This is a genomic window from Micromonospora sp. U21 (assembly GCF_018070045.1).
GTDB lineage: Bacteria > Actinomycetota > Actinomycetes > Mycobacteriales > Micromonosporaceae > Micromonospora.
Genome location: NZ_JAGPYK010000014.1, coordinates 1 through 115,343, shown reverse-complemented (window position 1 = coordinate 115,343; position 115,343 = coordinate 1). Strand labels below are relative to the sequence as shown.

General features: G+C 70.0%; 100 protein-coding genes and 2 pseudogenes (1 of these 102 running past the window's edge). 41 read left to right on the top strand and 61 right to left on the bottom strand.

Features of this window, described 5'->3' with window-relative positions:
* Both KBX63_RS19610 and KBX63_RS19605 read right to left on the bottom strand, forming a co-directional pair.
* On the bottom strand, window positions 1-537 hold the start of the coding sequence (locus tag KBX63_RS19610; protein ID WP_210912726.1) for a hypothetical protein. 783 nt of this gene lie to the left of the window's left edge; 537 of the gene's 1,320 nt are visible here — the first part of the coding sequence; the start codon lies at window positions 535-537; the stop codon falls past the left edge of the window.
* A 290-nt stretch (window positions 538-827) separates the two neighbouring features.
* Window positions 828-1,667 (bottom strand): ABC transporter ATP-binding protein, encoded by an 840-nt coding sequence (locus KBX63_RS19605; RefSeq protein WP_210912832.1) that lies wholly within the window; start codon window positions 1,665-1,667, stop codon window positions 828-830.
* 291 nt (window positions 1,668-1,958) lie between these two features.
* Here KBX63_RS19605 and KBX63_RS19600 point away from each other — a divergent pair, with 291 nt between their 5' ends.
* Window positions 1,959-3,500: an FAD-binding oxidoreductase gene (locus KBX63_RS19600; RefSeq protein WP_247662699.1), complete on the top strand. Its 1,542-nt coding sequence runs from the start codon at window positions 1,959-1,961 to the stop codon at window positions 3,498-3,500.
* Here KBX63_RS19600 and KBX63_RS19595 read toward each other — a convergent pair.
* On the bottom strand, window positions 3,497-4,111 hold the full coding sequence (locus KBX63_RS19595) for a dihydrofolate reductase family protein (RefSeq protein WP_210912724.1): 615 nt from the start codon (window positions 4,109-4,111) through the stop codon (window positions 3,497-3,499). The genes KBX63_RS19600 and KBX63_RS19595 overlap by 4 nt on opposite strands.
* A gap of 129 nt (window positions 4,112-4,240) precedes the next feature.
* Here KBX63_RS19595 and KBX63_RS19590 point away from each other — a divergent pair, with 129 nt between their 5' ends.
* Window positions 4,241-4,603 carry a DNA alkylation repair protein gene (locus tag KBX63_RS19590; RefSeq protein WP_210912722.1) on the top strand — a complete coding sequence of 121 codons (363 nt, stop codon included), beginning with the start codon at window positions 4,241-4,243 and terminating at the stop codon, window positions 4,601-4,603.
* Here KBX63_RS19590 and KBX63_RS19585 read toward each other — a convergent pair.
* The 3 genes from KBX63_RS19585 to KBX63_RS19575 all read right to left on the bottom strand — a co-directional run bounded on the left by KBX63_RS19585 (window position 4,566) and on the right by KBX63_RS19575 (window position 6,406).
* The gene (locus tag KBX63_RS19585) at window positions 4,566-4,988 is read right to left on the bottom strand and encodes a GNAT family N-acetyltransferase (RefSeq protein WP_210912720.1); all 423 of its coding nucleotides are present in this window, start codon (window positions 4,986-4,988) and stop codon (window positions 4,566-4,568) included. The two genes, KBX63_RS19590 and KBX63_RS19585, sit on opposite strands and share 38 nt — an antisense overlap.
* Window positions 4,989-5,050: 62 nt before the next feature.
* On the bottom strand, window positions 5,051-5,548 hold the full coding sequence (locus KBX63_RS19580; protein ID WP_210912828.1) for a DinB family protein: 498 nt from the start codon (window positions 5,546-5,548) through the stop codon (window positions 5,051-5,053).
* Window positions 5,549-5,605: 57 nt separating this feature from the next.
* Window positions 5,606-6,406, bottom strand: coding sequence for an SDR family NAD(P)-dependent oxidoreductase (locus tag KBX63_RS19575; RefSeq protein ID WP_210912718.1), 801 nt, complete (start codon window positions 6,404-6,406; stop codon window positions 5,606-5,608).
* Window positions 6,407-6,590: 184 nt separating this feature from the next.
* On the opposite strand from KBX63_RS19575, the gene KBX63_RS19570 reads away from it, so the two are divergent.
* Window positions 6,591-7,139, top strand: coding sequence for a hypothetical protein (locus KBX63_RS19570; RefSeq protein ID WP_247662698.1), 549 nt, complete (start codon window positions 6,591-6,593; stop codon window positions 7,137-7,139).
* 53 nt (window positions 7,140-7,192) lie between these two features.
* Here KBX63_RS19570 and KBX63_RS19565 read toward each other — a convergent pair whose 3' ends face one another.
* On the bottom strand, window positions 7,193-7,921 hold the full coding sequence (locus KBX63_RS19565) for a tetratricopeptide repeat protein (protein WP_210912717.1): 729 nt from the start codon (window positions 7,919-7,921) through the stop codon (window positions 7,193-7,195).
* A 173-nt stretch (window positions 7,922-8,094) separates the two neighbouring features.
* Here KBX63_RS19565 and KBX63_RS19560 point away from each other — a divergent pair, with 173 nt between their 5' ends.
* Window positions 8,095-8,499: a hypothetical protein gene (locus KBX63_RS19560; protein WP_210912716.1), complete on the top strand. Its 405-nt coding sequence runs from the start codon at window positions 8,095-8,097 to the stop codon at window positions 8,497-8,499.
* 97 nt (window positions 8,500-8,596) lie between these two features.
* Here KBX63_RS19560 and katG read toward each other — a convergent pair whose 3' ends face one another.
* The 3 genes from katG to KBX63_RS19545 form a co-directional block, all read right to left on the bottom strand.
* Window positions 8,597-10,873 carry a catalase/peroxidase HPI gene (gene katG, locus KBX63_RS19555; RefSeq protein ID WP_210912715.1) on the bottom strand — a complete coding sequence of 759 codons (2,277 nt, stop codon included), beginning with the start codon at window positions 10,871-10,873 and terminating at the stop codon, window positions 8,597-8,599.
* 23 nt (window positions 10,874-10,896) lie between these two features.
* Window positions 10,897-11,325: a Fur family transcriptional regulator gene (locus KBX63_RS19550; protein WP_210912714.1), complete on the bottom strand. Its 429-nt coding sequence runs from the start codon at window positions 11,323-11,325 to the stop codon at window positions 10,897-10,899.
* Between the two features lie 210 nt (window positions 11,326-11,535).
* Complete coding sequence (locus KBX63_RS19545; RefSeq protein WP_210912712.1) at window positions 11,536-12,189, bottom strand: sigma-70 family RNA polymerase sigma factor; 654 nt, start codon at window positions 12,187-12,189, stop codon at window positions 11,536-11,538.
* Between the two features lie 183 nt (window positions 12,190-12,372).
* Here KBX63_RS19545 and KBX63_RS19540 point away from each other — a divergent pair, with 183 nt between their 5' ends.
* The 3 genes from KBX63_RS19540 (at window position 12,373) to KBX63_RS19530 (ending at window position 14,927) form a co-directional block, all read left to right on the top strand.
* Window positions 12,373-13,098, top strand: a complete 726-nt coding sequence (locus tag KBX63_RS19540; RefSeq protein ID WP_210912710.1) for an alpha/beta fold hydrolase — start codon at window positions 12,373-12,375, stop codon at window positions 13,096-13,098.
* 155 nt (window positions 13,099-13,253) lie between these two features.
* The gene (locus KBX63_RS19535; RefSeq protein WP_210912708.1) at window positions 13,254-13,994 is read left to right on the top strand and encodes an SDR family oxidoreductase; all 741 of its coding nucleotides are present in this window, start codon (window positions 13,254-13,256) and stop codon (window positions 13,992-13,994) included.
* Between the two features lie 36 nt (window positions 13,995-14,030).
* Complete coding sequence (locus KBX63_RS19530; RefSeq protein ID WP_210912706.1) at window positions 14,031-14,927, top strand: universal stress protein; 897 nt, start codon at window positions 14,031-14,033, stop codon at window positions 14,925-14,927.
* 76 nt (window positions 14,928-15,003) lie between these two features.
* Here KBX63_RS19530 and KBX63_RS19525 read toward each other — a convergent pair whose 3' ends face one another.
* Together KBX63_RS19525 and KBX63_RS19520 are read right to left on the bottom strand one after the other, a co-directional pair.
* A complete protein-coding gene (locus KBX63_RS19525; RefSeq protein ID WP_210912704.1) occupies window positions 15,004-16,620 on the bottom strand; it encodes an FAD-binding oxidoreductase in 1,617 nt (538 codons plus the stop codon).
* Window positions 16,566-17,945 carry an MFS transporter gene (locus KBX63_RS19520; RefSeq protein WP_210912703.1) on the bottom strand — a complete coding sequence of 460 codons (1,380 nt, stop codon included), beginning with the start codon at window positions 17,943-17,945 and terminating at the stop codon, window positions 16,566-16,568. The genes KBX63_RS19525 and KBX63_RS19520 overlap by 55 nt, the downstream gene beginning before the upstream one ends.
* A gap of 72 nt (window positions 17,946-18,017) precedes the next feature.
* Between KBX63_RS19520 and KBX63_RS19515 the strand changes: the two genes are divergently transcribed.
* Complete coding sequence (locus KBX63_RS19515) at window positions 18,018-18,899, top strand: LysR family transcriptional regulator (RefSeq protein WP_210912701.1); 882 nt, start codon at window positions 18,018-18,020, stop codon at window positions 18,897-18,899.
* Here KBX63_RS19515 and KBX63_RS19510 read toward each other — a convergent pair.
* The 5 genes from KBX63_RS19510 to KBX63_RS19490 form a co-directional block, all read right to left on the bottom strand.
* Window positions 18,796-20,097 (bottom strand): aromatic acid exporter family protein, encoded by a 1,302-nt coding sequence (locus tag KBX63_RS19510; protein ID WP_210912700.1) that lies wholly within the window; start codon window positions 20,095-20,097, stop codon window positions 18,796-18,798. The two genes, KBX63_RS19515 and KBX63_RS19510, sit on opposite strands and share 104 nt — an antisense overlap.
* Window positions 20,098-20,258: 161 nt before the next feature.
* Window positions 20,259-21,203 carry a hypothetical protein gene (locus tag KBX63_RS19505; protein WP_210912698.1) on the bottom strand — a complete coding sequence of 315 codons (945 nt, stop codon included), beginning with the start codon at window positions 21,201-21,203 and terminating at the stop codon, window positions 20,259-20,261.
* Entirely contained in the window at window positions 21,200-21,691 is a 492-nt protein-coding gene (locus KBX63_RS19500) for a hypothetical protein (protein WP_210912696.1), read from the bottom strand. Before KBX63_RS19500 ends, KBX63_RS19505 begins: the two co-directional genes overlap by 4 nt.
* 3 nt (window positions 21,692-21,694) lie before the next feature.
* Window positions 21,695-22,918, bottom strand: a complete 1,224-nt coding sequence (locus KBX63_RS19495; protein ID WP_210912694.1) for a macrolide family glycosyltransferase — start codon at window positions 22,916-22,918, stop codon at window positions 21,695-21,697.
* 548 nt (window positions 22,919-23,466) lie between these two features.
* A complete protein-coding gene (locus KBX63_RS19490) occupies window positions 23,467-24,306 on the bottom strand; it encodes a helix-turn-helix domain-containing protein (protein WP_210912692.1) in 840 nt (279 codons plus the stop codon).
* Between the two features lie 112 nt (window positions 24,307-24,418).
* On the opposite strand from KBX63_RS19490, the gene KBX63_RS19485 reads away from it, so the two are divergent.
* From KBX63_RS19485 to KBX63_RS19470, 4 genes are all read left to right on the top strand, one after another.
* The gene (locus tag KBX63_RS19485) at window positions 24,419-25,012 is read left to right on the top strand and encodes an NADPH-dependent FMN reductase (protein ID WP_210912690.1); all 594 of its coding nucleotides are present in this window, start codon (window positions 24,419-24,421) and stop codon (window positions 25,010-25,012) included.
* Window positions 25,013-25,223: 211 nt separating this feature from the next.
* Window positions 25,224-25,553: a substrate-binding domain-containing protein gene (locus KBX63_RS36450; RefSeq protein ID WP_210912687.1), complete on the top strand. Its 330-nt coding sequence runs from the start codon at window positions 25,224-25,226 to the stop codon at window positions 25,551-25,553.
* Between the two features lie 647 nt (window positions 25,554-26,200).
* Window positions 26,201-27,229 carry a glycoside hydrolase family 11 protein gene (locus KBX63_RS19475; protein WP_247662696.1) on the top strand — a complete coding sequence of 343 codons (1,029 nt, stop codon included), beginning with the start codon at window positions 26,201-26,203 and terminating at the stop codon, window positions 27,227-27,229.
* Window positions 27,230-27,342: 113 nt separating this feature from the next.
* Window positions 27,343-28,080, top strand: coding sequence for a VOC family protein (locus KBX63_RS19470; protein ID WP_210912685.1), 738 nt, complete (start codon window positions 27,343-27,345; stop codon window positions 28,078-28,080).
* A 20-nt stretch (window positions 28,081-28,100) separates the two neighbouring features.
* On the opposite strand, the gene KBX63_RS19465 is transcribed toward KBX63_RS19470, so the two are convergent.
* Window positions 28,101-29,561, bottom strand: a complete 1,461-nt coding sequence (locus KBX63_RS19465) for a serine/threonine-protein kinase (RefSeq protein WP_210912683.1) — start codon at window positions 29,559-29,561, stop codon at window positions 28,101-28,103.
* Window positions 29,562-29,699: 138 nt separating this feature from the next.
* Between KBX63_RS19465 and KBX63_RS19460 the strand changes: the two genes are divergently transcribed.
* The gene (locus KBX63_RS19460) at window positions 29,700-30,386 is read left to right on the top strand and encodes a TOPRIM nucleotidyl transferase/hydrolase domain-containing protein (protein ID WP_210912681.1); all 687 of its coding nucleotides are present in this window, start codon (window positions 29,700-29,702) and stop codon (window positions 30,384-30,386) included.
* 133 nt (window positions 30,387-30,519) lie between these two features.
* On the opposite strand, the gene KBX63_RS19455 is transcribed toward KBX63_RS19460, so the two are convergent.
* Entirely contained in the window at window positions 30,520-30,753 is a 234-nt protein-coding gene (locus KBX63_RS19455; protein WP_247662695.1) for a hypothetical protein, read from the bottom strand.
* A gap of 69 nt (window positions 30,754-30,822) precedes the next feature.
* A complete protein-coding gene (locus tag KBX63_RS19450; protein ID WP_210912679.1) occupies window positions 30,823-31,806 on the bottom strand; it encodes an NAD(P)-dependent alcohol dehydrogenase in 984 nt (327 codons plus the stop codon).
* Window positions 31,807-31,919: 113 nt separating this feature from the next.
* Between KBX63_RS19450 and KBX63_RS19445 the strand changes: the two genes are divergently transcribed.
* The 4 genes from KBX63_RS19445 to KBX63_RS19430 all read left to right on the top strand — a co-directional run bounded on the left by KBX63_RS19445 (window position 31,920) and on the right by KBX63_RS19430 (window position 35,283).
* Window positions 31,920-32,636 carry a TetR/AcrR family transcriptional regulator gene (locus KBX63_RS19445; RefSeq protein ID WP_210912677.1) on the top strand — a complete coding sequence of 239 codons (717 nt, stop codon included), beginning with the start codon at window positions 31,920-31,922 and terminating at the stop codon, window positions 32,634-32,636.
* 199 nt (window positions 32,637-32,835) lie between these two features.
* Entirely contained in the window at window positions 32,836-33,243 is a 408-nt protein-coding gene (locus KBX63_RS19440; protein ID WP_210912675.1) for a YciI family protein, read from the top strand.
* Between the two features lie 8 nt (window positions 33,244-33,251).
* Window positions 33,252-34,397 (top strand): RNA polymerase sigma factor, encoded by a 1,146-nt coding sequence (locus tag KBX63_RS19435; protein ID WP_210912823.1) that lies wholly within the window; start codon window positions 33,252-33,254, stop codon window positions 34,395-34,397.
* 172 nt (window positions 34,398-34,569) lie between these two features.
* Entirely contained in the window at window positions 34,570-35,283 is a 714-nt protein-coding gene (locus KBX63_RS19430; RefSeq protein WP_210912674.1) for a hypothetical protein, read from the top strand.
* A 34-nt stretch (window positions 35,284-35,317) separates the two neighbouring features.
* Here KBX63_RS19430 and KBX63_RS19425 read toward each other — a convergent pair whose 3' ends face one another.
* The 3 genes from KBX63_RS19425 to KBX63_RS19415 form a co-directional block, all read right to left on the bottom strand.
* Window positions 35,318-35,761, bottom strand: coding sequence for an OsmC family protein (locus tag KBX63_RS19425; protein ID WP_210912672.1), 444 nt, complete (start codon window positions 35,759-35,761; stop codon window positions 35,318-35,320).
* 106 nt (window positions 35,762-35,867) lie between these two features.
* Window positions 35,868-36,227, bottom strand: a complete 360-nt coding sequence (locus tag KBX63_RS19420; RefSeq protein ID WP_307871765.1) for a VOC family protein — start codon at window positions 36,225-36,227, stop codon at window positions 35,868-35,870.
* A 258-nt stretch (window positions 36,228-36,485) separates the two neighbouring features.
* Window positions 36,486-37,379 carry an SGNH/GDSL hydrolase family protein gene (locus KBX63_RS19415; protein ID WP_210912668.1) on the bottom strand — a complete coding sequence of 298 codons (894 nt, stop codon included), beginning with the start codon at window positions 37,377-37,379 and terminating at the stop codon, window positions 36,486-36,488.
* A gap of 167 nt (window positions 37,380-37,546) precedes the next feature.
* Between KBX63_RS19415 and KBX63_RS19410 the strand changes: the two genes are divergently transcribed.
* A complete protein-coding gene (locus KBX63_RS19410) occupies window positions 37,547-39,097 on the top strand; it encodes an aminotransferase class I/II-fold pyridoxal phosphate-dependent enzyme (RefSeq protein ID WP_210912666.1) in 1,551 nt (516 codons plus the stop codon).
* Here the strand turns inward: KBX63_RS19410 and KBX63_RS19405 are convergent.
* Both KBX63_RS19405 and KBX63_RS19400 read right to left on the bottom strand, forming a co-directional pair.
* A complete protein-coding gene (locus tag KBX63_RS19405; RefSeq protein ID WP_210912664.1) occupies window positions 39,094-40,263 on the bottom strand; it encodes a hypothetical protein in 1,170 nt (389 codons plus the stop codon). The genes KBX63_RS19410 and KBX63_RS19405 overlap by 4 nt on opposite strands.
* Window positions 40,260-40,775, bottom strand: a complete 516-nt coding sequence (locus KBX63_RS19400; protein WP_210912663.1) for a SigE family RNA polymerase sigma factor — start codon at window positions 40,773-40,775, stop codon at window positions 40,260-40,262. Before KBX63_RS19400 ends, KBX63_RS19405 begins: the two co-directional genes overlap by 4 nt.
* A 322-nt stretch (window positions 40,776-41,097) precedes the next feature.
* Between KBX63_RS19400 and KBX63_RS19395 the strand changes: the two genes are divergently transcribed.
* Entirely contained in the window at window positions 41,098-41,472 is a 375-nt protein-coding gene (locus tag KBX63_RS19395) for a hypothetical protein (RefSeq protein ID WP_247662694.1), read from the top strand.
* A gap of 66 nt (window positions 41,473-41,538) precedes the next feature.
* Entirely contained in the window at window positions 41,539-42,468 is a 930-nt protein-coding gene (locus KBX63_RS19390) for an NADP-dependent oxidoreductase (protein ID WP_210912661.1), read from the top strand.
* 240 nt (window positions 42,469-42,708) lie between these two features.
* Here the strand turns inward: KBX63_RS19390 and KBX63_RS19385 are convergent, their stop codons facing one another.
* From KBX63_RS19385 to KBX63_RS19355, 7 genes are all read right to left on the bottom strand, one after another.
* Entirely contained in the window at window positions 42,709-44,295 is a 1,587-nt protein-coding gene (locus KBX63_RS19385; protein ID WP_210912659.1) for an FAD-dependent monooxygenase, read from the bottom strand.
* A 260-nt stretch (window positions 44,296-44,555) separates the two neighbouring features.
* Window positions 44,556-45,095 carry an SUKH-4 family immunity protein gene (locus tag KBX63_RS19380; RefSeq protein WP_210912657.1) on the bottom strand — a complete coding sequence of 180 codons (540 nt, stop codon included), beginning with the start codon at window positions 45,093-45,095 and terminating at the stop codon, window positions 44,556-44,558.
* The gene (locus KBX63_RS19375; protein WP_210912656.1) at window positions 45,092-45,634 is read right to left on the bottom strand and encodes an SUKH-4 family immunity protein; all 543 of its coding nucleotides are present in this window, start codon (window positions 45,632-45,634) and stop codon (window positions 45,092-45,094) included. The genes KBX63_RS19380 and KBX63_RS19375 overlap by 4 nt, the downstream gene beginning before the upstream one ends.
* Window positions 45,631-46,161, bottom strand: coding sequence for an endonuclease (locus KBX63_RS19370; RefSeq protein ID WP_210912655.1), 531 nt, complete (start codon window positions 46,159-46,161; stop codon window positions 45,631-45,633). The genes KBX63_RS19375 and KBX63_RS19370 overlap by 4 nt, the downstream gene beginning before the upstream one ends.
* Window positions 46,154-46,648, bottom strand: coding sequence for a hypothetical protein (locus tag KBX63_RS19365; protein ID WP_210912654.1), 495 nt, complete (start codon window positions 46,646-46,648; stop codon window positions 46,154-46,156). The genes KBX63_RS19370 and KBX63_RS19365 overlap by 8 nt, the downstream gene beginning before the upstream one ends.
* Window positions 46,649-46,652: 4 nt before the next feature.
* Window positions 46,653-46,976 (bottom strand): hypothetical protein, encoded by a 324-nt coding sequence (locus KBX63_RS19360; RefSeq protein ID WP_210912653.1) that lies wholly within the window; start codon window positions 46,974-46,976, stop codon window positions 46,653-46,655.
* A complete protein-coding gene (locus KBX63_RS19355; protein WP_210912646.1) occupies window positions 46,973-47,395 on the bottom strand; it encodes a YbaB/EbfC family nucleoid-associated protein in 423 nt (140 codons plus the stop codon). The genes KBX63_RS19360 and KBX63_RS19355 overlap by 4 nt, the downstream gene beginning before the upstream one ends.
* 136 nt (window positions 47,396-47,531) lie before the next feature.
* Between KBX63_RS19355 and KBX63_RS19350 the strand changes: the two genes are divergently transcribed.
* Window positions 47,532-48,140: a class I SAM-dependent methyltransferase gene (locus KBX63_RS19350; RefSeq protein ID WP_210912645.1), complete on the top strand. Its 609-nt coding sequence runs from the start codon at window positions 47,532-47,534 to the stop codon at window positions 48,138-48,140.
* An 88-nt stretch (window positions 48,141-48,228) separates the two neighbouring features.
* On the opposite strand, the gene KBX63_RS19345 is transcribed toward KBX63_RS19350, so the two are convergent.
* On the bottom strand, window positions 48,229-48,948 hold the full coding sequence (locus KBX63_RS19345; protein WP_247662692.1) for a hypothetical protein: 720 nt from the start codon (window positions 48,946-48,948) through the stop codon (window positions 48,229-48,231).
* Window positions 48,949-49,092: 144 nt separating this feature from the next.
* Between KBX63_RS19345 and KBX63_RS19340 the strand changes: the two genes are divergently transcribed.
* The gene (locus KBX63_RS19340) at window positions 49,093-50,277 is read left to right on the top strand and encodes a glycoside hydrolase domain-containing protein (RefSeq protein WP_307871764.1); all 1,185 of its coding nucleotides are present in this window, start codon (window positions 49,093-49,095) and stop codon (window positions 50,275-50,277) included.
* A 160-nt stretch (window positions 50,278-50,437) separates the two neighbouring features.
* On the opposite strand, the gene KBX63_RS19335 is transcribed toward KBX63_RS19340, so the two are convergent.
* The 5 genes from KBX63_RS19335 to KBX63_RS19315 all read right to left on the bottom strand — a co-directional run bounded on the left by KBX63_RS19335 (window position 50,438) and on the right by KBX63_RS19315 (window position 59,188).
* Window positions 50,438-52,129, bottom strand: a complete 1,692-nt coding sequence (locus tag KBX63_RS19335) for a family 43 glycosylhydrolase (RefSeq protein ID WP_210912641.1) — start codon at window positions 52,127-52,129, stop codon at window positions 50,438-50,440.
* A gap of 97 nt (window positions 52,130-52,226) precedes the next feature.
* Entirely contained in the window at window positions 52,227-53,231 is a 1,005-nt protein-coding gene (locus KBX63_RS19330) for a substrate-binding domain-containing protein (RefSeq protein ID WP_210912639.1), read from the bottom strand.
* Window positions 53,232-53,254: 23 nt separating this feature from the next.
* Window positions 53,255-54,319 (bottom strand): ABC transporter permease, encoded by a 1,065-nt coding sequence (locus tag KBX63_RS19325; protein WP_210912637.1) that lies wholly within the window; start codon window positions 54,317-54,319, stop codon window positions 53,255-53,257.
* Window positions 54,316-55,854 carry a sugar ABC transporter ATP-binding protein gene (locus tag KBX63_RS19320; protein WP_210912636.1) on the bottom strand — a complete coding sequence of 513 codons (1,539 nt, stop codon included), beginning with the start codon at window positions 55,852-55,854 and terminating at the stop codon, window positions 54,316-54,318. The genes KBX63_RS19325 and KBX63_RS19320 overlap by 4 nt, the downstream gene beginning before the upstream one ends.
* Window positions 55,855-55,936: 82 nt before the next feature.
* Window positions 55,937-59,188, bottom strand: a complete 3,252-nt coding sequence (locus KBX63_RS19315; protein ID WP_210912634.1) for a DUF2961 domain-containing protein — start codon at window positions 59,186-59,188, stop codon at window positions 55,937-55,939.
* Between the two features lie 522 nt (window positions 59,189-59,710).
* On the opposite strand from KBX63_RS19315, the gene KBX63_RS19310 reads away from it, so the two are divergent.
* A complete protein-coding gene (locus KBX63_RS19310) occupies window positions 59,711-60,709 on the top strand; it encodes a LacI family DNA-binding transcriptional regulator (RefSeq protein ID WP_210912633.1) in 999 nt (332 codons plus the stop codon).
* Window positions 60,710-60,912: 203 nt separating this feature from the next.
* On the opposite strand, the gene KBX63_RS19305 is transcribed toward KBX63_RS19310, so the two are convergent.
* From KBX63_RS19305 to KBX63_RS19290, 4 genes are all read right to left on the bottom strand, one after another.
* Window positions 60,913-62,547: a fucose isomerase gene (locus KBX63_RS19305; RefSeq protein WP_210912632.1), complete on the bottom strand. Its 1,635-nt coding sequence runs from the start codon at window positions 62,545-62,547 to the stop codon at window positions 60,913-60,915.
* A complete protein-coding gene (locus KBX63_RS19300) occupies window positions 62,544-64,082 on the bottom strand; it encodes an FGGY-family carbohydrate kinase (protein WP_210912631.1) in 1,539 nt (512 codons plus the stop codon). Before KBX63_RS19300 ends, KBX63_RS19305 begins: the two co-directional genes overlap by 4 nt.
* A 205-nt stretch (window positions 64,083-64,287) precedes the next feature.
* The gene (locus KBX63_RS19295; protein WP_210912630.1) at window positions 64,288-66,414 is read right to left on the bottom strand and encodes a family 43 glycosylhydrolase; all 2,127 of its coding nucleotides are present in this window, start codon (window positions 66,412-66,414) and stop codon (window positions 64,288-64,290) included.
* Between the two features lie 2 nt (window positions 66,415-66,416).
* Window positions 66,417-69,644, bottom strand: a complete 3,228-nt coding sequence (locus tag KBX63_RS19290; RefSeq protein WP_210912629.1) for a DUF2961 domain-containing protein — start codon at window positions 69,642-69,644, stop codon at window positions 66,417-66,419.
* Window positions 69,645-69,824: 180 nt separating this feature from the next.
* Between KBX63_RS19290 and KBX63_RS19285 the strand changes: the two genes are divergently transcribed.
* From KBX63_RS19285 to KBX63_RS19270, 4 genes are all read left to right on the top strand, one after another.
* Window positions 69,825-69,989 carry a hypothetical protein gene (locus tag KBX63_RS19285; RefSeq protein ID WP_210912628.1) on the top strand — a complete coding sequence of 55 codons (165 nt, stop codon included), beginning with the start codon at window positions 69,825-69,827 and terminating at the stop codon, window positions 69,987-69,989.
* Window positions 69,990-70,069: 80 nt separating this feature from the next.
* Complete coding sequence (locus KBX63_RS19280; protein ID WP_210912626.1) at window positions 70,070-70,747, top strand: hypothetical protein; 678 nt, start codon at window positions 70,070-70,072, stop codon at window positions 70,745-70,747.
* 364 nt (window positions 70,748-71,111) lie between these two features.
* Window positions 71,112-73,145, top strand: a complete 2,034-nt coding sequence (locus KBX63_RS19275) for a hypothetical protein (RefSeq protein ID WP_210912624.1) — start codon at window positions 71,112-71,114, stop codon at window positions 73,143-73,145.
* Window positions 73,146-73,250: 105 nt separating this feature from the next.
* Complete coding sequence (locus KBX63_RS19270) at window positions 73,251-74,267, top strand: LysR family transcriptional regulator (protein WP_210912622.1); 1,017 nt, start codon at window positions 73,251-73,253, stop codon at window positions 74,265-74,267.
* A 50-nt stretch (window positions 74,268-74,317) separates the two neighbouring features.
* Here the strand turns inward: KBX63_RS19270 and KBX63_RS35300 are convergent.
* From KBX63_RS35300 to KBX63_RS19250, 5 genes and pseudogenes are all read right to left on the bottom strand, one after another.
* Window positions 74,318-74,905 (bottom strand): annotated as a pseudogene (locus tag KBX63_RS35300) (serine hydrolase); the annotation flags it as partial.
* Between the two features lie 38 nt (window positions 74,906-74,943).
* The gene (locus KBX63_RS19265) at window positions 74,944-76,563 is read right to left on the bottom strand and encodes an amidohydrolase family protein (RefSeq protein ID WP_210912621.1); all 1,620 of its coding nucleotides are present in this window, start codon (window positions 76,561-76,563) and stop codon (window positions 74,944-74,946) included.
* Window positions 76,563-77,327 carry an amino acid ABC transporter ATP-binding protein gene (locus tag KBX63_RS19260; protein ID WP_305798339.1) on the bottom strand — a complete coding sequence of 255 codons (765 nt, stop codon included), beginning with the start codon at window positions 77,325-77,327 and terminating at the stop codon, window positions 76,563-76,565. The genes KBX63_RS19265 and KBX63_RS19260 overlap by 1 nt, the downstream gene beginning before the upstream one ends.
* A complete protein-coding gene (locus KBX63_RS19255) occupies window positions 77,324-78,292 on the bottom strand; it encodes an amino acid ABC transporter permease (protein WP_307871763.1) in 969 nt (322 codons plus the stop codon). The genes KBX63_RS19260 and KBX63_RS19255 overlap by 4 nt, the downstream gene beginning before the upstream one ends.
* Complete coding sequence (locus KBX63_RS19250; RefSeq protein WP_210912620.1) at window positions 78,289-79,176, bottom strand: ABC transporter substrate-binding protein; 888 nt, start codon at window positions 79,174-79,176, stop codon at window positions 78,289-78,291. Before KBX63_RS19250 ends, KBX63_RS19255 begins: the two co-directional genes overlap by 4 nt.
* A gap of 274 nt (window positions 79,177-79,450) precedes the next feature.
* Here KBX63_RS19250 and KBX63_RS19245 point away from each other — a divergent pair, with 274 nt between their 5' ends.
* Together KBX63_RS19245 and KBX63_RS19240 are read left to right on the top strand one after the other, a co-directional pair.
* On the top strand, window positions 79,451-80,305 hold the full coding sequence (locus KBX63_RS19245; RefSeq protein ID WP_210912619.1) for a phosphotransferase family protein: 855 nt from the start codon (window positions 79,451-79,453) through the stop codon (window positions 80,303-80,305).
* A 57-nt stretch (window positions 80,306-80,362) separates the two neighbouring features.
* Window positions 80,363-80,530, top strand: a complete 168-nt coding sequence (locus KBX63_RS19240; RefSeq protein WP_210912618.1) for a hypothetical protein — start codon at window positions 80,363-80,365, stop codon at window positions 80,528-80,530.
* Window positions 80,531-80,603: 73 nt separating this feature from the next.
* Here the strand turns inward: KBX63_RS19240 and KBX63_RS19235 are convergent, their stop codons facing one another.
* From KBX63_RS19235 to KBX63_RS19220, 4 genes are all read right to left on the bottom strand, one after another.
* Window positions 80,604-82,130: a non-reducing end alpha-L-arabinofuranosidase family hydrolase gene (locus KBX63_RS19235; protein WP_210912816.1), complete on the bottom strand. Its 1,527-nt coding sequence runs from the start codon at window positions 82,128-82,130 to the stop codon at window positions 80,604-80,606.
* 624 nt (window positions 82,131-82,754) lie between these two features.
* Entirely contained in the window at window positions 82,755-83,096 is a 342-nt protein-coding gene (locus KBX63_RS19230; protein ID WP_307871769.1) for a DNA polymerase ligase N-terminal domain-containing protein, read from the bottom strand.
* 649 nt (window positions 83,097-83,745) lie between these two features.
* Window positions 83,746-85,167 (bottom strand): NAD(P)/FAD-dependent oxidoreductase, encoded by a 1,422-nt coding sequence (locus KBX63_RS19225; RefSeq protein WP_210912617.1) that lies wholly within the window; start codon window positions 85,165-85,167, stop codon window positions 83,746-83,748.
* Between the two features lies 1 nt (window position 85,168).
* Window positions 85,169-85,729 carry a hypothetical protein gene (locus KBX63_RS19220; protein ID WP_210912616.1) on the bottom strand — a complete coding sequence of 187 codons (561 nt, stop codon included), beginning with the start codon at window positions 85,727-85,729 and terminating at the stop codon, window positions 85,169-85,171.
* Window positions 85,730-85,980: 251 nt separating this feature from the next.
* Here KBX63_RS19220 and KBX63_RS19215 point away from each other — a divergent pair, with 251 nt between their 5' ends.
* A complete protein-coding gene (locus KBX63_RS19215; RefSeq protein WP_210912614.1) occupies window positions 85,981-86,589 on the top strand; it encodes a TetR/AcrR family transcriptional regulator in 609 nt (202 codons plus the stop codon).
* A 102-nt stretch (window positions 86,590-86,691) separates the two neighbouring features.
* On the opposite strand, the gene KBX63_RS19210 is transcribed toward KBX63_RS19215, so the two are convergent.
* Together KBX63_RS19210 and KBX63_RS19205 are read right to left on the bottom strand one after the other, a co-directional pair.
* Window positions 86,692-87,927, bottom strand: coding sequence for a low temperature requirement protein A (locus KBX63_RS19210; protein ID WP_210912613.1), 1,236 nt, complete (start codon window positions 87,925-87,927; stop codon window positions 86,692-86,694).
* 271 nt (window positions 87,928-88,198) lie between these two features.
* Window positions 88,199-89,377: a MalY/PatB family protein gene (locus KBX63_RS19205; RefSeq protein ID WP_210912611.1), complete on the bottom strand. Its 1,179-nt coding sequence runs from the start codon at window positions 89,375-89,377 to the stop codon at window positions 88,199-88,201.
* Between the two features lie 208 nt (window positions 89,378-89,585).
* Between KBX63_RS19205 and KBX63_RS19195 the strand changes: the two genes are divergently transcribed.
* Window positions 89,586-91,484 carry a hypothetical protein gene (locus KBX63_RS19195; RefSeq protein WP_210912609.1) on the top strand — a complete coding sequence of 633 codons (1,899 nt, stop codon included), beginning with the start codon at window positions 89,586-89,588 and terminating at the stop codon, window positions 91,482-91,484.
* Window positions 91,485-91,624: 140 nt separating this feature from the next.
* Here the strand turns inward: KBX63_RS19195 and KBX63_RS19190 are convergent, their stop codons facing one another.
* On the bottom strand, window positions 91,625-92,059 hold the full coding sequence (locus KBX63_RS19190; RefSeq protein WP_210912607.1) for a glutaredoxin domain-containing protein: 435 nt from the start codon (window positions 92,057-92,059) through the stop codon (window positions 91,625-91,627).
* Window positions 92,060-92,182: 123 nt separating this feature from the next.
* Between KBX63_RS19190 and KBX63_RS19185 the strand changes: the two genes are divergently transcribed.
* From KBX63_RS19185 to KBX63_RS19165, 5 genes are all read left to right on the top strand, one after another.
* The gene (locus KBX63_RS19185) at window positions 92,183-94,030 is read left to right on the top strand and encodes a glycoside hydrolase family 15 protein (protein WP_210912605.1); all 1,848 of its coding nucleotides are present in this window, start codon (window positions 92,183-92,185) and stop codon (window positions 94,028-94,030) included.
* Between the two features lie 1,134 nt (window positions 94,031-95,164).
* Complete coding sequence (locus KBX63_RS19180; protein ID WP_210912604.1) at window positions 95,165-98,107, top strand: beta-L-arabinofuranosidase domain-containing protein; 2,943 nt, start codon at window positions 95,165-95,167, stop codon at window positions 98,105-98,107.
* Between the two features lie 90 nt (window positions 98,108-98,197).
* Window positions 98,198-98,830, top strand: coding sequence for a TetR/AcrR family transcriptional regulator (locus tag KBX63_RS19175; protein ID WP_210912603.1), 633 nt, complete (start codon window positions 98,198-98,200; stop codon window positions 98,828-98,830).
* Entirely contained in the window at window positions 98,827-99,492 is a 666-nt protein-coding gene (locus KBX63_RS19170) for a class I SAM-dependent methyltransferase (RefSeq protein WP_210912602.1), read from the top strand. Before KBX63_RS19175 ends, KBX63_RS19170 begins: the two co-directional genes overlap by 4 nt.
* A 257-nt stretch (window positions 99,493-99,749) precedes the next feature.
* A complete protein-coding gene (locus tag KBX63_RS19165) occupies window positions 99,750-100,178 on the top strand; it encodes a carboxymuconolactone decarboxylase family protein (protein WP_210912601.1) in 429 nt (142 codons plus the stop codon).
* A 181-nt stretch (window positions 100,179-100,359) separates the two neighbouring features.
* Here KBX63_RS19165 and KBX63_RS19160 read toward each other — a convergent pair whose 3' ends face one another.
* On the bottom strand, window positions 100,360-100,911 hold the full coding sequence (locus tag KBX63_RS19160) for a hypothetical protein (RefSeq protein WP_210912600.1): 552 nt from the start codon (window positions 100,909-100,911) through the stop codon (window positions 100,360-100,362).
* Between the two features lie 164 nt (window positions 100,912-101,075).
* On the opposite strand from KBX63_RS19160, the gene KBX63_RS19155 reads away from it, so the two are divergent.
* From KBX63_RS19155 to KBX63_RS36010, 5 genes and pseudogenes are all read left to right on the top strand, one after another.
* Window positions 101,076-103,766: an ATP-binding protein gene (locus KBX63_RS19155; protein ID WP_210912599.1), complete on the top strand. Its 2,691-nt coding sequence runs from the start codon at window positions 101,076-101,078 to the stop codon at window positions 103,764-103,766.
* 93 nt (window positions 103,767-103,859) lie between these two features.
* Window positions 103,860-104,960 carry a hypothetical protein gene (locus KBX63_RS19150; protein ID WP_210912598.1) on the top strand — a complete coding sequence of 367 codons (1,101 nt, stop codon included), beginning with the start codon at window positions 103,860-103,862 and terminating at the stop codon, window positions 104,958-104,960.
* A 157-nt stretch (window positions 104,961-105,117) separates the two neighbouring features.
* On the top strand, window positions 105,118-107,310 hold the full coding sequence (locus KBX63_RS19145) for a S8 family serine peptidase (RefSeq protein ID WP_210912597.1): 2,193 nt from the start codon (window positions 105,118-105,120) through the stop codon (window positions 107,308-107,310).
* Between the two features lie 284 nt (window positions 107,311-107,594).
* On the top strand, window positions 107,595-107,966 hold the full coding sequence (locus KBX63_RS19140; RefSeq protein WP_210912596.1) for a hypothetical protein: 372 nt from the start codon (window positions 107,595-107,597) through the stop codon (window positions 107,964-107,966).
* 42 nt (window positions 107,967-108,008) lie between these two features.
* Window positions 108,009-108,179 (top strand): annotated as a pseudogene (locus KBX63_RS36010) (transposase); the annotation flags it as partial.
* Here KBX63_RS36010 and KBX63_RS19130 read toward each other — a convergent pair.
* The 6 genes from KBX63_RS19130 to KBX63_RS19105 form a co-directional block, all read right to left on the bottom strand.
* Window positions 108,160-109,032, bottom strand: coding sequence for an NADP-dependent oxidoreductase (locus tag KBX63_RS19130; protein ID WP_247662004.1), 873 nt, complete (start codon window positions 109,030-109,032; stop codon window positions 108,160-108,162). The pseudogene KBX63_RS36010 and the gene KBX63_RS19130 overlap by 20 nt on opposite strands.
* A 158-nt stretch (window positions 109,033-109,190) precedes the next feature.
* Entirely contained in the window at window positions 109,191-109,829 is a 639-nt protein-coding gene (locus KBX63_RS19125; protein WP_256443119.1) for a LysE family translocator, read from the bottom strand.
* A 450-nt stretch (window positions 109,830-110,279) separates the two neighbouring features.
* Entirely contained in the window at window positions 110,280-111,485 is a 1,206-nt protein-coding gene (locus KBX63_RS19120; protein ID WP_210912595.1) for a low temperature requirement protein A, read from the bottom strand.
* Between the two features lie 406 nt (window positions 111,486-111,891).
* On the bottom strand, window positions 111,892-112,386 hold the full coding sequence (locus tag KBX63_RS19115) for a hypothetical protein (protein WP_210912594.1): 495 nt from the start codon (window positions 112,384-112,386) through the stop codon (window positions 111,892-111,894).
* Window positions 112,387-113,071: 685 nt separating this feature from the next.
* Window positions 113,072-113,500, bottom strand: coding sequence for an OsmC family protein (locus KBX63_RS19110; RefSeq protein WP_210912593.1), 429 nt, complete (start codon window positions 113,498-113,500; stop codon window positions 113,072-113,074).
* Window positions 113,501-114,091: 591 nt separating this feature from the next.
* Window positions 114,092-114,748 (bottom strand): TetR/AcrR family transcriptional regulator, encoded by a 657-nt coding sequence (locus KBX63_RS19105; RefSeq protein ID WP_210912592.1) that lies wholly within the window; start codon window positions 114,746-114,748, stop codon window positions 114,092-114,094.
* Between the last annotated feature and the right edge of the window lie 595 nt (window positions 114,749-115,343).

Below are 115,343 nucleotides of genomic sequence, written 5' to 3'. Positions count from 1 at the left end.
CGTGGCTGGCGCCGTGAGACCACCGCCGACATCGCGACGGTCGGCCGCTGCCAGCGCGGCGCCGTATACGAGGATCGCCGCTGTGAGCAGGATCAGCAACGGCAGCGGGTGATTCCCCGCATACGGTGCGCTGAGTTCAATCAGGCCGAACGGTGACAGCCAGCGCAGCCACCCGAGGGCGGTGAGACCGTCTCCGATCATGCGCGCCAGCAGGCCGGCGCCGAGCACGGCGATCGTGACGCCGGTCGCGGCGGCCCGGGCCGGGAAGATCTGCGCGGCCAACGTGGCGACGGCGACGGCGAACAGCCCGAGGGCCGCCAGGCCCGCACCGTACACGGCCGCGCCAGCCCGGTCGGGTCCCGCGCTCGACAGCGCCGTGGCGGCTGCGAGACCGGCGGCGAGCGGCACGAGCGCGACGACAACAACGTGCCGGCCCACGACATCGCGCAACCGCACCCGGCCGGCCAGCAGCACACCCCAGCGTCCGGCATCTTCCTCACCTCGGGTGATGCGGGTGGTGGCGAGGGTCGACCACACGCCGAGGACGACGGCGACAACGGTTCCGACCCGCCACACGGTGAACCCGCCGGCTTCGCCGAGCGCGACCGGGTCGCCGAACAGAGTGCGGATAGCCGGGTTGCCGGCCAGCGCGTCGAGGCTCGCCACGGCGGCCGGGTCGGACATCATGCTGTCGTAGCCGCCCACCACGATGGCCGGCATCGCTGCGGCGAACGCCAGGACGAGCAGGCCACCCCGGCGAATCTGCCGGAGTGCCAGGCGGCTGATGGCCTGTCCCGGAGCGGCCCGGAGCGTAAACGCGAAGTTTGTCATCGCGCCGCCTCGGCACCGTAGTAGTCGAGGAAAATCTCCTCCAGGCTCGGCTCGCGCACCGTGAGCGCCGTGACGTCGGCCTCGGCGAGGACGCTCAGCGCGGGTGCGGGCGGCCCGGTCAGGAAGAATCGCAGCTGCCCGTCGCCGATGGCCTCCACCGTCTCGACGCCCGGCACCGCAGACAGTGCCGGTGGGGTGCCGGTGAATGCGACGGTCACCTCGGCGCGTTGCAGAGCACGTAACCGCGCGACGGACGCGACCTCAACGAGCCGGCCGGCGCGCAGGATCCCGACCCGGTCGCAGATCGCCTGCACCTCGGCGAGTTGGTGGGAACTGAGGAAGACCGTCTGGCCGCGGTCGCGTGCCTGTGTGACAGCGGTGCGGAACTCGCGTTCCATCAGCGGATCCAGGCCGCTGGTCGGCTCGTCCAGTACCAGCAGTGGCGCGCGGGTGGCGAACGCCGCGACCAGCGCGACCTTCTGCCGATTGCCGGTCGAGTACGTACGAGCCGGCTTGGACGGATCAAGCACGAACCGCTCGATGAGCTCGTCCTGGTAGGCCAGATCGGTGCCAGGCCCGATACGCGCCAACAGGTGCAGGATCTCCGCGCCGGTCAGATGTGGCCACAACGCGACGTCGCCGGGCACGTAGGCCAGTACCTGGTGTGCACGGGTGACGTCTGCGGCGTCGACGCCAACGACACTGGCTCGCCCAGCTGTAGGCCGGATGAGACCGAGCAGCATTCGGATCGTGGTGGATTTGCCGGCGCCGTTCGGGCCGAGGAAGCCGAACACCTCACCAGCCGCGACCTCGAGAGTCAGGTCGTCGACGGCCATCAGGCGGCCGTATCGCTTGGTGAGCCCGACGGTGCGCAGGGCGGAATCGGTCAACGGACAAGCCTTTCGATCGACGTGGATCATGAACGCCGACCAGGCTTCCCGGCACACCTGCCATCACCGTACTCCCGCAGTCACCCGGCAGACAGACCCGCTTCCGGCCCTCAGGCATGGAATTACGGGCGCGGGGCGAGGATCACCCGACCGGGTTCTGCGACAAGATGTCCGATCTGCGAAGAAGCCTCCCGTATTACCGTGGGTTTGCCCGCCAGATGGAGAGCAAGAATTCTCTTGGTCGATTACTGGCGTAACCCGATCGAGAGGACACCGACCATGCGCGATCTGTCTCGTCGCGACCTCCTCAAGGCGACGGCGGCCGTTGGCGCGGGGGCGGTCGTTCTGCCGGGCATCATGGCCAGCGACGTACCGGCCATTGCAGCCGACGGCTCGGGTTCATCCGTCAGCGCGAAATGCCCGCCGGCGAAGCTGACCGGCCGCATCGTCCGTCCCCAGGACCCCGGGTACGCGAATGCGAGCCTCGGCTGGGACGAACTCTTCGTTCGCTATCCGCTGGTCATCGTCTTCGCTCAGGAGACCCAGGACGTGGTCAACGCCCTCACGTGGGCGCGGCAGAACGACGTCGCGCTGCGGGTGCGGAGCGGCCGCCACAGCCTCGAGGGTTGGTCGAACGTGGACAACGGCATCGTGATCGACGTCAGCGAACTGAAGTCGACCCACATCGACACCGCCAGTGGCATCGCGAGAGTCGGCGCCGGGCTCAATCAGTTGGAGGCGGTGACCACGCTCGGTGAGTACGACCTTGCGGTAACGACCGGAACGGAGGGAAGCGTGGGCCTGTCCGGTGCGACCCTCGGCGGCGGCTTCGGCTTCCTCACCCGTTACCTCGGCATGGCCTGCGACAACCTGATCGGGGCGGAGATTGTCGTCGCGTCGGGTGCCGACGGCGCGAAGGCGATCGACGTGGACCTGCAGCACCACTCGGACCTGCTCTGGGCGCTCCGCGGAGCGGGAAACGGCAACTTCGGGATCGTCACCTCACTCACCTACAAGGTGGCTCCCCTGAAGAAGGTCGCCTACCTCCAGGCGACCTGGGAGGGCCTCGACGACCTGTACCGGGTCTTCGACACATGGCAGCGCACCGCACCGTTCGCCGACAACCGCCTCGGAACCCAGCTGGAGATCCACAAATCCCAGATTCTGCTGTTCGGGGTCGTCGCGGACGGAGGGGAGGGCGAGGCAAAGGAGTTGCTGGCGCCGGTCCTCTCGATTGGCAATCCCGAGGTAACGGTGCAGACCGGGGGCTGGGGCGACACATATGCCGGATTCCAGATTCCGACCGAGGACGAGCCCGCGAACTGGAAATTCTTTTCGCAGTTCACCAACGAGCCATTCCCGGAAAAGGCGATCAACCTGATCTGCACATTCATGGAAAACGCGCCCTCGGAGGACAGCAACTTCTTCACTCAGGCCTTTGGCACGGGGGCTCAAACGAGCGAGCCCCGCGGCGGCACGGCGTTCCCGCATCGCAACGCGCTTTTCTATTCCGAGCCCGGCGCCGGATGGGGCACTCGTGGAGAGCCAGACAGCGGCGACGCCGTCACCCCGATTGCCCAGACCTGGATCGCCGAATTCGGCCAGGCACTGCGGCCGTACGTGGACGGTGCCTACGTCAACGTGCCGAACATCGGAATGGCGGAGTGGGAAACCGCCTACTGGGGACGCAACTTCAACCGGCTGCGCAAAATCAAGGCGAAGTACGACCCCCACAACGTCTTCCAGTACGAGCAGAGCATTCCACCGGCAACGGTCTAGTGCCCCTCGGGTACCTGGTCCTTGACCTCGTCGTAGCCCACTTTGGCGGGTGCCGAGGTCGGCGAGTAGATCACTCGGATCACGCCCGTCGGAAACGCCTCCGTCGACGTCATCTTCAGGTGGTACGGCGCGTCGCCCTCGTCGAACAGCTTGCGGCCCTTACGCGCGGCTACCGGATGCACCAGGAGGCGCAGCTCGTCGACCAGGCCCGCGGCGAGCAGTTGCTGCACCACGGAGATCGACCCGGGGATGAGGATGCCTCTGCTGCCGGCATCGGCCTTGAGCGAGGTGACGGCATCGAGGAGATCGCCCTTCATCAGCTCGGAGTTGCGCCAGGAAAACTCCAGCGGCTGGCGCGAGACGACCACCTTGCGCACGTCCCCGAGTTGCTTGGCGAACGGTGCGTCCTCCCCACCCGCGGCCTCACGCTCGGGCCATGCTCCGGCGAAGCTGTCGTAGGTCTCGCGACCGATGAGCAGCACGTCAGCGGTGTCATAGTCCTCGCCGACCGCGCGACCCATGTTCTCGTCGAAGTACGGGAAGTGCCAGTCGGGGTCGATCTCGGCCACACCGTCGGCCGAGATGAACAGCGTGGAGATGACCTTTGCCATCAGGGTGATCCCTTCGAGTCGGGTGGTGTCGGTTGGTAGACCGGGGCATCATCCCAAACTCATCGGCCAGCCACCGATCCTCGCCGACGGAGAGTTCGGCATGTCGAGCTCGCGGTAGGTTGCACAGTCATGGCCACGACCGCCGACGTCCGTCACGAACTCGCCCGCCTCGCCGACCCACGCCGGGCGAAGGGATCGAGCCGGTTCCTGCAGATGATGCCGGGCGGGTACGGCGAGGGCGACCGGGCCATCGGTGTCTCCGTGCCGGATCAGCGCAGGGTGGCGGCCCGGTACTGGCGCGACCTCTCCCTGGCCGAGACAGCGCAGCTGCTGAGCAGCAGCGTGCACGAGGAGAGGCTGACGTCGCTGTTCGTCCTGGTGCGGAGGTTCGCCAAGGGAGACGAGGAGGAGCGGGGCCAGATCTTCCGCCTCATCCTGGCCAACACCGGCCGCATCAACAACTGGGATGGATACCGGCCGACAGGTAGGTGATGCCCCGGTCGGTTGCCCAGCGTTCGGCCGCCTCCAGCAACGCTGCTCCCACCCCGCATCCTCCGACGTCGGGCAGTACAACCGTGTGTACCTGCGCCGAAGGCTCAGGACGCAGGATCTGATGCTCGGGCGGATCGGGATGACGCAGCACCTCAACCATCCCGACCACCCGGCCCTCACGAGTCTCAGCGACGAGAACAGCATCCCGCCTCGGCTCGTCGGCCAGCATTGCCGTGAAGTGGCGCACCACCGCCTCGCGCTGCGGAACGCGGTAGCTGCCGGGGTCGAGAGCGAGGTGCGCCTCCGCGTTGGCCAGGCGCAACTCCACCACCGAGCGAACATCCGCCAAGCTCGCTGGCCGAACCGTCAGCCGAACCTCCTGCATCGTCCCAATGCTAGGGCCGAGGCAGCAAACTTCGGGGCCCGCCCTGATCGGCAGGCCACGTCCTAATCGCTCAGGAGCTGCTCGCGCAGGATGTCTGCGTGCCCGCAGTGCTGAGCGAGCTCGCGCAGCATGTGGAGGTACACCCAGCGCAGCGGGAGCGGGCCGCGCCGGTTGCCGTGCACCATGTCGTCCAGTCCGAGGGAGGACGCCGCGCGGCGTGACGCTTCGCATGCCTCGGCGTGTGCTCGCCGGACCGTGGCGATGGTGTCGCCGTCGTCGAGGATGAACGACTCGTCCGGCGTCGCGGGGATGCCGATCTCGGCGCGCGATCGGCACGTGACGGCTTCGTCGAACCAGACCTTCTCGACGAAGGTCGCGTGCTTCACCAGGCCCAGCAGCGTGGTCCGGGACGGCACCATCGATCGGCGCGCCTGCTCCTCGGTCAGCCCGTCCAAGCAGTCATTGAGCGCGCGGCGGTGCTCATCGAGAAACACCTCGAACTGGGCCTTGGCCGGCTGGTCGATCACATCTTCGGCGAACGTCGCCGGGAGGGACACCATAGGCGAAGCATCCCAGGACTCGTCACCCAAGAGCAACCAGGCGGGGTGCTCGACGTCCTAGCGCCCATCGAGCCAGGGAGTAAGCAGCGCCATGGTCCGCTGGTGGAGGCCGTCCTGGAAGTTCGCCACGCGGACCTGTTCGGCCGGCTCAGCGACCCGCCTCTCGTCCAGGTAGGCGCCGCTGGGCACGCCCGGATCACAGGCGGCGTGGATGACGTTCGCAGCCCCGTATGACGCATCCTCACCCTGAACAGCGAACATCGCGTGCAGCAGCCGGGTGTTGACGACTCCCGGGTGGACGCTGACAATTCCGGACCGGTAGTGCCGGGACTGCCGGGCGGCGTGGGCGACCAGCGCGAGCTTGGACCGGGCGTACGCGGCGGCCGGCTGGTAGCCCTGCTGAAAGTGCAGGTCGTCCAGGTCGAGGCGGGCAGAGAGATGGGTCGCGGACGACACGTGCACCACCCGGCCCGTCGCGGGTATGAGTGGCAGGAGTCGTTCGGTGAGCAGGACGGCCGCCAGGTAATTGGTCTGCAACGTCGCCTCGTAGCCGTCGGTGCTGCACCTGCGGCTCTCGGCGCCGGGGCGACCCGCGTTGTTGATGAGCACGTCGACCTGCTCGGTGGCGCTGGCCACCTTCCTCGCCAGCGCCACGACGTCGTCCAGCCGGTCGAAGTCGGCCCGCGCGTAGACCACTTCGGCTCGGCCGGCGCGGCGAAGCTCGTCCAGAAGCGGCTGCACTGCCGAGTGTGGCTCCGGCCCGTGCAGGAGCAGTCGTCGGGCTGATGTGGCGACGCGCCGCGCCGCCGCAGCACCGATCCCGCTGGTCCCTCCGGTGAGCACGACGGTTCCCGGCATCTGGTCGACCATCCTTGATCGTCCTCCGCACCGTGAGACGTCCGTCAGGACATCATCCGGCGGGCGACGCCCCGACGTGGGCCGATTGAACGACGCCGCAAGGTCCGAATCTCATGACCGTTCGCCGTTCGCCGTTCGCGGTGCGGGATCGAGACTGTCGGTCATCCCTTTTATGATCACGGCCATGTCGGCCGCTTTCACCACCTTGTGGACCCATGACGTCTGCCGCGAGCTACGCCGGGACCGCGTCGGCCAGCGTCCCCCGGTGGCGTTCAGCGGGATGCACCAGTCGCTTCCCAGTTGGACGAGCGTCGGCGCCGGCGACGATGTCTTCGCGCTGCACGTCAACCGGTGCGTGGTCTACGTGGTGAGCCGTCTACGGGTGTTGGACAAGCAGCAGCGCACGTGTTGCGGCGCTGCTCCGACAACATGGGGTGACCTGACCTATCCCGGTCACGACGCCTGGGCGATGCTCGGCGCCGGCGGATGCGGGGCAAGCCCCGTACACGTCGAAGCGACACCGATCCGCTTCGACGTGGCCATCCCCGGCGACCTGCTCACCGCGCTGACCTGGCGCAACCGACGGGGAGACGAGCGCACCCTGAAGTACGTCGTCGACGGCCGTCTCGAACGCTCCATCAGCCTCCAGGGCCTCTATCGCCTGACTGACGAATCCGCCGCTCGATTGGGCGCACTGCTCGACAACGCGCCAACCCCGACCCGAGCTGCATAGATCCTGACCGCCGGCCGGGGAACCGGCGGTCAGGCAGCCTCGCGGACGTCGGGTCAGCGTCGATCGTCGGCGAAAGCCGCACGCGGGTCGAGGAGCCGGCCTCTTGCGTACTCCTCGTCGAAGGCGGCCGGGCCGAGCCCCTCGATCGCGGCGGCGCGCGTCTTGGCGAGGTCGGCCGCGTCGTCAGGGTCCGGCACCTGGCCAAGCGACGCGAACGCGGCATCCGTGACACCGATCATCCGCGCCGCTTGCGCGTGGTCACCTTCGGCCGAGGCGAGCGCGGCACCCGCCACGCATACGTACGGCACGAAGTCAGCCCAGCCGTTGCGGAACACCCGCTCACGGCCATCGGCGAACAGCTTCCTCGCCACGTCGAGATTGCCCAGACCCAGCTCACAGAACGCGAGGTTGTGATACTCCGAGCTGACCGTCTCGGGCTGGTCGAGCGACTCGTTGAGGGCGATGCTGTCCCGGTACAGATCACGAGCCCGGAGCAGGTCGCCGGACATCCGGGCCACGCCGGCCAGCACATGCCTCGGCCGTTCCTCGAGGCGGCGGTCGCCGGAGCGCAGCGCGACGTCGAGGGCCTCCCCCGCCCGGGCCTCTCCGCCCGGCAGATCACCGCCACGGATGGCGACCCGGGCCAGGCTGTATCGGGCCTCCACCTCGCCGGCCGGGTCGCCGGCCGCCTGGGCGCGCTCGATCTCGGCCTCGCTCATGCGCACCACGGCGTCGGTCTCCCCCCGCCGGAAGGCCGAGCGCACGTTCTCACTGAAGTTCATTGGGCCTCTCCCCTGGGTGTCCGTCCTGGTCGGTCATCGGGTCAGCCCCGGCTGCGATGCGGAGTCGGCGCTGGCGGCCTGCGAGTCGCCATGGTGAAACCCGAGCTGCTCGGCGGCAGGTGCTCCGACTGGGGCTGGCGACGTTGGCGATTCACGCCCGTACGCCCCTGTCGGTGTTGTTCCATGTCATCCAGCCGTTCCCGACGTTCTCCGAGGCGATCTTCCTGGCGCTGCGCCGACCTCGATGCTCAGGTCTCCTCGTCGGGTCCGCATCTGTCGGTGCGTCCGTCGCCCAGACGGCGAGCGAGCTGGAACGAAGGAGGATTGCCATGAGGGAAGGCGCAACGGTGTCGTTGACGGTCGTCGGCAGCCGCACGGAGGCGGAGCTCATCGTCGGCCTGCTGCGCAGTTACGGCCTCAGAGCCGCCGTGGCGGCGGACGACGTCGGCGGGCAGGAGCCGCACCTACAACTGCAAGGGGTCCACGTGCTGGTCGCCCCCGCCGACGAAGCCGACGCCCGTGAGCTCCTGGCCGCGGCCCAGCAGGACGGGACCGACGGGCTGCCAAGCGGCAGCTGATCGGCCGTGCCGGGCACCGAGCCCGCCGGAGCCGCCGGGCGGACGAGCCCCGGACGATCGCTGGTGGATCGACCGGGGCTCGTCCGTTCAAGCCGGGTCAGTCGAGGTCGAACCGGTCGAGTTCCATGACCTTGGTCCAGGCTGCCACGAAGTCAGCCACGAACTTGTCGCGCGCGTCCTCGCTGGCGTAGACCTCCGCGAGGGCCCGCAGCTGGGAGTTGGAGCCGAAGATGAGGTCGACCGCGGTCGCGGTCCACTTCACCTCATCGGTGGCCAGGTCCCGGATCTCGTACACGTGCTCGTCGGACTCCGACGCCTTCCACCGGGTGCCCGGGGAGAGCAGGTTGGCGAAGAAGTCGTTGGTGAGCACGCCGGGCTGGTCGGTGAGGACGCCGTGCCGCGTGCCGCCGACGTTGGCCCCGAGGGAGCGCAGGCCGCCGACGAGGACGGTCATCTCGGGCGCGGTCAGGCTGAGCATGTAGGCACGGTCGAGGAGCAGCACCTCCGGCTGGGTCTTCTCACCGGGACGCAGGTAGTTGCGGAACCCGTCGGCGCGCGGCTCAAGGACCCGGAAGGACTCGACGTCGGTCTGCTCCTGAGTGGCGTCGGTGCGGCCCGGGTGGAACGGCACCGTCACCTCGGCGCCAGCGTCACGCGCCGCCTTCTCGACGGCGGCCGAGCCGGCCAGCACGATCAGGTCCGCGAGCGAGATCTTCGCGCCGCCGGCCTCGTTGAACTCCCGCTGGATGCCCTCAAGGGTCTCCAGGACCGTCGCGAGCTGCTCGGGCTGGTTGACCTCCCAGCTGCGCTGCGGCTCGAGACGGATCCGCGCGCCGTTGGCGCCACCGCGCTTGTCGGTGGACCGGAAGCTGGCGGCGGAAGCCCAGGCGGTGGAGATCAGCTGGGCGGTCGTGAGGCCGGATTCCAGGACCTTCGCCTTGAGAGCGGCGATGTCGGCGTCACCCACGAGCTCGTGGTCGACGGCCGGCACCGGGTCCTGCCACAACTGCGGCTCCGCCACCCACGGCCCGAGGAAACGGTCGATCGGACCCATGTCGCGGTGCAGCAGCTTGTACCAGGCCTTGGCGAACGCCAGCGCGAACTCGTCGGGGTTCTCCAGGAAGCGGCGCGAGATCTTCTCGTACGCCGGGTCGAAACGCAGCGCCAGGTCGGTCGTGAGCATCGTCGGCTTGTACTTCCTGGACGCGTCGAACGGGTCCGGAATGATCTCCGGCGCGTCCTTGGCGACCCACTGCTTCGCACCGGCAGGGCTCGTGGTGAGCTCCCACTCGAAGCCGAAAAGGATCTCGAAGAAGCGGTTGCTCCACTGCGTCGGCACGTCGGTCCATGTCACCTCGAGACCGCTGGTGATCGTGTCCCGGCCGTTGCCGGCGCCGTGGCTGCTCAGCCAGCCCAGGCCCTGCGCCTCCAGCGGGGCACCCTCGGGCTCCGGGCCCACGTTGTCGTCGGCGGGGGCCGCGCCGTGGGTCTTGCCGAAGGTGTGGCCGCCGGCGATGAGGGCGACGGTCTCCTCGTCGTTCATCGCCATCCGGGCGAAGGTCTCCCGGATGAAGTACGCCGCCGCCCGCGGGTCCGCGTTGCCGTTCGGGCCCTCCGGGTTGACGTAGATGAGGCCCATCTCGGTCGCGCCGACCTCGGGCGACATCTCGGCCTCGCCGACGTAGCGCTCGTCACCCAGCCAGGTGTCCTCGGGACCCCAGAAGATCTCCTCGGGCTCCCAGACGTCCTCGCGGCCGAAGCCGAAGCCGAAGGTCTTGAAGCCCATCGATTCCAGGGAGACGTTGCCGGCGAGCACGAGCAGGTCGGCCCAGGAGATCTTCTGGCCGTACTTCTGCTTCACCGGCCACAGCAGGCGTCGCGCCTTGTCGAGGTTGGCGTTGTCCGGCCAGCTGTTGAGCGGAGCGAAACGCTGCCCGCCGTCGCCGGCGCCGCCACGACCGTCGTGGATGCGGTAGGTGCCGGCGGAGTGCCAGCTCATCCGGATCATCAGACCGCCGTAGTGGCCGAAGTCGGCCGGCCACCAGTCCTGCGAGGTGGTGAGGACGTTGATGATGTCCTGCTTGAGCGCCTCGACGTCGAGCTTGGCGAACTCCTTGGCGTAGCTAAAGTTCTCCCCCAGCGGGTTGCCCTTGGAGGAGTGGGCATGCAGCACCGACAGGTCGAGCTGGTTGGGCCACCAGTCCCGGTTGGTCCGCGGACGACCTCCGGTCTTGGGGGTCGGCGAGTCGATCGCCGGGTTCTCGCTCTCGCTGCCGTGGGCGGTCACGGAGTCGTGCGCGACCGGGCAGCCGGCCTCCGCCTTCTTGTCCACGCCCTGGGCGCTGGAGGGAGCGTTGTCCTGGGTGTCGCTCATGTACTTCCTTCCGAACTGACGGATCACTGGGCGGTGCGTTCGGTCGCGCAGTCGGGGCAGGTGCCCCAGTAGACGACCTCCGCCTCGTCGACCACGAACCCGTGGTCGTCCGAGGCGGTGAGACAGGGAGCCTGGCCGACGGCGCAGTCGACGTCGGCGATCGCACCGCAGGAGCGGCACACGATGTGGTGGTGGTTGTCCGCCACCCGCGCTTCGTAGCGGGCGGTGGCACCGGCGGGCTGGATGCGCCGCACCAGACCGGCGTTGGTGAGCGCGCGCAGCACGTCGTACACCGCCTGGTGCGAGACCGCCGGGAGGTCGGTCCGGACCAGCCGGATCACCGTGTCGGTGTCGACGTGCGGATGGTCGCGCAACGCGGCGAGCACCGCCATCCGGGGCTGGGTCACGCGCAACGAGACCGCCCGCAGCTGAGCCTCGAAGTCGGACGCCACGTGCCGAACATAGTCCACTTTTCTGGAGTAGCTCAAGTTTGGCTCAGACTCGACCCGCTAGGGGGACCTCACCGAAAGGGCGAAACACCGCGATACCAGACACGCTACCGCCCACCACTGATCCGTACCAGCAGGCCGAAGCTTGCCGGCGCGCGAACGGGGCGGGAGCGGCAGGTGACGACCCGGAGCGGGCGGCCGCGATGAACCTGGTCAGCGGCTGCCGCTGCGGGGCCGCGCTCGCTGTCGTACGGTCATCGCGGCCGCCCGCTCCACCGCGGTCATGTCGCCGGAACGGGCAGCCGCGACGATCGTGGTCAGCAGTCGCCGGTGCGCGGCCGCGCTCGTTGGCGTACGCCGCTCACTCGCTATGTCTCGGCGCGCCCGGCTGACCAGCTGACGCACCGCGGGTTCGGTCGACTGCAGGATCTCGGCGATCTGCGCATACGGGTAGTCGAACGCCTCCCGCAGGACATACGCGGCGCGTCCGTTGGGCGTGAGCTTCTCCAACAGCAGCAGGGCCGCGGACTCCAGGGCCTCGCTCCGCTCGACCCCGAGGTACAGGTCCGCGCTCGTGTCGACGGGCTCCGGCAGCCATGGTCCGATGCACGTCTCACGCCGCACCCGCGCGGACTGCAGTGCGTTGATGGCCAGCCGGGTCGTCGTCGTCGCCAGAAACGCGGCCGGGTTGACCACCGCGTCGCGGTCACACGTCTGCCACCGGAGCCACACCTCCTGCACAAGATCCTCGGCCTCGGTGGCGCTGCTGAGCATGCGATACGCGATCCCGAACAGGCGCGGCCGCACGCTCGTGAAGACAGCAGCGGCCTCCTCGAGATCACCCGTCCCGGCCGGCTCGTGCTTCACAGCAGCTCCCCCGTCCCTCGCCCGCGTTGATCACGTCGCGGCTGCCGCCAGTCCCATCGTGGGCCGGACGCGCGGCAATTCCCAACATCGGAACCCAGCAGTGACGGCTGCCACGCGCCTGTCACAGATTCCGCGGCTGCACTGTCTCGGCTGATGGAGGCACTCGAACTCACCAGGAGAACCATGACCACCGAGAAGTTGACCGTCGTCCTCGTACACGGCGCCTTCGCCGAATCTGCGAGCTGGTCCGGGGTCGTCGAGCGATTGCAGGACCGGTTCATCCACGTGATCGCGGTCGCCAACCCGCTGCGCAGCGTGCCGGGCGACGCCGCCTACCTCCGCGATGTGATCGCCGGGATGAACGGAACCGTGGTGCTCGTCGGCCACTCGTACGGCGGCATGGTGATCACGGAAGCCGCCGCCGGAAACGACAAGGTGGCCGGCCTCGTCTACGTCTGCGCGTTCGCGCCCGCGCAGGGCGAGTCCGCGTTCGAGCTGTCGAACAGGTTCCCGGGAGGCACCCTTGGCCAGACGCTGACCGCGTACCCGGTCACGACCGGCGGCAACGAACTCGCCATCCGGCCGGACGCCTTCCACCACCAGTTCGCCGCCGACGTGCCACCCACGCAGGCCGCCCTGATGAGCGCGACCCAGCGTCCGGTCACGGAGACCGCCCTCACCGCAGGGCTGCCGACGGACGCCCCGGCGTGGAAGTCGATCCCGTCGTGGTTCGTCTTCGGCGACGAGGACCTCACCATCCCGGTCCCCCTGCACCGCTTCATGGCGAACCGGGCCGGCGCCAGGGGCGTCCGCGAGGTGCCCGGAGCGTCCCACGCGCTCAGCATCTCGCAGCCTGAAGCCGTGACGGCGTCGATCCTCGAGGCCGTGGACGCGGTCGTAGCGCAATGAGGGCAGGTCGACTGGAGGCATTCAGTGACGGGGTGCTGGCCGGGAATCAGCACGTTCGGGGACATTTTGCCGGAGGTGTCACAGGGCAGGGGAGTTCCCGGTCTTAGCTGGTGACCGGACGGCAACCGATGCCCCGGCCGACAGGAGGGTTTCTCATGAAGATCGTGGTAATCGGCGGCACCGGCCTGATCGGGTCGAAGGTCGTGGCGAAGCTCGGCGAGCACGGCCACGAGGCGGTGCCGGCGGCGCCGAACACCGGCGTCAACACCCTCACCGGCGAGGGCCTGGCCGAGGCGTTGGCCGGGGCGTCCGTGGTGGTCGACGTGTCGAACGCCCCCTCGTGGGAGGACGCCGCGGTGATGGAGTTCTTCACGACCTCCACCCGCAACCAGCTGGCGGCGGAGGCGGCGGCCGGTGTGCGCCACCACGTGGCGCTGTCGATCGTGGGGACCGAGCGGCTGCCCGAGAACGGCTACTTCCGGGCAAAGGCTGCGCAGGAGAAGCTGATCGCGGACTCGTCGATCCCGTTCTCGATCGTGCACGCGACGCAGTTCTTCGAGTTTGTCAAGGGCATCGCCGACGCTGGCGCCGACGGTGACAAGGTCCGGATGGCACCGGTGCTCTTCCAGCCCATGGCCGGCGACGAGGTGGCCCAGGCGCTCGTCCGGGTGGCGTTGGGATCGCCGTCGAACGGGCGGGTCGAGGTGGCCGGGCCCGAGCGGCTTCGGATGGACGAATTCTTCCGGACCGCCCTGGCTGCTCTGGGCGATCCGCGCGAGGTGGTCACCGACCCGCACGCGCGCTACTTCGGCTCGGAGTTGAGCGAGCGGAGTCTGGTGCCGGACGGTGGGGCGGTCCTCGGGGAGGTCACGTACGCCGACTGGCTGGCCCGCTGACCTGCGGGTAGGCCGAGCACGACGAAAGAGGATCTTATGACGATCAACAGCGCCGCCCCCGTCGTGGTTGGTGTGGACGGCTCCGCGGCCGCACTGGACGCGGTCCGGGTGGCGTCCCGGGAGGCGGCGTACCGGCAGCGTCCGCTGCGGGTCGTGCACGCCTTCATCTGGCCGTTGACCGGCGTCCCGCTCACCCCGGCGCCGGGCGCTCCGGCCGACGCCGGCCTGCGCCATCAGGCGGAGCGGTACGTTGCCGAGGCGGTCGCCGAGGCCAGCAAGTTCTGCCCCGAGGTGCCGGCCACCGGCGAGGTGGTGACCGGCGCGCCGACTCCGGTGCTGCTGGGCGAGTCCCGGGAGGCGGCGCTGGTCGTACTCGGTCACCGTGGTTTGGGCGGCCTCGCCGGCCTGCTCATCGGCTCGGTGACCGTGCAGGTCTCGGCCCGCGCCCAGAGCCCGGTGCTGGTGGTACGCGGTGAGCCACGGGCCGACGGCCCGGTTGTGGTGGGCGTGGACGGCTCGGAACTGTCCAGCGAGGCGGTCGGGTTCGCGTTCGAGGAAGCCGCCCGTCGGGACGCCCCGCTGGTCACGGTGCACGCCGGGCTCCACCTCACCTCGGTCGGCCCCGACGACATACTGACCTCGGTCCACGACCTGGACGCCCTCGCCTCCGACGAGGACCGCACCCTCGCGGAGTCGGTGACCCGCTGGTCTGAGCGCCACCCGGACGTTCCGGTGCGACACCGGCTGGTCCGCGGCTCCCCCGCCCGGGTACTGGTGGAGGAGTCGAAGGCGGCGCAGCTGGTGGTCGTCGGCGCGCACGGCCGCGGCGCGCTGGGCGGGTTGCTGCTCGGCTCAGTCAGCCACGCGGTGCTGCACCACTCGCACGCTCCGCTGGCGATCGTGCGGCACCCCGGCCAGGCCGACGTTTCCTGATCCTCGACGACACCCGACCGCAGCCGGGGGTCTGCGCAGGCACCATGGCCTGCCGAGCCACGAGGTCGGCACCGGGTCAACGCCGGCCGGCGGGATCGACGAGAACGCCGGGGTTGAGGATCCAGGACGGGTCGAGCGCGCTCTTGGTGGCGCGCAACGCGAGCGCCATCGGGTCCGGACGCTGCCGGTCGTACCACGGTCGGTGGTCGCGGCCGACGGCGTGGTGGTGGGTGATGGTGCCGCCGGCGGCGAGCAGCGCGTCGGAGACGGCGTGCTTGATCTGGTCCCACTGGGCGAGGGTGGCGCCCCAGCGGCCGGTGGCGTACACGCCGAAGTAGGGGGCGGGGCCGTCCGGGTAGACATGCGTGAAGCGGCAGGTGACCACACCCGTCGCGGCGACGGCGCGGAGCGCTTCGCCGGCCGCGTCGAGCACGGCGGCCCGCAAGGCGGGGAATCGGTCCCAGGTGCAGGCGGTCTCGAACGTCTCCACGATCATCGACCGCGCGGCGAGCGCGTCGCGTTGGTACGGCATCCGGAGGAACGACGACCGCCAGGCGTCGGCGGCGGTCCGCTGCCGTGGGCCGGACGAGTCGTCGCTGCGGGACGACTTCGGCAGGCTTGCCCCGTGGTCGCGGCACAGCTCGACGGCGCGGTCCAGCGACGGTGTGACCGGATGATCGGCGGACTCGAATCCCAGGACGAGCACGCCGCCGGTGGTGGCGGCGCCGGCGTTGAGGAGGGCCTCCGCCGGATCGAGCAGCCGGCAGTTGCTCGGGTGCAGACCGGACTGGGCGATGGCCCGGGTGGCGGCGACCGCCTCGTCGTAGTCGGTGAAGTGCACCGAGGCGGCCGCCCGCCAGCGGGGCCGGTCCTGCAGCCGCATCCACGCCTCGGTGATGACGCCGAGCACGCCCTCCGAGCCGAGGAACAGCCGATCCGGGGACGGCCCGGCGCCGGAGCCGGGCAGCCGGCGCGACTGGCTGATGCCCGCCGGGGTGACCACCCGCAGAGACTCCACCAGGTCGTCGATGTGGGTCAGGACGGTGGCGTAGTGACCGCCGGCGCGGGTGGCCAACCAGCCGCCCAGGGTGGAGAACTCGAACGACTGCGGGAAGTGTCGCAACGTGAGGTCGTGCCGCCGGAGCTGGTCCTCGAGCGCCGGGCCGAACACGCCGGCCTGGATGCGGGCCGCCCGGCTGGTCCGGTCCACCTCCAGCACGCGGTCGAGGCGCCCGAGGTCGAGACTGACCGCCGCGGGATACGCGTCGCCGAGCCGCGGCTCCACACCGCCAACCACTGAGGAGCCGCCGCCGTACGGGATCACCGCGATGTCCCGGCCGGCGCACCAGTCGAGCACGTCGACGACATCCTGCTCGGTCACCGGCCGGATCACCAGGTCCGGTGGGTCGTGGACCTTCCCGTGCAGGTTGCGGACGACGTCCCGGAACGCCTTGCCATGGGTGTGCGCGGCCCGGTCGGCCAGGTCTGTCGAGCACAGCCGGGCGAGTGACGTCGGCGGATCGACCCGCGGCGGGCGCAAGCCGAGCTCGGCCACCGGTGGCGCAACGTGCTCGGTCAGGTCGACGTCGGGCAGCAGGGTACGCACCCGGTCCGCCAACGCCGTGGCCTCCGCGCCGGTCACCGCGTCCTCGACGTGCCCCCAGCCCCACCACGAACGGCGTTGCCCGGCCATGCGGCCTCCCCGTCGTCGCCACCGCCAGATGTACTCGTCGGTAACGTACTCGACGGCCGGCGCCGCGTCGATGCCGTCGTCCGCGCCGCGCACACCTCGTCCGCCACCGTGGCCACAACCTGCGATGGACCCAGGACGCAGGACCGGCCTGGAATTCTGAGCCACGGACCGGCGAAGAGCGCGACGACGATCTGGGCGACTCCGGCGGCGACGAGGGTCGGGCCCGAGCCGACGACACCGATCACCGCTCCCCCGGCGAGCAGACCGATGGACACCGCCCCGTCGTGCACGAGGCTCTCCGCTGCGAAGGCGGCTCGCCGGTCGGCGCCATCGGTGCGCGTGCTGATGATCCGGTTGAGCGCGCCGATGCCGAGCGGCATGCAGAAGCCACCAACGGCGGCCACGCACGCCAGCAGGACAACGGACGACGCCACGGCGGGCAGGACCATGAACGTCACGCCGAGGACGGCCCATCCGATCGCCATCGTCGCGAGCATCGGCATTCGCGGAACGAGCATCGGCGCCAGCAGAGCACCGGCGAGCGAGCCCACGCCGTACCCGGTCATGCCGGCTGCTATGAGCAGCCCAGGTCGCCCGGTCTCGGCGCCGAGGATCGCGAGGCCGAGGGTGAATGCGAACCATACGAGCCCGCCGACTCCGGACATCGTCACGGCACGGCGAATGTCCCCGTGCTGCGCCAACACGTGACGCAGGGCCGGAGCATTGGCCGAGCGGGCCGGCAAGGCGACCGTCGCGGTGCCGCGAACGGTGAGCAGGAGGACCGCTCCCGCACCGACGCCGGCGGCCTCCGCCCACAGCAGGGGCAACGGGCCGCCGACGACCACGGCCCACCCTGCCACCGGTGGCGCCAGGATCATGGTGCTCCGGTGCACGAAGTCCTGCCAGGCCAGCAGCTCCGCCGCGAGCGTGGACCCGAGGCTGTCGCCGAGGTCCGAAAGCAACGCTCGTTGCCCCGGGCCGCTCAGCGCGGTGGCGCATCCGGTGACGAGCCCGGCGGTGGCGAGGTGAACCGCACCGACCGTTCCGACAGCCGCACTGACCGGAACGACGAGCAGGCCGACCACCTGGACCGCGAGCACCCAGGCCAGGGCTCTGCCGGTGGTCAGTCGCTGACGCAGGCGCCTGGCCCACCAGGGCGAGGCGAGCATGGGCAGGCCTACCGCCCCACCGACCAACCCGGTGGACCAGGCGGATCCGGTCTCGGCGAGCGCGACGAGCGGAAGCGCGACGGCCGTCGTACGTTGACCCATCCAGCTCACGAAGGTGGTTGTCAGCATGGCGGCGATCTCGCGTCTGGCATTCACGCAGCAATCGTCTGGCGGAGCAGGAAGCGCTGGTAGTTGGCGGATCGGCATCGGAGCTCATAGCCTGGGAATATGAGCTCATTCCCCTCGGTCGAGGATCTCCGGCTGGTCGAGGCGATAGCGCGGCACGGCTCCCTCGGAGCCGCCGGACGGGAACTGCTCATCAGCCAGCCGGCCGCGAGCAACCGCCTGGCGGCGCTCGAGCGGCGGGTCGGCGAACGGCTCTTCGACCGGGACACGACCGGGGCTCGGCCGACGCCGGCCGGTCGTGCGCTGTGCGCCGAGGCGGCCCACGTGCTCGATCACTTGGGACGCGTCTTCGACCGGACACGCGCCGCAGCGCGGGCACGAACGTTCAACGTCGGCACCTTCAGCAGCCTCGCACCGTTGCTCTTTCCGGCGCTCGACGTGCTGATGGACGACTCGACGGTCAACCAGGTGACGGACCATGGCGACCGGCTCGTGGAGTGGGTCAGCGAAGGGTCGCTGGACGCCGCGTTCGTCGCCGTCGCCAACCAGATGCGTCTGCCCTCCACCGTGAGCGCCGTACCGGTTGCGAGCGACCGACTGGCCGTCCTGACGCCACCGGAGGCTTCGCTGCGCAAAGGCCGGCGGCCGTTCGCCGGTCTCGAGGTCGTCATTTACAGCTACGACATGTCCACGGACACGCTGCACCAGCGACTCGCCGACCTCGGCGCCCGGCCTCGCACGGCGGCCACCGCGGAGACGGCCGTACGAATGGCGCGACAACTGGGATGTCCGGCCGTCCTGCCCCGCGGGCTCGGGCTCGCCTACGCGCATGAGAGGGACAGGGTGTCAGCCACGCCGGTACCCGGCCGCCTCACGATCTTCATGGTGACCCGCCGCCCCACTCCGCACGCTTTCGCGGCAGTGGTGAACCGGCTTCCTGGTCGCCTCGGGCTGCAGCGTCCAGCGGCGAGACGAGCCGACTGATCCGCCGGGTACGCGTCGCCTGACGCCGGGTGCGCCGGCCGGGCGGTCTTGATCGGCGCGGCTGATCGGCGCTGGTGCCGACAGTCCCGCTGTGCGCTGCCTGTTGCGACTGCTCCGGCAGCCTGCCGAAGGCGCACCGGACCCGACTGTTGGCTTCCGCCTGGGAGAGGCCGGACGCGACGAGCAGGTCACTGGCCGTGGTGCGTATCTGGGCGAGGACGACGGTCCCGGAGAAACCAATCTCACCCTTGTACGCTGCGCCGGCATGGTGAACGGCTTGCAGGGCTTTCGCCCGCGCATCGTGCGGCTCCTTTCGGGCAGCGAACTCGTCGCGGAGTATCCGCACCGCCTCAGCAAGGCCGAGAACCGCGTTGATCATCGCTGCCGAGACTGGTTCCCTGTCCTCGATGACGGTGACGGCTCGACGGATCAGCGTCCCGCTGCTGCCCATCGCCCTCTCCAACGGCTCGGCGGTTCGGGCGTAGTGACTGAGCACGCCGTGCCGGTGCCGCCATGACAACGGAGACAGCTGGGTGACCTCCCGTGCGCCCGCCACCGCCTCCCGCAACACCCGAAGTTCCTCCTGGTTGCCGCGCAGTCGGGTGCGGGCACGGATCGCCCGCTCGATATCGCGCTCGCACAACGCCTCTGCCGTTTCCGTCAGTTGTTCGACCAGCGTTCGCAGCGCCGGTCCGGCGGCGCGCCTGACCACTCGCAACGGGTTCACCGGCAGGAGGATCGCCGTGGCCAGGGCGACGCTACCGCCGAGCAGCGCGTCAACGAACCGGGAAAGCTCCACGTTCGGCGACTGCGGCCCCAATGTGGTGATCAGTACTGCCGTACTCGCCGTCTGGATCACCACCGCCGCTCGACTGCTGAGTGCGAAGGACGTGAGGATCGACAGAACGACGACCAGGCCGAGCTGCCAGGGCCCGGTGCCGATGAGAGACAGCAGCGCGCTGCCAACCAGCACCCCCAGCGCCACACCCACGACCAGCTCGACGATCCGCCGTACCCGCTGCCCGACGGACACGGCCAGGGTCCCGACCGCGGCAAGCGGAGCGAACACGGGACTGGGATTGCCGATCAGTTCGTGCGACAGCAGCCAGGCGGTCACCGCGGCGATGCCCGCCTGTAGGGCGACCATGCCACCGCCGTACACCCGGACCGTCCGCTCTCGCACCTTGAGCCGTTGCACGAGCCGATCCTTCAGGCCCCGGTGCCGTGGCACCTCTTGCCGCATGCTGCGCTTTACCCGGGAATGCGCGCCTTACACGACCATTGACGATGTGCGAGGCGGAACACCGCGACTGTACAAATAACGGCCGCCCGACCGGTTGGGGCAGAGACGCGTCCGCGTCATGGCCGCGGGCCGTCGTTCTTCGCAGTCGCGCCGAGGCGTTCCCGGATCAGCGCGATCACGGTGTCGGCGGTCCGATCGAGGTGACTGCGACCATCGGGTAGCCGGGCGTTCGGGCTGATGTAGCTGCCCGGACCGACGTGGGTGGCCGGGTCGAGGCCGTGCACCGTGATCTTCCCTGCGCGGTCGGCCCGGTTCCATCCGCTCCGGCGGAACAGCTTCCACCGCTGCGGGAACATCCAGGTGCCGACCCGCTCGATCCGGTCGCCGGCACTCGTGAGCCGGTCGAGGTGCTGGGCGTGGGTGATGTCGTTGGCGCCGTTGTGGAACCCGCCGAGAGTGATCAGCCAGAGCGGGCAGCGCAGCTGCGACCACAGTTCCTCCACCGCGCCGGTGGCGACCTGGGCGCCACCGCTGTAACTGAGCATCACCACGGGGATGCCGTTGTCACGCTGATAGCCGGCGAGCCGGAGCTGGGTGGCGATCTGCGAGCCGACGGCGCGGTTGTACAGGGGACGGTACCGGCGATCGGCGGCGACGAAGGTCTGCATCACGTTGTGCAGGAACAGCACCAGACCGATGCGGCGGCGCAGCCATACCCACACCGGCCGGTTGGCGAGCGGCAGAGCCAGCGGCGAGTAGGGCTGCACCTGGCCCAGCACCCTGAGCTCCGGCGCTCCGGCGATCACGGCCTTGACCAGTCGGCCGCCGTCGCGGGTGTCGTGGAAGCGGCGTTTCCCGATACCGTCCAGATAGACCAGGTACGCGGCCGGGGGGCGGTCCGGGTCCGCGCCTCGGGCGGGCGGCAGGCCCTCGGGGCGCGCGGCGGTGGGGCTCCGCCAGCCCGCGGCATAGACCACCACCTCGTAGCGGGCGAGGAGAGCTTCGGCGAGCAGGACCGGCCCGATCCCGCCGAGCAGCAGCAGGAGCGCAAGTTCGATCACGGAAACAGCTCCGGTGCCCTTGTCGTGTTGAGCCTCACGACCAGGCGGCGGATGCCCTCGACGGCGACGCCGAGGCCGACTCCCGCGACGGCCACACAGCCGGCGGATTCCCACCAGCCGAGCCCGGCCACCGTGGCGAGGGCAGTGGCGAGGCCGGTCCCCACTCCCACCATGAGGAGCAGGTGCAGCAGCGGCCCGAGCAGCGGGAACGCGAGGACTGCGGCAAGCAGCAGCGGGGCGGCCAGGCCCGGTGTCCAGGCCAGCGCGGCCTGGCCGGGCGATGCGGCGGGCAGCACCAGCTCGGCGAGGGTCCACGCGGACAGTGGCCAGAGCGCGAAGACCGCGCCGTCGACCACGGCGCCGGCCAGCACCATCACGAACACCCTGGTGTGCGACACGCCAGACAGGCGTGCCACCACGGGCAGGAGGCGCCCGACGGCCTCGGACAGCCCAGCGAACAGCAGCATGATGGCGACGACAACGGACATCGGTCAGCCCTGCGGTGGCAGGTCGGCAGAGACCGGCTGAGTGAACGAGCCGGTCTGCTGCACATAGCGTTCGAGTTCGTCGGCGGCGCGCGGATAGCCGCCCGCCTCTCGCTGGGCTACCCGCAGGGTGCTCGCGGCGGCCCGGAATCGGGGCTCGTCGAGCAGGCGCTGGGCGAGGGCGCGCAGGACCTCCACCGTGACGTCCTCGGTGCGGATCGCGAGGCCGGCATCGAGCTCAACGATGCGGGAAGCCACCAACGACTGGTCAGCGCCCTGCGGGACCACCAGCATCGGGACGCCCGCGTACAGGGCCTCGTTGACGCTGTTGACACCGCCGTGGGTGATGAACAGTGCTGCGCGGGACAGGACCTCCAGCTGCGGTACCGAGCGGTGGGCGATCACGTTGGCCGGCAGCGGACCGAGCGTGGCGGGATCGGTGGGTCCGGTGGAGACGATCACGGTGCCACCCAGCGGGGCGAGCGCGTTGGCAAAGGTGCGCAGCAGCTGCGGGTCGGCGCCGAACACCGTGCCCAGCGAGGCGTAGAGCACCGGGTCCCGCAGCCGGTCGACCGGGAACGACGAGTCGGCTGGGCGGGCACCGATGCTCGGTCCGACAAACCGGTAGGACTGGTCGAAGCTGTCGGCCTCGGGGTGGAACGCCCGCGAGGTGTAGACCAGGTTGAGCGGCTGGCGGATGTTCGCCAGGTCGATCAGGGGCACCGCACCCGTGTCGTACCGGCGGCGCAGCTCCCAGCGCGACCTCAAATACCCCCCGGTGGGGCGGGGCTTGACCGCCGCCGCGGCGAGCAGCTCCCAGGAGCCGTGGGTGGGGCTGGGCACGTGCCGGTTGAACGCGAACGTGGTGAACGACGACGCTGCCGGCACGTCGAGTTCCCGGGCGACCACCGGCCCCCACAGGCAGAGGGAGTCGTGCACGACCAGATCCGGCCCGGCACCACGCAGATCGGTGAGAACGGTGGGCAGCACGCGTACGGCGGTGCGCGCAAGCTGCTCCATCACCGTGACGGGTGTCGGCGGGCCGGAGAGCGGTACGTCATCACCGGAGTAGGGGAGCACTCGCGCGCCGGTGGTCGCGATTTCCTCCGCGTAGGCGGGCGGCGTGTGGTAGGTGACGGAGTGGCCCCGACGGACGAGTTCGGCCACGACCGGCAGCGTCGGGTTGATGTGCCCGTGCATGGCGATGTTGAGGAACGCGATTGCGCTCATCGGCCGACCCCGGACAGGGCAGGGGCCAGGGCCCGGCAACACGTAACGATCATGACCCGCCTTTCTCGGTAACAGCGTAGACGCTGCCAGATGGCCCAGTGACGCGGACAAAGTTCTCGCCTCGGTTGGTGCGCACTCCCCTGTGCCGCGCCGGTCCCGGCCGCGCGGCCGGGCATCCGGCGTGACGCCCACACGGCGACAGCGGCAGCGGCCAGCGCCCGCCCAGGCGGGTGCGTGTGACGGCGAGCGCAGTGGGAAGGTCGGTTGGATGACTGACCCCGGAGAGCTGGCGCGAAGTGCGCTCCAGCGAATCCACCAGGCCGCCGTCAGACATCGGGACCTTGAGCTACACCACGCGGCCGAGGACATCGCCCGAGCGGCCCAGGCGAGGGGCCTCGATCCAGGGCCTGTCGAGTCGTACCGACCCTGCCCGGTGTGCGGTGCCGAGCCGGGACAGTTGTGCATCAACGTCCCTGGTCGCCCCGTGACCCCGGGCGACATGCACCCTGAGCGCGCGGAAATGGAGGCATCGTAGAGATGGCCGTGAGCTAGGTGACCGCGCGGAGCATGCGGTCAGGTTGGCGGCGCAGCCGGTCCATCGCCCGCGCCGTCGCGTCATCGGTTGGCAGGAGAACGACCAGCTCCTGCGCGTCGGTGCGTGGCAACTCGAGCTTCTCCCGCTGCCACTGGAGCTTCTGCGCGATGGGATGGTCGAGCCGAAACGGGACGGTCGGTGGAGGCAGATGGCGGTTGAGTCGTCGGGTGAACTCCGGTCCGGCCAGGGGGGTGAGCTCAGCCCGGAACCACTCGGAGGTCTCCGCGGAAGGCCCGAGCCACAGGTCGAAGGCTCGTTCGTCGGCCACCTGCTCCCAGTCCGGGAAGAATGTCCGGGCGCGCGGATCGGTGAACACGTAACGCGTCAGGTTTGGCGTTCCGCTCTCGAGCAGCCCGATCCCCCGCATCAGCACCTCGAACCCACTCGTGTACGCGAGCACGTCGCCCAGACGGTTGGTGACGAATGCGATGCCGGGCTCAAGAAGGTGGAGGGTCTGCAACACGGTGGGCCGGACATGTCGGTTGGGTGGCACCGGCCGCCCGCGCCCCGCGCACGCTCCGCCGGTGATCTTGGCGAGGTGGCGCAGGTGATCGCGTTCGACGGCATCGAGGCTCAGGGCGTCCGCGAGTGCATTGACCACGGCAGGGGACGGGTTGCGGTCTCGACCCTGCTCGATGCGGGTGAGATATTCGACGCTCACTCCAGCGCGCGCGGCGAGGTCGGAGCGTCGTAGTCCTGGCGACCTGCGGCGGCCATGATCAGGCAACCCGAACGACTCTGGCTGGATGCTGTCGCGCTTGGCACGGATGAAGTCGCCCAGCGGCGTGCTCATGCTCCGAGTCTACGGCGATCTCCCCAGCTCATCGAGCCCGCAGGGTGGCCCCACGGGGGCCAGCCTGCGCCCGGTCTGGTTGCCATCCCGGAAACGATGGACCGTGGAGTGCATGAGTGAGAAGCACAAGTTGGCCATCATTGTCGGGAGCGTCCGCGAGGGCCGGTTCGGGCCTGTCGTCGCCTCCTGGGTCGCCGACCAGGCGCGCGAGCACGACGGTTTCGACATCGACGTCGTCGATCTCGCCGACTCCGAGATCCCGCTGTCGTTGCCGGCAGTCTCACCGAAGCTCGCCGGCGACTCATACCCGCGCCCCGACGCGATGGCGCCCTTGACGTCCCAGCTGACGAACGCGGACGCGTTCATCATCGTCACGCCGGAGTACAACCACAGCTACCCCGCGTCCCTGAAGGCAGCCATCGACTGGCATTACACCCAGTGGACGGCCAAGCCCGTGGCCTTTGTCAGCTACGGCGGGGCAGCTGGCGGTCGTCACGCTGTCCTGCACCTGGAGAACGTGCTCACCGAACTGCACGCGGTGACGATCCGCGATGGTCTGGCATTCCCGCTGTACCGCGCGACGTGGGAAGACGGCCGGCCGCTGGACCCCGCGGCGCCCGGATATGCCAAAACCCTGCTGGACCAGCTGGCCTGGTGGGCCGGCGCCCTCCGTTCGGCACGCAACTCGCTCCCGTACCCGGCCTGAAAGGTCACTCAAGGAGCAGTCGGACGCGGCCCCCGCCGCTCCGAGCACGGCGAGGCCGTCTCCCGCCGCGGGAGACGGCCTCGTCGACCACGCGCCGCCGCCGGGCCATCGCGCGACGCGACTGCGCCGCGTCGGCGGGATAGACGAGGAGTCGCTGCGGATCGATGGCGACCTTGACCTCAACCGCGCCGTCGCCGACGTGCCCTGCGTCGTGACGGACAACCCACGCGGGGTCCGGCGGGCCGCCGAGCACCTCGGCGAGCTGGGGCACGACCACATCACCTACGTCGCGGGGCCGGAGGCGTCCTGGGCGAACGGGATCCGCTGGCGGTCGCCGCTCGAAGCGGGCATGGAGCTCGAGATCAACGTGCGCCAGATCGGCCCGTTCAGCCCGACGATCGGGGGCGGGGAGCGGACCGCCGAGGAGCTGTGCGCGCGTCCGGCGACAGCCGTCCTCGCCTTCAACGACCAGATGGCGATCGGCCTCATCCGCGGCCTCAGCTGGAGGGGCGTCAACGTTCCCGGCGACGTCTCACGATGATCGAGGGGGCGCCCGGGCACACCGGCCGACCGATGGTCCTGCCGGTACGCCTCGTGGTCCGCCGCTCGACGGCCGAGCGCAACCGGAGCCCGGGTCGGGCCCGATCGCCATGGCTACGGCAGCGACCCGCACCCAACCCGACGGCCCACCTGTCGTGATGCCCCGGCAGCCGGTGCTGCTGCCCGTTCGTGGAGCCCGGATCCGGTGGCTACACCGCCGGCTGTTCGCCTGATCGCGGTCCGGAAGGTCTCCGGAAGTTCCGAGAATGGGTACTCAGGTTGTGATCCTTACGCCGAGGCTCCGATGCGATTATCCGGGTGTGCCCGTCGATCAGCTGAGACTGCTGGGCAGGTTGAACGCACTCCTGCGGACGATCCGTCGTTCAGGTCAGGTTTCCACAGTGTTTCCGGAAATTGTTGACAAGCCGACGGGCGGGTCAATACGGTCGCCATCGACGGTGTTCGATCACCGTCAATGCCATCCACCGCGACCCACTCCCCCGGTCGTCGTGCAGGACGACCGGCCAACCCCCCACCACCGCGTGGTACGACGCCGATGCCGGCAGCCGTCGACTGGCCGCCGACAGGTCGCCGGGTCGTGCCGCACTGCTGGCCTCCCGCCAGCCGTCACGAGGAGGAAGCAAGCACATGGACGACACGAACCACACACCCACCAGACCGAGGAGGCGCGGCCGCGTGCGGTTGCTGCTCGGCGCCGCGTGCGCCGCGGTGATGGCCGTCGGCAGCACGGTGCTGGCCACCAACGCGTACGCCGAGGCCGATCGGACCGTCAGCGCCAACTCCACCGGCACGCACAACGGGTTCTTCTACTCGTTCTGGAAGGACAGTGGCAACGCCAGCATGACGCTGCGCGCCGACGGCCGATACTCCAGCCAGTGGGGCAGCGGCACCAACAACTGGGTCGGCGGCAAGGGGTGGGCCACCGGCAGCCGAAGGACGATCAGCTACTCGGGCACCTACAGCCCGAACGGCAACAGCTACCTCGCCTTGTACGGATGGACGCGGAACCCGCTCATCGAGTACTACGTCGTGGAGAACTTCGGCACCTACAACCCGAGCACCGGCGCCACCCGGGTTGGCTCCGTCACCACCGACGGTGGCACCTACGACCTCTACCGCACCCAGCGGGTCAACCAGCCGTCCATCGACGGCATCGCCACGTTCTACCAGTACTGGAGCGTCCGCCAGCAGAAGCGCACCGGCGGCACCATCACCACCGCCAACCACTTCGACGCCTGGGCCCGCGCCGGGTTGAACCTCGGCAGCAACCACAGCTACCAGATCATGGCCACCGAGGGCTACCAGAGCAGCGGGAGCTCCGACATCACCGTCCGGGAAGGCGGTGGCGGCAACCCCGGCCCCGGGCCCACCACCGGCAATCCGCCCGGCAACGGAAACTGCACCGCGACGCTGTCCGCCGGCCAGCAGTGGAACGACCGGTTCAACCTCAACGTCGCGGTCAGTGGCGCCAGCAACTGGGTCGTCACCCTCGGCCTGGGCGGCGGTCAGAGCCTGCAGAACAGCTGGAACGCCTCTGTCAGCGGCACGAGTGGAACCGTCACCGCCAGACCGAACGGCAGCGGCAACAACTTCGGGGTAACGATCATGGCCAACGGCAACTGGACCTGGCCGACGGTCACCTGCCGAACTGGCTGACCCCGACCATCTCCTGACACTGGCGCCCACCTGTGCGGCATGAGACCGGGTCGGGCGGTGATCACTCCGGTCCGGGCACCACCGCCGACTCGACAGGCCCTAGCATCGCCGGCATGGCAACACGGCTCGTTCAAATCAACATGAAGGCTCGGGACGACTCCGCGCTGGGCGGTTTCTGGGCAAAGGCGCTCGGCTGGGAGGTCTCCAGCGAGGGACCCGGCGTGACCAACCTCGAACCCGAGGGCTTCGTCTACCCCGACCCCGTCGCCGTCTGCGTCGACCTCATCGTCTCCCCGGAACCCAAGACGGTGAAGAACCGCGTGCACGTCGACCTCGCCACCACCTCGGCGGCCCATCAGGCGGAGGTGGTCACGCGCCTGAAGGATCTCGGCGCAACGCCCGCCGACGTGGGCCAGGGTGACGTCCCATGGACGGTCATGGTCGACCCGGAGGGCAACGAGTTCTGCGTGCTGGATCCCCGACCGCTCCACCGAGACACCGGACCGATCGCCGCGGTCGTGGTCGACTGCGCGGATCCGCGAGCCATGGCCCGCTTCTGGGGCAGGGCCATGGACTGGTCCCTGCACGAGGTGACCGACCACAAGGCGGTACTACGCTCCGCCAAGGGCGTCGGCCCATATCTGCGGTTCCTCCGCACACCTGACGTGAAGATCGTGTGGAACCGCGTCCATCTCGACGTCCGCCCATACCCAGGTGACGATCTGGAGGCCGAGGCGGCCAGACTGCGGACTCTCGGCGCCACCGCCATCGACCTGGGCCAGAACGATGTCCCGTGGACCGTCCTCGCCGACCCGGAAGGCAACGAGTTCTGTCTCCTCACCCCAGGCTGACCCGAACCCTCGTCAGCCGCTCACCACGGCTCCGGACTCTGCGACGCGCCCTGGGCCCGCGGCACTGCGCTCCCTCCGGCTGACTCCTCCGCCGTTGGTTCCTCGGTCGGGTCCTCGGTCGGGTCCTCCGTCGGCTCCGCGGTCGGTGCCGACGTGGTTCCGCCCGTCGGCGCCGCCGTCGGTTCCTGGGAGGCGCTTTCGGAGGTGGTGGGGCTGGGTGCGCCCACACTGCTCCCGCCTGAAGGCGTGGGTCGGCCCGTCGTCCCGTCGCCTGCTGGACGGGTGGTCGTCGGGGTTGGGGATCCGGGCGCTCGAACCGGCAGACCGGCAGACGTGCGGGTGGCCGGTTCGCCACCACCGACGCCGGGGCCAGGTCCCCCCTGCGACGGCGGCACCGATGCCGGCACCGCGGGCGGTACCGCGGGGGGCACCGACGGTCGCAGGGTCGGGCCCGGCATCATCCCGGTGGGATCAGCGAGCACCAGGACGGCAGCCACGGCGGCCAACGATCCGAGAAGCACCGCGAGCGCTCTGGGCCCAGGACTGACGGCCCGGCTCACCGCACCGCCGAGGGCCGACCGCCGGGCGGGCCGGTGCTCGGTCCGCGGCCCGGTCGAGGTCGCCCAGGTAGCGGCCCTCACCTGCGTATCGGACGAGTCCGCGATGGCCTGCGCTGCGGCGGCCATGGCCGCCGCCGTCGGGAACCGGCGGGTGGGATCCTTGGCCATCGCGGTGGTTACCAGCTGCCGCACCTCCGCCGGGACGTTGTCGGGCAGCGGCGGCGGTTCCTCCTCGAGGTGCCGCAGCGCCACCGCGACGGCGTTGTCACCCTGGTACGGCGGTTCACCGGCGAGGCAGTGGTAGACGACGGCACCCAGCGCATAGATGTCGATCGCCGGTGTGGTCTCGTTCTTGGACACCTGCTCGGGCGCCATGTACAGGGCGGTGCCGACGACCTGGTTCGCCCCGGTCAGGCTCACCGCTTCCTCGGTGACGGCGACGCCGAAGTCAACGAGGACGACGTGCCCGTCCGGCTCGATGATCAGATTGTTGGGCTTGACGTCACGGTGCACGACGCCGGCGTCATGCGCGGCCTGCAGGGCGCGCGCGGTCTGCGCGGCGACCGACATCGTCTCGGCCGCGTCCAGCTGGCCGACCTCGGCGATCCGCTCCGACAAGGACTGTCCCTGCACACATTCCATGACGATGTAGGCGAGGTCCGGCGCTCCGGGTCGGGACATCTCGCCGTAGTCGTAGACCTGGGCGACACCCGGGTGACGCAGGGCCGCCATCGCGCGTGCCTCGCGGCGGAACCGCTCGCCGAAGCCGGCGTCGGTGACCAGGCGGGGGTGCAGCATCTTGACCGCCACGCAGCGGTCCAGGGTTTCGTCGACCGCCCGCCACACGTCGCCCATCCCGCCGCTGGCGATGCTCTCGACCAGGCGGTAACGGTCTCCGACGAGTTGCCCCACGCTCGGCATAGAGCTTCCGGTACCCCGGACGCCACGGTCTCAAGCACCGCAGCGCTGCCCGGTGGTTCGACCTCCTTAACCGGTTGTCGCCGCCGTACGCCCGGACGATGATGGCCATGACCCGCATCCCAGCCGACGGAACCCACCATGGATCTCGCCCAACGTCGTGAGCTCGCCCGCAGGGCGCTCGACGGCTACGAGAATGGCCCTGACGCCACGACGCGGGCGATGACCAGGGCCCGGGCGAAGATCGCCGACGCTGCGGCCCTGGTCCTGGTCGAGGGTCTCAGCGACCAGATCGCGCTGGAAACGGCCGCGACCGGCCACGGCCGGGATCTCGAAGCGGAACGCGTCGTGATCGTGCCGATCGGCGGGGCGCACGCGATCGGCCGCTTCCTGACCGAACTCGGCCCGCGGACCGCTCAGGTGCGCCTCGCTGGCCTGTATGACGTGCGTGAGCAGGAAGTCTTCCGGCGCGCACTGGTCGCCGCCCAGGTCGGCACGCCCCGCACCCGCGCCGACATGGGGCGCCTCGGGTTTCACGTCTGCGTCGACGACCTCGAGGAGGAACTGATCCGTGCCGTCGGCGCCGCAGAGGTCGAAGGCCTGTTCGACTCGCAGGGCGATCTGGGGTCGTTCCGCTCGTTGCAGAATCAGCCCGCCTGGCGCGGCCAGGAGCCCGAGCGGCAGATGTGGCGGTTCCTGCGCAGCGGCGCACGCCGCAACCTGCGCTACGCACGACTGCTCACCGAGGCGGCGATGGGCCGGGACGCCCTGCCTCGGCCACTCGCCGCGCTGCTCGAGGCGACGAGGACCGACCGGTCCGTGGCGTGACAGAGGAATTCCTTCCGCGGCGAACGTGATGACGCGGACGCTCACCCGATCGGTGCTTCGTTCGCGCGTCATCACGTTCGTCATCGGTGGCCGGGGTGTCAGTCCTGACCGGCGGTACGGGCCGATCAGCAGGTCAGGCGGCCAGGGCGGTGGCGAGCCGGCGGGCCTCGGTCACCAGGCGGCTCGCGCCGCCGCGCGCCACCGGGTCGGCGACGGCGAGCAGGCCGGCGGCCGCCGCCGCAGGTGTGGTGAGAAACCCGGAGAAGAAACGCGGGTTGGGCGTCGGGCCACCGCAGGTCTGGAGGTCGAGGCCAGCTGCGCGCAGGGCGGACGGCTGGAGATGTCGGTATGTCTGGACGGCGTTCACGGCGCACACCGTAGGGCGACCGACCGACATCGTTCCGATCAGCATGCAACGGTGCCCGATGGCGGGACCTCAGACGGTGATGACGACCTTCGCCCGCGCGTGCTCACCTTCGAGGTATCGCATGGCCTGGGGCACCTCGTGGAGCGGATAGGTTCGGTCGATGACCGGGGTGAGGCGGCCGGTTTCGGCGTGGGCGCGGAGCGTGTCGAGGTGCTGCCGGCTGGGCGCCGTCGTGAGTACGACGATGCGGTGTCGGATGAAGGGTGCCAGCAGCCGCCCGCGCGCGATGAGCCCGATCGGTCCGATGAGGCTGCCGCCGCGGTACACGCCGCCGCCGGAGAGCACCAGCGTCCCGGTCGGGGTCAGCACCCGCCGGAGTGCGGTGAGTGAGCGGTTGCCGACCAGGTCGAACACGACGTCGTAGCGGCGGGTGTCGTGGGCGAAGTCGTCGCGGGTGTAGTCGACGACGTGGTCGGCGCCGAGGGAACGGACCAGACCGACATTGCGGGTGCTGCACACGCCGGTCACGGTCGCGCCGAGCACCTTGGCGAGTTGGACCGCCAGAGTGCCGACGCCGCCGGAGGCGCCGTTGATGAGAACGCGGTGGCCGGGCTCGACCTGCCCGGCGCCGCAGAGACCCATGAGCGCGGTGGTGCCGGCCAGCGGCAGGGCGGCCGCCTGCTGCGGCGTCAGGTTCGCCGGCTTCGCCGCGACCAGAGTCTCGGGCACGCATACATACTCCGCGAACGCGCCGTTGGCGTCGCCGAGGTCGCCGAAGACGGCATCGCCCGGCCGGACCTGTCGAACGTGGGTGCCGACGGCCTCGACCCGGCCGGCGAAATCCCGGCCACGGATGCGCGCCCGGGGCCCTGACCGGCCCAATGCCAACCGCGCCATCCGTGGATCGCCACGCATGGCGTGCCAGTCGTACGCGTTGAGCGCGGCGGCCTCCACCCGCACGAGCACTTCGTCGGCGGCCGGCACCGGCGCGTCCACGTCCGCGAGCGTGAGCGTCTCCGGCGGACCGTATCGGTCCTGGATGATCGCCTTCATCTTTCACCCCTCCCCCGGTGTACGGCGTACACCTTATGAAAGAATGTAGGTGTACGGCGTACACCTGTCAAGGGGATTATGGTTCAATCGCCCGCCGAACGATGAGGAGCGAGATGGCTGAGCAGGCCGAGACGCTGCGACGTACGCCGCTGAGCAGGGACCGGATCCTGCGCGCCGCCGTAGCGCTCGCCGACGGGGCCGGGATCGAGTCCCTCAGCATGCGCAACCTCGCTCAGGATCTGGGCGTCGTGCCGATGGCCCTCTACAAGCACGTGGCCAACAAGGACGAACTGCTCGACGGCATGATCGACGTGGTCGTCGGCGAGATCGATCCGCCCGTGCCCGACACCGATTGGAAGCACGCGGTCCGCGAGCGCATCCTCTCGGCGCGGCAGGTGCTGCAACGCCACCCCTGGGCGCCGCTCGCGATCGAGTCGCGGAACATGGCGACGCCGGCCATCCTGGCGTACCTCGACGCGATGATCGGGACGTTCCGTGCCGGCGGGTTCTCCGTCGACCTCGCGCACCACGTGATGCACGCGATGGGCAGCAGAATCCTGGGCTTCAGCCAGGAACTCTTCGACGCCTCCCGACGCGCCGGCCGGTCCGGCGCCAGCAACCCGGACCCACCGGCGGCCCTACCACCGGAGATCGCAGCCAGATTCCCGCACGTCGCGGAGATCGCCATGGCGGCGTCCCACGACGACGCGTCCGTCCTGGGGCAGGGCTGTGACGACCAGTTCGAGTTCGAGTTCGCGCTGGACCTGCTTCTGGACGGCATCGAACGGCTGCGACAGCAGGGCTGGACATCGTCACGCCGGCCTCGCTGAGACGTCAGCACGAGTAACACGCCTCGTGCCGCCGCTCACCGCCGCTGACCTGGCCTGAGCCGCGGCCGCGTCGGTGAGACGTTCACCGGTGCCGCGAGAGCGCAAGAATTTCGGACGGCCATGTCGAGAACCGGCGACCGGCTCCGTCCCCGCACTGAACGCGATCAGAATGGGTCGCACCAGGACGAGGAGAAACACCATGGCCAAGTACCTGCTGCTCAAGCACTACCGCGGTGCCCCGGCTGCGGTCAACGACGTGCCCATGGCCCAGTGGACGCCGGAGGAGATCTCGGCCCACGTGCAGTACATGCGCGACTTCGCGGCCCGGCTCGAGGGGACCGGCGAGTTCGTCGACGGTCAGGCGCTCGCCCCCGAGGGGACGTTCGTCCGGTACGACGGCGAGGGTCGCCCGCCGGTCACCGACGGCCCATTCGCCGAGACCAAGGACCTCATCGCCGGCTGGATGGTGATCGACGTCGACAGCTACGAGCGCGCCGTCGAGCTGGCCGGGGAGCTGTCGGCGGCCCCCGGGGCGGGCGGGAAGCCGATCCACGAGTGGCTCGAGCTGCGCCCGTTCCTGGCCGAGCCGCCCACCATCACGGAGTGACCTCCCAGATGAACGAGGCCCTGCTCCGGAGCCTCACGCCGAGCGTGCTCGGGATCCTCGTCCGCCGCGGAGCCGACTTCGCGGCGGGCGAGGACGCCGTGCAGGACGCGCTGGTCGAGGCGGTCCGTGTCTGGCCGGCCGATCCGCCGCGGGACCCGAAGGGCTGGCTGGTCACCGTGGCCTGGCGCCGGTTCCTCGACGCGACCCGGGCGGACGCCTCCCGCCGCCGGCGGGAGGATCTCGTCGACGAGGAGCCGGCGCCCGGGCCCACGCCCGCGGTGGACGACACGCTCCAGCTCTACTTCCTGTGCGCCCACCCGTCGCTGACGCCGTCGTCCGCGGTCGCGCTCACGCTGCGCGCCGTCGGCGGGCTGACAACCCGCCAGATCGCCCAGGCCTACCTGGTGCCCGAGGCGACCATGGCGCAGCGCATCAGCCGAGCCAAGCGCACCGTCTCCGGCGTGCGGTTCGACCAGCCTGGTGACGTCGCCACCGTGCTGCGTGTCCTCTACCTGGTCTTCAACGAGGGCTACTCCGGCGACGTCGACCTCGCCGCCGAGGCCATCCGGCTCACCCGGCAGCTCGCGGCCGCGATCGATCACCCCGAGGTCGCGGGGCTGCTCGCCCTCATGCTGCTCCACCACGCCCGGCGCGCCACCCGGACCGCGCCCGACGGCAGCCTGGTGCCGCTCGCCCAACAGGACCGCGGCCGATGGGACACCAGGTCGATCGCCGAGGGCGTCGAGATCCTGCAGACGGCCCTCGCCCGTGACCGGCTGGGCGAGTTCCAGGCCCAGGCCGCCATCGCGGCCCTGCACGCTGACGCACCCACCGCCGAGAAGACTGACTGGGTGCAGATCGTCGAGTGGTACGACGAGCTCGCGCGTTTGACCGGCAGCCCGGTCGTCCGGCTCAACCGCGCAGTGGCCGTCGGCGAGGCCGACGGACCGCGTGCCGGTCTGGCGGCGCTCGCGGCGCTGAACGACGCACTCCCCCGTCACACGGCGGTGGCGGCGTACCTCCACGAACGCGACGGCGACCTGGACAGGGCGGCACGGCTGTACGTCGAGGCGGCCCAGAAGGCCCCGAACCTCGCCGAGCGCGACCACCTGACGCGCCAGGCCGCCCGCCTCAACGCCCGCCGGTGTCGCTGACGGGCGCCTGCCTCCTGGGTTCGTCGTCATGTGCCTGCCTGTCGTCGCTGACGACGAGGGCGATCTTGCCTCGACGGGAGCAGATGTGGCACGGCACCCCATCACCAGACGAGGGAGGTCCGACGCACTAGCATTGCCGCGGTCCGGGACGGCTCTGCTGAAACGAGGCACAATGCGTTGGCTGCGGCGGTTGCTGGGCGGCGGGCGGGTCCAGCTCGATCCTGAGCGGCAGCAGGCGCTGCTGCGGGACGTCCAGTGCCGGTACGGCGCGCACGCGCGGATCCGGTTTCCCGAGCAGGTCGAGGCGGTCACCGCCATGTTGAACGGCGACGACGGCCTGGTGGTGGCCGCCCGGATCGTGAGCCTGGTCGCCGACGAGGCCCACGCGGACCTACAGGCCCAGGCCCACGAGATTCACCGACGTACGGGCCGGCGGCTCCTGGTGCACCGCCGGAACTACCGGCCGCTGTGGAGGGAGGCCGGCCCGGCCCTGCGGTGGCCACTGTTCGCGTTGCCGTGCGGCTTCCACCCGTACGCGCAGGTGGCCGCCGCCGTCACGGTGGTCGGCACCCAGGCGACGCGGCTCCACCGGGTGACCGACCCGACCCCCCTCCTGACCCGCGTGTTCGAGGTGCTTGACCTCACCACTGCCGGCTGGGAGTACGGCCGGGTGCGGGTGGACACCGACGCCGCCGCCCTGGCCGATCGACTGATCTCGAGTGCCGGGCAGGTCCTCGCGGCCATGGACGACCCGCCCCGGCTGCCACCTCCGGTCCGTGAGCTGATGCGCCGCAACAACACCCTCGGCGTGCACGATCCAACCGGCCCTCGGGCGGTAGGCGGGATCAACCTGGGCGCGAGGATGCGCGAGCGTCTCCTGGTCTGAGGACACCGCGGCCGGACCGATCCGCCCGGAGACCTCAGTCCCCGGTGGGCCCGGCAGCCTCGACGATCGAGACGGGAGTGCCAAGTTCGACGGTACGGGAGACCGTGCAGAGCCGTTCGTGCGACTGCTGGAGCGAACGGGGCAGCGCCTCGCGCGCCCTGTCGCCGTCCGCGCCCATCGGAAACGTCACGGTGAACTCGACCCTGAGATTCTGCATCCGGTTTCCTCCGGCCTCGTCCCGGATCTTGTCGCCAGAGACTTCGACGGAGAACCGGGTCGGCTCGGCGCGCCGGCTGGTGATGTGGTCCACGTCTATCGCGGTGCAGCCACCGATGGCGGCCAGGAGCAGTTCCACCGGCGTAAAGCTGGCGTCCTCGCCCGTGCCCATCGACATCTCTCCGCCGCGGACGTTCCGCGCGACGTAGTTCCCCACGCTGGTGCGCTCGATTTCCACCGAGCGGAAGGTGTCATCACTCATGACAGGAAACTACCCAGGCCTCCTGGCGCCGCCTGCTGCGGGTGGCCCGTGCCGCGCATCGGGTGCGGCGCAGCGCGTAGAACGACGCCTCATCCCCGACAGGGCGTCAGACGTCGGCCTCGAGGGCGAAGGTGTTGCCGTCCGGATCCTGGAACCACGCGATACGTCCGCCGCCGGCCCGAGCGGTGATCCCCCTGGCGTCGTGTTCGAACTGCTCGTAGCGAGTGAACTCGACGCCGGACGAGACGAGCTCGTCGACGATCTGGTCGATGTCGTCGACGTACCACGTCGCCAGTGTCGCCGAGGACTTTCCGGCAGTGCCCGACTGGTACACGTTCAGCGCCGGCCCGCCACCAGAACCGTAGACGCGGCTGCCGTCGGCAATGGTGGCGCTGGGGCCGGACCGCAGCACCTGTAGGCCCAGTTTGCCCTCGTAGAACGCGACCGCCTTTCGGATGTCGGACACGGCGACCGAGGTTCTGAGGTGATACCTGTTCAAGGGCATGAACCACCTTCTCACAGGCGAGCAGCGGGCCTGCGGACTTGACCCTGGTGCTGCGTCAACCCTCCATGCTGACCGTCATGAGCGACCGGTTCGAGGTGCAGCACGTACCGGCCGACAACGAAGCCGAGGAGATGGGCGGCGCCAGCTCCACGGGGCGGTGCCCGGTGAGCCCGCCCCGCCGCTGCTCGACGGGGCGGGCTCAACCGGTAGCGGGCCGGGTCAGCTGTTCAGCGTGGCGAGCAGGGCGTTGGCCATGCCCTGCTCGCCGCGGGCGTTCGGGTGGAACGGGGCGGCCGAATTCTGTGGCACCAGTCCCTCGACCCACCGGGTACCGCTGCCCTTGCACGCGTCGCGGCCGATCGACGGGGTGTAGACGTCGGCGTAGGTGGCGCCGTGTGCGGTCGCGGTGCTGGCCAGCATCGCGTTGAGCGACTTTTCGATGCCGCGCAGGTACGGCACGTCCTGATAGGCGATCGGGACGACGGGCCAGCAGCCGTACCCGGTGTCCGGCAGGATCGCCGGGTACCCGAGCACCACGACCCGCGCGCCCGGCGCGGCCTGGCGGACCGCCTGCAGCACGGCGGTCACCTTCGGCACGGTGGCGGCGATCCGGGCCTGCAACTGGTCGGTGCCTCCGGCGGTGTACCGGTTCTTGCACGGCGATCCGAGGGGGCTGCTGAGGCTTGCCTCCGCACAGGCGCTGATGATCCCGGAGAAGCCGATGTCGTTGCCGCCGATCTGCACCGTCACCAGTGCCGTGTTCGACGTGACCGCGCTGAGCTGCGGTGGCACCATGATGCCCAACTGGCCGCTGCCACCGTAGAGGATGTCGTCCGTGGTGGCGCCGGAGCAGCTCACGTCGGCGAACGACGACGAGCCGGCGGACGCGGCCACCAGCGAAGGGTAGTTGCGGTTGGACCGTAGGCAGTTCAGGTCGATCTGGGCGGGGATCAGCGGACCGGCGGTGTACGAGTCGCCCAGTGCAGCGTAGCGGCCGGCGGGAACGGCGGCGCTGGCTGGTGTGGCGACGGTGAGCAGCACGGCGGCGGTGGCCACGGCGAGTGCGGCCAATCGGGTGGCTGCCCGCAGGAGCGGCAGGCGGGGACGGGTCATGGCGCCTCCCAGGGGGATCACGGTGGCGGTGGTGCCGAGATCCTGCCCTTGCCAGCGCCAGACGTCAATATAGATAGACCTCATTAAATGCTGGTCCGGGGTGTGGATTGGGGGATGCACGCGACGCGCGAGATCGCCGAAACGCCATCCGCACTACTCTCCCGGCCATGACTTCGATCTCACCCGATCGGCGCGGCGTCGACTCCGCCCTGGACCCCTCGGCGGAGCAGATCCGGGACATGGTCGCCCGCGCTGTCGACTGGGTCGCCGGCTACCACGACTCCATCCGTGACCTGCCCATAGCCCCGCGAACCTCCGCCGCCGCGCTGAAGGATCTGCTCGCCGAGCCGCTGCCCGTCGAGGGCCGGGCCTTCGCCGACCTGCTCCGGGTCTTCCGCGAGGTGGTCGTACCCGGCACCCGGCACAACGGGCACCCCCGCTTCTTCGGGTATGTCTCGGCCCCCGGTACCGCCGTCGCCGCGGTGGCCGACCTCCTCGCGTCGACGCTGAACGCGAACCTCACCGCGTGGCGTTCGGCACCGGCTCCCGCCGAGCTGGAGCACGTGGTCATCGACTGGATCAAGGAGGCCCTCGGCTGCGACCCGGGCGCCGGTGGCCTGCTCACGAGTGGTGGCTCGATGGCCAACTTCACCGCCCTCGCCGCCGCCCGACACCGCCACTGCGGCGACACGGTCGCCACCCACGGCATGGCCGCCCACCCGGCGCCGCTGCGCGTCTACGCGTCCACCGAGACCCACCACTCGATCCACAAGGCCGCCGCACTGCTCGGCATCGGGCGGACCAACGTCCGCGAGATCCAGGTGGACGCATCCTTCCGGATGGACGTCGACGCCCTCGTCCGCGCCATCGAGGAAGACCGGACCGCCGGGGCGGAACCGTTCTGCGTAGTGGCGAACGCGGGCACCGTCGTCACCGGCGCGGTCGACCCGCTCGCCGACATAGCGGCGGTCGCGCGGGAGTACGGGCTGTGGATGCACGTCGACGCCTGCTATGGCGGCTTCGCACGGCTCGCCCCCTCGACCCGTCCGCTCTTCGACGGCTTGTCGGAGGCCGACTCGATCGCCCTCGACCCACACAAATGGCTCTACCTGCCCGCAGACTGCGGCTGCCTCATCTACCGCGACCCCGAGGCGGCGCGGCCCGCCTTCAGCTTGGACGCCGACTACACCAGGGTCATGCAGACCGAAGCGGCCGAGGCCTTCGCCTTCTGGGACTACGGCCCGGACCTGTCCCGGCGTTTCCGGGCGCTCAAGGTCTGGATGACGCTGGCACACGCCGGGTCGGGAGCGGTCGGCGACGCGATCGAGAGCAACATCGACTGCGCCCGTCACCTGGCCGAGCTCGTCGACGGCAGCGACGACTTCGAGTTGCTCGCGCCGGTCGAACTCTCCATCTTCTGCTTCCGCTACCTGCCGCCGAGCGCACAAACCGGCTCGCGGTCGCAGACCGATGAGGAGCAACTCGACCGCCTCAACGAACGAATCATGGTGGTACTGCAGCAGGGTGGCAGCTCGTACCTGTCGAACGCGACCATCAACGGCCGCTTCGCGCTGCGCGGGTGCGTGCTCAACTACCGGACCACCCGACGCGACATGCAGATCCTGCTCGACGACGTACGCCGGGCTGCCGATCAGGTGGTCGAGGAGACTGTCGAGGGTCGGCGTATGCAGCAGATGCACCGGGCCGGCGACCTCTAGCGGCGGCAGCGCCACACCAGCGGCCGGTACGCCTGCTTCTCGTAGACGGCACCGACCACGGTCAGACCGTCGTCGCTGATCCCGTTGGCCGTGTACGTGCCCGCCTCGGTGGCCCGGACCTCGGGCGGGCCCGGCAATCGGCGGGACGTGCCGTCCGGGGCGACGACCAGCGGCGCACCGTCGCCGACCAGCAGGTCGCCGTTTCCGGCGATCCCGGTCGCCCCCGGGAACGGCAGCAGGCTCGCCGCCCCGGTGGTGAGGTTCCAACGTACGGGCAGCATCTGTGTGCCACCGCCCTGCTGGCGGCCGGGAACCATGCCGATCGCCCATTCGCCGTGGGCCGAGTCGACCGAGGCGCGCGGGTAGCCGTCGGGCACGGCCAGCGCCACCCCGGTGCCCTGCGGCGTCCACCGGTAGGGCAGTTGGCCCATCGCGCCGACGACCGTGCCGTCCTCGGTGATCCCGGTCGCGGCGGATCCGGGCTGGCCAACCAGCCGGTACTCCTGCGGGCGGTCCGCCGACCACAGCACGGCGTGGTGCGAGTCGCCGGCTCCGCTGGCGGTGCCGGCGATGTCGCCCCGGCCGTTGATCGCGTGCACGAGGACCGCTTGGTAGCCGCGCGGGGTGGCCAGGAAGCGCAGCCTCCCATCCCGGTACACCCAGCCGGTGCCGTCGCCATTGGTGCCGACCACGTCGCCGCCGGCGTTGACCGCGGCCGCGTGCCGCGCGCCGGCCGGCAGGACGTCTGCCCGACCGTCGGTCCACAGCACCACCCGACCGTCCTCCTGCCCCGTGCCGATGTCGCCGACGATGTACCGCCCGGTGGGGTCGACGCCGTTCGCCACGGCGACCGGACCGCCGATCGGCTTCGGCAACCACGACGCCTCGCAGGTGACCGCCGAGCGCGGGGCGGTCGACACGGTCCCGTCCGGTGACGCCGCGAGGGCCGGTGGGGCCGGAGCCGGCCGGCTGGCGCCCCCGTTGAGCTGGACGGCGCCCACGGCGCCGAGCCCGGCCATCACCGTCACCGCGGCGATCCCGCCGACGCGGCGGCGCTGGCGGCGACGCCGGCCGTCGCGGACCGCCCGGCCCACGTCGACGCGCGGCTCGGGAACCGGCGCCGATCGCAGTAGCGCGGCGATCCGCTGGTCGTCCAACGTGGTCATTTCGGACTCCTCCCGGACATCTCGGCGACGTCGAGCACCTGGCGGACCGCCGCCAGCGCCCGAGCCGTCTGGGACTTCACGTTGCCTTCGGAGCAGCCCACCGCGGCAGCCGTGTCGGCCAGCGACAGGTCGCACAGGAACCGCAGGACCAGTACGGTGCGCTGGCCGCGGGGAAGGTGGGCGAGCGCGGCGACCAGGCTGTCGCGCTCGGCCAGCTCGTCGTGCGGCGTGACCGGCCGGCGCTCCGGCTCCGGCATCGACCCCAGCAGCCGGACCTTCGCCCAGCTCAACCGCTTCTCGTCGACGAGCTTGTGGACCAGCATCCGGTGCACGTACGCGTCGACGTTGTCGGCCCGGCTGACCCGGCGCCAGTTCACGTACAGCGCCGTGATCGTCTGCTGCACCACGTCGTCGGCCAAGTGCGCGTCGCCGCACATCAGAAAGGCCGTCCGATGCAGGTTCGGCAGTCGCGCGGAGACGTACTCCACGAACTCACGCTCGGCATCCACCATCCAGGCTCCCTCCTCCGCACACCCGACGGGTCCGGACGACCGTCAGGTTGCGTCAACGCCGAAGTTCGGCGGGATGACAGATCAGCGCCCGTGACCGTGGCACCACCAACCCGCTGGAGAACGCTCTGTCACCAGCGCAGACGCCACCTCCCTCAACTGCGACTGGGCTACTGACCCGCGTTGGCGCGCAACGGGCCGTGACGGGCGACACGACGTTGCAGGCCACGCGCTGGACCCGGCTGCGGGACGTGGTGCCGCCCCTGGTGGAGCACACGCTGGGACTTCGCCCGGTCCGCGGAAACTTCCCAGAAGGTCAGAGATCATGCCAGAGGTCATCGCAGGGTTGGAGATTCCGGAGACAGCGGCGGTCGCCGAAGCGACCAGGCGCGTCCTGAAAACGACCAGCCCTCTCGTCTACCACCACTCCCGACGGGTCTTCTTCTTCGGCCTGATTCCACGCTCACACGCTTGCCTCGGCCTCGACGGACTCGATCAGGATCAGCTGGGCGAGATCCTCGCCGTCCATCCACGAGGGGACTTTCACGAACGAGTTTCTGCGAGCCCAGGTCGACGGGCTGAAGAACCGCCCGAAACCACGAACGGCACCATGAACTCCGACCTGCTCGAACACTTCATCCCCGGCTTCCGGCGCGTGACGACGGTCGAGGGTATCGTCGGTTCGCCCTGGCCGAGCTGATCGGACACCGGCGCTGAGCCCTCACAACCACCCCGTACCGACGAGCTTTCCTGGAAGGATTCGAGCATGCGAGCGATCACCGTACGAGACCGTGACGCGGGTGTCGGCGGGCTCACCCTGACCGACATGCCTTACCCCCACGCTGCGGAAAACGACGTCATCGTCCGCGTGCACGCCGCAGGCTTCACGCCCGGAGAACTCGACTGGCCGGCAACGTGGTCCGATCGCGCCGGTCGGGACCGGACACCCACCATTCCCGGGCACGAGTTGTCCGGAGTTGTGGTCGAGCTCGGCTACGGAACCACCGGCCTCAGCGTGGGCCAGCGGGTGTTCGGACTGACCGACTGGGCCCGCAACGGATCCCTGGCCGAGTACACCGCGGTGGAGGCTCGCAACCTCGCCCCCCTCGCGGCCGACATCGACCACGCCGTGGCCGCCGCGCTGCCCATCTCCGGACTGACCGCATGGCAGGGACTGTTCGACCACGCCCATCTCACGACCGGCCAGACCGTCCTCATTCACGGCGCCGCGGGCGGCGTGGGCTCGATCGCCGTTCAACTCGCGCGGGAGGTCGGCGCCCGTGTGATCGGCACCGGCCGAGCCGACGACCGTGATGTCGCGCTCGACCTCGGCGCGCATGCCTTCCTCGACCTCGGCGCTGACGATCTGCAGCGCGTCGGCGAGGTGGACGTGGTGTTCGACGTCATCGGCGGCGACATCCTGGAGCGATCGACCGACCTGGTACGACCCGGCGGCACCCTCGTCACCATCGCCATGCCACCTACCGTGCAGCCCAAGGACGGGCGGGCCATCTTCTTCGTCGTCGAACCTGATCGCGCCCGCCTGGCCGACCTCGCCCAGCGCCTCCGGACCGGACGGCTCAAAACCACCGTCGGCGCCGTGCGACCGCTTTCCGAAACGGCCGCCGCGTTCGCCCGCCACCGCCGCACACCCGGCAAGACGATCATTCAGGTCGCGGACGACCAGCACTCGTGATCCGTGTGCGAAATGCCAGCGGTGTGCTGATCGTCGGCACGGCTCGGTTACGGCGGGGTGCAGACCGCCCTGTACCACGGAGTCCCGCTGGTGGCCGCCGGTGCAAGCGAGGACAAGCCGGAGGTGGGCCCGCCGGCGAAGGTCTCGAGGCCACCGGCCATTTGGCCCAGGAGCAGAGCTAACCGGGGCGGGTGGGCATCGGGGCCCTTCTTCGGTTCGAGGACAACCGGGCGGGCGGAGTTACGTACCGAGCCAGCGGTTCAGGTACGACAGCAGCCCGCTCGGGTCGCCGCCCCCGGACCGGTAGCCAATGTGCCCGTCCGGGCGGACCAGGTACAGGGCGGCGGCGCCGCTGGCGATGCCGAGCCGGCGCAGAGCCGGAGCGGCCGCTGATCTCCCCATCGCTCCGGTGTCAGGTGTGCTGAGCCGGTGCACGGTGAGCGGATACCGATCCAGCACGGTGGTGGAGGCGGGTGGCCAGGCCTCGGGCGGCCCGCACAGGAGCAGATGCCAGCCGGGCTCGGCCGTGAGCTGGTGCAGCGTCAGCCCGCCGGCGGGCTGTGGCGCGTCAGGGAGGCGGTCCCCCGCCCGGGGTCCCTTGCGTGGGGCGCCGTGGCCCTGCGCCGACAGCGGGCTTCGCCGGTAGCCGATGCTCAACTCCGCCAACGTGCGGAAGGCGTTGGCACGCATGAACCTGGGCGCCATCACGAGGGGTATCAGCGTCGGCGCGATCCGGGTTCGGGCGAACCGGACGAGCGGACTGGTGGCGGTGGCGATGGTGAACGCCCGGTCGGTGAAGCGCAGCACCATCCGGCCGACCGGCGCGCGCTCGACCTCGTAGCTGTCCAGCAGAGCCCGGTCGCTGTTGCCGCTCAGGGTGGACGCGAGTTTCCAGCCGAGGTTGATCGCGTCCTGGATACCGGTGTTCATGCCCTGGGCACCGGCCGGGCTGTGAATGTGCGCGGCGTCGCCGGCGAGGAACACCGGCCCGGCGCGGTAGCGGGCCGCGGCGCGGTGGTGAAGCCGAAAGTTCGTCATCCACACCGGGTCGCGCAGGCGTACGCTCGCGCCGCTGAAGGAGTCGGCGAGGCGCTGGACCTCGGAGAGGGTGACGGCGGTGTCCGGCGGAGTCGGATCGGCGGGCGGCCGCATGGCGATCAGTCGCCAGCTGGCCGGTCGGCCGAGCGGGAAGAGGAACAGCATCCCGTGCTCGGAGAGGAACACGTGCGCCGTACCGCCGGAGACACCGTCGGCCTCCAGGTCGGCCAGGACGAAGGTTTGCGGGTACGAACCGCCCTCGAAACCGATCCCTGTCAGGTGGCGGACGGTGCTGTGCGCGCCATCGCAGCCCACCACGAACCGGGCCGCCACCCGCTCCTCACGGCTGTCCGTGCGTCGCAGCGTCGCCACCACGCCGTCGCCGGTGCGGTCCATCCCAACCAGCTCGACGCCGCGCTCCACGTCAACCCCCGCGGCCGCCAGATGCATGCCGAGGAGCCGCTCGGTCTCGGACTGGGAAAGGAACAACAGAAACGGAAAAGCGGTGTCCTCCATGCCCAGGTCGAACAACGGCACCGACCGCTCCCGGCCCCGCGCGTGCAGGCACATCCGCACTGCCGGATTGCCCGCCGCCACCAGGTCATCTGTCACGCCGAGACCCTTGAGGACTTCGAGGGTACGAGGCTGGATCGCCAGCGCTCGGGACTCGTGAATCCGGTCCCGGGCACGGTCAACGAGACGAACCTGCACACCGAAGGCCGCCAGCTGCCGGGCCAGAGCCAGGCCCGTCGGCCCCGCCCCGACCACCAACACCTCGACCGATGTCATCGGCCGAGGTTACGCCGGAAGCCGGCCGAGGTCATGAGGGAACGTGCACGAAGGAGCATCGCGGTTGCGCACGGCAGGGACCATCGGCGCCGGGTGCACACGTTCAGCGATCGACCGTGCGACGCCGGTGCCGCCGGGAGGTGCTGGAGTACGTGCCCGGCCACGAGGTCGCCCACACAGTCCTGGTCCGGGATGTGCGTTCCGTCCGTGGCCTTGTCGCCTCCGCTGCGGCAAGAGCGCGCGGCTGGCGGGCGACGAGGCTACCGGCTGGTGGACTCCAGCTGGTCGAAGGCCAAGCTCCACCAGGACTCCGGGTCGGCGAACGCGGACGAGTCGACGTTCATCAGGTCGGCGCGGATCGCGGCCGCGCGGGCTGCGCGGGCCCGGCCGCCCGGGTCGGTCGCGATGAGCTGCCCGAGCCGGTAGAGGAACTCGACGAACGCCGCGAACGTCCCGTTGACCGACTCGAAGTTGGGCGTCTCCAGGTCCAACAGCACGACGGCTCCGGTCAGCGCGTCGAGGCAGAAGAGCAGCTGTGGGTCCTCGGGCGAGCTGCCGAGGACGATGTAGATGCGGGGGCCGGCGTCGCCGATCTCGATATTCAGCTTGGAGAACAGCTCCATGCCGGAGACGTTGACGTCGACCGTGAACAGGATCGGCACGTCGAGCGGGATGGCCCCGAACGGCGGGAAGACCTCCGGCCTCAGCGGCCCGAGGACGTCGTCGAACCGGTCGAGCGGGAAATAGATCATCCCGTCGGCGCCCCAGAGCGCGGTCAGCTCCTCGTGTGTCGCGGTCAATCGTCCGCCTCCTCGTCTTCGTCGTCGGAGGTGGTCAGACCGTGCTCGTCGAGGAAGCCCCACCACTCGTCGTCGTTGAAGCCGATCTCACCGTACCCGGCGCCGAAGACGTAGTAGGCGAGGAACGAGTCGAGGTCCGGCGCGACGTCGAGGAACAGCTCGCGCATGAACCACTCGTCGGTGGTCTCCGCCGGGAAGTACCAGACCGCGCCGGTGTCGCGCCGGATCAGCAGCGGCTCGTCGTTCAGCGTGCCGACGACCAGCCACTCGGCCGGTTCGTCTGCGACGCCGGTGAACTCGGGCATCTGCTCGATGTAGTACTGGATGTCGTCCAGGTCCGCGACCGCGGGCAGGTCGAACGCGCCGGCCAGGATGCCGTTGGCGGTTTCCAGCAGCTCCCGGACCGGCTGCGGCAGATCGGCCGGGATCTTGTCGGCCGGGGCGCCCTCGTTGATCTGGGCCCAGGCCAGCGTCGCGGGCTGGCCCGCCTCCAGGTCGGTACGCAGCTCCGCGATGAGCTCCCGCAGCTCCGGATTCAATCCACTACCTCTATTCGGATCGGTGTGCCGTCGGGCAGTTTCTTGATCTGTTGCCAGATCTGCCCGCCGACATCCCAGTTCGTTCTGCCGTGCAGGAGCTTCAGATTACTAACGTCGTCCGCGCCGCCGAGTTGCAGCTCCCACACATGGTCGGGCTGCTGCTTACGCAGCCGGGCGGCGAGCTTGTTCGCCATCGCCTTGTCGTGAGGCCAGTACTTGTCGAAGATCTTCTGCCGGATGCGCTTCTTGTAGTCGGCCGTGATCTTCTTGTCCCGGGCGACCGGGTTCGCCTGCTTGAACAGCTTGCCCTCGTCGCTGAGCTTTTTCAGCGCGTTCATCTTGCGGTCGAACTGGCCGCGCGCGTGGAACGACCTGCGCTGCACCTTGATGGTGACCTCGGGCAGGTCGTTGTTGCGCACCACCGGCCTGGCGGCGGCCTTCTTCACCGCCGCGCGGACGCCCTTACCAACCTTCGGCTTGGCCGCGTTGCCGCGTTGCTTCGAGCTCTTCGGCGCCCTGCTAGGCATCGAGGAGCTCCTGGATCACCTGGTCGATCAGCAGACCGACGATCTCCCGCGTGATCATCTGGAAGATCGGAATCTCGGCCAGCGACGCGCCGAACGTGACGACCGCGGTGGCGATCGCCTGCGCCACCTGGAACGCGAGGATCGCCAGCTGCACGATCACCTGGATCTTCAGGGCGAGCACGATCGCGGCGGCGATGATCAGCCCGGTGCCGATCAGCATCGCGGCCTGGGAGTAGTCCGGCAGCATGCCGGGACCGTTCTCCGGGTTGGCCCACCACTTCTGGAACGCCTGCATCGACTCGCCGTGGTGCTGCGACCAGACCGCGGCCGCGGCCGAGCCGGCCTCGCCGGAGGCCCCGGCGACCGTGCCGGAGAAGTCGAGCCAGGCCTGGGCCATCTCGAACAGCTTCTCCTCATCGGCCTCGGGCCAGGTGAAGCCGATCCAGCCGAGTGCGGTGATCAGCTCACCCGGCAGCTGAAGTCCCATGCCGTCACCCCAGCATTCCCTGGATGCCCCGCAGCGCGTTCGCGGAGGCTTCCTCGACCAGCTCGTAGTTGTCGGCCATCCGCGTCAGGTCGCTACCGGCCGATCCAATCTCCTCGGCGGCCACGCCGATGCAGTCCAGGACCCAGGTGGAGGCCTCCGCGTAGGCGATGCCGATCAGCGAGCCGATGTCGTCGGCGCCCCACGGCTCGCCGTACCCCTCCATCTGCGCCTCGAAGCTCTCCAGCTGCCCGATGAAGCGCTCGGCGGCGCCGATGACCTCGTCACCGCCGGAACGCAGCAGCGCGGGCTCGACCTCGAAGCCGCTCACCGGGCACCTCCCCGGGCCACCCGCTCCTGCGCGTCCGTGAGCGCCTGCAGGAAGGCGCCGAGCCGCGGCACGGCCGTGTCACGGACCTGCTCGAGCTGCTCGGTGAGCTGCGAGAGGTCGCCGGGCGCCGGCGCCGGACCGGCGCCGCGCATCGAGTCGATCGCCGCGTTCACGGCCGCGATCACGTGGTCGCAGACCTCGGCCGAGCCGAGCCGCATCATCCGCGGGTCCAGCGTCAGCGACTCCAGCCGGCCATCAACGCCAAACTCGGCGCGGACCTGCCCCTCCGCGGACTCACCGATCCGGCGCAGGCGCGCGGTCTCCTCGTCCTCCGGCGCCGTGCCGGTGGCGCGCAACGCGCCAACCGTCGCGTCCAGCATGCGAGCGAACTCCCCGCTCGCCGGTTCATTCATCGACATGCGCACTCCTCCGACGGCGTCCGGAACACGGAAGATCGTAGTCAGACCGGGCGAACGGCGTGGTCCCGTGAGGGGGACGCCACACGCTCATCGAGCGCTTCCAACAGGCGAATTTGAGAGCTCATATAGTCATGCGGTGAACATGGAGAAGGTCCGGCAGGCGTACGCGTCCGTCGCCGAGGTCTACATCGGGCTGTTCGGCACAAGCGAGCAGGTGCACCCCGACGACCTCGCCTTCATCGGGCGACATCTGGCGGGCCGATCCGGCAGGGTGCTCGATCTGGGCTGCGGGCCTGGCCATATCACCGGCTACCTGCGCTCGTTGGGCGTCGACGCGACCGGGATCGACATGGTCCCCGAGTTCATCGCCCATGCGCGGGCGGCTCACCCGAGCGTTGAGTTCCAACTCGGGTCGATGGAACACCTCGATGTCGCCGACCACTCCGTCGCCGGCATTCTGGCCTGGGGTTCGTTGATCCATCTGCCGCCGCAGGATCTCGACGGAGTGCTCGCTGAGTTCCGGCGAGTAATGGCCCCGGCCGGAACGTTGGTGCTTGCTCTCTTCGTAGGTGACGAGGTCGCCGCCTTCGACCACAAGGTCGTGACCGCCTACCGGTGGCCCGTCGACGAGTTCTCCGAGCGACTGACGCGGGCCGGCTTCACGGAAGTTGAGCGCCTGCAGCGGCCCAGCGACGGCACCCGTCGGCCGCACGCCGCCATCGCGGCGATCGCAACCGGAGGGTGAGCTGCGATGGACTCCGGCAGGTGACGGGACCGGCAGTGGAACCGAGTCCCGTACCGGGCAGGCACATTCGGGCGGTGGATCGGGCCGGTCAGGCGGCCGGTGCGCTGGCGGGCGACCGGTGGCCTCCGTGGCACGCGACCAAGGCGTCTGCCACGATTTCAGCGTCAGCCTCTGCGACGTCCGCTGGATACTCCGGCAGCAGGTCGTCCCAGACGACCAGCCACGACCCGTACAACTGGGCCTGCCCCTCGGGCCGAGCGAAGAACCAGACGTGCAGGTGGGCGCCACCGTCTCCGATGCGGTAGACGTGGGCCCGCGAGATGTGCGGCAGTGCCTGCATGTGACGGACGATGCGGGTGCTCAACAGCCCCAGTTCGGCGGCCAGTTCGTCAGGTAGATCCGCCATGTCGTAGTGATCGCGCGGATGGAGCATGAGCACCAGCGGGACGCCCACTCCCGAAATCCGGGCCAGCCGCCAGTGATCGTTGAACCAGATCCCTTCGTCCCGGTCGCGGCAGGCGTTGCAGTCCGACGGATCCTCGCCGTGCCGCGCGGGCTCGGGGAGCACCGGCGGGCGCAACGGCGCCACGCGCAGTCCGTCCGGCTCGAACGGGCTGATCTCCCATCCCGTCATGCGGGGCAACGGGAGCCGGCGCTCACTGTCCGCGGCGGCGACTGCGTGGTCGTAGAACTCGTCCGGTCGCAAGGCCATGCGGCGAAGACTAGTACGACAAGGTTCCAAGTGATCAATAGGCCCGTTCTTGATGTTGCGCGTCCCGGGCGACCCGATCCCTCTATTACTGCTCATCGATTCATGGTAAATACCTTCGTAGCACCCGGTTGTCAGCAAGACTATTTTCATGATGCGGAGGCGACGATGAGAACCATTGCTGGATGGGTGGCAGGTCTCACTGTTGCCGCAGGACTGGTGGCACCGGCCACTTCGACTGCTGTGGCCGCGATACCCGCGCAGGCATCGACCGCAGCGACGCCGTTGGCCACCGGCCCGCAACCCGGCACCTTCACCGGCCGCGGATTCGACACCTGCGCCGCCCCGTCACAGACGGCGATGAACGCGTGGCGAGCCAGTTCGCCCTACGGCGCGATCGGCATCTACATCAGCGGGGCCAGCCGCTCCTGCGCCCAGCCCAACCTCACCGCGACCTGGGTGGCCAACCAGACGAGTAACGGATGGCGGCTGCTCCCCATCGAACTGGGGTACCAGGCACCGTGCGGCACCCGCACGCCGAAGATGTCCGCCGATCCCGCCACCGCCCGGTCACAAGGCACCTCCGCGGCGAACAGCGCCGCGAATGCCGCCCAGGCATTGGGCATCGGCAGCGCGAGCACCATCTACAACGACATCGAGCAGTACCCGTCGAACGCGTCGTGCCGGGCTGCCGTGCTGTCGTTCCTGTCCGGCTGGGTCGAGCAGCTGCACGTACGGGGCTACCTCGCCGGCATGTACTCCAGCGGCTCGTCCGGCATCAAGGACGTCTGCGACGCGTACGGCAACCCGACCTACACGCGACTCGACCAGATCTGGATCGCGTGGTGGAACGGGGTGGCCGACACGGACGCCGGAAGTTACTGCGCCGATGCCTACTACGCGAACCACCAGCGCGTGCACCAGTACGCCGGGGACGTCACCGAGACGTGGGGCGGTGTGACGATGAATATCGACCGCAACTACCTCGACGTGCGAGTTACGCAGACCCCGCCGCAGCAGTGGACCACAACCATCGACAACAGCACCTCGGGCGGGTTCACGGCGAGCACCGACTGGGGCACGTCGGCCTACTCCGGCCAACGGTTCGGCACCGACTACCGATTCGCCAACCCGTTGTCCTCCAGCGACGTCGCCTGGTACCGGTCGACCATCCCGGCGACCGGAAACTATGAGATCTCGGTCTGGTACCCGGCCGACGCCGGCTACAACAACCAGACGCCGTATCTTGTAGCGACCACCACAGGGAACAGGTCCGTGTCCGTCGACCAGCGGGCCAACGGCGGCCGGTGGGTCTCCATCGGCGTGTTCACCCTGTCCGCGGGCACCGGCAACAAGGTCGGTGTGAGCCGCTGGACCGGTGGCACCGGATACGTGGTCGCCGACGCGGTGCGGATCACCCGGGTCTGAACTCCCGCGCTGGCCGGTAGCGCCAAGCGCGGTGTCAGCGCGCTCCGGGTCCACAAGGTCGCGGCATACGCCACGCAGGCGAGGGCGCGAGGGTGTTCGTCCTCGCGCCCCCGCCTGGTCCGCAAGTCCACGCCAACGCACCGGCGGGACAACCGGGCCGCTACCTGGAGCCGTTGAGGCCTGCCGCCAGCGCCTCGGCGAATGACGTGTCCGCAGCGGTTCCGCTCACCCCGACCCGCCAGGTTCCCCCGGGGAGGTCACCGAGGGGCAACGACCGTCCGCCGGGCTGCCACAGCGGTTGCCAGGCGATGGATCCGCTGGGCCGGTGGAACCACCGGTTGTCCTCGTTCCAGGCCGAGCCCGCTCGGTAGGCGGCCACCAGCGTGGTCGTGTCGTCGGTGGCAAGTGTCCAACTGGTGAAACCCGCCGCGTCGCCGTCCCTGTCCTGCTGGCCGGGGTCGCCGAGCCGCGGCAGGGCCGAGTCCAGGCTCCAGGCGGCTTCCCAGACCGGCGCGGTGGTGGGGCCGGCCACGTGCCAGACGAAGCTGAGGTCCGTGGTGGTCGTATCGAACCGGAAGCGCCAGTCGGCGGTCACCGGCTCGTTTCCGAGGGGGATGCCGTTGAGGCTCAGGTCGGTGCCGTCGGCGGAGACGGTCACGTCCCTGGCGGCGCCCGCCACGTCTGTCGGCCCGAAGGCTCCGACCGCGAGGTAGGGCGCCGTGGAGCGGGACGATGAGTCCGTGACTGGTCGGTACTCGCCACGTCCGGCGGGATCGGCGTCGTAGGAGACCAGCCGCGCCTGAGGTGCTGTCTGCACGACGGCACGGTAGTAGGGAGTGGTGACGACGCGACCCTTCGTCACCACCGGCGTACGCCAGTTCAGCGGTGCCAGCCAGAGTCCGCCCTGGCCCCAGCCGGCGCCGGTGACGTACCAGTCGCCCGTGCCGGAGTCGTCCTTGACCACCTCGGCGGCGTGCGCGTTGATCTGCCCCGCCAACTGGTCGACGTTGAAGTGGAAGGGGTCGGCGCTGCGGTAGACGCGGGTGTCCTGGTATCCGCTCTCACAGCAGACAAAGAGGTACCAGGATCCGCCGTGCCGCACCACGAACGGCGATTCGGTCGGTCCGCCGAAGGTGCCGGTGGCCGGGTGTTCGAAGGCTGTCCGCCGGGCTCCCCAGTGCACCAGGTCCCTGCTGGTGCGGTAGGCGACGATGTGGTGGCCGCCCGCCGGTGTGCTGTTGGCGGTGTAGTACATCACCCACTGGCTGCCGACGCGGGTGACCATCGGATCGCGGCCGTCGAAGCCGTCGGTGAACAGGGGGTTCGCCGGGTGGCGGGTCCAGGTCTTGAGATCCTTCGACGTGGCCAGCTGCATCCGGTAGGCAGTGTGGTCCGCGGTGCCGCCGGCGTAGTACATGTAGTACGTGCCACCGTGGAACAGGACGTACGGCGCCCAGATGTGGCTCTCCCCCGCGGCCGGGTCGGCCTCCAGCGCGAACGGCTGCTTCGTCCAGGGTCCACGCGGAGACGGCGCCGTGGCGTGGCCGAAGAATCGCTCGTCGAGCGGGTTGGCGGGCTCGGCGTGGGTGATCGCGAAGATGTGCCACTCGCCGGTACGGCGGTCGCGCACCATCGTGTGGTCGTTGTAGTACCAGCGCTCGTTCTCGCCGACGCTCGGGTCGTAGACGGGCACGAAGTCACCGGCGCCGACCACGGTCGACCGGTTCTCGTACGGCTGGTTGTCGATCGCGGGCGGGTCGGCGGCCCGAGCCGCGACCGGTGTCGCGATCAGGCTCAGGGCGACCGCGAACAGCGCGGACAGCCGGCCAACGCGGGACGGTAGGCGGGGCATCGCTTTCCTCCAGGGCTCGATGCGGGGTTCGTGGCGGTTTCCCGATCGTTCGGCGGTGCGGACCCGCCTCCGCGGCGGGCCCGCACCGGACGAACTGTTACTGCTTGCCGCCGAGCTCGGTGTAGGCCTGAGCAGCGTTGTCCTTGGTGATCTGCATCGTGCCGAGGGTGGTCGACTTCGGTACGTCCTTCGTGCAGTCGACCAGGATTTTCTTGGCCAGGTCGATCGCCTCGCGTCCGCCGGTCGCGTACTGGAACGTCGCCTGCAGGCGACCCTGCTCGACCGCCTTGATGCCGCCGGACGCGACGGGGAGGGCGTCGATCCCGGTGAACTTGATCGCCGTCTCCTTGCCGGCGGCCTTCGCCGCGAGGTAGGCACCCTCCGCCATCGGGTCGTTGTGCGCGTACACGGCGTCGATGTCCGGCTGGGCCTTGAGCATCGCGTCCATCACGCTCTGCCCCTTCTCGCGCAGCCACTCAGCGGTCTGGGTAGCAACGATCTCGATCTTCGGGTTGCTCGCGATGCCCTCTCGGAAGCCCTGAGCGCGCTCGGCGGCCGGGGTGGATCCGGGCAGACCGGAGATCTCGACGACCTTGCCGCCCTGCGGCAGCAGCGTCTTGGCGTAGTACTCGCCCGCCGCCTTGCCGATCGCCACGTTGTCGCCGCCGATGAACGCGGTGTACGCGTCACCCTCGACCTTGCGGTCGAGCACGATGACCGGGGTGCCCTGGTCGTACGCCTTCTTCACCACGCCGGTGAGCGGCTTCGCCTCGTTCGGCGAAATGATCAGCAGGTTGATCCCCTGGGAGAGGAAGTTCTCCACGTCGGCGACCTGCTTGCTGTTGTCCTGGGCCGCGTCCGAGACGACGACCTGGAACCCGGGCACGGACTTCGCCGCGGTGGTCACGTCGTCGTTCATGACCTGCCGGTACGGCTCGGCGTTGTTGGCCTGCGACATGCCGATCAGGAACTCCTTGCCGCTGCCGCACTGGGCCGAGGCGTCGGTGCCACCGTCGCCGCCGTCCTTCTCGACACTGCATCCCGTGGTGACCGCGAGCGCGGCCAGCGCGAAAATCGTGATGGCTCTTCGGGCGTAGCGCATGTTTCCTCCAAGGTGGTGGTGGGTCAGGCGATGCGGGGACGGAGCCTCTGCAACGCGGCGGCAGCAACGATGACCAGACCCTTGACGACCAGCTGCACGTTCGCGTCGATGTTGTTGAGGGCGAGGATGTTGTTCAGGATCCCGAGCAGCAGGGCGCCGGCGATCGTGCCGCCCATGGATCCACTGCCACCGGCGAGACTCGTCCCGCCGATGACCACGGCCGCGATCGCGTCCAGTTCGTAGCCGGCGCCGTCGTTCGGGCTGCCCTGGTTGAGCTGACCGGCGTGGATGATCCCGGCCAGTGCGGCGAGCAGGCCGGAGATCGCGAAGACGGTGACCCGGACGCGACGTACGGGCACACCGGAGAGCCGGGCGGCCTTCTCGTTGCCGCCGATCGCGTAGACGTGCCGCGCGAAGGCGGTGCTGCGCAGCACCAATAGCGCGCCGACGCCGATGGCGAGGAAGATCAGGGCCGGTACCGGCAGCACTCCGTTGATGGAGCCGCTCAGCAGCGAGAACGCCTCGGGAGCCTCCTGCGGCCCCTCGCCGTAGGCGATCGGGATGCCCAGCCCGCCGGACCACATCCGGGCGATGCCCCGAGCCGCTTGCAGGCCGGCCAGGGTGACGATGAAGGACTGGATCCCGAGCCGGGCGACGATCGCGCCCTGGGTGGCCCCGAACGCGGTGCCGATGAAGAGCACGATCAGGACCGTCGGCACGATGCCCAGGCCGCTGTCGACCATCAACGTTGCCGACCCGACCGCGGCGAGCCCGAGCACCGCCCCGACGGAGAGGTCGATGCCGCCGATCAGGATCACGAACGTCATCCCGACCGCGATGATGCCGATCTCCGAGACCGCCCGGACGATGTTTGCGAGGTTTCCGGAGCTGAGGAAGACGTTCTCGCCGTTGCGGGACGGCGAGACGGCGATCGCGATCAGAAAGACGGCGACGAGCCCGAACAGGCTCTGGAACCGAAAGAAGTTGTCGACGATCGCGTGCCGGTCCTTCGGCAGTCGGATCGCCCGGCGGCGGGGCGGTGTCTCCGGCGGCGATGCGGCGACGGTGGTGGGGTTGGGCGGGTTCATCGAGACTCCTTGACGTCGTCCCCGTTGGCCGCGGCGAGGATGGCTTGTTGGGTGGCGGAGGCACGGGGCAGCACGGCCACGGTGCGACCACGGTGCAGGACGACCACCCGGTCACAGAGGCTCAGCAGCTCCGGCAGCTCCGACGAGGCGAGCAGGATCGCCATGCCGGAGTCGGCGAGCCGGTGCAGCAGGTGGTAGATCTCGGCCTTGGCGCCGATGTCCACCCCCCGGGTCGGCTCGTCGAGCAGGAGTAGTCGCGGTCGCATCAGCAGTTGCTTCGCGAACACGATCTTCTGCTGGTTGCCACCGGAGAGCGTCGCCACGGGGATCGACGGTGACGCCGCCTTCACCGCCAGGGTGGTGAGCTGTTCGGCCACCGTCCGGCGCACCAGCGGACGGCGCACCAGCCCGAGCGTGGTCAGCGACGACAGCGCGGAGAGCACGACGTTGTCCGCCACGGAGTGCTCCAGCATCAGCCCCGCGCCGCGCCGGTCCTCGGGGACGAAGGCCACCCCGCGCGCCAGTGCCGCCCGGGGGCCGCCCGGGCGGTACGGCCGGTCGCCAATCGTCACCTGGCCGGCGCGCCGGCCGGAGCCCCCCGCGCCGAACAACGTCTCCAGCAGTTCGGTACGCCCGGCGCCCATCAACCCGGCGAGGCCGACGATCTCTCCGGAGCGCACGGTGAGATCCACGCCGGCCGGCTCGGTCCGGCCGGGCACCGGCCGGCGAGGCGTCACGGCGAGCCCGCGTACGTCGAGTAGCACGTCACCGGGTTCGTTGCGGCCCTCGCCGAAGAGCGCGTCGACCGACCGGCCGACCATGAGCTGGATGATGTCGTCCCGGGAGGCGGCCCGCGGGTCGACGGTGCCGGCGACGGTGCCGTTGCGCAGCACGGTCACCCGGTCGGCGATGAGCTCGATCTCCGCCATCCGGTGCGAGATGTAGACGATGCCGACTCCGGCCCGCCGCAGCTCGGTGATCGTCGCGAAGAGCCGTTCAACCTCGGCGTCGGCCAGCGCCGCGGTCGGTTCATCCATGATCAGGACTCGCGCGCGCAGCGACAGTGCCCGACCGATCTCGACCAGCTGTTGCTCGCCGACGCGCAGCGACCCCACGAGCCGGCGCGGGTCCAGGTCTGCGCCGAGCGTCCGCAGGTGCGCCTCGGCCTGCCGGCGCATCCTCCGGATGTCGACGGTGCCGAGGCGGGTGCGCGGCTCGCGCCCGAGGAACATGTTCTCCGCGATGGACAGCCCGGCCACCAGGTCCAACTCCTGGTGGATGGTCGCGATACCAGCGCGTTGGGCATCGGCCGGGCCGGCGAAGCTCACCGACTCCCCGTCCACCTCGATCGTGCCGTCGTGCTCGGTGATCACCCCGGAGAGCACGTTGATCAGCGTGGACTTGCCGGCCCCGTTCTCGCCGAGCAGCGCGTGCACCTCACCGGCGGTCACGGTGAGGTCGATGTCTCGGCAGGCGTGCACGCCGCCGAACCGCTTGCCGATGCCGGTCATCCGGACCAGCGGCCGATCTGTCATACGGCACCTCGTGGCTCGTCTGCGGGATCTGGGGGTCGGACGGAGTCGGAGGCCCTGGTCCGGGCCTCCGACTCCGACCGGGTCACGACGTTAGACGAGCCTCGATGTAGTCGAGGCCAGCCAGGTAACCGCTCGATGCGGCGGCCTTGCCGGTCACCGTGAGGGTGAGCGTGTGCCGGCCCGCCGACAGCTCCCGCTGGCCGTAGTCCAGCGGGTCGCTGACGACCACGTCCGGCGAGTGGTACGCGTCGAACGCCTCGCCGATCCGGGTGCCGTCGATCGCGACCGTGTTGGTGCCGTAGTCCCGGGCCAGCGTCTGCACCAGGCTCAGCTGGTAGGTGCCGGCCGTCTGCACCTCGAACGCCACGGTCACGCTCCGGTTCGGCGCGTCCGGTCGGAACCACAACTGCGCGCTGCGGGACCAGTGGATGCCGCAGCAGTCGCCCTGCACCTCCGCCGGAGCATCGGCCGAGACCGCGGGCAGCAGCGATTCGGCTTCGATCCGCAGGGTTTCGCCGGTGGTGGCCGACGCCGGTGCGGAGTAGGCACCGAGGTTGCCGGCCGCGTCCACCGCGCGTACCCGGAAGTACCAGGTTTCGCGCAGGCCCAGCCCGCTGTGCTCGAAGCTGGGCCGGGTCGTGACGCCCACCCGGTTGTCCGGCCCGGGCGTGAATCCGGCCTGCCGCGAGGCGAACACCTGGTAGCTCGGCGCGTACACATCGTCGGCGGCCGGCCGCCAGGTCAATGCCACCGCGTTCGTCGTGCCGCTCGTGGCGGTGAGCCCGGCAACCTGCGCCGGTCGGGTCCGGTCGACGAAGGGGGTGACCTCGCTGAGCACCGCGTACCGGGCCGCGGACCAGGCCGGAGAGCCGGCGGTCGGCGTCAGCGTGACGGTCACCGCCGACCTGTCCCTGGTGAGCGCGGGCGGAAGCCGGAACTCGTCCTCCAGCCAGCGGTGCGAGCCGTTGGCCAGCGGCTGCGACCAGGTGCCGGCGTCGCGCCCGTCGACCTGCACGGCCACCGACTGGTACCCGGTGGACTGGTCCCCCACCCGGCGCAGCACCGCGCCGGTGTTGTCCCGGTCCAGGGCCATCCGGAACCGGACCGGCGTGGCGGAGGCGCGAGTGTCGTCGGTGACCGGCCGAGGTGCGCCGTCGTCGCCCTCGTAGGTCGCGGTGAGCACCTGACGCTCGCCACCGGAGGTGTAGCCGTGCGCCGACTCGCTGGCGGGGTCGCCGACGTCAACGGTGTCGGTCCAGCGCTGCCCGACGGTGTCCTGCCCGTACCAGTAGGCGGTCGAGCCGTACCGGGCCGGATCCTGGTCACCCGGGCCGTGTTCGATGCCGAACCGCAGGTCGGTGGAGAACGACACCGCCTCGGCGAGCATCAGTCGGAACGCGCCCGTGCAGTCGTACCGGCAGTCGTAGTCACTGACCTCGTGGGCCGGGTTGCCGTTGGTGGGCGCCGAGAACGTGCCGTGGTTGAAGTACCAGCCGCTCTCGTAGAAGTCCTCCGTTCCGGTGCCGTGGATGCTCGGGCTCTGCGCGCCGTCCACGTAGACCCGCTCGTCGCCCTCGAGATAGTTGCGCTGGTTGCCGGCGGGGATGTGCCCCTCCATGGTGTGCGTGACGCCGACGAACTTTCCGCGTCCGGCCACGTCGAGGAAGAGGTGATCGGCGCCGGGGGTGGTGTCGGCGCTCGCCGCGGTGGCCCGGAAGTAGCCGGCCGTGCCGGTCGGGCGCAGCGCCGGCGCCCAGCGGGCGGAGCGTGCGGTGGTCACGGAGGCCACTGACGACGTGATCGGCACGGAGGAGCCGTTGCGCAACTCGATGCTGAACCGTGACCGGTAGGGCATCGGCCACCAGGCCGACAGTGTCCCGGTCGCGGGGTCCACGCCGAACATCAACGACTTCACCGGGTGCAGTCCGAGGCCGGTGCCGAAGAACTCGCCGAGTGGCGCGTCCACGGTGGTCCTGCCGTCGAACGTGATGCGCAGCCGGCTGTCGCGCAGCACCGCGTCGGAGGCCGCGACGGCCGCCTTGCGGTCGGCGTCGGCCGGGTAGCTCATCGTGTTGCTGCCCTGCCAGGTCTGCGCGGTGATGCGGTAGCCGTGGGCGGCCTCGGCGTCGGCGTGGGACGGGCCGAGGTCGAGGGTGTCGGTCCGCTTGGCGGTGCCGGCGACCAGGCTGTCGACCCAGTACGTGAACTCGTTGACGTCCACGTCGGACGAGACGAACTGGTTTCGGACGGTGATCGTGGGCTTGCCGGCCGTGGCGCTCGCCGGCAGCTCGACGGTCTGGTCGAGCCAGGTGCCGAAGGGCACCGGGTCGTTGGCCGGCCATTCGGCGACCGGTACGCCGTCCACCATGATCTGCGCCCGCTGGTGCCCGATGTGCGGGTCCAGCCGGCGGGTCAGCCGCACCCCGGTGTTGGCCGGGTCCACGGTCACCCGGAACTCGCTGCCGCCGCCGGGCCCGTAGGCGCGGCCGTCATCGGCCACCGGCGCCGGCGGCCCGACGAGTTGCGGGATCCGCAGTTCAAGTGCGTTGACAGCGCCGGGGCCGACGCCGCTGGCGAGGGTCACCGCGCCCTTGGCGGGGACGCTGAACTTCCGGTCGGCGGTCGTCGCGCCCGCTTCCGGACGCTTCGGGTCACGGGTGCCGGCGGCCTTGAGCTGGTCGATGACGTCCAACGCGCGGTCCGAGGGGTCGAAGGTGCGCACCCCGTCGGCGGTGGTGAACTTGCGGTAGGTGACGTGGTAGAAGACCGGGTTCTTCTCGGTGGTCACCCGCATGGAGCTGCGGTAGGTCATGGGCGCCTTGATGTAGACGCCGCCGGAGCTCTGCGCCGCGTTGGCGACCACCGGGTAGACGAAGGGCGCGCCGAGTTTGCCGTCCACCACGTCCTGGAGCGGAGCGTCGAGCACGGTCACACCGTCGAGGACCACCTTGATGGTGCCGGTGGCGGAGACATTGCCCTCGTCGCGGGTGAACCAGATCGAGTCGATCTCACCGGCGCCGGTGGCCTCGGCCAGGACGCAGCCGTCGGCGCCGGTGCGCAGGCACGAGTACTGGCCGGAGAAGCCGTCGTCGTTGCCGCCGCTGCGGTCGAAGCTGGAGAACTGGTAGGCCCGGGGGCCGTCGGGAAGTTCGGCGAGCCGATCGAGCCTGCGGTAGACGTCCCATCCGGTGGGACCGTTGTCGGAGGGGGTGGGGGCGGCGGAGGCCGGCCCGGCCGGGCCGACCAGGGCGGTTCCGGCCAGCAGCGCCGCGGTGAACGCGGCACGCAGCAGCCGGCGGGCGGAGGTGCGTGGTGCCTGGGTGATGGGTGTCATGAGCGCCTTCCACGTCGGTGGGTGGGGCGGGTTGCGAGGCGGTGCGAAGGAATCGATTTCTCGCTGCAACAGCGACAGGGTAGGCACGCCTCCACGCGGCGGTCAATCCTCGATCGCCGCCGACGCGTGACGCTGTTGACAGCGACCCAGCCCGCTTTTATCGTCCTCGAGCAGAACCGAGCAAACGATTTCTCCGCTCGCGTGAGCGTGCCGCAGCCGCTGTGGCGGCTCTCGCCGACCTCGTGACGGAACTGCTCGACGGCGGACTGCTCGTACCGGGAGGGGCGTATTCTCGTGACGTTGAACGCCGAGGCGGTGGTAGTTCGGGGTGATGCCCTGCGGCTCACCGTCCACGGTTGACCGCGGCAGGCCCTGTCGGCCGCACCCGCGCCGGACACCGGCGCGAAACACCGGTCACGGTTCCGTCACTACCCACCCGTAGGATGCCGGTTTCCGGCACCGGAGCGCGCCGGGTAGCCGCGCCGAAGCACAGCACAAGGAGAGTCGAGCGAACGGAGGCGAATGGCGACGATCTATGACGTGGCGCGGCAGGCTCAGGTCTCGCCCGCCACGGTGTCGCGGGTGCTGAACGGGCGGACCACGGTCGACCCGGTGATGGCCGCGCGGGTGCAGCAGGCGATGCAGGACCTCGACTACCGCCCCAACGCCGTCGCCCGCAACCTGCGCCTGAGTCAGACCAGCCTCTGGGCGGTCATCATCTCCGACATCGGAAACCCCTTCTTCACCTCGATGGTGCGAGGGGTCGAAGACGTCGCGCAGGGCGCCGGCTACTCGGTGGTCCTGTGCAACAGCGACGAGGATCCGGAGAAGGAGTCCCGGTACATCGCCGCGGCCCTGGCCGAGCGGATGGCGGGTGTCATCATCTCCACGTCGGGCCGTCCGACCGTCATCAACCGGCTCGTCGAGGCGCGCATCCCGGTCGTGGCCATCGACCGCCAACTGCGCGGCATCAACATCGACACCGTGCTCGTCGACAACGTGCACGGGGCCGAGCTGGCCACCACCCACCTGCTCGACAACGGCTACCAGCGGGTCGCCTGCATCACCGGTCCACGCCGGATCTCCACCGCCGCCCAGCGGCTCCGCGGCTACCAGCGCGCGTTGCGGTCGCACGGGCGGGAGGCGACCGACAATCTGGTGCGGTACGCGGACTTCCGCGAAGAGGGTGGCTACCTGGCCATGGCCTCGCTGCTCGACAGCGACAACCCGCCCGACAGCGTCTTCGCGACGAACAACCTGATGACCGTCGGCGCCGTCGAGTGCCTCGTCGACCGCGGGGTCAGGGTGCCGGCCGAGTTCGGAGTGGTCGGGTTCGACGACATACCCTGGGCCCACCTGGTCAGACCATCGCTGAGCACCGTCTCCCAGCCGACGTACGACCTGGGGCGGGCAGCCGCGGTGCTGCTCACCGAACGGATCGCCAACCCGACGCGACCGCCGTCGACCGTCACCCTCAGCACAGGCCTCCAGGTACGCGAAAGCTCCAGCCGCCCGAGCTGACCCTCGTGGCCGGCGAGCCCACTGCCGACGCTGTCGGAGCCGGTGGCCGGGCCGCCCGCGGTGGAGGCCGGGGAGCCTGCCCCGGTACACCGTCAGGCTCCCCGTCCGTGTTCCACCGGCTCCGATCCGCAGCGCCGGCGCCAGGGCCGGCGATCACTCAGGTGAATCACCCGCAGCCGTGCAGGATCGACCGGCCTGAGCCGTCAGAGGTTGACCTCACCGCACAGGTGCACCCGGACGCCGAGTTCGGCGAACATGGCCGCCTTCACCCGCAGCGCCTTGTCGGCGGTCGCCGCATCCGGCGCGTAGGCGACGTTGACGTGGTTGGCCTTGTGCCGCGCCATCAGCTGGTCCCGGCCGACCCCGTGCAGGACGGCGTGCATGATCGGCCACTGCGGGGTGGTGGCGTCCAACCGGCGCTGGGTCTCGTCGGCCGGCAGCTCGACGACGGTGCCGCGGCCCAGGTCCAGGTGCAGCGCGCCGTCCATGATGAACACCCGGGACCAGACGATCTCCCCCGGCTTCGACACCCCGCTCAGGGTGCCCCCGCCCAGCGGGAAGAACATCGGCGGCTGGCGCATGCTGTACGACCTGTCGTAGCCACCGTTGTGTGACGCCGGCACCGAACCGGAGATCTCGAACACCCAGACGAAGTCGTCGCCGTACCGCTCGCCCCACCGGATGTCGTGCAGCGTCGTCGCCGGGTCAAGGCCCATCGCCGTCCAGATCCGGTTGGTGACGAGCGAGTCGACCGCCACACCCTCGTCGACCTCGTTGAAGTGCGGCAACGGCGCCCCCGGGTACAGCTCGCGGCTCCCGTCGCGGCTGAGCACCGGTGGCCGCTGGACATTGTTCAGCAGACCCTCTGCGAGGTCGCTGGCCGGAACGACGTCCTTCAGGCCCTGCTGGTACTGGATGCCCACCGCGTCCAGGCCGTAGTCGTCGGAGATGCGCAGGGCGGCGACGTACATCTTGAACTGGCTGAGCAGCTGCGCCTCGGTCAGCTCGGTGGCCTCGTCGGTGCCCACGTGGAAGGTCATCCCGACGTCGTCCAGCCACCGGCGGACCGCCCGGGCCTCCTCGTCGGAGACGCGTGCCATCTCGGCGACCAGCGCGCTCTGCGACAGCCGCTCCTTGTAGATGCCGAGCGGATTGATCAGCTCGTCGTCGAAGATCGCGTTGTACATCCCCATGCACCCCTCATCGAAGACGCCGATGATGGCCTTCTCCGTCGCGAGCTGGCCGGCCAGCGACCGGCCCAGCGCGACCTCCGGGTCGTCGGGCAGGGCGGGCAGGTCACGTACGTGGCTGGTGTCGTGGCGCAGCTGGCCGGTCTCGAGCCACGTCCGCAGCCCGCCCATCGCCCACTCGTCGGTGAAGTCGCGGCTCCACAGCGCGGAGTGCGGGACGCCGGCCTTGGTGAGGCTCGCGGTGAGGTTGAGCAGGCCGACCAGGCCGGGGAACTCGCCGCTCCAGTTCGCCACGATGAGGATCGGCCCCCGGTGGCTCCGCAGCCCGGCCAGGACGTGGTGGCTGTACTGCCAGACGGCCTCGACCACGATCAGTGCCGCGTCGGCGGGGATCTGCTTGAAGACCTCGATGCCCGCGCGCTGGCTGTCGATGAAGCCGTGTCCCTTGCCCGGATCGACGCCGTGCCCGCGCTCGACCTTCCAGCCGAGCGCGTTGACCGCCGCGGTGAGGTCGGCCTCCAGTCGCTGCTGGGTGGGCCAGCAAGTGACGTTCGCGCTGAGCCGGAGATCGCCGCTGGCAACCGTGTAGACGGTGCCGGGTGCCGCCGACGGCGGGTTGGCGGGCACGGGCAGCGTGTAACTGGTCATGGGGTGACTCCTTCGGTGCGTTGCTCTGCACTGGCATCCGTCCGAGCGGCGGCCAGGAAACGGACCTGACGTGCGGCGAGCGCGTGAGCGACCCGCTTGGAACTCGTGTACAGCTCGCGATACAGCCCGTACAGCTCGTCGTAGTCGGCGGCGAACTCGGCCCGTGGCTCGCAGACCTCGGTGACGGGGTTCCACGCCTCGATCGAGACGGTCCACCCTGTCTGTGCGGCCAGGAACGCCGCGCCGTAGCTGGCGCCGATGGTCTGCGCGGGGATCACCTGGGCGCGTCCGGTGACGTCGGAGACGATCTGCGTCCAGAGCCCGCCCCGGGTGCCCCCGCCGACCGCGACGACGCGCCGGATGTCACCGCCGCTCGCCTCGATGGTCTCGATGTTGTGGCGTACGCCGAGGCCGGTCGCCTCGAGCGCGGCGCGGTAGAGGTCACCCCGGTCGTGCGAGATGGTGAGGCCGGCGAGGATGCCGCGGGCCTGCGGATCCAGGATCGGCGTACGTTCACCGGCGAAGTACGGCAGCATGAGCAGCCCTCGGGCGCCCGGACCGGAGGCCTCGGCGAGGCGGAGCAGGTCGGGATAGTCCGGCGAGCCGAACAGCTCGCGCAGCCACGCCGTGATCGCGCCGGACGTCGCCAGGCCACCTGCGAGATTGCGGGTCCCGGGCAGGGCGCCAACGGTCCCCCACAACGACGGGTCGGTGACCCGGGCGGCGACCGTGTGGACCAGGAACATCGTCGTGCCGTACATCAGCATGAGGTCGCCGACGCCCTGAGCGCCGACGCTGATCGCCTCCGACCAGGCGTCGATGGTCCCGGTGATCACGGGGACGCCCGGCGGCAGTCCGGTCACCGCCGCCGCCTCCGCCGTCACCCGGCCTGCCACGTCGCCCGGCCAGCGCAGCGGAGGCAGGTCCAACCCGGGGGTGATCTCGGCGGCCCACGGGTGGTACCAGTCCTGGCCTTCGGTGTCGTACAGCGGTGTGCACTGGCTCGCCGAGTGGTGGTCCAGCACGTACTCGTCGGTGAGCTTGACGGCGAGCCACGAACTGGGCATGAAGAGCCGACGGGCGCGCCGGTAGAGGTCCGGCTCGTTCTCGGCGACCCAGGCCACCTTCGCGCCTGCCGCCTGACTGGACAGGGCCGAGCCGCACCGACGCAGGATCTCGTCCGCGCCGAACCGCTCGTTGAGCCGGCCGATCTGATCGGTCGAGCGGGTGTCGACGCCGTACAGGATGGCCGGGCGGAGCGGGACGTTCGCGGCGTCGGTGAGCAGTACGCACGGGCCCATGCCGCTCACCCCGACCGCGACGACCTCGGCGTCGCCGGGTGCCAGCAGGTCGCCGGCGAGCGAGACGAACTCCTGCCACCAGACGTCGGCGTCCATCTCGACCCAACCAGGCCGTGGCCTGCTCACCACATGCGTCCGGGTGGACGACCGTAGGACGCGGCCGTCGCCGTCGACGAGCACGCCCTTGCTGCTCGATGTGCCGATGTCAACGCCGAGGACAGCCGCGACCTTCATGGCGCCACTGTTCCAGCAATCGATTTCCTAATCAAGGCCGAGCGCTCACGTTTTCTCTCCGGTCGCCGGCGCCGGGCCGAACCTCCGTCGACACAGACCCGGGCCTGGGAAGGGGCTTGTGCGCCGCGCGGCCCAGTCGGTCAGGCTTCTCCGGTCGTCGGCAGCGGCGGGACATCTGACCGCCTCCGCCAGCCGCTGATTGGGCTCACGGGGTCGCGTTGATCGCGGCGTAGGCGCCGTCGGCGAAGCTCGCGTCCCGACGTGACCCGCTCGCCGTGAAACGCCACGTACCTCCGGGATACTGCCCGGGCGCCCACGACGTGCCGCCCGGGCGCCACAACAGCTGCCAGGCGGCCATCGCGTGGCCGGCGTCGTACCAGGTGTTGTCGCCGCGCCAGGCCGACGCCCACCGGTGCACGGCGACCACTGACAGGCCCGGGCCGGTGGTCATCGTCCACGGTGGCATTCCGGTCACATCGCCGGTGGGCCGCCCCTCCACCGCTGGGTCACCGACGGCCGGCAACGCTCCGTCGACGTTGAAGGCCGCCTCCCACACCCCCGCCGTCGGCGAACCGTTGACCGACCAGGTGACGTCGCTCTGCAACGACGGGCCGGTCCACCGCGGCGCGATCGTCAGCAACCAGTCCGCGGTGACCGGTTCGTCGCCGAACGGAATGCCGACCAGGTTGATCCGGGAGCCGTCGGCCGACACCTCGACCCTGGCCGGGGCACCGGCCCGATCGGTGACGTCGAAGCGGCCGATCGCAAGGTACGGCCCGGTACCGCGGTGCGACGAGTCGAGCGCCGGGCGGTAGGCGCCGCCCCCGGCAGGGTCCACCGCCAGCGACGCGATCCGGGTGTTGGGCCACGTCCGCACGTCGGCGCGGAGAAATCCGGTGCTCATCGTGTAGCCGCGGGCCACCACCCCCGTCGACCAGGTCAGCGGCGCCAGCCACAGCCCACCCTGGCCCCAACCGGCGTGGCTCAGGTACCAGTTCGCGCCGTCCACGACGACCTCAGCGGCGTGCGCATCCAGCACGGCGACCCTCTCCGCGCCCTCGAAGCGCAGTGGGTCTCGACTACGGTAGACCGCCGTCCGCCGGTAGGCCGCGCCGTAGTCGGTGCCGTCGCAGCAGACGAAGAGGTAGTACCAGTCACCGCGGCGCACCACGAAGGGCGACTCGGTCTGCCCGCCGGCCTGCCCCGTGAACGGCGACGAGTACGCGACCGCGCGGGCGCTCCAGGTCCGCAGGTCTGTGCTGGTCCGGTAGGCGACGACGTGGTTGCCGCCGGTCGGGCTCGATGTCGCGGTGTAGTACATGACCCAGCGGTCGCCCTGCCGCGTAACCATCGGGTCGCGGCCCTCCCAGCCGTCCGTGAACAACGGGTTGGCTGGGCTGCGGGTCCAGACGAACAGGTCGGTCGAGGTCGCCAGGTGGATGCGGTAGTTGGCGAAGTCCGGATTACCGGCGGCGTAGAACATGTAGTAGACGCCGGCGTCGTAGACGACGTGCGGGGCCCAGATCCACTGCTCGCCCGCCGCCGGATCGGCGACCAGGGCGGGCGGTTGCTTCGTCCACGGCCCGGTCGGGCTCGATGCCGTGGCGTGGCCGAAGAGCGTCTCGTCCAGCGGCGCGGCCGGCTCTCGATGGGTAATGGCGAAGACGTGCCACACGCCGGTCTGCTGGTTCTTCACAATGGTGTGGTCGTTGTAGTACCAGGACACCGGCTCGCCGACGCTCGGGTCGTAGACTCGCGTCAGCGCGCCCCGCACCGGTGTCTCGCCGACTGCCTCGTACGGCGTGGTCGTGACGGCCGCCAGCGGACCGACTCGGCGCAGGGTCACCGTGTCGAGACCGGCGAGAAACCCGACGGAGGACGCGGCTCGACCGGTCACCGTCACGGTCAGCCGGTGGCTGCCGGCCGTGAGCGACGCCGAGCCCAGCGGCACGGCACCGGTGCGCTGCACGGTGGGCGCGTACCCGTCGAAGAGCTGGCCGACGGCCACGCCGTCGACGGCGAAGCGCAGCGTGCCGTAGTCGCGGGCCCGGGTCAGCACACCCCCGATGTCGTACTGACCGGCGGGCACCGAGGGCAGCGTGACGGTCACCGAGTCACCGGCCCGGGCGGCGCGCAGCCAGAGCTGCCTGCCGCCCGACCAGGTCACCCCGCAGCAGTCGGGCTGCGACTCGACCGGTGCGGTGGCCGAGATGACGGGCAGCGACTCCGCCTCCACCCGTACCGGCTCGTCGGCCGCGGCCGCCGGCCCCACCGGGACGGCCAGCAGCGCCGCCCCGAGCACGAGAACGCCGAACATCCGGAGGGCGCGCATGGTCACACGCTCGGCCTGGGCAGCTCGCTGCCGGTCGCGAAGTTGTCATGCCACTTCCAGGTGGCCTGCACGAACCGCCCTCCGTCGGACAGCGAGACGAACACGTCCGCCGGGGTGCCGCGGATGAACGTCACGACGTCCGCTCGTCCGTCGCCGTCGAAGTCGCCGACGCCCGGCAACTCCGTCCCGATGGCGAACAGGTCGTGCCACTTCCAGCGGTCCTGCACGAAACGGCCGCCGTCGGAGAGGGACACGAACACGTCGCCCGCCGTGCCCCCGGTGAACGTCACGACGTCGTCACGCCCGTCGCCGTTGACGTCGCCGACCGCGGGCAGCTCGCTGCCGACCGCGAAATGGTCGTGCCACTTCCAGCCCTCCTCGGCGAACCTGGTGCCGTCGGAGAGCGAGACGTAGACGTCCGCCTGCTCGGGGGTGCCACGGGTGAACGTCACGATGTCGTCGCGCCCGTCGCCGTTGACGTCGCCCACCGCCGGCATCTCCGTGCCGAGGGCGAAGTGGTCGTGCCACTTGATGCCGGGCCCGAACCCGGAACCGGTTGACAGGGCCACGTAGACGTCGGCGTTCTCGCCCCGGGTGAAGGTGACGATGTCGGTCAGACCGTCGCCGTTGACGTCGCCGACCGCCGGCATCTCCGTGCCGACGGCGAAGAAGTCGTGCCACTTGGCCCCGCCGGTGAATCCGGACCCGGTGGAGAGGCCGACGTAGACGTCGGCGAGGTCACCCCTGGTGAATGTGATGGCGTCCGCTCGGCCGTCGCCGTTGACGTCCCCGGTGAAGGGCAGTTCCGCACCCGGGGCGAAGGAGTCGTTCCACAGCCAGCCGTCCTGCACGAACCGGCCGCCGTCGGAGAGCGAGGCGAACACGTCGGCCGCGGTGCCGCGGGTGAAGACCACGGCGTCGTCGCGGCGGTCTCCGTCGACGTCGCTGGCGGCGCGCGGTCGGGTGGTCGCCGACACCTCGGCCGACGCGGCACCGGTGTTGCCCGCGCCGTCGACGGCGACGATCCGGTAGTGGCGGTTCTGGTTGGCCGGCAGCGGACCGTGCCGGAACCCGGTCGTCCGCGACGTGCCGACGAGGTTGGCCGGCGTGATCGCGACGCCGGGCGCGCTCGAGGAGTAGATCCGGTAGCCGGAGACCCCGACGTTGTCGGACGGCTCGGACCAGGACAGGCCCAGGGCGTGCACCCGCCCGCCGGCCAGCGTCACGCCGGCCACCGCACCGGGTGCCGCGGTGTCGGCGAACGGCGGCACCATGCTCTCGGCGAGATACCGGGCCGCGGTCCAGGCGGGCGAGCCGGCGACCGGGGTCAGCGTGACGGTGACCGTCGAGCGGCCTGCCGTGAGCGACGCCGGCAGCACGAACTCGTCGGCCAACCAGCGCTGCCGGCCGTTGCCCAGGGGTTGCAGCCACACGCCGGCCGGTGCACCGTCCACCGCCACGGCTGCCTGCTGGTAGCCGCTCAGCTGGTCGCCCTGCCGACGCATCCGTACGCCCTGGTTGGCCGGGTCCACCGCGACCCGGAAGCTGACCGGGGCCGTGGTGGCGCGGACCTGCCTGCTCACCGTGGCGTTGTCGTCGTCGCCCTCGAACGGCGCGGTGAGCGCGTACTGGGTCGCCGTCGCGTCGGTGTAGCCGTGGGCGGCCCGGCTGGCGGCGTCGCCGGTGACCAGCGTGTCGGTCCGGCGCACCGCGACGGTGGGCTGGGTGTAGAGGAACGCCGTCGAGGCGTAGTTCGCCGGCATGTCGTTGGCCGGCCCGTGCTCGATGCCGAAGCGCAGGGCGCTGGCGTACGACACGGCGTCGCCGATCATCAGACGGTAGGTTGCGTCGCACTCGTCGACGCAACCGCCGGCGCGGAAGAGGTGGGCGGTGTTGCCGGTGAAGACGCCGCTGTACGCGCCGCGGTTGAAGTACCACCCCGACTCGTAGAAGTCCTCGGTGCCGGTGCCGTAGAGCTGCGGTGTCGGTGAGCCGTCGACGTGCACCCGCTCGTCGCCTTCAAGGTAGTTGCGGGTGTTGCCACCGGTGATGTGGCCGCGCATGGTGTGGGAGACGCCGACGAACCGGCCGCGGCCGGCCTGGTCGGCGACGATCCAGTCGCTGCCGCCGACGGTCTCCGCCCGACGGGACTGGGTGGTGAAGTAACCGGCGGCCCCGTCTGCGGCGAGGGCCGCCGTCCACTGGGTGCCCGGTGCCGAGGTCACCTCGGCCTGGACGCCGCTGACAGCGGCGCCGGTGGTGTTCGCCAGCGCGACGGTGGCGGTGGAACGGAACGGCATCGGCCACCACGCGCTGTACCAGCCGCCGGGAGTGGCGTCCATGGCGAACATCAGGGAGCGGACGCCGCGCTCGCCGAGACCTGCACCGAAGAACTCACCGACCGGGCTGTCCACGGTTGTCCGGCCGTCGAACGTGATGCGCAGCCGCAGGCGGGACAGGTTCGGCTCGGTCGCCGCGCCGTCCGGCACCCGCAGCCGCAGCGCGGTGATCGCCCGCGGTCCGGTGAGGGTGGCGAGGGTGGCCTGCCCACCGGCCGGGACGGTGACCGTGGCGCCGGCGGTGGTCGCGCTGGGCTGGGCCGGCTTCGGGTCCCGGGTTCCGGCGGCACGCAGCTTGTCCAGCACGTCGGTCGCCGGATCGGCGGGGTTGAACCGGGAGATCCCGGTCGGGTCGGCGAACTCGCGGTACGTGACGTGGTGGAAGAGCGGGTTGTTCTGGGTGGTGATCCGCATGGAGTCGCGGTAGGGCATCGGCACCTTGACGGTGACCCCGCCCGAGGTCTGGTCGGCGTTGCTGACCAGCGGGGCGACGAACGGACTGCCGAGACCGCCGTTGACGAGGTTCTGCAGCCCGGTGTCAACGACGGTGGCCCCGTCGAGCTCGATGCGGATCCAACCGGTGGCGCTGACGTTACCGCCGTCGCGGGTGAACCAGATCGACTGCACCTCGCCCGGGCCACGGTCCTCGGCGATGAGGCAGCCGCTGGCCTGGCGCAGGCACGAGTAGGTGCCGACGAACCCGTCGTCGTTGGATCCGTCGCGGCCGAAGCTGGAGAACTGTCGGGTACGGGTGCCGGCGGCCAGCTCGGGGAGCCGGTCCAGGCGGCGATAGGCGTCCCAGCCGATCGGGCCCTTGTCGTCGGCGGCCGCGAGGACGGTCACACCGGCCGCGCCGGGCGCGGCGGCGGCCGGCGGGGTGGCGGTGGCCACAGCGGGTGCGGTCGTGGCCAGCAGCGCCGCGGCGGCGGCACCGAGCCAGCGGGGGGGTACGGAGCCTCATTGGTGTCCCTTCGGGTGTGCCGCCCGGGGCGCGACAGAAATCGATTGCTCGGCCAGCAGTAAACTGCCGCCTTCGATACTTGTCAATACTTGCCCGCCCGGTTTCGAGGGATGCAGGAAGCATCGGCCGTCCCTCCGCGTCCCGCCGGGCTCACGTTCATCGGCGGCGTCCTCGACACGTTCGCCGCCGCGGGCGTGCCCCAGGCCGAGGCGGTGACCGCCCTCCAGTCGGTGATCGCTACATCGTCGGCCTTCGCCGACCGGTACCGCCGGTAACATCGTCGAGACCCAGCAGACTTGACCCGAGCACCGATGGATGCTCCGGTAGGGCCGACAGCAGGACGATGGGGGCGGGCGTGACCGGTTCTCGGCGGTTGACACGACTCCTGGCCGTGATCGCCGGCGCCCTGTGCGGGCTCACCGCGTGCACTGGCGAACCCGACCCGTCACCGACCTCGACAACGCCGGTGCCGTCCGCGTCGACAGCAGCCAGCCCGACCTGGCCGCCACCGCGCCCGACCATCAGAACGGGCGAGGAGGCGTGCGGCGGCTCGGCCTTCAACCCGCGAGCGGTGCGTCCCTACAACCCGGACGGTCCCGCCTACGCCGGGGCTCCCATCCACCTGACGGCGCTCTTCGTCATGCACCCGTATGCCTCCGGTGAGCTCGAATCCGAGCTGCCCGGCGAGTGGCAGGCGCAGTGGCATCCGGGCATGTACCCGGAGCAGTACACCCAGCTTGTCGTCTGCGAGTACTTCGACGACGACTACCAGAGCAAGAAGGTCGAGACCTGTACCTACAACACCAGCACCGGCGGAAAGAAGACCGCCGAGCTGCGGTCGGCGCGCTTCATCTACCGGATATTCGAAGCCAAGACCGGTAAGCAGGTCAGCCGCTTCACGTTGCCGGGCAGAGTGAACTCCTGTCCGGCAGTCGTCTACGGCGCGGCGGGTGGGGCCCACTACCAACTAGTGCTCAACGAGGAACTCACGGCCAAGCTCCGACCCCTCGTCATGGCCCGCCGACCGGGCTAGAAGCAACGGTAGGTATGGGCTAGCCGCACGGGGATGTCGCAGTGGCGGCCGAGATCGCTGTTATGGCGGCGTCCGTACCGGAGTGGACGGACCCTGGTGGCGCGGTGCCCGCCGCCATCCTGCGTTGCGCGCGGGCCTGCTCCCCCGATCTTGCGCTCCGCTGCACTCTGCGCATCGCCAGACGTCGAATGAGGCCCCTGACACGAAGCCGGTACGAGCACCTCGCCCACAGCACGGTCGAGCCGACCCGGGCTGGTCACGACCCGCCCTTGCCGCGCTCGCCCGTGCGGCGTAGGAAGAACACCACGCCCCACCCTCGGCTCCATGGGTCCGTCCACTCCGTCCACCGTCCAAGGAGATGCGTGTGACCACCCGCGTACGGCTCCGTCTCGCCGTGTCCGTGCTGGTGACTGCCGGTGCCGTTCTGCTCGGCACGGCCGCCGCCGCCGCACCGCCCGCGGTGCCGTTGCAACCGGCCAATGGCGCCTGCGACCCGATCGACCCGACCGCGTGCCTGCTGCCGTTCCCGAACGACTACTTCACCGTGCCCGATCGAGCCAGCCGCACCGGCAAGCGGGTGCGACTTGCGGCCTCCTCGATGCCCGCCAACGTGCACGGCACTCCGATCGACCCGGCCGAATGGAACCGACAGGACGGCTTCAGCCCCGGCTCGCCGATCCTGGTGCGCGTGCCCGGCCTGGACGCCGCGGCGACGGGGATCGCTCCGGTCACCGACATCGGCCGCTCGCTGGCGCCGGACGCGCCGATCGTGCTGCTCAACACCCGGACCGGCAAGCGCACGCCGTACTGGGCGGAGCTGGACGCGCACGCCGCCGGCCAGCCCGACCGGCAGCTGCTGATCATCCGGCCGGCGGTGGCGCTGACCGAGGGCACCCGCTACGTCGTGGGCCTGCGTGGCATGCGCGACCGGAGCAGGGAGCTGATCCCGGCGCCGGCAGCGTTCCGGAAGTACGTCACCGGCGCCGGCCTCGGCCCCCGGGACCGCCGCACCCCGCAGATCAAGCGGATCCTCTCCGACCTGACCAGGGCCGGCGTCAAGCGGCACAGCCTCTACCTGGCCTGGGACTTCACGGTGGCCAGCCAGCAGGGTCTGACCGGGCGGATGCTGGCGATCCGCGACGGCGCCTTCGCCACCCTGGGCGCGGCGGCGCCGTCGTTCACCGTCACCCAGGTGACCGACCACCCGCCCGAGCAGGATGCGCGGATCGCCCGGCAGGTGACCGGCACCATCGGCGTACCGTCCTATCTGAACGGCAGCGGCGATCCCGGTTCGCGGCTGCACTACGGGCCGGCCGGCGGCGACGGGACAGCACCGGCGGCGGATTCCCTGCCCACGCCGTCGGGCGCGACGCTGCGTGCGGACTTCGTCTGCAACATTCCGCGCAGCGCCTCCGCCGCCGATCCGGCACACCTGTCGCTCTACGGCCACGGCCTGCTGGGCAGACCGACCGAGATCAACGCCGGCAACGTCAAGACCATGTCGGCCACGTACGACTTCACCTTCTGCGCGACCAGTTGGATCGGCATGGCCGCCGCCGACGTCCCGTACGTGGCTGGCGCCTTCGCCGACCTCAGCGCCTTCCCCGCAGTGGCGGACCGGCTGCAGCAGAGCTTCCTGAACTTCCTCTTCCTGGGCCGGGCGATGATCCACCCGGACGGGTTCGCCGCCGACCCGGCGTTCCGGGACACCGACGGGCAACCGCTGATCGACGTGGCCGGCGGGCTGCACTACGACGGCAACAGCCAGGGAGGCATCAACGGCGGCGCGCTCACCGCCATCGCCCAGGACTGGACCCGGTCGGTCCTCGGCGTGCCGGCGATGAACTACTCCACGCTGCTGCAGCGCAGCGTGGACTTCGCCCCCTTCCAATCGATCATGGACGGGTACTACCCGGACAAGGTCGACCAGCAGCTGATCTTCGCACTGCTGCAGATGCTCTGGGACCGGTCCGAGGCCAACGGGTACGCCCAGCACATGACCGACAACCCGTTGCCGGGCACCCCGGCGCATCAGGTGCTGATGCACGTGGCCTTCGCCGACCACCAGGTCTCCCCCGCCGCGGCCGAGGTCCAGGCGCGCACCATCGGTGCCCGCCTGCACACACCCGCCGTCGCCGACGGCTGGTCACTCGACGTGAAGCCGTACTGGGGTATCAAACCGATCCGGGCGTACCCGTACACCGGCTCGGCGATCGTGATCTGGAACAGCGGTGCGGCGTACGCGCCGCCGACGACGAACCTCGCCCCGGCCGGCCCGGAGTACGGCGACGATTCGCACGAGTTCCCGCGCGCCCAGCCCGGAGCCCAGGAGCAGAAGGCGACGTTCCTGCTCACCGGCAAGGTCATCGACGTCTGCGCGGGAGGGCCCTGCCCCTGACTCGGTCACCGGCCCGCCGTAGGTTCGGAAGGTGCGTCAGGCGCCGGGTGGTCCGGCAGCGGCGGGGCCGTTAGCGCCCCTGGGAGCAGGGAAGGCGGTCCACGCGTGTTCAACACGGCGCGCCTGCAGGTCATGCTGGAGATCGCCCGGCACGGGACCATCGTCGCCGCGGCCGAGCAGCTCCGGCTCAGCCCGTCCGCCGTCTCCCACCAGCTCGCCACGCTGGAGCAGGAGGCCGGGGTGGCGCTGGTGGACCGGGGGCCGCGCAGCCTGCGGCTCACCGTGGCGGGTCAGCGCCTGGCCGACTACGCGCAGCAGATCATCGATCTGATGTCGACCGCCCGCGACGAGCTGTCCGCCCACGGGGAGGGCCGGCGTGGCCTGCTGCGGATCGGCTTCTTCGCGACCGCCGGCACGGAGCTGCTGCCGCGCGCTCTGTCCAGCTTCACCGCCGACCATCCTCAGGTCGAGTTGGCGTTGATCCTGGGGCAGCCGTCGGAGCTGCTCCCCCGGCTCAACCAGGGCGAGCTTGACCTCGTGGTGGTGTTCGACCATCCGCTGAGTCCCACCCCGGAGGCTTCCTTCGCCAAGGTCTCCCCGCTGATGGTTGACCCGCAACTGGTGGTGCTCCCGGCCGGCCACCCGCTCGCCGGGCGGCGGCTGCGGCTCACCGACCTGGCTGACGAACCGTGGATCACCACGCTCGGTGTGCAGGGGGAGGTCTCCGTGCTGGAGCTGGCGGCGCGCGCCGAGGGGTTCCAGCCCCGGATCCGCTGCCGCAGCGACCACTACGAGGTGGTGCTGGGCCTGGTCCGGGCCGGTGTCGGCGTCGCGTTGGTGCCGTCGCTGGGTCTGCGTGATTCCGGCGAGGTGGCCGTCCAGCCGCTCGCCCACGCCAACCTGCACCGGGAGATCGGGGTGGCGCTGCGTCCCGGCAATCCGAACCCGGTGGTCGGCAGCTTCGTGGACCGGCTGACCGACGCCGCGGCGGGGCTCAGTCAGGAGCTGGTGCAGCGGTGGCCGCGGCTGCCGGCGAGCCGGTCGACTGTTGTGCCCCATCGCCGCAGCTCCGCCACCGCGGCCCGCTCCGCGCCGGATGGGAACGCCGCGACCACGGCGTAGACGACGGTGTGCCGGCCGACGACGATGCCGGCGTCGGCGCGTACGCCGGTGTCGGTGCCGGTCTTGTTCATCACCCGGACGCCGGCGGTCGACCAGGGGTCGTGGTGGATGGTGTCGGCGACGAGCGTGCGGTCGGTGTTCCGGGCGAGCCACCCGCGCAGCAGTCCGGACGCCCGCTGGCCCTGCCAGGTTCCGGTCGCCACGTCGGCGAGGAGGGCGCAGAGCTCGTGTGCGGTGCCGGTCGCGAACGTCGCTGGTACGTCCGGGCCGCGGGCGGCTCGGATCCGGTCGTGCACGGTGGTGTCCCGAAGGCCGCTGCTGCGGGCCAGGTCCTGGACGGCGTCGAGCGTCACCAGCCGCAGCAGGGCGTTCGTGGCGGCGTTGTCGCTCACCGTGGCGACCGCGGTGGTGAGGTCGGCGACGGTCCACCGTCGCGGCGAGAGCAGGCCGAGCAGGCCGGTTCCGCCGAGTGCGCGGTCGTCGTCGAGCAGGTCGACCGGCTGATCGGGGGCGAGGGTCCCGTCGGCGAGGCGGCGGGCCACCTCGCCCAGCAGCAGCAACTTGCCGACGCTGGCGAGCGGCAGGACCAGGTCCGGGTCGAGCGAGAGGAGGCGCCCGTCGTCCAGCCGTCGCACCATCGCACCGATCCGCATGGGAGCGGCCGGGTCGTCGGCGGTCACGTCCGCTCCGCCGTGGCGAGCTCGCGGTCCGGTACGGCCAGCACCCGACCCGGTCGGGCGTCGGTGATCCGGTCGCCGTCCACGACAACCCGGCCGTCGACCACGACGTGGCGGACGCCACGCGGTGGCGCGAGCGGATCGTCGTAGGTCGCGCCGTCGGCGACCTGTGCGGGGTCGAGGACGACCAGGTCCGCCGCGTACCCGTCGGCGAGCAGACCCCGGCTGGCCAGGCCGAAGCGGCGGGCGGGCATTCCGGTCATCTTGTGCACGGCCTCGGTCAGGGTCAGCAGACCCACGTCGCGGACGTAGTGGCCGAGCACCCGGGCGAAGCTGCCCGCCCAGCGCGGGTGGGGTCGGCCGGGCTTGGGCACCCCGTCGGAGCAGAGCATCGCCAGCGGGCTGGCGAGCACCCGCCGCACGTCGTCCTCGCGCATCGAGTGGCTGAGGATGGTCACGTTGCCCCCTTCGGCCGCGAGCAGGTCGCAGACGCAGTCGACGGGGTCGACGCGGCGCACTGCGGCGAGGTCGGCGATGGTACGGCCCTCGACGTTCGGGCTGGTCGGGGCGGACGCAATCCTGATCAGGTCCCAGCCACCGTTGCCGACGGTGTTCTCCCAGCCGGGCAGCCCGGCGGCCAGGTCGGCGCGGATGCGGTCCCGGATCGTCGCCTCCCGGACGGCGGTGAGCATCGCCGGCACGCCGTCGGCGATGACCCAGGGCGGGAGCATGGCGTGCAGGGCGGTGCTGCCGGCGGTGTACGGGTAGACGTCGCAGAGGACGTCGAGACCTTCGGCCCGCGCCCGCTCGAGTCGGCCCAGGGTACGCACCGTGGCGCCCCAGGAGCGTCGCCCGGCCGTCTTGTGGTGCGAGACCTGCAACGCCGCCCCGGCCGCGGTGGCGATCTCGATCGCCTCCTCCAGCGCCGACTCGACCTGCGACATCTCGTCGCGCAGGTGCGTCACGTACGGCTTGCCGTGCGCCGCGGCGACCCGGGCCAGCGCGATGACCTCGTCGGTGCCCGCGTTCACCCCCGGCGAGTAGATCAGGCCGGTGGAGAGCCCGGCCGCACCGGCCGCGAGCGCCTCGTCGAGCAACCTGCACATGCGCCGGAGCTCGTCGGCGGTGGCCTGCCGCTGCGCGAAGCCGACGACCGCGGCGCGGAGCGTGCCGTGGCCCACCAGGGCGCCGAGGTGGTTGCGCCGGGCCACGCCCTGCGCGGCGGCGAACTCCGCGAAGGACGCGTACGTCGCCGCGGGCGGGCCGAACGTCGCGGCGACCAGGTCCCGCACCGCATCCGCGCGCGCCGCCGGAACGGGGAAGGGACTGATCCCGCAGTTGCCGCAGATCTCGGTGGTGACGCCCTGGCGCAGCGGCGCGAGGCGCAGAATCTCCCGCTGCTCGTCGTCGCCGGCGAGCAGGTCCGAATGGGTGTGCACGTCGATGAAGCCCGGAGTGACGACCAGGCCGCCGGCGTTCACCACCGTGGCGGCGGCACTGCGACTGCCCGGTGGCAGCAGCAGCAACCGGCCGGCCCGCACCCCCACGTCGGCGCTGCGGGCGGGCGAGCCGCTGCCGTCGATGACCTGTCCGCCGGTGACCAGCAGGTCCAGCTCCATCACAGCACCTTGGACAGGAACGCGCGGGTCCGTTCGTGCGCCGGCGCGGCGAGCACCTCCCGCGGCGGGCCCTCCTCGATGATCAGACCATCGTCCATGAAGACCAGGTGGTCGCCGACCTCGCGGGCGAACCCCATCTCGTGGGTCACCACGATCATCGTCATGCCGCTGGCCGCGAGGTCCTTCATCACCTCGAGCACCTCGCCGACCAGTTCGGGATCGAGCGCCGAGGTCGGCTCGTCGAAGAGCATCAGCTTCGGCGACATCGCCAGGGACCGGGCGATGGCCACCCGCTGCTGCTGCCCGCCGGAGAGCTGCGCCGGGTAGTGGTGCGCCCGGTCGGCGAGCCCGACCCGGTCGAGCAGGTCACCGGCGCGCTTGCGGGCGTCGGCCACCCGGACGCCCTTCACTGCGACCAGGCCCTCCATCACGTTTTCCAGGGCGGTGCGGTGCGGAAAGAGGTGGAACCGCTGGAACACCATGCCGATCGACTCGCGCTGCCGGCGCAGCCGGGCGTCCGGCAGCGGTCGCAGCCGCCCGCCGCGCTCCTCGTACCCGATCAGCTCGCCGTCGACGTGGATCCGCCCCGCCTGCGGCTCCTCCAGGTGGTTGAGGCAGCGCAGCAGGGTGGACTTGCCGGAACCGGAGGGGCCGACCACGCAGACCACCTGGCCGCGCTCGATGACCAGGTCGATGCCGCGCAGCACCTCGAGGCGGCCGAAGCTCTTGCGTACCTGCCGGCACCGCACCATCGGGGCGGTCATCGTGCGCTCCCGGTGAACCGCAGGTTGCGGCCGATACGTCCGCGCAGCGTGCCGGGGACGGTGGTCCCGAAGCCCCGGCTGAACCGGCGTTCCAGGAAGTACTGGCCGATGCTGGCGACGGTGGTGAGGACCAGGTACCAGATGGACGCGACGATGAGCAGGGCGATCACCTCGAAGTTGGTCAGGTAGAGCCGCTGGGCGACGGTGAGCAGGTCGGCGCCGGCGATCACCGAGACCAGCGAGGTGGTCTTGAGCATCGAGATGAACTGGTTGCCGGTGGGCGGGACGATGATCCGCATCGCCTGCGGCAGCACCACCCGTCTCATGATCTTCGCGCGGGACATGCCGAGGGCCGCGGCGGCCTCCTGCTGGCCGGGATCGACGGCCCGCAGGCCGGCCCGGACGATCTCGCTCATGTAGGCGCCCTCGTTGATGCTGAGCCCGAGCAGCGCCGCGACGAAGCCCGTGACGAGGGCGTTCGTCTCCCATGTGACCAGCTTCGGGCCGTCGAACGGCACGCCGAGACCGATCTCCGGGAAGATCAGCGCGATGTTGAACCAGAAGATCAGCTGCACCAGGAGCGGCGTGCCCCGGAAGAACCAGACGTAGGCCGTGGCTCCGGTGCGCAGGATCCGGCTGTCGGAGACCTGCATCAGGGCCACCACCACGCCGAGGACCACGCCGATCAGCATCGACGCGACCGTGAGCTGGATGGTGACCCACAGCCCGTCCAGGATGACCCGGTCGAACTGGTAGTCGACGACGATGTCCCAGTGCAGGTTGGGGTTGACAGCGACGGACCATCCCAGCCAGACCAGGACGAAGGCGACCACCCCGGCGGCCAGCCACCGCCCCGGTCGGACGGGGTGGCTGATCCGGTTGGCCGGCGGGGTGTCCAGCCCCGCGGGCGCCGGGCCCGCGGTGCGAACCCGCTCGTCAGCCGTACGGTCCACAGGCGTGCTCACTTCTGGTCGTTGACGGTGGCAGCCTGGATGGCGCTGCCCGTCACGCCCCACTTCTCCAGGATTTTCGTGTACTCGCCGCTGTCGATCAACTCCTGGAGCGCCCGCTGCACCGCGTCGCGCAACTGGCTGTCCTTCTTGTCGATCGCGATGCCCCACGGTCCCGCCTCGTACTGGGCCTCCAGCACCTCGTACTTGCCGCTCTCCTGGGCGAGCATCTTGGCGACCGGGTAGTCGACGATGGTGGCGACGGCCCGGCCGGCATCGATCTGGAGCAGGCCGGTGGGCGCGTCCTCGCTCTGCGAGATCGTCATCTTCTTCGCGCACGTGGCGTTCTGGCCCTCGCCGATGGCGAGGTTGGAGCTGCCCTTGGCCAGAACGACGGCTCGACCGCACAGGTCGGCGAGGTCCTTGACGCCGGCGGGGTTGCCCTTGGCCACCATGATCGAGCCACCGGCCTGGAAGTAGTCGACGAAGTCGACCGCCTTGCGCCGCTCCTCGGTGTCGCTCATCGAGGACATCGCCAGGTCCCAGCGGTCGGCCTGCAGGCCGGGGATGAGACCGGGGAAGCTCGCGTTGGTCATTTCCAGCTTGAGGCCGAGCCGCCCGGCGATGGCCGCGGCCAGTTCCGGGTCGACGCCGATCAGTTCCTGCGTGCCCTTCTTGTACATCTCCATCGGTGGGTAGCCCTCGGCGGTGGCGACCCGGAGTGCACCCTTCGCCTTGATGGTGGCGGGCACGAGGTCGGCGGCCTTCGCGTCGGCGGCGACGGAGGCGCCGCCGACGGGCTGCGAGGTCTGTCCGCTCGTCGAGCGGCCACAACCCGTTGCCGCGATCGAGATGGTGACGAGACCGATGACGACGTGGAGCGCACGCTTCCTGAGCACGGCAAACCTCCTGGCTGGGCGACTGGCGGGACCCTATCCGGGATCAACCAGCGTGAACAGCCTGAGTGCTCTGCATGGTATGCGTCGAAAAACCAGGTGCTCGGTCAGCCCTCCAGGTCCCATTCGCCAATGCCGCGGCGACGATGATGGCCGCATGCTGCTGTCGGCTGTGGCGGCCCGCGACGCCCCGATCGACGCCGGCTGGATCAGCGCCTTCCCTCGCCGCTGGCGGACACGATCAGGGGACGCTCGTTCACCTCGTATCATCCCCGCCGTGACCTCTGCGCTCGGGAACCTCTCTCCCCAGCAGCGGGCATTGGTGGACCAGTGGCTTCCGGGCGCGACCGTCGAGAGGGACCACGGCTGGGGCTTGACGGCGACCAGTGTCCTCGAGATGACCCGCGCTGGATCACGATTCATCGTCAAAGCCGGCGGCGACGATGACCACCACATCCAGCGGGAACTCCACGCCCATCTCAACTGGTTGCGCCCATGGACCAGCACGGGACGCGCACCGGCTCTGGTACATGGCAGCGCGGACGCGAAGCTCCTCATCACCCGGTACCTGCCCGGTGAACTGGTGCTCGGCAGCGAGCATGCCGACGACCCCGCCACCTATCGGCAGGCAGGCGAGCTACTGGCCCTGTTACACGCTCAGAGTGTCGTCACGGACGACGACTACGAGAGACGCGAGAACGAGAAGTCACTGGCGTGGCTCAGCCAACCACACCGGATCGCTGCGACCACCGCGCAACGGTTACGAGCCGAGATCGCCACCTGGCCGACGCCGCCCGCGACCCTCGTACCCACCCACGGGGACTGGCAGCCCCGAAACTGGCTCGTCCACCACGACGCCGTGAGCGTCATCGACTTCGGTCGTGCGGCAATGCGTCCCGCATCCACGGACTTCGACCGGCTGGCCGCCCAGGACTTCCGCCGCAACCCGAACCTCGAGGCAGCCTTTCTCGACAGGTACGGCACTGATCCCCGCGACACGGGTGCGTGGCACCGCAACCGAGTCCGCGCGGCGATCGGCACCGCCGCCTGGGCCTACCGAGTAGGCGACGAGCCATTCGAGGCCCAAGGCCACCGAATGATCGCCGAGGCACTGTCGTCTTCCCGAACCTGACGGAGCGAGAGAGCCAAGCCGACATGCCTGGTCAGCATCGGTCACCGACCGGCCGAAGTGCTCGTCGTCGAACAGGAAGGACTGATGATCCTGGTCGAGACGGACGCCGGCCTGAACATCAGCCGGATCTCGCCGGAGGAACCAGCCCAGGGCGACCCGGGCGGGCTCGGCCTTGCACCGAGCCCGCCCGGGCCAACTTCACTCGATCCTGATCGGGAGCCGTGACAATGCTCGCCGATTCGGCAGACGCCGTTGCCCGCGAACGTCAGGAAAACTGAGTCGGCCCTGCGTCATGCCATCAGCGCTGCAGTGTCAGCAGACCCGGCCGGTACGGAAGGAGACCGTAGTCGCCGCCGGAACTCGGGGAACGCCCCTGGTAGAGCAACTGCAGATTGCAGGGGTCAACGGTCATGGTCTGGTCAGCGTTGCCGCGAATCAGTTCGCCGTGGCTGATGTCGTTGGTCCAGGTGGCGCCACTGTTGGCCTTGCCGGCGAACGGATTGCTCTCGGTGGCGGCCTGCGGTGTCCACGAACCGCCCAGACTGGTGGCCGTGAACGAGCGGAAGTAGCGACCCTGCGAGCCGATCGCCTCGACGAGCATGAGGTACCGGTTCTGGCCCTGGAGCTTGTAGACCTGAACGGCCTCGAACAGGTTGTTCGTCGTGTCGCTCATGATCACCGTCGAGTTCGAGCCGAAACTGCCCGGGAAATTGCCGATGGGCATACTGGCCCGGTAGATCTTGCCGTTGTCACCGGCGAAGAACAGGTACATGTTCGTGCTGTCGCCGATGAGCGCCTGATCGATGGGTCCCGTACCGGAGCCGGAGATGCTTCCGGAGAAGAGCACCTGCTCCGACGACCAGCCATTCGCGTTGGTGGGATCGCTCGACGTCCGGTAGGAGAAGGCGGTGCCGCCCCACTGATAGGCGAGCACCCAGACGTTCCTCGGCGCGAAGTAGAACAGCGACGGCGCGACAGTGGAGAACGACATGGTGTTCTGGCTGGCCGAGGCCATGTCGGACCAGTTCGAGAAGAGGCCGAAGTTCATCGAACCCCACCTCGTCCCGGTGTCGTGCGTCGTCGCATAGACCAGATGCCTGCCGTTGTAGGGGGCGTAGGTGAAGTCCTTGAGCGAGACCCACCCCGACCTCGGGTTTGCCAGCGAACCCGTCGATGACCAGCGGTACGCCGACGGGAGATTGCACGTGCCGGTCGGCGGCGGCGTGGTGGGGTTGCCCCCGCCGTCGACGCGGACCAGTTGCCACTGCTGGTTGCTGCCGCTCCAGTCGTCGTACTGCACGATGTTGCCCCCGTCGGCGGTCGAGGCGCCCTGCACCTCCACCACCTTGTTGCTGTTTCGGTTGATCAACCGAACGTAGCCACCGTCGGAGTCGGCCAGACGGAACTGCTGGTTGGCCCCGTTACCGTCGGTCCACTGCACGATGCTGGCACCGTTGGCGGTCGAGAAGTTGTAGACGTCCAACACCTTGCCGGAGTGCCGGGACTTCAGCCGGTAGTAGCCACCGCCGGAGTCCACGAACTGCCACTGCTGCTGGTTGCCGTTGTTGCGCGCCCACTGGGTGATCCGCGCACCGTCGTTGGTCGCCAGGTTGTACACGTCCAACGCCTTGCCACTGTTGCGATTCACCAGCACGTACCACGCGCTCGTGTCGACCGTCGCCGCGGCTGCGGGTGTCGACACCACGGCTGCGGCGGCACCACCGACCACCATCGCCATCACGCTGGCGGCGAAAGCCCGGAGCAACCACCCACGACGCCGCGACGGCGGCGGCGCGATCGATGGGGACCTACCAAAGGCAGACATGATCCTCCTCCAACTGACCCAAAGCCGAACGGTCCACCCGAAGATGGGCGCACCGCGACGCGTGGCCGGGCGCAGGCGTCGGAAGATTGTCAGCGCTAACAAGACGTCTGAATGCCCTGGACGCACGCCCTGATTCCAGGTCGACGCAGCAGGCTTGCCCGGTAAGCCGCAGGTTTCGTCGCCCTCAGCCATCGACTGTGAGCGATAACATGCCGTTCGTCAAGTCGTGGAGTATCGGTTCGCATCAACAGCGATCGACTGCGAACATTCCGATGGAGCCGATGTCAGTACAACTGCTCGCATTGGACGACCGGCTCGGCCCACCGGTCGAGGTCCCGCCGGCGCTCGGTCGCACCGGCGGGCGACGTGCGCAAACGCGCAAGCCACCGCGACGTCCGCAGCACAGGATCAGCAACAGAGGCTCGCACTCCCCCGCCAGGCGACATAGCTGTTCGGCCCGCTCGACGTCACCGCTCTACGCCAGCGCAGCACATGCGGTGTACGTGGCGGGCCGGGCCGGAGGACGGGCTCGGCGGGGCGCGAGAGATTCGCTGAACACTCCCGGGTCGCCTCGGTCAGCCGAGCGTCCTCCGCTGGCTCACCGAGGCGGCTGAGCATGTCCACTTAACTTCGCTCGTCCGAGGGCTGCTCTTTCGTCAAGTGAAGCAGCCACCCCTCGCCCGTGCGGATGAGCGCGTACCGTCGGCGGCCGGCTCGGCCGTGCAGCGTGAACAGCATTCGGCGCTCGGTGCGGTCGTGCTCCTCCCACGTGCCGATGTCGGCGATTGACTTGTCAGCGTCCTCGTAGGTGAGGTGATCGAGGTGGTGGTCGGCCACGGCGATCGCGAGCCGGTTGTCGCTGGGATTGTCCGGCAGGCCGCGGGGCACCGCCCAGGAACGCAGCACACCATTCTCCTCGAGCCGCAGGTCGAAGTGCGGTCGTGGTTTGCGATGGTGGTGCAGCACGAAGGCGGGTGACACTCTTACGATTGTCGGCGCCCGCCCACCCTCTCGCTACCGACCTGCTCCTCCTCGCCGCGATCTACCGGCTCGCCGCCCGCGCTCCTGCCGCCGAACTCGGCGTCGAATGCCCTGCAGGACCTGCGGCGCCTCGATCACCTTCTGCCGCACGAGCCGACTGATCCCCACGCTCTGCCACCCATGACCTCGACGACAACGAGGCACTCACCGAACGGCGGTCGAATACCGCCGGCCGCTCATCGACCCGCGCCCCGTCCTGCTGCCGCACCCGACACGTACGTGGCGCACCGCGGACCGACGCGACAGGGACTGGTGGACATGGGATGAAGACGATCGCGGCGGCCGGGGTGCTGTTCGAGCTGCCGCCGGTCGGCGAGCGCCGGGAGCGGCTGGGCGGCCTACTCAGGCGGCCACGCTGAGTTGCCTTCTCCAGCTCGGCCAGCCGGGACTCGAGCGCGGCCCGGATGCCGTCGATCGCATCGGCCACGCCGGCCGAATCCCCGAATGCGGACGGCAAGGCGCGGCGAACCCCTGCTGCTGGGCTTTCTGCCATTGTTCGTCGGTCTGGTTCCGGAACGGGTGGTCTTCGGTGGTGGTGACGGCTTCAGCGACGGGACGAGCGCCTGGTTCACCGTCAGCGACCGTATGTCTCCAGCAGCCGTAGCCAAACCTCGCTGACGGTCGGGTATGCCGGAACCGCGTGCCACAGCCGGTCCAGCGGGACCTCGCCGACGATGGCGACCGTCGCGGCGTGGATCAGTTCCGCGACGTCCGGGCCGGCGAGGGTGCAGCCGACGATCACCTTCCGGTCCTCGTCGACGACCATGCGAGCGTGTCCCTTGTAGCCATCGGCGTGCAGGGAAGATCCGGAAACGGCCCCCAGGTCGTAGTCCACGACCCGGATCCGCAGTCCGGCCGCCGCGGCCGCGGCCGCGGTCAGCCCCACCGACGCGATCTCCGGGTCGGTGAAGACCACCTGCGGCACCGCACGCTCATCAGCCGTCACCGCGTGCCGGCCCCACCGGCCGTCCTCGACCTTCTCACCCTTCGCCCGGGCCACGATGACGTCGCCCACCGCGCGCGCCTGATACTTGCCCTGATGGGTCAGCAGCACCCGCCGGTTCACATCACCAGCGGCATACAGCCACTCCCCGCCGCCGGCGACGCGCAGAGTGTCGTCGACCGCCAGCCAGGCACCCGGCGCCAGCCCAATGCTCTCCAGTCCGATGTCCTGAGTGTTGGGCGTACGGCCGATCGCCACCAGTACCTCGTCGGCCTCCACGCGATCGCCGTCAGCGGTCCCGATGTGAACGGTCCCGCTGTCGTCGCGCTTGACGGAAACGGCCTCCGCGCCGAGGCGGACCGAGACACCGGCCTCGCGCAACGACTCCGTGACCAACTCACCCGCGAACGGCTCCACCGACGTCAGCACACCGTCACGGGCCAGCACCGTCACCGAAGACCCCAGAGCGGCGAACGCGGTCGCCATCTCAGTGGCCACCACGCCACCACCGATCACCACGAGCCGGCGAGGAACCGAGCCGGCCGAGGCGGCCTCGCGGCTGGACCACGGCGCCGCCTCCCGCAGACCCGGGATGTCCGGCAGCAGAGCGCTGCTTCCGGTCGCGACGACCACCGCGTGCCGCGCGGTCAACCTCGTCGTGACGCCGTCGACGCCGGTCACCTCGACGACCCGGGCCGAACGGATCCGTCCCTGTCCGCGGTGCAGCGCGATCCCCGCCGACTCGAGCCAGGACACCTGCCCGTCGTCTTTCCAATGCGACGCGAAGGAGTCCCGGCGTCCGAGCACCGCCGCAGCGTCCAGGTTTCCCGTCACCGCCTCCCGCGCACCCGGCAGTTGGCGAGCCGCCCGCAACGCGGACGCGCTGCGCAGCAAGGCTTTCGTCGGCATACAGGCCCAGTACGAGCACTCCCCGCCGACCAGCTCCCGCTCGACAATGGCGGCGGTGAGGCCGCCCTGCACGACCCGGTCGGCGACGTTCTCCCCGACCGGACCCGCACCGATCACGACGACGTCGTACTCGATGGCGGTCATGTCAGTTGCCCTTCGCGCTGCGGCCGAGCCGGAAGGCGGCGATGAGGAAGAAGATGGCGCCGGGGATGGCGTAGCCAGCCGCGTTGGTCAGCGACGGGTTGTCCGCGGAAGCACCGGCGATGAACGACCCGCCAGCCAGAACCGAGATGCCGCCACTGATGATCATCGGCCACTGGCCACCCATCTTCCGACGAGTGACACCCACGATCAACTGGACCAGACCGGCCACGATCGCCCAGGCGCCCCACACCCGCAGGACAGCGGGGATGCCGGACGCACTGGCGACGCACACGCCGGCGGCGGTGATCAGGCTGACCACGATGTTCACGTACAGCAGGGCCGGCGAGCCGGTGGTCCGCGTTGAACGCAGGTCGTAGATGGCGGCGCCCACGTCGAACAGCGGGTAGAGCACGAAAAGCACCACCGTGAGCGGACCGATCTCCTTGGCGGTCGCGATCGTCACGAGTGCCCACACGATGGCGAACGTGAAGCGGGTGAAGTACAGCCGCCGCAGTGCGGACGCGGTCTGGGAGATGCCGGGCGGAGCAGCAATGGTCGTCACGGTGACCCTTCCGGTGGAGGCTCGGGAGTATCGGACGTTCTGTCGTGTTCAGCAGGGGAAAATCGCTGTCTGAGCTGACGAGACCGAACGTTCTTTCCCGGTCACTATCCCAGTCTTGACGGGCGACGTCAAGACGGAACGTTCTACCTCCAGGCGAGGAAGGCCTCAGGCCTGGTGTCACCGGTGGCGCAAAGGCGGCAGGGCCCGCTCACACATCTCAGACCGAACGTTCTATCCGCTAAGATGGTTGTATGACCCGCACCGAACCTGAGACCCGGCCCTCTGAGGCGCGACTCCGGCTCCTCACCACGGCAACCAGGATCTTCTACGCGGAGGGCATCCACTCCGTCGGTGTTGACCGGATCATCGCCGAGGCAAAGGTGACCCGGGCCACCTTCTACCGGCACTTCCCCAGCAAGGAAGACCTCATTCTCGCCTATCTGCGTGAGGTCCATCAGATGGATCGCGGCATGGTCGACGCGGCCATCGCCACCAACCCGACGCCGGTCGACCGACTCCTGGCCATTGCTGGCTCCATCGCTGAGAACATCCAGTCCCCCGGGTTCCGCGGATGCGCCTTCCTGAACGCCGCGGCCGAGTATCCCGACACCGACCATCCCGTGCACCAGGAGATCATCGCCCACCGGCAATGGTTCCTGGACACGCTCACCACGCTGATGGCGCAGGTCCACGAGGAGACGGCGGATGCCGCCGCGCGCCACTTCGTCATGCTTCGCGACGGCGCCATGGCAGCCGGATGCCTTCTCGACCCCGCGTTGGTGTCCGAGACCTTCCTCCGCGGAATCGAAGGACTCCTCCGGATCAATACCGAGCGCCAGTCGACCGAATCCGCCCGCTAGTACTACAACAGGGTCGTCGGATCTCGCGTGGGCTGAGGGCGACCAGGTCGTTGCTGCTCTGGGGCGGTGGCGGCGGTGACGACGAGGTAGGCGTGGGCGCCGTCACGCCTCGGAGTCGCGATCGCCGGATGCCTCCCGCCCGATCGGCGAGGCGGAGACCTCCAGCGGCCGTCCCCGGTTCCGCAGCGCGTCGAGTAGCGCGACCAGGGCCAGCACTCCGGCCACCACGCTCAACCCGACCATCGGCGCCCAGCGGGCCAACGCCGGCGTGAACAGCAGCAGGGCCACCAGGCCGATCATCCATGATCGCGAAACCCGGCCAAAGATCTCGTACTCCAGCCGCATACGGGCGACGAAAAAGAGCACCGGACCGCCTACCACGAACAGAAGCCAACTGGGCCGCGGCGGCCCGAACGGCTGATCTATCACCAGCTCGTAGCCGACCGAGGTGACGAGCACGCTGAGCACGATCAGCAGATGCGTCCGTTCTGACGCCGTGCCCAGCCGGGCGGGCATACCCGCCCGACCCAACGCCTCGGTCAGCAGCAGACCGGCGCGGTGGAAGTAGATCCGCCAGAGCAGCGCGCTGGTGGCGAACGCGACCCCGAAGGCGGCTGCCCGCTCCGCGGAGTAGTCCGTGCCGCTGAAGACCATGCCGATGACCAGAATCGACTCACCGAGTGCGATGAGAAAGATTTGCTGGTGACGGTCGGCAAGATGCGTCCCAGCGATCCGCCAGCGGCCCACCGCTGAGGCCCCGAGCCGCGGCAGCGGCCAGCCCACGGCCCAGGCGAGGTAGTCCACAGCGAGGGCGGCAGCCCACAGTGGCAGGCGAAGACGGTCCGGGCCCAACGCGCCGGCCAGCCAGAGCGGCGCGCTCGCCGCAGCCCAAGCGGCCAGCCGGAACGGCACCAGCCGTCGCGGATGGCCACGCAGCGCGGCGGCGACCACCAGCGGCCGCACCACCATCACCATCAGGTACGCGGCCGCGAACGGCAGCGCTCGCTCCTCCATTGCGCGTGGCAGCGTCACCGCCATGACCAGGCCGGCGAACATGGTGCCGACCACGACGGCCTGGATGATCGCCCGCTCTGGTTCGTAGCGACTGGTGATCCAGGTGGTGTGCGACCAGATCAGCCAGAGCGCCAAGAAGAGCAGCAGGGTACGACCGAACCCTGCGACGAGCGTCCAGCCGGTGTCATCGCCCAGGTCGGCGAATCGTTGCGTGACCCGGGTGAGGGCCACAACGAAGGCCAGATCGAAGAAGAGCTCCAGGAACGTGGCGCGGCCCGAACTCGTGCGAGGGCGCAGCAGTTCGGCACCAGGTCCCGCCGCCATCGTCCGCCTCCGTCCGCCCCCTGTCGCACCAACGAGTCGGCCGCCAGAGGGGTTGCAATCGACGACCAGATCTGACCACGGCCTCGAAGACCTGTACGGGAATGCGCCCTGCGGGAACCTGTCCACCCTCCTGGACGGCACCATTGCGAAGATCAACGGCACCCTGCTGGCATGGCTCGGCTACTGCCGGTAGGAACTCGTCGGCCGGCGCGGCTTCAGCGACCTTCTCACCGGTGGGGGCCGTATCTACCGCAGCGGCCGAGGTGGCTTCTCAGCCGACGGCGGTGGCCATCCGGCGTACCGCCTCGGTGATCAGTTCAGGTGCGGTGGCCAGATTCAGCCGGACGTGACCGCCGCCGCCGGTGCCGAAGGCCGAACCCGAGTTGAGCGCCACCCGGCCACGGTCGAGGAACACGGCGGCCGGGTCGTCGCCGAGGCCCAGGGCGCGGCAGTCGAGCCAGGCCAGATAGGTGGCCTGACCGGGTTGGTAACGGATGGCCGGCAGGTGCTCGGCGAGCAGCGCGGCAAGGAGCCGACGGTTGTCGTCGAGGCCGGTCAACAGGGCGTCGAGCCACTCGCCGCCGTCACGGAAGGCCGCGGTGTGGGCGATCACGCCGAGGTGGCTGGTGCTGACGCTGACCTCGAACGGGACGCGGGCGAGGTCCCCGGCCGCGGCCGGGCCGGCGACGAGGAGCCCACCGCGCAGGCCGGCCAGGTTCCATCCCTTGGAGGCGGACATCAGCGACAGGCCGTTCTCCGCGCCGGGCACCGAGAGGTACGGCACGAACCGCGCTCCGCCCGCCACCACCGGAGCGTGGATCTCGTCAGCGACCACCCGTACCCCGTGCCGTTCGGCCAGACCGGCGACGGCGGTCAACTCGGCCGCGCTGTGCACGACGCCGGTCGGGTTGTGCGGGCTGCAGAGCAGGTACGCCGCTGGTCGCCCACCGGCGCGAGCCCGCCGGAACGCGTCCTCCAGTGTGCCGAGGTCGATCCGCAGGTCCTCGCCGAGCGGCGCCTCCACGATCGGGCGGCCGGCGTGCGCCACGAACTCGTAGAACGGCGGGTAGACCGGGCAGTTGAGGACCACCGCGTCCCCCGGCTCGGTGACCAGCCGCAGCGCCTCGACGACGCCGTGCATCACGTCGGGCACCAGCGCGGTGCGTTCCACGGCCAGCCCGTCCCAACCCCACCGACGGCGGGCGAATTCCGCCAGCGCCTGCGGGTACGCCGTGCCGGCGGTGTAGCCGGTGTCGCCGCGAGCGACGGCGTCGGTGATCGCCCGCGCGACCGGCTCGGCCAGCGGCACGTCCATCTCCGCCACCCAGAGCGGCAAGACGTCGTCGGGGTACTCCCGCCACTTGAGGCTCGTCCGTTGCCGGAGCTGGTCGATCGTGAGCTGGCGAAGGGGATTCACCGCGGTTCGGGCACCACTGAGCACACCACTCATGGCTGAAGCCTATTCCGCTCGGTCCCGCCCGCGCCGACCCTCGGCGGCGTCTGGCGCGACCCGGGCACCGTCCACATGCTCACCAACGTGGGCGGCACCACGTACATCGCGCGCCTGCTCGAACTGAGGTGACCGGTTGAACGGTGGTCGGATGTGGAATCCGGCATTTCGGTGGAAACCGGTGTATCAGTTGCGTAACGTGCCGGACATGGTCTTTCGCATCTGGCGTAACCTGTTGCTCACAGCACTCGGGATGGGCGTGCTCGCCGGTGCCGGTCAGCTCGGCATCGCGTTCAGCTTCGGCATCGTCCAGCTAACCGGCGCCTCCACCGGCGCCGCCGTCAACCAGTGGCCTGCCCAGCTCGTCTGGGTTGGCTGGTTCGCGGCACACGCCGCCGTAGCCGGCACCGTCGTCACGGCACGCCTGGCCCGCCGGTACGGGGTGCTGGGGAGCACGGGCAGATTGGTGGCCGTCGCCGCCGCCGCCGCGCTGGGCGCCACCTTCGTGGCGCCGCTCTGCGTCCGGCCGGCCCAGGCCGCCGAGCGCTTCTCTGTGGACCCGATCTGGGCCGTCGGCATCTGCGCGACCCTCGGCGCGCTGGTCGGCGCGGGCGCCGCGATCACCGCACTGGTGAAGCCGCCGCTGGGCTGGAACATGGCGGCGGTGAGCGGCGTGGTCTGGCTGCTGGCGCTCGTCTCGATCGTCCCGTCGCTCGCAACCACCGGGCCACTGCCCGCCGTACGGCTCGGTGTGCTGGAGCCGGCCGGGTTCGACGCCGATGCGGTACACCGGCAGGCGATCCTGATTCTACCGGCGGTGGCCCTGCTCATCGGCGCGGCGACCGGAGGGCTGGCCCGCTGGCGCGGGCATCCGCCGCTGGTCAACGGCGCGAGCGGCATGGCCGGCACGGTGCTGGTCGCATTCGCCTACCTGACCGCCGGTCCCGGCGACGCCGTCGACCGGTACCAGATCACGCCGTACTACGGCGCGCTGCTCGCCGTCGCCGCCGGTGTGCTCGGTTCGGCTGCCGCCGCGTTGCTCCGCTGGCCGCTCCTGCCGCGCACCGCCGAAGCGCGGGTCGTCGAGCCGACCGACATCCCCCGTCCGCTGTCCGCCGACCCCGCCGTGCCGCAGGCCATGACGCCGGCCGATGGTGGTACGACCGACGAGCCGGAGCCTGTCGACCTGGCCGGCACGGGGCCGGTCGCCGGCGCGACCGCAGCGAGGCTCCCGACCGCAGCGAGGCTGCCGGGCTTCGGTGCGCCGGCGCGCGACCGGGAGGACGGCGCCGTACCGGCCGGCTCCGCGACGCGGACCGCCGCGCTGGCTGTTACCGCCGCATCGGCCGCACCCGCCGCACCCGCCGACCTCGCCACACCGGCCGACCTCGACGACAGCCCGGACACATCGCAAACGGCCCCCGCGACGGCGGCCCACCTTCCCGCGGGACCCGGTGGGGACGGCTCCGGGACGGTGGAGGCCGACAACACCGAACCCGACGGGACGCAGCCCGACGGGGCACTCGTCGCCCCGGGGACCCGCCGGATGTACCAGCCGCCGAAGACCGACCGGACGCGGGTTCAGGCAACCTGGCCGGTCGTACCGGCGCGACGGGTGCCGCCCTCGCCCGAACCCGCTCCGGGTGCCGAGGCGACCCACTCGGCCGGTACGCAAGAGAGGCCAGAACCGGCGCTCCCACCTCGGCACCGGCCGCCCCTGCCCAACCTGAACCAGGCCGCGAACTGGGACGCCCTCGCGACCGCCCGGCGCGCCGGGCCCTCGCCCACGACCAACGCCGCGCCGGCCAACCCCGCCGGGACCGATCCGGTCGTCGCGGTCCCCGCGCCGGCCGCCCCGGCATCCGTCGTCGAGGCGGGACGGGCCAGCGGGCAGGCCAGCGGCCGGCTGGGCCTGTTCCGGCGCAACAGGTCCCGGGCCCACGGGGACAGTGCGGGCACCCCGGCGGACGGCGAGCCGCTGCCGAGGCAGGACGCGGAGTTCGTCGACTGGGTGAACCGGCTGGGCAAGCCCGTGGCGGACAACGAGCCGGATCAGGAGACCATTCGCCAGTCAATCCGCTCCACCGGCCGCAACCACAGCGACTGACCTCCACCGAACGCGGGCCGCGGGTGCCGAACGACGTGGCGGTCGTCGCTACCGCGACACCGAGTTCGCCGGTCTACGCGAAGGATCAGCGGCATGACTGACTCGCGGCCCGCAGCACCCTCACCGGGTGCCGTCCATGGTCAGGACGAGCGGAGCTGCTCGCGGAGCCAGGCCCGGTCGGGGTTCACGACAGCCTGACCTGCGAGCACGACGGTGGGCACGGTCTCGTTGCCGCCGGCTACCGCCCGGACGGCGGCAGCACCCGCCGGGTCGTGCCAGATGTCCACCCAGTGCGCCCTCCGGGCGAGCCGGCCGAGGGAGAACCGGAGCTGGAGGCAGTAGCGACAGCCGGGACGCCAGTACACGATTGGCCGGCCGTCCGCCGCGCTGGCCCGCTGCGCCTCGGCCGCGCCCACCGAGCGAGGGAAGGCCCATGGCGACAGCAGCAGTGCCAGCGCCAAGAAGATCAGCAACTCGACGGCGCCGACGACGGGCAGACCGGCGGCCAGTTGCGCCACCAGGACCAGCACGCCGCACGCCGCCATCAGGATCGTCAGGGTCCACCGCCGCAGCACGCCGGGGACCCTACCGCCAACGCGCCAGGGCGCGCGAGAGGGTGGCTGACCACGAATCGTGCCGAACCCCACAATTCGTCCCTTAGGTTACTGCGCAGGAGGCCGTCGAGACCGGGAGGCGACGTGGAGAGCTATCCGGCGATCGAAGATCACGGGCTCATCGGCGACCTGCAGACCGCCGCGCTGGTGACGTGCGACGGAACGGTCGACTGGTTCTGCGCGCCGCGCTTCGACTCGCCGAGCATCTTCGCCGCGCTGCTGGACCGCGAGCGGGGTGGATACTTTCGCATCGCCCCGCACGACGTCCGGTACGTCACCAAGCAGCTCTACCTGCCTGGCACTCCGATCCTGATCACGCGGTTCATCAGCGCGGACGGCGTCGCCGAGGTGATGGACTTCATGCCGGTCACCGGCGATCGGCCCACCGACGCGCACCGCCTGGTCCGCATGGTCAACATGGTCCGGGGCAGCATGCGCTTCCGGGTGGAGTGCCGGCCCCGGTTCGACTACGCCCGGGAGAAGCACCAACTGGAGCGCCACCGCCACGGGTACGTCTTCCGCAGCCGGTCAGCGGCGCTCACCTTCAACCCGGTCGACCCGGTGCGGCAGCTGATCTCGCAGGGAGGCGACATTCACTTCGAAGACGGCGACCTGGTCGCGTACGGCACCCTGAACGAGGGTGACACCGGCGGAGTGGTCCTGGAGACGGCCGACACGGAACCACGGATCATCCCGCCGGCAGAGGTCCAGGGGATGTTCGAGTGGACCCGGGACTACTGGCGGCGCTGGGTCGAGCGCTCCCGCTACACCGGGCGATGGCGGGAGATGGTCGAGCGCTCGGCCATCACGCTGAAGCTCATGACGTACGCGCCGACCGGCGCAATGATCGCCGCGCCCACCGCCGCGCTGCCCGAACTGGTAGGCGGCACCCGCAACTGGGACTACCGCTACACCTGGGTACGCGACACGTCGTTCTCGGTGCACGCGCTGCTCGGCCTCGGCTTCACCGAGGAGGTCAGCCAGTACATGAACTGGCTGGACGAGCGGATCCGCGAGGCCGGTGACCACCAGAATCCGCTGAAGATCATGTATCGGGTGGACGGCTCCTCCGACCTGCATGAGGAGATTCTCGACCACCTGGAGGGCTACCGCGGCTCCCGCCCGGTACGGATCGGCAACGGCGCCGCCGACCAGCTCCAACTCGACATCCACGGCGAGGCTCTCTACGCCATGCATCTCGCCGATGAACAGGGCATCCGCGTCTCGCACCAGGTGTGGAAGAGCACCGTCCGACTCGTCGACTGGCTCTGTCACCACTGGGACCAGGCCGACGCCGGCATCTGGGAGAGCCGCCACCACCCCCGCAACTACACCTTCGGCCGGGTGATGTCCTGGGTCGCACTGGACCGAGCCATCCGCCTGGCCACCCGCACCGGCCGCCCCGGCGACATCACCAGCTGGGCCGAGCAACGCAACAAGATCTACAACCAGGTCATGGCCCGCGGATACCACCGGGAACGCGGCAGCTTCGTGCAGGCGTACGACGAGAACGTGCTGGACGCGGCGCTGCTCGCCATGCCGGCGGTCGGCTTCATGACGCCGAGCGACCCCCTCTGGCAGTCCACCTTGAACGCGATCGAGCGCGAGCTGGTCTCCGACAGCCTGGTCCACCGGTACGACCCGGTCCATTCCCCCGACGGCCTTCCCGGGCACGAGGGCACCTTCAACATGTGCACGTTCTGGTACGTCGAGGCGCTGGCCCGCTCCGGTCGCCTGGACGACGCCCGGCTCACCTTCGAGAAGATGTTCACCTTCAGCAATCACCTCGGCCTGTACGCCGAGGAGATCGCCGCGACCGGTGAGCAGATCGGCAACTACCCGCAGGCGTTCAGCCACCTCTCCTTGATCAACTCGGCGCTGGCGCTGAACGACCTGCTCGACGTCGAGGCCAACGCCCGGCGCCGCCAGTAGAGTGGCCGGCTCCGGGCCTGGGCCCCACCGCACACCGCCGCAGCGGCATGGGCCACCCCCAACCCGACGGCGATGCATCCCATCGAGTTCGTGGTCACGGCCCTGGTCCGTTCGCGCTAGGGAATCGACCTCGCGCGGCATGGATCATCCTGTGTGAGCATGCCTCCGAGTTGCCCCACTCGCCGTGCCCATGGTCCTGGCCGAGGGGGATCGAAGGTCAGCGCCGTGCAGGGAGACCCCTTCCACGTACGGAGGTTCCCATGGCGGCTCCACCAAGGGATCAACCGCTTCGGCGGTTACCCCACTGGCGTGGACTCTGGACCGAGCCTCGGCCGCCGGATCGCTGGCCCTTTCCATGCGGTTGAGGCGAGGCCACCTTGCCTTTCGCGCGTCGGGCAGCCCGATTCGCGGGAACCGCAACCTCGTCGGTCTCGGTCTCGGCCGTGGTTGGCCTGTCGGCGTCCTCGGCGTGGTCGTCGTTAGCCGGCTCAGGCTCCAGCATCGGTATCTCCCTGGATCGTGGGGTGCCTACGGACCGTCGCCAGCCGGCGGACGCGGACTGCTCGACGCCTGTGGGGGCACCTTGACGGTATCGCAATGCCGAGCCCGTCCGATCGACGGTCCGTGGGCCCGGCGCGGGTGGCGACCACCGTCAGATCTGCAGCAGTCGATACGCGACCGAGGGCTGACCGGAAGTGTCACCCAACCGCCCGGTTGATCTTCAATGCCGAGCATACTGCCCGGCGTTCCGGCCCGCGGCGACGGCTTGCGGGCGTGGCCACGAAGCCGCTCGGGCCGGCCGGGCCCCGGGGCACCAGGCGGGGGCATGTCGGTTCCGGTGTGGACAAATTCGGTGACGTCGGGGTGGGTGGCGAGGACGGGTGGAGCCATCGACGAGCACAGACCTCTTGACCAAGGCCAAGTGATCGCTAACATGGGGAACAAGCACGTGCAGTAGCGCTCTCACCACCGACAAGACGCTGCCCTGCTGAGCCAATGCCCTGCCATCGTCTGCAAAGCCGTCTCCCAATGCGCCGCAATGTTAGCGCGAACATTTTTCTTCTGATGGTGGGTGGCCGGTGTGGTCCCGTCCCGGCCAGCGGGCTGGTCACAGCCCAGAACAAGGAGAGTGACGTGAGCAAGCAGTTCTCCCGGCGGAACCTGTTGCGCATTGGCGCATTGGCGGCCGCCGCCCCGGCCGCGATGACCCTCGCGCCCGCCACGCCCGCATTCGGTTCGGGCGGTACCCACGGCGGCCGAGGCGGCGCCGCAAGCAAACATCCGCGGCCGGGCTGGGAGGCCGCCAACTGGCGGGTCAAGCCCTTCGCGCTGAACCAGGTCGCCCTGCGCGACGGCATCTTCCGGCAGAAGCGCGACCGGATGCTCAACTACGCCCGGAACTACCCCGGCACCGGCGGTGTCCTCGACGGGCCGGACCGCATGCTGCACCTGTTCCGGGTCAACGCCGGCCTGTCCGCTCCCGGAACCTGGCCGGGCGGTTGGGACACCCCAAACCACCTGCTGCGCGGCCACTTCACCGGCCACTACCTGACGATGCTGTCGCAATGTTGGGCTGACACCGGCGAGGAGGTCTTCCTCGACAAGCTCGACTACCTGGTCGAGGAACTGGGCAAGTGTCAACGGGCGCTGGACGCCCGGCCGGTGGGTCGGGTGCCGGGCCGTTCGGGCAAGGCGGTACGGCTCAGCGACCCGCACCCCAACCAGTACGTCCTGCTGCCCGCGGGCATCCTGGCGGACGTCGCGGACGTCACCATCGCGGCCTGGGTGAACCTCGTGGCGGCGCAGAACAACGCCAAGATCTTCAGCTTCGGCACGGGTGCCAACGTCCACCTCTCGCTGACTGCGCGGGTCTCGGCGACCAACCCCGGTCCGCGTTTCGCGATCACCAACAGCGGCACCAGCGCTGAGCAGCGGATCACCGGCGACAGCGTTCCCGTCCCGATCGGTCAGTGGGCGCACGTCGCGGTCACCCTCTCCGCCGCGGACGGCACCGGCCGGCTCTACGTCGACGGGGTCGAGGCCGGCACGGCCGCCATCACGCTCACCCCGGCGAGCCTCGGTGCGACCGGCAACAACTGGATCGGGCGCGGGCAGAGCAACAACGATCCGCTGCTGAACACGTCGGTCGACGACTTCCGGATCTATCGTCGGGCGCTGAGTGGGACCGAGGTGCGGGCGCTCGCCGCTGAACAGGCGTCGGCCCCGGCCGGGTCCCCGGCGGACCTGGTCGCCTGGTACCGCTTCGACACCGACGGCGAGACCGCCCGCGACCACTCGGGCAACCGGCGGGACGCGACGATCATCGGCACCAGCTACCGCGGTTTCCTGGCCGCGTTCCCGGAGGGCCAGTTCAGCCGCCTCGAGCCGCCGACACTGCAGCCCAACAGCGGGCCGAACGCGGTCTGGGCGGTCTGGTACACGTGCCACAAGATCATGCGAGGGCTGCTCAATGCGTACCACCTGACCGGCAACGAGGAGGCCCTCGACATCGCCTTCCGGATGGGCGACTGGGCCCACCAGCGGCTCAGCCGGTACAGCCAGGATGAGCTGGATCGAATGTGGAACATCTACAGCGCGGGCGAGGCCGGGTCGATGAACGAGGTGATGGCGGAACTCTCGGCGCTGGCCCACGGCTCCAAGAAGCGGGCGCAGTACCTGGCGACGGCGAAGGCTTTTACCTTCACCACCCTCTTCGACGCCTCCCTCGCGGAGCGGGACGAGCTCAACGGGCGCCACGCCAACCAGTACATGGCGCCGAACATCGGCTACCTGCGGATCTTCGAGCGGACCGGGGACCGGGACTTCCACGTCGCGGCCAAGCACTTCTGGTCGATGGTGGTGCCGCACCGCACCTTCAGCAACGGTGGCGCCGGCCGGAGCGAACACTTCGGCCCGCGCGGCGTCATCACCGCCGGATTCACCTCGTCGTCGGACCCGAGACACGCCGAGACCTGCTGCGCCTACAACATGCTGCGACTGACCCGGAACCTCTTCTTCCACGACCCGGATCCGGCCTACATGGACTTCTACGAGAAGGCCCTGCACAACCAGATCCTCAGCTCGCGGCGGGACGTGGACAGCGTGACCAGCACCGAGGTGACATACCACCAGAACATGTGGCCGGGCCGCTCCCGCCGGATCGGCAACACCGTCGAATACAGCCGGTACGGCGGCAACGGCAGTTGCTGCAACGGCACCGGCCTGGAGAGCCACACCAAGTACCAGGAGACCATCTATTTCCATTCGGCCGACGAGTCGACGCTCTATGTCAACCTCTTCATCGCCTCGACCCTCACCTGGCGCGACCGGGGGTTCGTCATCACGCAGGAGACGCGGTACCCGACCGAGGGGTCGAGCCGGCTCCGCGTCGAGCAGGGCGGCGGGCGGTTGACGGTCCGGCTGCGGGTGCCGTCGTGGGCGACGCAGGGCTACACGGTACGGGTCAACGGGCGCCGCCAGCGGCTGGAGGCCAAGCCCGGCAGCTACGTCACCCTCGACCGCCGCTGGAACCGCGGCGACACGATCGACATCGACATGCCGATGAGCTTCCGGGTGGAGAAGGCCCTCGACGACAAGTCGGTCCAGTCGATCATGTATGGCCCGACCCTGATGGTGGTCCGCGACGCGACGCCGAGCTACCGCGAGTTCAGCTTCTATCGCGACGTCAAGCTCAACGGCGATCTGGCCAGTTCGATCCAATCGACCGACGTGCCGATGCACTTCACCACGCACGGCTACACGCTGGCGCCGTATTACATCTCCGATCCGGTGCCCGGCGAGTTCAATGCCTACCATCCGTACGTCAAGCGGATCGAGCCCGAGGTGGTCTTCGGCACGGTCGGGTCCGGAGTGCCCAACGACGGCGTACGCGACGAGAACGGCGAGACCTTCCTCGACCGGGTCTGGGCGGAGGCACCGTTCGCGAGCCACTGGCACTTCTTCCATCGTGTGCGGCAGGTTTCGGCCGAGTGGGTCACCGCCGCCCGGCACACCGAGGGACAGCGGCAGGCGATCCTCGACGCCGCCACCCGGGCGCGGCGCGACCTGGACGGCTGAGCGTCGCGCGGGTCCGGTCCGGGCGGGTACTTGAAAGTCAACTACCGGTAAGTACACTTCGGAGTCAACAAGTCGCTCCGGAGGTCTGTCATGATCGGCGAGAAGCCGCTGCCGGCACGACGCCTGCCTCGCGCGCAGCGCCGCGACCAGATCCTGGCCGCCGCGACGGAGGCGTTCGCCCGCAGCGGTTTCGCGGCGACGAGCCTGGACGACATCGCCGCCGAAGCGGGGATCACCCGCGTGATCCTTTACCGGCACTTCGACTCCAAGACCGACATGTACCAAGCGGTCCTGGACCGGATGTGCGCGCGCTTGGATGCCAACGTCGAAGAGCCTGTCGGCGGGTTCACCGATGCCAGCGTCGACGGCCTGCTCGCAGCCGCGATCGAGTCGCCAGCAGGGTTCCGGCTGCTGTTCCAGCACGCGCTACGTGAGCCGGAGTTCAAGGAACGTATCGAGAAGTTTCGCGCCGACATCACGGCCGCCGCGTACCTGCAGATCGCCGCGGTCGTCCCGGACCGGGCTCTGGCCCGGTGGGCGGCACAGCTGGCGCCGGTGGTGGCGATCGAGGCGATCATCGCCTGGCTCGACGCGGGGCAGCCCGACCCGGCAAAGGCAGCCGCCCGGATACGTCAGGCGGTCATGGGTGTCATCGGCGCGGCAGTCGCCTCCGACGTCGACTGTCCCCTCCCCCACCACGCACGCATGGAAGGAATCTCATGACCAGCTCGGCAGCACCCCGGACCGGCGAAACACCGGCTGAGCGGCAGAAGCGGGTGTGGGACAAGACCGCGCCCGGCTATGACAAGCAGATCGCCCTCTTCGAGAAGATCTGGTTCGCCGGCGGACGCGAGTGGCTCGGCCGACGTGCTCACGACCGCGTTCTCGAAGTCGCGATCGGCACCGGCCGCAACCTGCCTCATTACCCGTCCGACACCTCCCTCACCGGCATCGAGCTGAGCCCGGCGATGCTGGCCATCGCCCGGCAGCGCGCCGCCGACCTCGGCCGTCCGGTCGAGCTGCGCGAAGGCGACGCCGAGAAGCTGCCCTTCGACGACGCCTCGTTCGACACGGTGGTGTGCGCGTTGTCGCTGTGCACCATTCCTGACCCCGCAACTGCGATCGCCGAAATGTACCGGGTGCTGGTTCCAGACGGCACACTGCTGCTGGTGGACCACATCGCCAGCAGCTGGCCGTCGATCCGGGCAGCTCAATGGCTGCTCGAACGCTTGACGATCCGCGCGGCTGGGGAGCACTTCACCCGCCGTCAGCTGCCCCTGGTGCAAGCCGCCGGATTCCAGATCGTCGAGGCCGAACGGCTCAAGGCCGGCACCGTCGAGCGCATCCTCGCCCGTAAACCGGCCGCTCGTGTGGCAGACGCATGAGCCTCCCGTACGCGGGAGACGCCCGCGCACCGTCGGGTGACACGGCGGGTCATGCCGGCGGATCGCCCCGCTTGCGCACCTGAAAGACGCGGTACACGACCTACACCCGCCTATCAAGGCTGCTCGAAGTCCCGATACGGCTGTCCACCGACGTGGACGTCCCCACCAATGTTTTTTCGTTGTCACCTACAGGAGGTCATCTCTTGGATACCAGGATCCAGAACGTCCGGCTGAACGCCACGTCAAACGAGCAACTCATGGCGCTGGCAAACGCCGGGGCCGCAGCTTTCGGCCATACCGCCACACTCCAGGTGGACCGGGCCCTGGCCCAGCTTCTGCGGTTACGCGTCGCACAGATCAACAATTGCAGCTACTGCCTTCTGGTGCACCACGCCGCTGCCCGCACCGCCGACATCCCGCCGTCCAAGGTCGAGACCCTCACCGCGTGGTGGGAGACGCACCTGTTCACCGAGGAGGAGCGAGCCGCGCTGGCCTACGCCGAGGCGTTGACCCGAGCCGCCGACACCACCGTCAACAACCGCATCCAGGAGGCACACGACAGGATGGCTACGCACTTCACCGAGGACGAGATCCTGGAGATCGTGGCCGTTGTGATCAACATGAACATCTGGACGCGACTCAAGCTCGCCGAGGGTGCCATGCCCACGACGGCGCCTCCCGAGTGAGTTGATACCCGGCCCAGTCATCGGAGCAGGCTGACACCGCCCGGCCTGCCTGCTGGCGACCTCGAACTCGTCGTTCAGGCGCTCAACACCGTCACCAACGCGGTGAACTTGCCGTTCGGCTTCTGGACCAGGTGGGAACACGGTCGATGTCCCCGTCACCTCCTCGATCGTCCCCGCCTGGTCAGAACCACTGCCGTACGACGACCCCCGCGCCGCCGCCGTTGTCGCCCAGGTTGGTGTCGTTGAAGGTGAAGACCAGATGCGGCGCCGGATCGCCGTTGCTGGAGAACAGCATGCAGCCGCTGTCGGTGCCGACCGGGAACCAGGAGCTGGGTCCGTAGATCCGGCTGGTCTTCTTCACCCACATCGAGCCCGTGGTGACCCGGGCGATGAGCGCGTACCGGGGGGCACCGGGTGCCGGCCATCCGCCGGTGCTGGGTGCGGCCGGTAGCTCGCCGGCGATGCTCTTGGTGGTGCCCCAGAGGTCGATGTTGACGCTGCCCTGGGCCCTCACCCGGAAGGTGTCACCGTGGATGATGCTGATGGGCGACGCCCAGGTCGTCTGCTGGTTTCCCGGGGCGGGCCAGGCGGCGGGATCCTGGTGCTGCGGGGTGGTCGAGTCGTAGCAGCTGTCCAGGGCGGTGTCGGCCGCGGCCGGACCGGCCGGCAGCAGCGTGACCGTGAGAGCCAGGGTGAACGCGGTGACGGTGGAGACGACTGATCTGGTCCGCATGGCGGCTCCTGCCGGAGAACCCGCCGACGGCAGCCGTCGACGGTGGGGCCCAGTGTGTCTCATCCCGACAAGCAACTGGGCCTACCCACCTCCCCCGGTCCGGGGACGAGCCGACCGCTGTTCGTCTGAGTCGATCGTCGGCGCATCCGGACTAGGGTGCACCCATGACCTGGCCGGCTACCGAGTCGCCACTGATCGGCCGCGAGAACGAGATGGCCTCGACGGTGGCCGCGCTGCGGGTCCCCGGCTCCCCTGGCGCGTTGCTCGCCGGGCCGAGCGGGGTGGGCAAGACCCGCCTGGCCCACGAAGCGGCCGACCGGGTACGAGGCGCCCGGATCCTGCCGGTGCGGTGGCCGGTCGCCGGCTCCGGCCTGACGCTCGCCGGGCTCACCGGGCTGCTCCCGGCCGCCGACAGCCGGACCGCCGGCCTGGGCCCCGTGCAACTCGGTTTGCTCGGCCTCCGCCGCCTCGCCGAACAGGGTCGAACGATCCTGCTCGTCGATGACGCCCACCGGCTCGACGAGACATCCCTCGCCGTCCTTCACCAAGCCGTCATCGAAGGACTGGTCACCCTGCTCGCCACGGCGCGTACCGACGAGCCGGGCCGGGATGCGCTGACCGCGCTGTGGAAGGACGGCGGCGTCGTCCGGATCGGCCTCGCCGCGCTCGGTCCGCAGGCGTCCGACGCTCTGCTGGTCGCCGCTCTGGACGGTCCTGTGGAGGGTCGAACGCTGCGTCGCCTGCGCGACGCCGCCGCCGGGAACCCACTCTTCCTGCGCGAGCTGGTCACCTCGGCGCTCGAATCCGGTTTGCTCGATCGCCGCGCCGGGCTCTGGCAGCTCACCGGTCCGATGACGGCGGTCCCCCGACTGGCCGAGCTGCTACGGAATCGACTGGCCGACACCGACGCGGGGGAACGGGAGGCGCTGGAACTGCTCGCCGCTGGGGAACCCGTGCCCCTGCCGATGGCGTCCGCCATTGTCGGGGAAGAGGCGCTGGAAGCGCTGGAGCGCCGAGGGCTGATCGCCGTGGACCTCGGTGACCACCCGGCGGTGCGGCTCCGCCATCCGCTGTACGGCGAGCTGCTCCGGGCCGACACCCCGGCCCTGGGCCGGCGGCGACACGTCCGCCGGCTCGCCGACGCGCTGGAGGCCGAGGGCCCGCCGGGCCCGGGAAACCTCATCCGGAGCGCGTTGTGGCGGCTCGACGGCGGCGGCCCCGTCAACCCCGAGTTCATGCTGGCCGCCGCCGAACGGGCCGCGTTGACCCGGGAGTACGCCCAGGCCCAGCGGTTCGCCAGACGTGCCTGGTCGGCAGGGGGTGGCACCCTGGCCGGGCTGGCCTCGGTCCGGGCGCTGGCTCACCTGGGACGGACCGACGAAGCCGTCGCGCTCTGTGTGGAGCTGACCGAGCAGGTCGCCGTCAACGGTACGGAGGATGACCGTTGCCAGGTGGCGATCCAGCACGCCGAAATCCTCGTGCACGCCGCCGACGATGTGCACGCGGCACGCACCATGCTTGAACTCGCCTCGGGACGGGTGGGAGCCGGGGCGGGTCGTTCGGACGTGCCGGCGGCACCGGAGCCGTCCGGTCCCTGGCGCGACGGGCTCGACGCCTACGGTCTCTACCTGCGGTCGTACCAGCTCGACTGCACGGTGATCGACACGGCCCTGGCGGCGCTGCGCCGGGCCGGGCCGGTCTCGGCCCGGCTCGCCGCCAGCTGCGCCGCCGGTTGCGCGCTGCTGCTCGCTGGTCGGATCGCCGAGGCGGAGGCGTTGGTCGTGGAAATGTTGCCGCTGGCCCGCCGCCACCTCGGATCGAGCCAGATGCAGTGCAGCGGACTATCCCCGTTCCTCGCTCTGGTGCGCTGCTATCGTCCCGACCCCACGTCGGGGCTCGAACTCGCCCTGTCCGGGTACGAGACCAGCCTGCATCCGCCCGATCCGGTCAGCCAGGCGCTGCACGCCCTCGTGCTGGCCCAGATCTCGCTGTTCAGGGGCCGGCCCCGCACGGCTCTGCGCTGGGCGCAGGAGTCCGGCCTGGTGGCCGGGGACATCGGGCTGCGGCCGGTGTGCCGCTGGGCCGCGGCCGTCCGCGTGCAGGCCTGCGTTCAGCTCGGGTACGAGGCGGGCGGCGCTGTCACTGACCTGGACCGGTACCCAAGTGGTCCGGCTTCGGTGCGACTGTTCGACATGGAGGTTGCCCGCGCCCGCGCCTGGTACGGCGCGGCCCAGGGGGACGGAGGAGCGGGAATCGTCGGGCTCGCCGACGCCGTCGCCGAGCACGCCCGGCTCGGTGCGGTCGGCGCCGCCGCCATCGGCGCCCTCGACCTGGTCCGGCTCGGCGGTGCCGGGGCAGCGGCCCGGCTGCTCAACCACCACCCACCCGACCCCGGGTGGGCGCTCGGCGCGGTCATCGTGCGGTACGCCACCGCAGCCGTCGCCGGGGATGCCGAGGCCCTGCTCGACGTCGCCGACCGGTTCGCCCGGTACGACATGCCCCTGCACGCCGCCGAGGCGGCCAACCTCGCCGGCTCCCGCTGGCGGGCAGACGATGAGCCCGGCGAGGTGTCCCGGGCTCATCTGGTCATCGACGTCCACCTGGCCCGGATCGACGAACCGGTCAACTCCCCGGCGCTGCGTCGACGCACGGCGGTGGGCCGGCTGACCGCCCGGGAACAGCAGATGGTGCTGGCCGCGGCGGCCGGCGAACGGACCAGGTCGATCGCCGAGCGGCTGCACCTGTCGGAGCGCACAGTGGAGAACCACCTGAACCGGGCATATCGCAAGCTCGGTGTCGCCGGGCGGGCAGAGTTGCGCGGTGCCCTCTCCACCGGCTGCCTGAACACGAACTGAGTACTCCGGCACTCATGCGTCCGGACTGGCAGCCGTGCTGGGCTTGGGCGGCGGCGAACAGGCCGTCGTCCCTCCCCCGGAAGGCACATCCGCATGCGTACACCCGTCCTCTTCCGTCGGCTGCTCGGCACCGCCGTCGGCTCGCTGCTCCTGATCGGGAGTCTCGTCCTCGGTGCCACCGCCCCGGCCGGTGCGGACCCGCCGGAGATCCGGTTCGAGAACCTGTGCGGCGCGGTCGCCTTCGAATGGGACACCGGCACCATCGGCGGCGACGAGACGTGGGCAACCACTGTGCTGCGCGACGGCGTGGTGATCGACGAGTTCGAGATGCGGGCCCGGGGCGGCCGGGAGTACGGCGCGCGGGACGGTGCTCTGTTCGAGATCCGGCGCGAAGGGCTGCCCGCCCGGGACTACCTGCACCGGTCACCGGACGACTGTGTGGACCCGCCACAGCTCACCGTCGCCGCGACCAGCGAGTGTTCCTCGCTGCTCCTCACGTTCGGCAACCTCGGGACCAACCCGATCACCGGAATCCAGGTGCTGATCGAAGGCGTCGGAGGCCGAGATGTCGCACCCCTCGGGACAGGCAGCCGCGATGAGCACCACCGGCTCCCCGACGGTGCCCGGTTCCACGTGGTCACCCCGTTGGGCAGCGGTGTCGCGTCCTGGTTCTCCGGCACCTACGTCAAGCCGGAGCGGTGCACCCCGGACGAGGTCGAGGTGCGGTTCACCGACGGGTGCGACGGGGTCCGGGTCGACCTGACGAGCACGGCCGGCGGCGTCTACCGGGTGGAGGTGATCGCCGGTGGCGGCGTCGCCGGCACCGCCGTACTCGCCGCCGGTGGTGACGCCCGCGTCGACGTGACGGCCACGCCGGGCACCTCCGTGCTGGTCCGCGACGCGGTCGGCGGCAGCGAGCTGGGCCGGCACACCGTCGGCGAGCCGGCCTGCGCTACCCCGACGGCGACCCCGACCGGCATCACCCCGACACCAACCTCGGACGGGACGGCGCCGACGCCCGGCAGATCATCTGGTGCCCCGCCCGCAACCGGTGACGGTGGCGGTTTGCCGGTGACCGGCGCCCGGACCGCCCTGTTCTCCCTGGCCGGGTCGCTGCTGGCGGGTTCCGGGATGGTGTTGTTCCTCCTGGCCCGCAGTCGTCGGCTGCCTTTCACCGGCACGTCCGGACAGTAGGCGGCCGTCGGCAGCGGAGGGCACCGCTGGCCGGCACGCTGGCGTGACCGGCTGCGGCGGAGCCGCCGGCAGAACCTGAGCGATGCATCGGCTGGTGCACCGGCGCACCGGTGGGCCGGTGCACCAGCCGTCAGCCACCACTTCGATCGGAGGTTCGATGTCGACCGCACGACGAGGACGCGGACTTCCCCTGGCCACCGTCGTACTGACGGTCCTGGCCCTGCTCACTCCCGGGCCGTCGGCCGCCGCAGCCGAAGAGAAGTTCCGGCCGGCGGCCGAGGACGTTGCCAAGGACCGCCACGTCGTGGTCCTGGCGAAACCGAAGTCCGCTGAGGAGAACGTCGAGCAGACCGCCAAACGGCTGCTGGCGACCTATCCGGGGGAGCTGGAGTTCACCTACCAGCACGTTCTGCGCGGCTTCGCGGTCACGATGAGCACGGAGACCGCGCGTGCGCTCAGCAAGGAACCCGAGATCGCGTACGTCGAACAGCAGGTCGAGCTGGAGTTCCTCGGCGACCAGGTGGATGCGCCGTGGGGGCTGGACCTGAGCGACCAGCGCCGGGGAATGGACGACGTCTACCGCTGGGACTCGGACGGCTCGGGTGTGCACGCGTACGTGTTCGACTCCGGAATCCGGCAGAGCCACCACGACTTCGAGGGACGAGCCTCCGCTGACGTCTCGTTCGGCGATGCTGGCACCGGCCCCGGCGGGTCAGCCGACTGCAACGGCCACGGCACGACGATGGCGGGGGTGGTCGGCGGTCGGGTCCACGGGATGGCCAAGGGTGTCCGCCTGCACTCGGTGCGGATCGGTTGCCGCGCCGGCACCACGGCGGCACTTCTCGCGGCCGTGGACTGGCTCGCCGTCAACGCGATCCGCCCGGCCGTGGCCAACTTCAGCTTTCGTTCCGCGCCCAGCACCGTCGTCGACGCCGCAGCCAACGAGCTGATCAGGCGTGGCATCACGGTGGTGGCGGCCGCCGGCCACAGCAACGAGGACGCGTGCGGCTCCTCCCCGGGCAGGGTCCCGGCGGTCGTCACCGTCGGCGCAGTGCACGCGTTGAAGGATCGCACCGCAAGCTCCAACTGGGGCGGGTGTGTGGACCTGTTCGCCCCGGGCGAGAGCGTGCCGACCACGACGAATGTCAGCGACACCAGCACCGGGTTGACCGGCGGTACCTCCATCGCGACCGCGCACGTCACGGGGGCGGCGGCGCGTTACCTTCAGCGTTTCCCGCACGCCTCGCCGGCACTGGTGGCGGCCACCCTGGTCAACGAGGCGAGCCGGGACCGGATCACCGACCACCGGGGCTCGCCGAACCGGGTGCTCTACACCGACCCCAACGGTCCGGGCAACGACGGTTTCGGACGTACCGGGGCGGATGTGAACGGCGACGGCCGCGACGACGTCGTCACCTTCGGACGCGGTACGTCCGCCGACGTGTGGGTGGCGCTCTCCACCGGGTCGGCCTTCGCCGCGGGAACGAAGTGGCACGAGTACTTCGGAGCTGGCGAGGAGATCCCGATGGTCGGTGACGTCAACGGCGACGGCAGGGCCGACCTGATCACCTTCACCCGTGGCACCAGCGCCGACGTGTACGTGGCGCTCGCCACCGGCTCGGCGTTCGGGCCCTCGCAGCGGTGGCACACCTGGTTCGCCGCGTCCAACGAGACCCCGGTGGTCGGTGACTTCAATGGTGACGGCCGGGACGACATCGCGACCGTGACACGGGGCGCCCTCAACAGCCCCTCGGTCAACCGCACCGTGTATGTGGCGCTGTCGAACGGGACCGGCTTCGTCGGCACCACCGTGCGGTGGAGCGACTCGTTCCTCGGCGGCGACGCGGTGCCGTTGGTCGGCGACTTCGACTGCGACGGGCGTGACGACCTGGCAGCCTTCGAGCGGGGCGGAGCCGGCCGCGTGCTGGTCGCTTCCTCGCAGGGTGACCGGTTCGCGGGTGCGACGCTCTGGGGCTACCGCTTCGCTCTGGCCGCCGCGGTACCGACGGTCGGCGACTTCAACGGCGACGGGTGTGACGATGTGGCGGAGTTTTCCCGGGGCGACGCGCCGTTCGTCCGGGTGGCCCTGTCGATGGCTGGCTACTGGGCGACGCGACTGTTCGGTGATCCGACTGTGTGGCACCGCGACTTCGCCGGTGGCGTGGCGGTCCCCGGCGCCGGCGACTTCACCGGCGACGGCCGCGACGATGTGGTCGCCTTCACCAGGGGCAATGCCGCGGATGTCTTCGTCGCACCATCGACCTCGGGAGCGTTCTCGGCCGACGTTCGCAAGTGGAATGACTGGTTCGCCTACGGCACGGAGGTGCCAATGCCGTCGGTGCTGTGGTAGCCAGCGCTTCGGCCGAGACGACTGGCCGGCGCACGGGCATCGAAGAACCCGTCGATGGATGTGGCGGTAGCCCTGCCGACATGAACGTGATGACGGCGGCGCCCCCGCCACATCCGGTAGCGGCGGTGCGACTCCCGCGACGTCGGCGCCGGCAGAGTATTGCGCACTTTTCCTATCGCGGAAAAGGGTGCCACGCCGTCCCTTTAGGACAATTACTGGGCTCGAAGGCCGGGCCACCTGCGATGGGAGGTTTTGTGAGAGGCAGGACGTTCGCGCTGGGTGCATTGCTCGTCGCCCTCGTCACGACGGGGGCGTGCGGAGGCAGCGGCGACGCCGAGAGGAAGTACGTCGACAAACTGACCGGAGCCGGCTTCGAGTCGGTTTCGGTCCTGCCGGAGGTCAAGACATCACATCGGAAGAACCGCGAACGCAGGAGCACTGTCGCCTACACGTTCGACTGGCGCGTGAACACCGACGCCGACCCCGCGACCTGCACCGTCACCCTCCGGCACCCCGCGCACTCGACCAGCAGCCTGCGCGGTGACCACTGGAACATCGAAGAGGTCAACGACGAGGACATCCAGGGCTGGGGCGGCGAAAGCCCCGACCCCGACACGGTGCGGCGGCTGCTGCGCAAACACGACTACGACTGCTGAGCTGCAGGATCAACGCGATCTGTTGCGTTTCTCTCGGACGGGCAGTCTTCCGGCACCCTCGGCAAGGCTGCCAAGTGCCAGATCGCCGTCAGTGTCCACGCGGCGACCGACGCCGCCTCGGCGGTGCTGAACTGGCGGCTGCGCGCCGCGCTCGACCTCGCCGGCAGAGCGCTCCGCAAGGCCGCAGACCGGGTTACGAGCGAACGCGGATGATCGTCTTTCCCTTGATCCGCTCAGTCGGGTTGAACGCGGCGACGGCGTCGTCGAGGGTCGCCACGGTGCCAATGTTCGTACGCAGCCGACCATCCCTGACCCGCTGGACCACCTCACCCAGTTGCACCCGATCGGCCTCGACAACAAAATCCACCGCCAGGCCGTCCACCGGCCGCGCCTCAGGCGGACCAGCAACGGTCACCAACATCCCACCGGCCCGCACCAGACCCACAGAACGCTTCTGAATATCGCCACCGATCACGTCGAAAACCAGATCCACCCCACCGACGTCCTCCAGGACATCATTACCGAGGTCAACAAACTCCTGCGCACCGAAATCGAGCGCGGCCTGACGGTCCCCCGCACGCCCCGTGCCAACAACGTAGGCACCCGCCTCCCTGGCCAACTGCGTCACCATCGAACCAACCCCACCGCCCGCACCATGGACAAGAACACTCTGCCCCGCCTGGAAACGACCATGCACGAACAACCCCTGCCACGCGGTCAAACCCGAGATCGGCAGACTCGCCCCAACCGCAAAATCGACATCACCCGGCAACGACGCAAGGTTCCGCGCCTCCACAGCCACATACTCCGCCAACGTCCCGTCACGACTCCAGTCCGCCAGACCGAACACCCGCTGCCCCACCGACAGGCCCCGCGTGCCATAACCGAGCGCGCTGACCACCCCAGCCACCTCATGCCCCGGAACCGACGGCGTCCGATCCCGCCCAAGTCGATCAGTCCAAGTCCCCGGCCACGTCAACTCACCCGGAGTGAACCCCGACGCATACACCTCAACAAGAACATCATTCGCCGTCGCCTCCGGCTCCGCACGCTCCACCAACGCCATCCCGGCCGTCCCCGCAGCCTCGTCCGTCACAACAATCGCCCTCATCTGGACACCTCCCTGCATCAGTCACCCACCAGCACGACACTTCACTTCCCCCATTTACTGACGCCAGACGTCCGTGTCCCACCCAGCCGACCGAAAAGATCTGTGAGGGGTCGTCAGTTGCTGAGGGCCAGCCTGATACCGAAGACGCCGATGACGGTGCCGGTGATCCGGTCGAGCACACGGCGAGCGTGGGGTTTGCGGAGCCACCCCTGCAGGACGCGGGCGAAGCCGATGAGGACGGCAGACCAGAGCAGACCGATCAAGATGTGCACCGTGGTGAGCAGGAGGCCCATGGTGAAGTGGCCGGTACCTGGGGGGATGAACTGAGGCAGGACGGCCACGTAGAAGGCGCCCATCTTCGGGTTCAGGAGGTTGGTGAGCGTCCCCTGCCGCCAGCCGCCGCTGACCGAGTCCGCGCCGGCGGCCAGAACAGAGTCGTCCTGGTCTGCCGAAGGCAGCCCCCGGAAGGTGTCCCGGAGCATGCGGAACCCCATCCAGACCAGGTAAGCGGCACCGATCCAGCGCAGCGCGGTGTAAGCGAGGTGGGAGGCCGTGAGGAGCGCGGTCACTCCGAGGGAGGTGAACGCACCCCACACCAGGGTGCCGGTCTGGATTCCGAGGACGACGCCCCAGGCGCTCCTGCGCCGGCCGAGGGCCGACGTGCGCAAGATCAGCGCCGTGTCGAGTCCGGGAGTCAGAGTGAGAAGCCCTACAACTAGGGCGAAGGACCACAGGGCGGAGCTTATTGCCATGGAATTGCCAGATTACACCACCAGCCCGCCTGCTTTGTTAGCGGGCCTGGTGGATCTTGAGCTGTCTAGCCTCCACTCCAAAGAGACAGGCCCTAGCTGCGGCACACCATCGCCGGCTTCCACAGCGACGGCGAAGACCAGCCTCTCGACCCAGGCAGGTGAGGCTCCGCGCCGGCAACCACCCCGCGCCCAACGCAGTACCGACCAGGCCCACCCGCCTCAAGCCTCCGACCATCAACATCGGCCCCAGTCGGCAACGGCCCGCCCGGTGCCCTGCGCTGCGCACCATCGTGGGCGCGGTGATGACCGTCGGCCTCATCCTCAGCGTCCTCGCGCGTATGCCCCATCCGAACGGCTCCAGGTCGAGGGACGTGCCTGGCTGCACCGGATCGCTCGCCTGCTGGACGCCAGATTGCCGGTCTTGGGGGGTCGGCAGGCCTGGATACGTAGTCATTTCGCTGCGGCAGGTGGCTGCCAACTGATCCGTTCATAGCAGACCAGGACGATCAAGATGATGGTGACTAGAGCGAGGGCGGCGAGGGCGGGAAGGTGTCGGGCGACGGGCAGCAGCGCGAGGATGGTGCCGGCCGCGACGATCGGGGCGGGTGCGGTGTGCCGGACGGTGAGTCGAAGGAACAGTGCCCGACCAATGAGGTAGAGGGCCGGGCCGCCGAACAGAGCTGCGGTCGAAGTCCAGTCCAGCGGGGTCCCAGCGGGCTGCTGGGGTGGGTGGTGGGCCATGTGGGCGACGACCACCTCGATGCCGAGGGACAGGTAGATGATCCCGGCGATGAGCGCGAAGTGAGTCAAGCTGTAGGCGATGCTGCCGGTTCGAGTCCGGTCCGGAGCGGGGATCCGCGCCAGGGCTTGTCCGGCAGGCGCGGCGGCGTTTTCGAAGTACAGCCACCACAGGGCCAGCGCCGCGGTCAGGGCGAGCAGCGCAGCGATCACGACCGGCCAATGGGCGACCGCCGATCCGGCGCCGACGCCCACCGAGATCAGCGACTCGCCCAGAGCAATGATTACCATCAGGCCGTGCCGCTCGGCGAAATGGCTGGGGCTGGGCAACGGAGCGCGTCCGGCAGACACCGCGATGAATAGGCCGCCGATGCAGTCGATGAGGAACGCCGCAGCCCACAAGAGCGTCTGCGTGGCACCGCCGAACACCGCGCCGAACAGCAGCGCAGGCACGCCCACCGCGACCGGGATGACCCGCAAGCGCAGCGCAGCGCGTAGCCGCTTGTTACCGGCCGATATGTGCCAGACGAGGGCCAGATATACCACCCGGACGACGATGTAGACGAGGGCCAGCGTCATGGGCGCGGCCAGTGACTGGTTGCCGTGCCGCCACGCCTCGGGGAGGACCAGGGCGGCCACGAACATCGCGGCCATCACAGCGCAGTTTCCGGCGCGGACCAGGCCCACGTCGGCGCGGACCTGGTTGGCCAACCAAGCGTAGTTAGTGAACGGCCACCACAGCAGCAGCAGGAGCACAAGGCTGTGCACCAGCCCGAGTGGCGTCGGCGCCTGTGCCGTGAACGTCGCCACCCGGATGAAGGCGAACACGAACACCAGGTCGAAGAACACTTCGAACGGGGTGGTCCGATGGGTTTCCTCGGTCGGCACCGGCGGCCCGGCCCGGAAGATGTACCTCATAGTCCTATCTTGTTCGCCCAACGTCCGGCAGATCCGGATTCAACACTTAACCCGGCAGCCACCGCTGGCCACCACGGATGACTTCGGCGCAGCTCCCAGATACCCCCACTTCGACCTCTCGGCCGGTCTGGGCGCGATGAGCATGCGCGCGTGCGACATCTGCCAACCCGTCCAGGCCCTCATCCCGGTAGCAGCGCGCCTAGAGAGCATGGTCAACTCGATCAGCACTCGGTGGAATGCCACCCATGAACTGAAGCCAACCTGTCACGGGTCAAGCGGAACGGCTGCCGGCCTGTCTAATCCCACCTGATGCTTGACAGATCAGCCCCAGCACATGCGCGACAGTCGGCCTTGGTTGTTCACTTGCCCTGGTTCCAGTAGGTGCCACCGCGCGACAGTCGTGCACCTACGCTTCTGGCCAGTCGGACACGATGACCAATGGGACTGAGTCCGGCGAACGGTGGTCGTCACCAGGAAAGTACTCGATGTGCTGATGCCGGTGGACTGTCCGGTCATCGGCGGTCTCGGCCTGCTCAGCCACGCCATCGAGCGCGTCCCAGATGATGTCGAGATACTCACGCCCGCCGGAGAAATGCAGCCTGGTCCCGCCTTGCAGACTGACAAGCAGCGGGCCTGCGGTCGCCTCTTGACTGACGGCCCCGTCGGTGACCACCACCTCAAAGGGCTCAGCATGATGGCGTAGCAGCCGGCTGAGGGCGCGGAGCGCAGCCGGCGGACCGGCAAGCTCCAGCTCGTCGTCGCTGACGGAGAGCCGGCAGCGCCGGTGATCGTCCACCGGCGCATTGTCCCTCACCGCGCGGCCCCTATCGTCGCCCACCGTGAAGGCCTCCGCGAGCGCCTTGAGGAGCATGTCGGGCATCAGGTGGGACGCGAGCGTCAAGCATCTCCCGTGACGGGACAGAACGGCCGCCGGCCGCCGGCCTGTGATCCGCGCGGCCTGTGATCTGCCGCCCCGGTCTGCGAGAACTTTCTGTACGTCGATCAAGGCGGCCCTGAACGGGCCGCACGCGCCGCCGCCAGGGCGCGCGGCCGACCGCTCAGCTGTCGCACACGGCGGCCACGCAATACGCCCGGCGGCTGGCACCGGACACCGGGAGCCCAACAGGCCGCCGAAGGACACAGGGCAGGGCTGAGTGAGGTTGCGGCCGGCAGCCGGCCAGGCCGCACGGGTCGACGCGCGGCGTGACCACCGGGACGCCCGGCGGGTTGCGGGCCGCACCGGGTTGCGGTTACTGCGCTTACCGCGGGGCTCATTACCGCGGCCCCGTCCGGGCACGGATGAACCAGGCATTACAGCGCCACGGGCTGCCGATCCCCGATGACACGGTCTCCGACAAGATCGTCCTGCTCGGCAGACGTCCACCGTCACCGAACCGACCGCACCGACTCTGTTCTGAGCTGCCGGCACGAGTCACCGGCCATCCGCCAGGACCAGTACCCGCGCCGCATGCAGGACCCCATCGCGTTCAAGCTGTCGGGGTCGACGGCATCACTGTCGCCGCCTGGGGCGGAACGACAACCGCTTGCTGCTCCACCGTGATCGCCGAGCAGCAAGCAGCCTGATTTCAGCGCGGTCCGACGAACTCGGTCTTCACGCTCCATGCGAACTGAATCAACAGGGTCACCGGGGACTTTTCGGCAATGTCATGCATCACCTTCAAGTCGTCGGGGTCAGGCTCTTCGCTCAGCGTGATCGTGCGCTGCAGGTAACGCTCTGCGCCTTCCTGCTCGGGTTCGTGGTAGTCGATCTCGACGGTGATGTCGCCGGCGGTGTCGTACTTGTAGTCGACGTACTGCCTGAGCGTCTGAGCAGTGCACGACGCGAGCGCCATCAACAGGTACTCCGTCGGCGTCGGGCCTTCGCCGAGTGCACCGTTGTGCGGTTCATCGGCGACGAACGTGAAGCCGCGGGTGGTCATGTCCGTGCGCCGGCGCTCGGTGGCCGGAAGGACAGTTCGGGCGGATGCGACGACACGATCCCGATCGCTTTCCATCAGCCGCGCCTTTCTGGAGATCCTGGTAGTGACGGTCGAGATACTCGGATCCAGCAGCAGCCCAGCCGCGGTCTGAGCGGGGGATGTGGCTGGCCGTATCACCCCATGACCGAGTACCTCCGCAGGCTAGCCTTCGCGGACTGAATAGTCCAGTTGATCGCTTGTCGCCAGAGCCGCTCGGCCCTCGTGAACCATCAACTCCGGGTGTTCTAAGCTGTAGTGAGAGGTGGTTAGGACCAAGACACCCCAGCTGAACTCGATCGACGCGCCAAACTCAAGAGCGGACTTATCAGTCCATTAAGGCTAGGCTTGCCGTCGTTCACGCATCGGGGCGGCGATCGTCGTCGCCTCCCCCGACTAGGGCGGACTCAAATCCGGACAACGTGGAGAACATCGATGCTCAGTGATCCGCAGTCGCGCGCCGACACGGTGGCACTGGTGCGCGCGTGCCGCACATGGGTCGCGACGACGCTCCCGATCGGGGCATCGGATCCTGGCTCTACTGCTGTCTTACCTGCAGCCCCGCCCTCATCGATCTCCGGGCTGCTCGCACCCGCCGCGACCAGCCTGATCGCGATGAAACGGGCTCAATTAACGGGTCGGCTCGCCGGACGGCTCCACGAGGAACGATTTGATGTGTTCCAGCGCCATGTCTAGAGCAACTTCCATGGGTGCGACGTTGTGCGCGGCGTTCGCCAGCAGGTAGCCGCCTTGCAAAGCTGCCATCAACCCCGTGGCCAACTTCTCCGGGTCGGAGTCCTGGCGCAGCGCACCGCTGTCCCGCATCCGGTGCAGACCATCACTGATCAGCTTTTCCCATGCCGCAAACGTCTCGAACAGCATCGATCGGGCCTGCTCATCTTGATCGGACAGCTCGACAGCCATCGACCCGAGACCGCACCCGTATTTGCCGTTGTTCAGCGAGTTGGCCTGGACCAGCGCGTTACGCCACCGGACCAGCCCTGAGAACGATCTCAGTCGTTCGAGCCCTCCGCGCTCGCGCTGGAGCACAAGCGCGCCTCGATATTTGACCAACGCGCGCACGAGCTCCTGCTTGTCGGCGAAGTGGTGGTAGAGCTGAGACTTGCTCGTCTGGCTTGCCTCGCGGACGTCGTCAAGGGTCGTCGCGTTCACTCCGCGCACGAACATCAGCCGGTTCGCCGCCTCGAGGATCCGCTCTCGCGTCGCGATGCCCCGTTGACTGATCCTCCGCTGATTCGTCGGCGCAGCCACCCGCTCGTCGCTCATCGGTCAAGTGTATCCAGCATGCGAGATAATCCGCGGAAAATGGGACCCTGGAGTCCATCCGGCGTCCTGTCGCATTTACCTGATGATGAAGGACGAACACATGCGCCGCCGGCCTGAATGAGCGGTGCAATGTCCGCTAGATCATCGACAGGGCGAGTCAGTTCCTGGACCGTCTGGTCCCGCCTGCGGCACGTTGCTACTCAAGGGCTGCTCGTAGGCCACCGAGAAGCAGCTGGGTTCCGTACCGAACATGCATCGCGCCCCGTCCACCAGCCCGGCCGGCCGGGCGGTGAAGCGGCTCCTGCCACGGAACGTCGCCAGCTTGGCGAGGATCGCCACCATCGCCACGGACGGGGCCTGTGGGCGAGGTCGATCAGCGCGGGCCCGGTCACCGAGGAGCGCGTCGCGCGCCGGCGCACCTCCCGCAACGCCGCACGCACCAGCATCTCTTGCGGCCGATCGCGGGCCACGTCTCGCTCGGCACCGGCACCGGCACCGGCACCGGCACCGGCACCGGCACCGGAGAGAGCCTGCGCCCATCCGGCTGACTCCTCGTCCAGGCCGACCACGTCGGCGTGGGCCGGCGCGCGGCCCC

Excerpts from the sequence above, each read along its gene's own strand:
- KBX63_RS19605 (WP_210912832.1), bottom strand. The coding sequence starts at position 1,667 with ATGGCCGTCGACGACCTGACTCTCGAGGTCGCGGCTGGTGAGGTGTTC.
- KBX63_RS19595 (WP_210912724.1), bottom strand. The coding sequence starts at position 4,111 with ATGGCAAAGGTCATCTCCACGCTGTTCATCTCGGCCGACGGTGTGGCC.
- KBX63_RS19590 (WP_210912722.1), top strand. The coding sequence starts at position 4,241 with ATGGCCACGACCGCCGACGTCCGTCACGAACTCGCCCGCCTCGCCGAC.
- KBX63_RS19585 (WP_210912720.1), bottom strand. The coding sequence starts at position 4,988 with ATGCAGGAGGTTCGGCTGACGGTTCGGCCAGCGAGCTTGGCGGATGTT.
- KBX63_RS19580 (WP_210912828.1), bottom strand. The coding sequence starts at position 5,548 with ATGGTGTCCCTCCCGGCGACGTTCGCCGAAGATGTGATCGACCAGCCG.
- KBX63_RS19575 (WP_210912718.1), bottom strand. The coding sequence starts at position 6,406 with ATGCCGGGAACCGTCGTGCTCACCGGAGGGACCAGCGGGATCGGTGCT.
- KBX63_RS19570 (WP_247662698.1), top strand. The coding sequence starts at position 6,591 with ATGTCGGCCGCTTTCACCACCTTGTGGACCCATGACGTCTGCCGCGAG.
- KBX63_RS19565 (WP_210912717.1), bottom strand. The coding sequence starts at position 7,921 with ATGAACTTCAGTGAGAACGTGCGCTCGGCCTTCCGGCGGGGGGAGACC.
- katG (WP_210912715.1), bottom strand. The coding sequence starts at position 10,873 with ATGAGCGACACCCAGGACAACGCTCCCTCCAGCGCCCAGGGCGTGGAC.
- KBX63_RS19540 (WP_210912710.1), top strand. The coding sequence starts at position 12,373 with ATGACCACCGAGAAGTTGACCGTCGTCCTCGTACACGGCGCCTTCGCC.
- KBX63_RS19535 (WP_210912708.1), top strand. The coding sequence starts at position 13,254 with ATGAAGATCGTGGTAATCGGCGGCACCGGCCTGATCGGGTCGAAGGTC.
- KBX63_RS19530 (WP_210912706.1), top strand. The coding sequence starts at position 14,031 with ATGACGATCAACAGCGCCGCCCCCGTCGTGGTTGGTGTGGACGGCTCC.
- KBX63_RS19525 (WP_210912704.1), bottom strand. The coding sequence starts at position 16,620 with ATGGCCGGGCAACGCCGTTCGTGGTGGGGCTGGGGGCACGTCGAGGAC.
- KBX63_RS19515 (WP_210912701.1), top strand. The coding sequence starts at position 18,018 with ATGAGCTCATTCCCCTCGGTCGAGGATCTCCGGCTGGTCGAGGCGATA.
- KBX63_RS19500 (WP_210912696.1), bottom strand. The coding sequence starts at position 21,691 with ATGTCCGTTGTCGTCGCCATCATGCTGCTGTTCGCTGGGCTGTCCGAG.
- KBX63_RS19495 (WP_210912694.1), bottom strand. The coding sequence starts at position 22,918 with ATGAGCGCAATCGCGTTCCTCAACATCGCCATGCACGGGCACATCAAC.
- KBX63_RS19490 (WP_210912692.1), bottom strand. The coding sequence starts at position 24,306 with ATGAGCACGCCGCTGGGCGACTTCATCCGTGCCAAGCGCGACAGCATC.
- KBX63_RS19485 (WP_210912690.1), top strand. The coding sequence starts at position 24,419 with ATGAGTGAGAAGCACAAGTTGGCCATCATTGTCGGGAGCGTCCGCGAG.
- KBX63_RS19475 (WP_247662696.1), top strand. The coding sequence starts at position 26,201 with ATGGACGACACGAACCACACACCCACCAGACCGAGGAGGCGCGGCCGC.
- KBX63_RS19470 (WP_210912685.1), top strand. The coding sequence starts at position 27,343 with ATGGCAACACGGCTCGTTCAAATCAACATGAAGGCTCGGGACGACTCC.
- KBX63_RS19465 (WP_210912683.1), bottom strand. The coding sequence starts at position 29,561 with ATGCCGAGCGTGGGGCAACTCGTCGGAGACCGTTACCGCCTGGTCGAG.
- KBX63_RS19460 (WP_210912681.1), top strand. The coding sequence starts at position 29,700 with ATGGATCTCGCCCAACGTCGTGAGCTCGCCCGCAGGGCGCTCGACGGC.
- KBX63_RS19450 (WP_210912679.1), bottom strand. The coding sequence starts at position 31,806 with ATGAAGGCGATCATCCAGGACCGATACGGTCCGCCGGAGACGCTCACG.
- KBX63_RS19445 (WP_210912677.1), top strand. The coding sequence starts at position 31,920 with ATGGCTGAGCAGGCCGAGACGCTGCGACGTACGCCGCTGAGCAGGGAC.
- KBX63_RS19440 (WP_210912675.1), top strand. The coding sequence starts at position 32,836 with ATGGCCAAGTACCTGCTGCTCAAGCACTACCGCGGTGCCCCGGCTGCG.
- KBX63_RS19435 (WP_210912823.1), top strand. The coding sequence starts at position 33,252 with ATGAACGAGGCCCTGCTCCGGAGCCTCACGCCGAGCGTGCTCGGGATC.
- KBX63_RS19430 (WP_210912674.1), top strand. The coding sequence starts at position 34,570 with ATGCGTTGGCTGCGGCGGTTGCTGGGCGGCGGGCGGGTCCAGCTCGAT.
- KBX63_RS19425 (WP_210912672.1), bottom strand. The coding sequence starts at position 35,761 with ATGAGTGATGACACCTTCCGCTCGGTGGAAATCGAGCGCACCAGCGTG.
- KBX63_RS19415 (WP_210912668.1), bottom strand. The coding sequence starts at position 37,379 with ATGACCCGTCCCCGCCTGCCGCTCCTGCGGGCAGCCACCCGATTGGCC.
- KBX63_RS19410 (WP_210912666.1), top strand. The coding sequence starts at position 37,547 with ATGACTTCGATCTCACCCGATCGGCGCGGCGTCGACTCCGCCCTGGAC.
- KBX63_RS19405 (WP_210912664.1), bottom strand. The coding sequence starts at position 40,263 with ATGACCACGTTGGACGACCAGCGGATCGCCGCGCTACTGCGATCGGCG.
- KBX63_RS19400 (WP_210912663.1), bottom strand. The coding sequence starts at position 40,775 with ATGGTGGATGCCGAGCGTGAGTTCGTGGAGTACGTCTCCGCGCGACTG.
- KBX63_RS19395 (WP_247662694.1), top strand. The coding sequence starts at position 41,098 with ATGCCAGAGGTCATCGCAGGGTTGGAGATTCCGGAGACAGCGGCGGTC.
- KBX63_RS19390 (WP_210912661.1), top strand. The coding sequence starts at position 41,539 with ATGCGAGCGATCACCGTACGAGACCGTGACGCGGGTGTCGGCGGGCTC.
- KBX63_RS19385 (WP_210912659.1), bottom strand. The coding sequence starts at position 44,295 with ATGACATCGGTCGAGGTGTTGGTGGTCGGGGCGGGGCCGACGGGCCTG.
- KBX63_RS19370 (WP_210912655.1), bottom strand. The coding sequence starts at position 46,161 with ATGCCTAGCAGGGCGCCGAAGAGCTCGAAGCAACGCGGCAACGCGGCC.
- KBX63_RS19365 (WP_210912654.1), bottom strand. The coding sequence starts at position 46,648 with ATGGGACTTCAGCTGCCGGGTGAGCTGATCACCGCACTCGGCTGGATC.
- KBX63_RS19355 (WP_210912646.1), bottom strand. The coding sequence starts at position 47,395 with ATGTCGATGAATGAACCGGCGAGCGGGGAGTTCGCTCGCATGCTGGAC.
- KBX63_RS19345 (WP_247662692.1), bottom strand. The coding sequence starts at position 48,948 with ATGAGCAGTAATAGAGGGATCGGGTCGCCCGGGACGCGCAACATCAAG.
- KBX63_RS19335 (WP_210912641.1), bottom strand. The coding sequence starts at position 52,129 with ATGCCCCGCCTACCGTCCCGCGTTGGCCGGCTGTCCGCGCTGTTCGCG.
- KBX63_RS19330 (WP_210912639.1), bottom strand. The coding sequence starts at position 53,231 with ATGCGCTACGCCCGAAGAGCCATCACGATTTTCGCGCTGGCCGCGCTC.
- KBX63_RS19325 (WP_210912637.1), bottom strand. The coding sequence starts at position 54,319 with ATGAACCCGCCCAACCCCACCACCGTCGCCGCATCGCCGCCGGAGACA.
- KBX63_RS19320 (WP_210912636.1), bottom strand. The coding sequence starts at position 55,854 with ATGACAGATCGGCCGCTGGTCCGGATGACCGGCATCGGCAAGCGGTTC.
- KBX63_RS19315 (WP_210912634.1), bottom strand. The coding sequence starts at position 59,188 with ATGACACCCATCACCCAGGCACCACGCACCTCCGCCCGCCGGCTGCTG.
- KBX63_RS19310 (WP_210912633.1), top strand. The coding sequence starts at position 59,711 with ATGGCGACGATCTATGACGTGGCGCGGCAGGCTCAGGTCTCGCCCGCC.
- KBX63_RS19305 (WP_210912632.1), bottom strand. The coding sequence starts at position 62,547 with ATGACCAGTTACACGCTGCCCGTGCCCGCCAACCCGCCGTCGGCGGCA.
- KBX63_RS19300 (WP_210912631.1), bottom strand. The coding sequence starts at position 64,082 with ATGAAGGTCGCGGCTGTCCTCGGCGTTGACATCGGCACATCGAGCAGC.
- KBX63_RS19295 (WP_210912630.1), bottom strand. The coding sequence starts at position 66,414 with ATGCGCGCCCTCCGGATGTTCGGCGTTCTCGTGCTCGGGGCGGCGCTG.
- KBX63_RS19285 (WP_210912628.1), top strand. The coding sequence starts at position 69,825 with ATGCAGGAAGCATCGGCCGTCCCTCCGCGTCCCGCCGGGCTCACGTTC.
- KBX63_RS19265 (WP_210912621.1), bottom strand. The coding sequence starts at position 76,563 with ATGGAGCTGGACCTGCTGGTCACCGGCGGACAGGTCATCGACGGCAGC.
- KBX63_RS19260 (WP_305798339.1), bottom strand. The coding sequence starts at position 77,327 with ATGACCGCCCCGATGGTGCGGTGCCGGCAGGTACGCAAGAGCTTCGGC.
- KBX63_RS19235 (WP_210912816.1), bottom strand. The coding sequence starts at position 82,130 with ATGTCTGCCTTTGGTAGGTCCCCATCGATCGCGCCGCCGCCGTCGCGG.
- KBX63_RS19225 (WP_210912617.1), bottom strand. The coding sequence starts at position 85,167 with ATGACCGCCATCGAGTACGACGTCGTCGTGATCGGTGCGGGTCCGGTC.
- KBX63_RS19215 (WP_210912614.1), top strand. The coding sequence starts at position 85,981 with ATGACCCGCACCGAACCTGAGACCCGGCCCTCTGAGGCGCGACTCCGG.
- KBX63_RS19210 (WP_210912613.1), bottom strand. The coding sequence starts at position 87,927 with ATGGCGGCGGGACCTGGTGCCGAACTGCTGCGCCCTCGCACGAGTTCG.
- KBX63_RS19205 (WP_210912611.1), bottom strand. The coding sequence starts at position 89,377 with ATGAGTGGTGTGCTCAGTGGTGCCCGAACCGCGGTGAATCCCCTTCGC.
- KBX63_RS19195 (WP_210912609.1), top strand. The coding sequence starts at position 89,586 with ATGGTCTTTCGCATCTGGCGTAACCTGTTGCTCACAGCACTCGGGATG.
- KBX63_RS19175 (WP_210912603.1), top strand. The coding sequence starts at position 98,198 with ATGATCGGCGAGAAGCCGCTGCCGGCACGACGCCTGCCTCGCGCGCAG.
- KBX63_RS19170 (WP_210912602.1), top strand. The coding sequence starts at position 98,827 with ATGACCAGCTCGGCAGCACCCCGGACCGGCGAAACACCGGCTGAGCGG.
- KBX63_RS19165 (WP_210912601.1), top strand. The coding sequence starts at position 99,750 with ATGGCGCTGGCAAACGCCGGGGCCGCAGCTTTCGGCCATACCGCCACA.
- KBX63_RS19160 (WP_210912600.1), bottom strand. The coding sequence starts at position 100,911 with ATGCGGACCAGATCAGTCGTCTCCACCGTCACCGCGTTCACCCTGGCT.
- KBX63_RS19155 (WP_210912599.1), top strand. The coding sequence starts at position 101,076 with ATGACCTGGCCGGCTACCGAGTCGCCACTGATCGGCCGCGAGAACGAG.
- KBX63_RS19150 (WP_210912598.1), top strand. The coding sequence starts at position 103,860 with ATGCGTACACCCGTCCTCTTCCGTCGGCTGCTCGGCACCGCCGTCGGC.
- KBX63_RS19145 (WP_210912597.1), top strand. The coding sequence starts at position 105,118 with ATGTCGACCGCACGACGAGGACGCGGACTTCCCCTGGCCACCGTCGTA.
- KBX63_RS19130 (WP_247662004.1), bottom strand. The coding sequence starts at position 109,032 with ATGGCGTTGGTGGAGCGTGCGGAGCCGGAGGCGACGGCGAATGATGTT.
- KBX63_RS19125 (WP_256443119.1), bottom strand. The coding sequence starts at position 109,829 with ATGGCAATAAGCTCCGCCCTGTGGTCCTTCGCCCTAGTTGTAGGGCTT.
- KBX63_RS19120 (WP_210912595.1), bottom strand. The coding sequence starts at position 111,485 with ATGAGGTACATCTTCCGGGCCGGGCCGCCGGTGCCGACCGAGGAAACC.
- KBX63_RS19110 (WP_210912593.1), bottom strand. The coding sequence starts at position 113,500 with ATGGAAAGCGATCGGGATCGTGTCGTCGCATCCGCCCGAACTGTCCTT.
- KBX63_RS19105 (WP_210912592.1), bottom strand. The coding sequence starts at position 114,748 with ATGAGCGACGAGCGGGTGGCTGCGCCGACGAATCAGCGGAGGATCAGT.